The sequence below is a fragment of the Marinobacter sp. MBR-105 genome, from assembly GCF_053628895.1.
In genome coordinates this window covers 115343-230685 of record NZ_JBRJHG010000007.1, presented here as the reverse complement: position 1 = coordinate 230685, position 115343 = coordinate 115343, and the positions used below count along the sequence as shown (strand labels likewise).

The 115343-nt window shown below is 58.5% G+C and carries 108 protein-coding genes and 1 tRNA gene (2 of these 109 running past the window's edge); 42 read left to right on the top strand and 67 right to left on the bottom strand.

All coding sequences use genetic code 11. The features are described 5' to 3' along the window. Positions 1–316 carry the beginning of a HupE/UreJ family protein gene (locus tag ACSSVV_RS10590; RefSeq protein WP_454106207.1) on the bottom strand. 419 nt of this gene lie to the left of the window's left edge, so only the first 316 of its 735 coding nucleotides appear in the window; it begins with the start codon at positions 314–316; the stop codon falls past the left edge of the window. A gap of 48 nt (positions 317–364) precedes the next feature. Further along, positions 365–748: a hypothetical protein gene (locus ACSSVV_RS10585; RefSeq protein ID WP_153740611.1), complete on the bottom strand. Its 384-nt coding sequence runs from the start codon at positions 746–748 to the stop codon at positions 365–367. Positions 749–828: 80 nt separating this feature from the next. On the opposite strand from ACSSVV_RS10585, the gene ACSSVV_RS10580 reads away from it, so the two are divergent. Further along, positions 829–1107, top strand: a complete 279-nt coding sequence (locus tag ACSSVV_RS10580; protein ID WP_153740610.1) for a metal-sensing transcriptional repressor — start codon at positions 829–831, stop codon at positions 1105–1107. Between the two features lie 31 nt (positions 1108–1138). On the opposite strand, the gene dmeF is transcribed toward ACSSVV_RS10580, so the two are convergent. Next, positions 1139–2068 carry a CDF family Co(II)/Ni(II) efflux transporter DmeF gene (gene dmeF / locus ACSSVV_RS10575; RefSeq protein WP_454106206.1) on the bottom strand — a complete coding sequence of 310 codons (930 nt, stop codon included), beginning with the start codon at positions 2066–2068 and terminating at the stop codon, positions 1139–1141. 150 nt (positions 2069–2218) lie between these two features. Here dmeF and ACSSVV_RS10570 point away from each other — a divergent pair, with 150 nt between their 5' ends. After that, positions 2219–3529 carry an MFS transporter gene (locus tag ACSSVV_RS10570; protein WP_454106212.1) on the top strand — a complete coding sequence of 437 codons (1311 nt, stop codon included), beginning with the start codon at positions 2219–2221 and terminating at the stop codon, positions 3527–3529. 320 nt (positions 3530–3849) lie between these two features. Here ACSSVV_RS10570 and ACSSVV_RS10565 read toward each other — a convergent pair whose 3' ends face one another. The 7 genes from ACSSVV_RS10565 to ACSSVV_RS10535 form a co-directional block, all read right to left on the bottom strand. After that, positions 3850–4092: a hypothetical protein gene (locus ACSSVV_RS10565; protein ID WP_454106205.1), complete on the bottom strand. Its 243-nt coding sequence runs from the start codon at positions 4090–4092 to the stop codon at positions 3850–3852. 410 nt (positions 4093–4502) lie between these two features. Continuing rightward, complete coding sequence (locus ACSSVV_RS10560; protein WP_454106204.1) at positions 4503–5237, bottom strand: response regulator; 735 nt, start codon at positions 5235–5237, stop codon at positions 4503–4505. Further along, on the bottom strand, positions 5234–7912 hold the full coding sequence (locus tag ACSSVV_RS10555) for a DUF4118 domain-containing protein (protein WP_454106203.1): 2679 nt from the start codon (positions 7910–7912) through the stop codon (positions 5234–5236). The genes ACSSVV_RS10560 and ACSSVV_RS10555 overlap by 4 nt, the downstream gene beginning before the upstream one ends. Then, positions 7909–8514 (bottom strand): potassium-transporting ATPase subunit KdpC, encoded by a 606-nt coding sequence (gene kdpC / locus ACSSVV_RS10550; RefSeq protein WP_022992334.1) that lies wholly within the window; start codon positions 8512–8514, stop codon positions 7909–7911. Before kdpC ends, ACSSVV_RS10555 begins: the two co-directional genes overlap by 4 nt. A gap of 10 nt (positions 8515–8524) precedes the next feature. Beyond that, complete coding sequence (gene kdpB, locus ACSSVV_RS10545; RefSeq protein WP_412917497.1) at positions 8525–10543, bottom strand: potassium-transporting ATPase subunit KdpB; 2019 nt, start codon at positions 10541–10543, stop codon at positions 8525–8527. Positions 10544–10556: 13 nt separating this feature from the next. Beyond that, positions 10557–12269, bottom strand: coding sequence for a potassium-transporting ATPase subunit KdpA (gene kdpA, locus ACSSVV_RS10540; protein ID WP_454106202.1), 1713 nt, complete (start codon positions 12267–12269; stop codon positions 10557–10559). Further along, complete coding sequence (locus tag ACSSVV_RS10535) at positions 12266–12460, bottom strand: hypothetical protein (protein WP_454106201.1); 195 nt, start codon at positions 12458–12460, stop codon at positions 12266–12268. Before ACSSVV_RS10535 ends, kdpA begins: the two co-directional genes overlap by 4 nt. 220 nt (positions 12461–12680) lie before the next feature. Here ACSSVV_RS10535 and ACSSVV_RS10530 point away from each other — a divergent pair, with 220 nt between their 5' ends. Both ACSSVV_RS10530 and ACSSVV_RS10525 read left to right on the top strand, forming a co-directional pair. Next, positions 12681–13670: an FAD:protein FMN transferase gene (locus tag ACSSVV_RS10530; RefSeq protein ID WP_454106200.1), complete on the top strand. Its 990-nt coding sequence runs from the start codon at positions 12681–12683 to the stop codon at positions 13668–13670. A gap of 192 nt (positions 13671–13862) precedes the next feature. Then, the gene (locus ACSSVV_RS10525) at positions 13863–15320 is read left to right on the top strand and encodes an aspartate kinase (protein ID WP_454106199.1); all 1458 of its coding nucleotides are present in this window, start codon (positions 13863–13865) and stop codon (positions 15318–15320) included. 7 nt (positions 15321–15327) lie between these two features. On the opposite strand, the gene ACSSVV_RS10520 is transcribed toward ACSSVV_RS10525, so the two are convergent. Together ACSSVV_RS10520 and ACSSVV_RS10515 are read right to left on the bottom strand one after the other, a co-directional pair. Next, positions 15328–16695 carry a TrkH family potassium uptake protein gene (locus tag ACSSVV_RS10520; protein WP_081699738.1) on the bottom strand — a complete coding sequence of 456 codons (1368 nt, stop codon included), beginning with the start codon at positions 16693–16695 and terminating at the stop codon, positions 15328–15330. After that, a complete protein-coding gene (locus ACSSVV_RS10515) occupies positions 16692–17345 on the bottom strand; it encodes a potassium channel family protein (RefSeq protein WP_022992340.1) in 654 nt (217 codons plus the stop codon). The genes ACSSVV_RS10520 and ACSSVV_RS10515 overlap by 4 nt, the downstream gene beginning before the upstream one ends. Before the next feature lie 525 nt (positions 17346–17870). On the opposite strand from ACSSVV_RS10515, the gene ACSSVV_RS10510 reads away from it, so the two are divergent. Next, positions 17871–19328 carry a TrkH family potassium uptake protein gene (locus tag ACSSVV_RS10510; protein WP_022992342.1) on the top strand — a complete coding sequence of 486 codons (1458 nt, stop codon included), beginning with the start codon at positions 17871–17873 and terminating at the stop codon, positions 19326–19328. A 173-nt stretch (positions 19329–19501) separates the two neighbouring features. On the opposite strand, the gene ACSSVV_RS10505 is transcribed toward ACSSVV_RS10510, so the two are convergent. Beyond that, a complete protein-coding gene (locus ACSSVV_RS10505) occupies positions 19502–19717 on the bottom strand; it encodes an MbcA/ParS/Xre antitoxin family protein (protein WP_023008061.1) in 216 nt (71 codons plus the stop codon). 133 nt (positions 19718–19850) lie between these two features. On the opposite strand from ACSSVV_RS10505, the gene ACSSVV_RS10500 reads away from it, so the two are divergent. Then, positions 19851–20105 carry a hypothetical protein gene (locus tag ACSSVV_RS10500; protein WP_022991856.1) on the top strand — a complete coding sequence of 85 codons (255 nt, stop codon included), beginning with the start codon at positions 19851–19853 and terminating at the stop codon, positions 20103–20105. 13 nt (positions 20106–20118) lie between these two features. Beyond that, positions 20119–20334 (top strand): hypothetical protein, encoded by a 216-nt coding sequence (locus ACSSVV_RS10495; RefSeq protein WP_022991855.1) that lies wholly within the window; start codon positions 20119–20121, stop codon positions 20332–20334. Positions 20335–20401: 67 nt separating this feature from the next. Here ACSSVV_RS10495 and ACSSVV_RS10490 read toward each other — a convergent pair whose 3' ends face one another. Together ACSSVV_RS10490 and ACSSVV_RS10485 are read right to left on the bottom strand one after the other, a co-directional pair. Next, positions 20402–20644, bottom strand: coding sequence for an antitoxin Xre/MbcA/ParS toxin-binding domain-containing protein (locus ACSSVV_RS10490; protein ID WP_022991854.1), 243 nt, complete (start codon positions 20642–20644; stop codon positions 20402–20404). Between the two features lie 392 nt (positions 20645–21036). Then, the gene (locus tag ACSSVV_RS10485; protein ID WP_022991852.1) at positions 21037–21927 is read right to left on the bottom strand and encodes an integrase domain-containing protein; all 891 of its coding nucleotides are present in this window, start codon (positions 21925–21927) and stop codon (positions 21037–21039) included. Positions 21928–23029: 1102 nt separating this feature from the next. Here ACSSVV_RS10485 and ACSSVV_RS10480 point away from each other — a divergent pair. The 6 genes from ACSSVV_RS10480 (at position 23030) to ACSSVV_RS10455 (ending at position 31999) form a co-directional block, all read left to right on the top strand. Then, positions 23030–24754 (top strand): type I restriction-modification system subunit M, encoded by a 1725-nt coding sequence (locus tag ACSSVV_RS10480; RefSeq protein WP_022991850.1) that lies wholly within the window; start codon positions 23030–23032, stop codon positions 24752–24754. Further along, positions 24747–26015 (top strand): restriction endonuclease subunit S, encoded by a 1269-nt coding sequence (locus ACSSVV_RS10475; protein ID WP_022991849.1) that lies wholly within the window; start codon positions 24747–24749, stop codon positions 26013–26015. Before ACSSVV_RS10480 ends, ACSSVV_RS10475 begins: the two co-directional genes overlap by 8 nt. Before the next feature lie 504 nt (positions 26016–26519). Then, positions 26520–27611 (top strand): helix-turn-helix domain-containing protein, encoded by a 1092-nt coding sequence (locus ACSSVV_RS10470; RefSeq protein WP_022991847.1) that lies wholly within the window; start codon positions 26520–26522, stop codon positions 27609–27611. Continuing rightward, a complete protein-coding gene (locus ACSSVV_RS10465; protein ID WP_022991846.1) occupies positions 27586–28080 on the top strand; it encodes a PIN domain-containing protein in 495 nt (164 codons plus the stop codon). The genes ACSSVV_RS10470 and ACSSVV_RS10465 overlap by 26 nt, the downstream gene beginning before the upstream one ends. An 89-nt stretch (positions 28081–28169) precedes the next feature. Beyond that, entirely contained in the window at positions 28170–31283 is a 3114-nt protein-coding gene (locus ACSSVV_RS10460) for a type I restriction endonuclease subunit R (RefSeq protein WP_036149195.1), read from the top strand. Then, positions 31280–31999, top strand: a complete 720-nt coding sequence (locus ACSSVV_RS10455) for a M48 family metallopeptidase (RefSeq protein WP_022991844.1) — start codon at positions 31280–31282, stop codon at positions 31997–31999. The genes ACSSVV_RS10460 and ACSSVV_RS10455 overlap by 4 nt, the downstream gene beginning before the upstream one ends. 67 nt (positions 32000–32066) lie before the next feature. On the opposite strand, the gene ACSSVV_RS10450 is transcribed toward ACSSVV_RS10455, so the two are convergent. The 3 genes from ACSSVV_RS10450 to ACSSVV_RS10440 all read right to left on the bottom strand — a co-directional run bounded on the left by ACSSVV_RS10450 (position 32067) and on the right by ACSSVV_RS10440 (position 33949). Next, positions 32067–32285 (bottom strand): helix-turn-helix transcriptional regulator, encoded by a 219-nt coding sequence (locus ACSSVV_RS10450; RefSeq protein ID WP_022991843.1) that lies wholly within the window; start codon positions 32283–32285, stop codon positions 32067–32069. A 111-nt stretch (positions 32286–32396) separates the two neighbouring features. Continuing rightward, complete coding sequence (locus tag ACSSVV_RS10445; protein WP_022991842.1) at positions 32397–33701, bottom strand: tyrosine-type recombinase/integrase; 1305 nt, start codon at positions 33699–33701, stop codon at positions 32397–32399. Between the two features lie 174 nt (positions 33702–33875). After that, positions 33876–33949 (bottom strand) — tRNA-Gly (locus ACSSVV_RS10440). Between the two features lie 72 nt (positions 33950–34021). Here ACSSVV_RS10440 and ACSSVV_RS10435 point away from each other — a divergent pair. From ACSSVV_RS10435 to ACSSVV_RS10425, 3 genes are all read left to right on the top strand, one after another. Then, positions 34022–35734, top strand: coding sequence for a potassium/proton antiporter (locus tag ACSSVV_RS10435; RefSeq protein WP_022991841.1), 1713 nt, complete (start codon positions 34022–34024; stop codon positions 35732–35734). Positions 35735–35853: 119 nt separating this feature from the next. Beyond that, entirely contained in the window at positions 35854–36411 is a 558-nt protein-coding gene (locus ACSSVV_RS10430) for a L,D-transpeptidase family protein (protein ID WP_011783701.1), read from the top strand. Positions 36412–36623: 212 nt separating this feature from the next. Further along, complete coding sequence (locus tag ACSSVV_RS10425) at positions 36624–36905, top strand: Lpp/OprI family alanine-zipper lipoprotein (RefSeq protein WP_011783700.1); 282 nt, start codon at positions 36624–36626, stop codon at positions 36903–36905. 66 nt (positions 36906–36971) lie between these two features. Here the strand turns inward: ACSSVV_RS10425 and ACSSVV_RS10420 are convergent, their stop codons facing one another. The 8 genes from ACSSVV_RS10420 to ACSSVV_RS10385 form a co-directional block, all read right to left on the bottom strand. Continuing rightward, positions 36972–37763 carry a slipin family protein gene (locus ACSSVV_RS10420; RefSeq protein WP_011783699.1) on the bottom strand — a complete coding sequence of 264 codons (792 nt, stop codon included), beginning with the start codon at positions 37761–37763 and terminating at the stop codon, positions 36972–36974. A gap of 27 nt (positions 37764–37790) precedes the next feature. Next, positions 37791–39257, bottom strand: a complete 1467-nt coding sequence (locus ACSSVV_RS10415) for an NfeD family protein (RefSeq protein ID WP_011783698.1) — start codon at positions 39255–39257, stop codon at positions 37791–37793. A 21-nt stretch (positions 39258–39278) separates the two neighbouring features. Beyond that, the gene (locus ACSSVV_RS10410) at positions 39279–40031 is read right to left on the bottom strand and encodes an SDR family oxidoreductase (protein ID WP_011783697.1); all 753 of its coding nucleotides are present in this window, start codon (positions 40029–40031) and stop codon (positions 39279–39281) included. A 24-nt stretch (positions 40032–40055) separates the two neighbouring features. Then, on the bottom strand, positions 40056–41105 hold the full coding sequence (locus tag ACSSVV_RS10405; protein ID WP_011783696.1) for a L,D-transpeptidase family protein: 1050 nt from the start codon (positions 41103–41105) through the stop codon (positions 40056–40058). 52 nt (positions 41106–41157) lie between these two features. Beyond that, positions 41158–41727: a TMEM165/GDT1 family protein gene (locus ACSSVV_RS10400; RefSeq protein ID WP_011783695.1), complete on the bottom strand. Its 570-nt coding sequence runs from the start codon at positions 41725–41727 to the stop codon at positions 41158–41160. A gap of 229 nt (positions 41728–41956) precedes the next feature. Continuing rightward, positions 41957–43348 (bottom strand): DHA2 family efflux MFS transporter permease subunit, encoded by a 1392-nt coding sequence (locus tag ACSSVV_RS10395; RefSeq protein ID WP_023008080.1) that lies wholly within the window; start codon positions 43346–43348, stop codon positions 41957–41959. A 3-nt stretch (positions 43349–43351) separates the two neighbouring features. After that, on the bottom strand, positions 43352–43777 hold the full coding sequence (locus ACSSVV_RS10390; protein ID WP_011783693.1) for a MarR family transcriptional regulator: 426 nt from the start codon (positions 43775–43777) through the stop codon (positions 43352–43354). A gap of 162 nt (positions 43778–43939) precedes the next feature. Further along, entirely contained in the window at positions 43940–45223 is a 1284-nt protein-coding gene (locus ACSSVV_RS10385; RefSeq protein ID WP_022991835.1) for an MFS transporter, read from the bottom strand. Positions 45224–45468: 245 nt separating this feature from the next. Between ACSSVV_RS10385 and ACSSVV_RS10380 the strand changes: the two genes are divergently transcribed. The 4 genes from ACSSVV_RS10380 to ACSSVV_RS10365 all read left to right on the top strand — a co-directional run bounded on the left by ACSSVV_RS10380 (position 45469) and on the right by ACSSVV_RS10365 (position 50296). Then, positions 45469–46371, top strand: a complete 903-nt coding sequence (locus tag ACSSVV_RS10380; protein WP_014420089.1) for a helix-turn-helix transcriptional regulator — start codon at positions 45469–45471, stop codon at positions 46369–46371. Positions 46372–46380: 9 nt separating this feature from the next. Continuing rightward, positions 46381–48141: an ExeM/NucH family extracellular endonuclease gene (locus tag ACSSVV_RS10375; RefSeq protein WP_023011970.1), complete on the top strand. Its 1761-nt coding sequence runs from the start codon at positions 46381–46383 to the stop codon at positions 48139–48141. A gap of 96 nt (positions 48142–48237) precedes the next feature. Further along, positions 48238–49128, top strand: coding sequence for an alpha/beta fold hydrolase (locus ACSSVV_RS10370; protein WP_011783689.1), 891 nt, complete (start codon positions 48238–48240; stop codon positions 49126–49128). 124 nt (positions 49129–49252) lie between these two features. After that, positions 49253–50296 (top strand): AraC family transcriptional regulator, encoded by a 1044-nt coding sequence (locus ACSSVV_RS10365; RefSeq protein ID WP_011783688.1) that lies wholly within the window; start codon positions 49253–49255, stop codon positions 50294–50296. A gap of 1 nt (position 50297) precedes the next feature. Here the strand turns inward: ACSSVV_RS10365 and queE are convergent, their stop codons facing one another. Both queE and queC read right to left on the bottom strand, forming a co-directional pair. Then, positions 50298–50954 carry a 7-carboxy-7-deazaguanine synthase gene (gene queE / locus ACSSVV_RS10360; RefSeq protein WP_011783687.1) on the bottom strand — a complete coding sequence of 219 codons (657 nt, stop codon included), beginning with the start codon at positions 50952–50954 and terminating at the stop codon, positions 50298–50300. After that, positions 50954–51619, bottom strand: coding sequence for a 7-cyano-7-deazaguanine synthase QueC (gene queC, locus ACSSVV_RS10355; RefSeq protein WP_011783686.1), 666 nt, complete (start codon positions 51617–51619; stop codon positions 50954–50956). The genes queE and queC overlap by 1 nt, the downstream gene beginning before the upstream one ends. 152 nt (positions 51620–51771) lie before the next feature. Between queC and ACSSVV_RS10350 the strand changes: the two genes are divergently transcribed. Next, the gene (locus ACSSVV_RS10350; RefSeq protein WP_011783685.1) at positions 51772–52284 is read left to right on the top strand and encodes a 3'-5' exonuclease; all 513 of its coding nucleotides are present in this window, start codon (positions 51772–51774) and stop codon (positions 52282–52284) included. On the opposite strand, the gene ACSSVV_RS10345 is transcribed toward ACSSVV_RS10350, so the two are convergent. Continuing rightward, entirely contained in the window at positions 52253–52489 is a 237-nt protein-coding gene (locus ACSSVV_RS10345; protein WP_014420082.1) for a hypothetical protein, read from the bottom strand. The genes ACSSVV_RS10350 and ACSSVV_RS10345 overlap by 32 nt on opposite strands. A 551-nt stretch (positions 52490–53040) precedes the next feature. On the opposite strand from ACSSVV_RS10345, the gene ACSSVV_RS10340 reads away from it, so the two are divergent. Beyond that, positions 53041–53313, top strand: a complete 273-nt coding sequence (locus ACSSVV_RS10340) for a hypothetical protein (protein WP_011783683.1) — start codon at positions 53041–53043, stop codon at positions 53311–53313. A gap of 34 nt (positions 53314–53347) precedes the next feature. On the opposite strand, the gene ACSSVV_RS10335 is transcribed toward ACSSVV_RS10340, so the two are convergent. From ACSSVV_RS10335 to ACSSVV_RS10325, 3 genes are read right to left on the bottom strand one after another with little or no spacing between them, the layout of a single operon-like run. Beyond that, positions 53348–53761, bottom strand: coding sequence for a response regulator (locus ACSSVV_RS10335; protein ID WP_011783682.1), 414 nt, complete (start codon positions 53759–53761; stop codon positions 53348–53350). A gap of 26 nt (positions 53762–53787) precedes the next feature. Then, complete coding sequence (locus ACSSVV_RS10330; protein WP_011783681.1) at positions 53788–54333, bottom strand: hypothetical protein; 546 nt, start codon at positions 54331–54333, stop codon at positions 53788–53790. Beyond that, entirely contained in the window at positions 54323–57871 is a 3549-nt protein-coding gene (locus ACSSVV_RS10325) for a response regulator (RefSeq protein ID WP_454106198.1), read from the bottom strand. The genes ACSSVV_RS10330 and ACSSVV_RS10325 overlap by 11 nt, the downstream gene beginning before the upstream one ends. 101 nt (positions 57872–57972) lie before the next feature. Here ACSSVV_RS10325 and ACSSVV_RS10320 point away from each other — a divergent pair, with 101 nt between their 5' ends. Next, positions 57973–59064 (top strand): hypothetical protein, encoded by a 1092-nt coding sequence (locus ACSSVV_RS10320; protein ID WP_023008087.1) that lies wholly within the window; start codon positions 57973–57975, stop codon positions 59062–59064. Positions 59065–59090: 26 nt separating this feature from the next. Here ACSSVV_RS10320 and ACSSVV_RS10315 read toward each other — a convergent pair whose 3' ends face one another. The 3 genes from ACSSVV_RS10315 to ACSSVV_RS10305 all read right to left on the bottom strand — a co-directional run bounded on the left by ACSSVV_RS10315 (position 59091) and on the right by ACSSVV_RS10305 (position 61012). Then, positions 59091–59318 (bottom strand): hypothetical protein, encoded by a 228-nt coding sequence (locus ACSSVV_RS10315; protein WP_022991822.1) that lies wholly within the window; start codon positions 59316–59318, stop codon positions 59091–59093. Positions 59319–59480: 162 nt separating this feature from the next. Further along, positions 59481–60767 carry a serine hydrolase domain-containing protein gene (locus tag ACSSVV_RS10310; RefSeq protein WP_454106197.1) on the bottom strand — a complete coding sequence of 429 codons (1287 nt, stop codon included), beginning with the start codon at positions 60765–60767 and terminating at the stop codon, positions 59481–59483. A 71-nt stretch (positions 60768–60838) separates the two neighbouring features. Next, on the bottom strand, positions 60839–61012 hold the full coding sequence (locus tag ACSSVV_RS10305; RefSeq protein ID WP_454106196.1) for a GGDEF domain-containing protein: 174 nt from the start codon (positions 61010–61012) through the stop codon (positions 60839–60841). A 78-nt stretch (positions 61013–61090) separates the two neighbouring features. On the opposite strand from ACSSVV_RS10305, the gene ACSSVV_RS10300 reads away from it, so the two are divergent. Genes ACSSVV_RS10300 through ACSSVV_RS10280 form a run of 5 tightly spaced genes read left to right on the top strand, consistent with a single transcriptional unit; the run spans position 61091 to position 65919 of the window. After that, positions 61091–61471 carry a c-type cytochrome gene (locus ACSSVV_RS10300; protein ID WP_023008089.1) on the top strand — a complete coding sequence of 127 codons (381 nt, stop codon included), beginning with the start codon at positions 61091–61093 and terminating at the stop codon, positions 61469–61471. A gap of 2 nt (positions 61472–61473) precedes the next feature. Beyond that, positions 61474–62883: a D-arabinono-1,4-lactone oxidase gene (locus ACSSVV_RS10295; protein WP_023008090.1), complete on the top strand. Its 1410-nt coding sequence runs from the start codon at positions 61474–61476 to the stop codon at positions 62881–62883. A 2-nt stretch (positions 62884–62885) separates the two neighbouring features. Next, positions 62886–64190, top strand: coding sequence for a DSD1 family PLP-dependent enzyme (locus tag ACSSVV_RS10290; RefSeq protein WP_023008091.1), 1305 nt, complete (start codon positions 62886–62888; stop codon positions 64188–64190). A 60-nt stretch (positions 64191–64250) separates the two neighbouring features. Continuing rightward, entirely contained in the window at positions 64251–64721 is a 471-nt protein-coding gene (ybaK, locus tag ACSSVV_RS10285) for a Cys-tRNA(Pro) deacylase (RefSeq protein ID WP_011783672.1), read from the top strand. A 4-nt stretch (positions 64722–64725) separates the two neighbouring features. After that, positions 64726–65919 (top strand): cation:proton antiporter, encoded by a 1194-nt coding sequence (locus ACSSVV_RS10280; RefSeq protein ID WP_011783671.1) that lies wholly within the window; start codon positions 64726–64728, stop codon positions 65917–65919. A 75-nt stretch (positions 65920–65994) separates the two neighbouring features. Here the strand turns inward: ACSSVV_RS10280 and ACSSVV_RS10275 are convergent, their stop codons facing one another. The 9 genes from ACSSVV_RS10275 to ACSSVV_RS10235 all read right to left on the bottom strand — a co-directional run bounded on the left by ACSSVV_RS10275 (position 65995) and on the right by ACSSVV_RS10235 (position 79304). Then, a complete protein-coding gene (locus tag ACSSVV_RS10275) occupies positions 65995–68238 on the bottom strand; it encodes an NADP-dependent isocitrate dehydrogenase (protein ID WP_011783670.1) in 2244 nt (747 codons plus the stop codon). Positions 68239–68703: 465 nt separating this feature from the next. After that, positions 68704–70692 (bottom strand): acetoacetate--CoA ligase, encoded by a 1989-nt coding sequence (locus tag ACSSVV_RS10270; RefSeq protein WP_023008092.1) that lies wholly within the window; start codon positions 70690–70692, stop codon positions 68704–68706. A gap of 16 nt (positions 70693–70708) precedes the next feature. After that, positions 70709–71488: a 3-hydroxybutyrate dehydrogenase gene (locus ACSSVV_RS10265; RefSeq protein ID WP_199452049.1), complete on the bottom strand. Its 780-nt coding sequence runs from the start codon at positions 71486–71488 to the stop codon at positions 70709–70711. A gap of 56 nt (positions 71489–71544) precedes the next feature. After that, positions 71545–72915 (bottom strand): TRAP transporter large permease, encoded by a 1371-nt coding sequence (locus ACSSVV_RS10260; RefSeq protein ID WP_224850682.1) that lies wholly within the window; start codon positions 72913–72915, stop codon positions 71545–71547. A 17-nt stretch (positions 72916–72932) separates the two neighbouring features. Next, positions 72933–73550, bottom strand: a complete 618-nt coding sequence (locus ACSSVV_RS10255) for a TRAP transporter small permease subunit (RefSeq protein WP_113879435.1) — start codon at positions 73548–73550, stop codon at positions 72933–72935. A 78-nt stretch (positions 73551–73628) separates the two neighbouring features. After that, positions 73629–74714: a TRAP transporter substrate-binding protein gene (locus ACSSVV_RS10250; protein WP_454106195.1), complete on the bottom strand. Its 1086-nt coding sequence runs from the start codon at positions 74712–74714 to the stop codon at positions 73629–73631. A gap of 322 nt (positions 74715–75036) precedes the next feature. Then, a complete protein-coding gene (locus tag ACSSVV_RS10245; protein ID WP_454106194.1) occupies positions 75037–76482 on the bottom strand; it encodes a sigma-54 interaction domain-containing protein in 1446 nt (481 codons plus the stop codon). Between the two features lie 103 nt (positions 76483–76585). Further along, positions 76586–78688 carry a 3-hydroxybutyrate oligomer hydrolase family protein gene (locus ACSSVV_RS10240; RefSeq protein WP_454106193.1) on the bottom strand — a complete coding sequence of 701 codons (2103 nt, stop codon included), beginning with the start codon at positions 78686–78688 and terminating at the stop codon, positions 76586–76588. A gap of 253 nt (positions 78689–78941) precedes the next feature. Then, complete coding sequence (locus ACSSVV_RS10235) at positions 78942–79304, bottom strand: DUF6164 family protein (RefSeq protein ID WP_022991809.1); 363 nt, start codon at positions 79302–79304, stop codon at positions 78942–78944. A gap of 87 nt (positions 79305–79391) precedes the next feature. Here ACSSVV_RS10235 and ACSSVV_RS10230 point away from each other — a divergent pair, with 87 nt between their 5' ends. From ACSSVV_RS10230 to ACSSVV_RS10215, 4 genes are read left to right on the top strand one after another with little or no spacing between them, the layout of a single operon-like run. Then, positions 79392–80804 carry a DUF2868 domain-containing protein gene (locus ACSSVV_RS10230; protein WP_454106192.1) on the top strand — a complete coding sequence of 471 codons (1413 nt, stop codon included), beginning with the start codon at positions 79392–79394 and terminating at the stop codon, positions 80802–80804. Further along, complete coding sequence (locus ACSSVV_RS10225; RefSeq protein ID WP_022991807.1) at positions 80801–82231, top strand: GTPase/DUF3482 domain-containing protein; 1431 nt, start codon at positions 80801–80803, stop codon at positions 82229–82231. Before ACSSVV_RS10230 ends, ACSSVV_RS10225 begins: the two co-directional genes overlap by 4 nt. A 50-nt stretch (positions 82232–82281) precedes the next feature. Continuing rightward, entirely contained in the window at positions 82282–82677 is a 396-nt protein-coding gene (locus tag ACSSVV_RS10220; RefSeq protein ID WP_022991806.1) for an ectoine synthase, read from the top strand. Positions 82678–82688: 11 nt separating this feature from the next. Beyond that, a complete protein-coding gene (locus ACSSVV_RS10215) occupies positions 82689–83891 on the top strand; it encodes an MFS transporter (RefSeq protein ID WP_022991805.1) in 1203 nt (400 codons plus the stop codon). A gap of 30 nt (positions 83892–83921) precedes the next feature. Here the strand turns inward: ACSSVV_RS10215 and ACSSVV_RS10210 are convergent, their stop codons facing one another. Then, complete coding sequence (locus tag ACSSVV_RS10210) at positions 83922–85097, bottom strand: type III PLP-dependent enzyme (protein WP_023008100.1); 1176 nt, start codon at positions 85095–85097, stop codon at positions 83922–83924. 169 nt (positions 85098–85266) lie between these two features. Beyond that, positions 85267–86085 (bottom strand): ATP-grasp domain-containing protein, encoded by an 819-nt coding sequence (locus ACSSVV_RS10205; protein ID WP_011783656.1) that lies wholly within the window; start codon positions 86083–86085, stop codon positions 85267–85269. A 153-nt stretch (positions 86086–86238) separates the two neighbouring features. On the opposite strand from ACSSVV_RS10205, the gene ACSSVV_RS10200 reads away from it, so the two are divergent. Together ACSSVV_RS10200 and ACSSVV_RS10195 are read left to right on the top strand one after the other, a co-directional pair. Next, positions 86239–86604, top strand: a complete 366-nt coding sequence (locus ACSSVV_RS10200) for a DUF6746 family protein (protein WP_022991803.1) — start codon at positions 86239–86241, stop codon at positions 86602–86604. A gap of 54 nt (positions 86605–86658) precedes the next feature. Continuing rightward, on the top strand, positions 86659–87537 hold the full coding sequence (locus ACSSVV_RS10195) for a translation initiation factor eIF-2B (protein WP_022991802.1): 879 nt from the start codon (positions 86659–86661) through the stop codon (positions 87535–87537). Here the strand turns inward: ACSSVV_RS10195 and hrpB are convergent. The 7 genes from hrpB to ACSSVV_RS10160 all read right to left on the bottom strand — a co-directional run bounded on the left by hrpB (position 87491) and on the right by ACSSVV_RS10160 (position 95393). Further along, on the bottom strand, positions 87491–89965 hold the full coding sequence (gene hrpB / locus ACSSVV_RS10190; protein ID WP_454106191.1) for an ATP-dependent helicase HrpB: 2475 nt from the start codon (positions 89963–89965) through the stop codon (positions 87491–87493). The genes ACSSVV_RS10195 and hrpB overlap by 47 nt on opposite strands. Before the next feature lie 43 nt (positions 89966–90008). Continuing rightward, positions 90009–91211, bottom strand: a complete 1203-nt coding sequence (locus ACSSVV_RS10185) for a YbfB/YjiJ family MFS transporter (RefSeq protein WP_023008105.1) — start codon at positions 91209–91211, stop codon at positions 90009–90011. An 82-nt stretch (positions 91212–91293) separates the two neighbouring features. Continuing rightward, positions 91294–91950, bottom strand: a complete 657-nt coding sequence (locus tag ACSSVV_RS10180) for an SCO family protein (RefSeq protein ID WP_023008106.1) — start codon at positions 91948–91950, stop codon at positions 91294–91296. Between the two features lie 32 nt (positions 91951–91982). Next, positions 91983–92903 carry a heme o synthase gene (gene cyoE / locus ACSSVV_RS10175; protein WP_011783650.1) on the bottom strand — a complete coding sequence of 307 codons (921 nt, stop codon included), beginning with the start codon at positions 92901–92903 and terminating at the stop codon, positions 91983–91985. Beyond that, on the bottom strand, positions 92900–94006 hold the full coding sequence (locus tag ACSSVV_RS10170; RefSeq protein ID WP_011783649.1) for a COX15/CtaA family protein: 1107 nt from the start codon (positions 94004–94006) through the stop codon (positions 92900–92902). Before ACSSVV_RS10170 ends, cyoE begins: the two co-directional genes overlap by 4 nt. A 15-nt stretch (positions 94007–94021) precedes the next feature. Continuing rightward, entirely contained in the window at positions 94022–94663 is a 642-nt protein-coding gene (locus ACSSVV_RS10165; RefSeq protein ID WP_011783648.1) for a hypothetical protein, read from the bottom strand. Continuing rightward, positions 94644–95393: an SURF1 family protein gene (locus ACSSVV_RS10160; protein ID WP_022992668.1), complete on the bottom strand. Its 750-nt coding sequence runs from the start codon at positions 95391–95393 to the stop codon at positions 94644–94646. Before ACSSVV_RS10160 ends, ACSSVV_RS10165 begins: the two co-directional genes overlap by 20 nt. 97 nt (positions 95394–95490) lie before the next feature. Here ACSSVV_RS10160 and ACSSVV_RS10155 point away from each other — a divergent pair, with 97 nt between their 5' ends. After that, complete coding sequence (locus tag ACSSVV_RS10155; protein ID WP_011783646.1) at positions 95491–95694, top strand: twin transmembrane helix small protein; 204 nt, start codon at positions 95491–95493, stop codon at positions 95692–95694. Positions 95695–95705: 11 nt separating this feature from the next. Here the strand turns inward: ACSSVV_RS10155 and ACSSVV_RS10150 are convergent, their stop codons facing one another. From ACSSVV_RS10150 to coxB, 4 genes are read right to left on the bottom strand one after another with little or no spacing between them, the layout of a single operon-like run. Next, on the bottom strand, positions 95706–96593 hold the full coding sequence (locus tag ACSSVV_RS10150; protein WP_022992667.1) for a cytochrome c oxidase subunit 3: 888 nt from the start codon (positions 96591–96593) through the stop codon (positions 95706–95708). Positions 96594–96609: 16 nt separating this feature from the next. Continuing rightward, positions 96610–97200 carry a cytochrome c oxidase assembly protein gene (locus tag ACSSVV_RS10145; protein WP_022992666.1) on the bottom strand — a complete coding sequence of 197 codons (591 nt, stop codon included), beginning with the start codon at positions 97198–97200 and terminating at the stop codon, positions 96610–96612. A 13-nt stretch (positions 97201–97213) separates the two neighbouring features. Further along, the gene (ctaD, locus tag ACSSVV_RS10140) at positions 97214–98797 is read right to left on the bottom strand and encodes a cytochrome c oxidase subunit I (protein WP_022992665.1); all 1584 of its coding nucleotides are present in this window, start codon (positions 98795–98797) and stop codon (positions 97214–97216) included. A gap of 57 nt (positions 98798–98854) precedes the next feature. Beyond that, positions 98855–99979 (bottom strand): cytochrome c oxidase subunit II, encoded by a 1125-nt coding sequence (gene coxB / locus ACSSVV_RS10135; protein ID WP_011783642.1) that lies wholly within the window; start codon positions 99977–99979, stop codon positions 98855–98857. 188 nt (positions 99980–100167) lie between these two features. Between coxB and ACSSVV_RS10130 the strand changes: the two genes are divergently transcribed. The 3 genes from ACSSVV_RS10130 to ACSSVV_RS10120 all read left to right on the top strand — a co-directional run bounded on the left by ACSSVV_RS10130 (position 100168) and on the right by ACSSVV_RS10120 (position 102820). Further along, entirely contained in the window at positions 100168–101514 is a 1347-nt protein-coding gene (locus tag ACSSVV_RS10130; protein WP_022992664.1) for an MATE family efflux transporter, read from the top strand. A 191-nt stretch (positions 101515–101705) separates the two neighbouring features. Beyond that, positions 101706–102353 (top strand): hypothetical protein, encoded by a 648-nt coding sequence (locus tag ACSSVV_RS10125; RefSeq protein ID WP_031211724.1) that lies wholly within the window; start codon positions 101706–101708, stop codon positions 102351–102353. A gap of 80 nt (positions 102354–102433) precedes the next feature. Next, positions 102434–102820: a DoxX family protein gene (locus ACSSVV_RS10120; protein WP_022992663.1), complete on the top strand. Its 387-nt coding sequence runs from the start codon at positions 102434–102436 to the stop codon at positions 102818–102820. Positions 102821–102822: 2 nt separating this feature from the next. Here the strand turns inward: ACSSVV_RS10120 and ACSSVV_RS10115 are convergent, their stop codons facing one another. Further along, complete coding sequence (locus ACSSVV_RS10115; RefSeq protein ID WP_022992662.1) at positions 102823–104619, bottom strand: sensor domain-containing diguanylate cyclase; 1797 nt, start codon at positions 104617–104619, stop codon at positions 102823–102825. A 160-nt stretch (positions 104620–104779) separates the two neighbouring features. Here ACSSVV_RS10115 and ACSSVV_RS10110 point away from each other — a divergent pair, with 160 nt between their 5' ends. Continuing rightward, the gene (locus ACSSVV_RS10110) at positions 104780–105010 is read left to right on the top strand and encodes a DUF1653 domain-containing protein (RefSeq protein ID WP_011783637.1); all 231 of its coding nucleotides are present in this window, start codon (positions 104780–104782) and stop codon (positions 105008–105010) included. Between the two features lie 114 nt (positions 105011–105124). Further along, complete coding sequence (locus ACSSVV_RS10105; RefSeq protein WP_022992661.1) at positions 105125–106447, top strand: Na+/H+ antiporter family protein; 1323 nt, start codon at positions 105125–105127, stop codon at positions 106445–106447. 58 nt (positions 106448–106505) lie between these two features. On the opposite strand, the gene ACSSVV_RS10100 is transcribed toward ACSSVV_RS10105, so the two are convergent. Further along, positions 106506–106757, bottom strand: a complete 252-nt coding sequence (locus ACSSVV_RS10100) for a YheV family putative zinc ribbon protein (protein ID WP_011783635.1) — start codon at positions 106755–106757, stop codon at positions 106506–106508. 56 nt (positions 106758–106813) lie between these two features. Continuing rightward, positions 106814–108859: an oligopeptidase A gene (gene prlC / locus ACSSVV_RS10095; protein WP_022992660.1), complete on the bottom strand. Its 2046-nt coding sequence runs from the start codon at positions 108857–108859 to the stop codon at positions 106814–106816. A 282-nt stretch (positions 108860–109141) separates the two neighbouring features. Between prlC and ACSSVV_RS10090 the strand changes: the two genes are divergently transcribed. Next, a complete protein-coding gene (locus tag ACSSVV_RS10090) occupies positions 109142–109681 on the top strand; it encodes a gamma carbonic anhydrase family protein (protein WP_011783633.1) in 540 nt (179 codons plus the stop codon). 190 nt (positions 109682–109871) lie between these two features. Then, positions 109872–110327, top strand: coding sequence for an Hsp20/alpha crystallin family protein (locus ACSSVV_RS10085; protein WP_022992658.1), 456 nt, complete (start codon positions 109872–109874; stop codon positions 110325–110327). A gap of 39 nt (positions 110328–110366) precedes the next feature. On the opposite strand, the gene ACSSVV_RS10080 is transcribed toward ACSSVV_RS10085, so the two are convergent. The 7 genes from ACSSVV_RS10080 to dprA all read right to left on the bottom strand — a co-directional run. Further along, positions 110367–110684: a PA4642 family protein gene (locus ACSSVV_RS10080; protein WP_022992657.1), complete on the bottom strand. Its 318-nt coding sequence runs from the start codon at positions 110682–110684 to the stop codon at positions 110367–110369. 125 nt (positions 110685–110809) lie between these two features. Next, positions 110810–111643 (bottom strand): flagellar motor protein MotB, encoded by an 834-nt coding sequence (locus tag ACSSVV_RS10075; protein WP_454106190.1) that lies wholly within the window; start codon positions 111641–111643, stop codon positions 110810–110812. Positions 111644–111646: 3 nt separating this feature from the next. Next, positions 111647–112420, bottom strand: coding sequence for a motility protein A (locus ACSSVV_RS10070; RefSeq protein ID WP_023008116.1), 774 nt, complete (start codon positions 112418–112420; stop codon positions 111647–111649). A 38-nt stretch (positions 112421–112458) separates the two neighbouring features. Next, positions 112459–113286, bottom strand: a complete 828-nt coding sequence (aroE, locus tag ACSSVV_RS10065) for a shikimate dehydrogenase (RefSeq protein WP_454106189.1) — start codon at positions 113284–113286, stop codon at positions 112459–112461. Further along, positions 113279–114205 (bottom strand): oxygen-dependent coproporphyrinogen oxidase, encoded by a 927-nt coding sequence (gene hemF, locus ACSSVV_RS10060; protein WP_014420026.1) that lies wholly within the window; start codon positions 114203–114205, stop codon positions 113279–113281. Before hemF ends, aroE begins: the two co-directional genes overlap by 8 nt. Positions 114206–114213: 8 nt before the next feature. Further along, the gene (locus ACSSVV_RS10055; protein ID WP_022992655.1) at positions 114214–114786 is read right to left on the bottom strand and encodes an L-threonylcarbamoyladenylate synthase; all 573 of its coding nucleotides are present in this window, start codon (positions 114784–114786) and stop codon (positions 114214–114216) included. Between the two features lie 15 nt (positions 114787–114801). Further along, positions 114802–115343, bottom strand: partial view of a DNA-processing protein DprA gene (gene dprA / locus ACSSVV_RS10050; RefSeq protein ID WP_023011935.1) — the 3' portion only. It continues 676 nt past the right edge of the window; 542 of the gene's 1218 nt are visible here — the last part of the coding sequence; its start codon lies off the right edge, out of view; its stop codon occupies positions 114802–114804.

Here is a 115343-nt window from a genome sequence, read left to right as displayed (position 1 = left end):
TGGTGGAATGCCCCAAGGCAAACAGGCTCACGTAGATCGCGATGTGCTTCATCTGGTAGAGGAAGAAAATGACACCCAGCAGGAACAGCAGGTGGTCATATCCGGTGACCATGTGTTTGGCCCCCAGATAGATGAACGAAATAAGGTTTATCCCGGTAATTTCCTGGATGTACCCCTTGTCGCCCTGGGCGACGGCATGAGCGAGTACATCGGTACTCAGACCCAGCAAGCCCAAAGTTAGAAATATCCAGAGTAGACGATTGCCTGTGCCCGTTGAGGACACACCACGGCATCGGCCAGGCAAGCTTGACAACATAAAGACTCCAATCGAATTTGTTTTCTCGGGCCGCGTAAGCGGCAAGAATCAAGTGGAAAGGGAGGCTTTTGGAGGGCGTTCAAGCCGATAACGCAAACTGCGGGGAGAACCTCCGGCAAAGGGTACGGGCTGCCGGAGAACGGTCAGGCTTTGGGAAACAAACGGAACCCTGAGGTGGTCCACGGTCTCGTGGGTATGATTGCCAGCATCATGATGCATTGATGATGTCTCTGGCTCTTTGTCAAAATCGTGGGTGTGTCCATGCGCACCATGATTGGCTGGATGGCCGTCAGACTGCGATTCCCACTCGCCTGCCAAGTTGGCCACACCGTGAGAGAATGACTCGCCAATCACCGACAGTGACAGGCCCGCCAATGCCAAGAGCATGACGAGCGTCGGAAGCAGTTTTCTCTGGTGAATGGCCGAAATCATCAATCTAATGCGTCGAGTCTGTGGTTGGATTTCAACGAAAACAGAGGATACCATCCCCCCATGGGGGATAGGAATTAAACATGGTAAATGATCACACGCATCAATCTCACCCGAACATTATCAAACGTCTTAAGCGGGCTAACGGCCATCTGGAAAGCGTGATTGGCATGATTGATCAGGGAAAACCCTGCCTGGAACTGGCCCAGCAACTTCACGCCGTGGAAAAGGCCATTCAACAGGCCAAACGCGTGCTAGTACAGGACCACATTGAGCATTGCCTCGACGATGCTATCGGGCCGCTGGAGCCAGACCAGCAGCGGCGTGTCGATGAATTCAAGGCAATTGCCCGGTATCTCTGACCTGATTGCTTTTCAACCTGCGCTCTCCCCGTTAATCACACCGGAGAGGCTCCACCGTCACGTGAACCAGGGACTGGCAGTGTGCCTGAATGCGCTCCTTATAGACTGTAGGCGACTCGGGCTGATGCGAGACCACTGAGACAATAGCCGCATGAATGTTTGGGCCTATCGCCCACACATGCAGATCACTGACTTTGGCATCGTCGTCTTCGACGGCCTGTTTAACAGCTTCCTCCATGTCCTGATGTTGCTCGTCGAGGAGGACCTTTGAGGTGTCTTTCAGCAGATGCCAGGACCAACGGGTTACCAGAATCGCACCGATAATCCCCATCATCGGGTCCATCCAGTTCCACCCGGCATATTTACCCGCCAGAAGGGCAACAATAGCAAGGACTGACGTCAGCGCATCCGCAAGTACATGCAGGTAAGCGGCCCGGCGGTTGTGGTCATGGTGATGATGGTGGTGACCGTGATCATGGCCGTGACTGTGACCATGATCATGGCCTGCATCCCCCAGTATCCAAGCTGACACCCCGTTGACCACCAGGCCAATTATGGCCACAAAAATAGCCCCATCGAAAGAAATGGCGACGGGCTGGATAAAACGCCCCACGCTCTCGATGACCATGTAGAGCGCAAAGACAGCCAGCAGGATTGCGCCGGTAAAGCCACCCAGCGCATTGACCTTTCCTGTTCCGAAAGAGAAACGGTCGTTGCCCGCGTTTTTCCTGGCATACGCGTAGGCGAAGGCCGCAATGCCCAGAGCCACTGCGTGGGACCCCATATGCAGGCCATCGGCCAGCAACGCCATGGAGCCATAAACGATTCCGGCCAGAATTTCCCAGACCATCATCGCCAGTGTCAGGCCCACCACGATGAGTGTGCGGGTTTCGCCAGAGCGCTTCTGATCCTGACCAAAGACGTGATTATGTTGCCAATGGTCGAGTCGTTCATGGTGCATAACAGTGTTCCCGGCAAGACTGATGGTTGGTAGACCTGTAGGCAAAATCTCACTTTTGACCTATCCCCCCTGGGGGGATAGTATGGAATGCTACTGGAGTCAGATTTCTACCACAACCTTTCTGCTTCTTATGCTGTCACTGGTGAAGCCATGCTTGAGATTCTGAAGCACCGAACCTATCGCCATTTGTTTCTGGCCCAGGTCGTTGCATTGCTGGGTACGGGGCTGGCGACGGTGGCCTTGAGTCTGCTGGCATTCGATCTGGCCGGAGACGAGGCGGGACAGGTGCTCGGCACCGCCATGGCTATCAAGATGGTCGCTTATGTCTTGATAGCCCCCCTGGCATCAGCTCTGGCGGAGAACATACCCCGTCGCGCTCTGCTGGTCTCTCTGGATGTGATTCGAGCAGCGACAGCGCTGGCCTTGCCTTTCGTCACCGAAGTGTGGGAAGTGTACGTGCTAATCGCGGTCCTTCAATCCGCATCGGCGGCCTTTACACCAACCTTCCAGTCTACGATTCCGGAGACTCTCCCAGACGAAGACGATTACACCAAGGCGCTGTCGCTTTCCCGATTGGCTTACGATCTGGAAAACCTCATCAGCCCTGCGCTCGCGGCGTTGATTCTGCTTGCCACCAACTGGCAGGCATTGTTCTCGGGCACGGTAATCGGTTTTATCGCATCAGCCTTGCTCGTGGTGTCCGTTGCTTTGCCCTCCGGGGCCAAATCGGAAAAACGTCGCGGCGTTTATGATCGCGCACGGGCCGGATTCAGAATTTTCATGGCAACTCCTCGCCTGCGCGGGGTGATGTCGCTGAACCTAGTTGTCAGTCTTGCGGGAGCCATGGTGATCGTGAATACGGTTGTCCTGGTGCAGGGACAATTCGGCCTTACCGACCAGCATACGGCTATGGCTTTTGCCGCGTTTGGTGGCGGTTCCATGTTGGCAGCATTGGCGTTACCAGCTCTACTGAAACGCTGGCAGGATCGGCAAGTTATGCTCACGGGAGGCGGGATTCTGGTTGCCGGGTTGGTTCTAGCGCTGCCGGTAGGCTCTCTGGAATGGCTGTTACCCGTATGGGCATGGTTAGGCGTTGGTTTTTCCACCGTTCAAACGCCCATCGGCAGGGTCCTTACGCGGTCGTCGCATGCTGAAGATAGGCCAGCTCTGTTCGCTGCCCAGTTCTCTTTATCGCATGCCGGATGGCTGATCGCGTATCCATTAGCTGGTTGGCTGGGCTCTTCTGCGGGAATGACTATCACTCTATTGATACTTCTGGGGTTTGCTCTCGGCGGGCTGATCCTTGCCGTGAAGTTATGGCCATCTGTTGATCCGTCAGAACGTTCGCACCACCACGACGATCTTCCAAGTGACCACCCTCATATCGCAAGTGATTCCAACTCCAGTGTCCACAGTCACAACTACGTCATTGATAGCTTGCATCCCAAATGGCCAGATTGAGTTTTGCAGTTACCGCTTAGAAAACTTCAATGGCCGCCACCTCTGGAATGGGGGGGGAATGCAGGGGCGTTTCTTAGGCAACTCGGGGGAATTAAATCCAGAAATTTGGGATGCTGCGAACGTTCGCTTTTGTTTAAAAGCCTGGATTTATCCTCGTGCCCTTGCCACTCCTAGCCTACGAGTGAACCTACCCCGGTTAAGGCTCCCTTCACTGGCTTATCTCGTCGCGGTAAAGAGGTTCGCTTTCCAATGGTGCTGCTGCCGTAATGGCCCTGATCCAGTCAGCGAAGCTGAATGGGTTTGATCCAAGCTCCTACCACTCATCGCTTCTCTCCATTGCCTTCCATGAGATCTCCTGAAGCGCCTTCTCCGTCAAACCACGCATCCCAATCTTCTGGGTCAGTAGCCGGGTCAGTGGGTTGCTCGAATTTCTTTACCGAACCTTTCAGTCTATCCTGGGGATCCAACACGTGGGCGAGCGGGTCTGCCAACTCGTCCGCGTGGGCTCCGCGGGGGTTCAGGTCTTTGAGTAGTTCCTGTTCTGTTGGTCGTTTCTTTTTCATGGGAACCTCTCGCTTCAAGATCTTCTACCAGTGTATCAAACTGGTAGATTCATAGATCCAACAACAACGTCAGGTTCAAGATGAGATCATTGGGCGGTTACCTTGGAGAAATATCCAGGCGCTGTTAATGACCGATCTTGCCGCGGCAAAAAGGTCCGCTTTACCAATGCAAGCGGAAGCCTTTAAAAGCGATTATTAGTGTTCGCTTTTGTTTAGCTCGGCTCGGTCGCAAAGTGAACATTCAGGCAGGTCTACCAATACCTTCCCATGAAGAAATGCAGACTCTTTTCTGAGTATGAACTGCATCGGCGACACAGTCGTGTGCTGGGAGCACTTGATGGACCTGAATCAGTCCATCAATCGTTCAAAAGAAACTCTTGGTGAAGTCCACAACCCTCCATCCCGATCGTTTATGCCTGATCCGAAGAATCGAGAAACCGATAGCCTACCCCCGGCTCGGTTTGGATATAGCGTTGTTCCGTGGGGTCATCACCGAGCTTCTGCCTCAATCTCCCAATTAGAATTCGCAGATAATGCGTGTCCGTCGTGTGAGTAGGCCCCCAAATATCCTTGAGCAACTGCGATTGTGTGACGATCTTTCCAGATGCAAGCAGCAAGACCTTCAGCACGGCAAACTCCTTCGGCGTGAGCCTGACAGGCTCACCGCTGACCGTGACTTTGTGCATAGCCAGGTCAATATTTAGTTCGCCGTTCTCGAATATCGCTGAGGTTTCAGGAGCAGCTGCGCTCTTTCCTTTCTGTTGGAGACGCAACTGGGTTCGAACTCGCGCAAGCAGCTCATCAACGCCAAACGGCTTCGTAACATAGTCGTTCGCGCCGAGATCCAGGGCTTTTACTTTTTCCAGTTCTCGATCCCGCACCGAGAGAATGATAACGGGAGCTGATGACCATTCCCGCAAACCAGCAAGCACCTCAGAGCCATCCATATCCGGAAGCCCCAAATCCAGAATCACGAGATCCGGTGAATGCCTTGCGCACAACCCGAGCCCGGACTCACCATTTTCCGCTTCAAGCAATTCGTATCCTTCCGTTTTCAGGCTGATGCGCAGGAAGTGCCGTATTTGCGGTTCATCATCAATAATCAGAATACAGGGCGTTTCCCGGTTCTGTGCTGAGGCAGTCATTCACTGGCTTCCCGATTAGACTCTTGTTCAGGGGATTCTATCAGGGGCAACGCTATTTCGATGGTGGCACCGATACCATTTGGGCCAGCCAAAGCCTGAATCCGGCCACCGTGAGCCGCGACCATACCGTGACAGATCGCCAGTCCCAGTCCGCTACCGTGAGGGCCCCGGTCGCCTTCACCGCCGGTGAAGAACATATCGAAAACCTGGCCACGCTGGTCTTCCGGTATGCCTGGCCCCTCGTCTGAGATCGCAATGATCAATTCATCGCCTTTCCGTTGAGCCCGGATGGACAGGGTTGAGTCGTCGGGCGCGAACTTCGCGGCATTTTCCAGCACGTTGACCAGGGCCTGCTCAATAAGTGCCGGATGTACGAACAGCAACGGCAAGTCCTCTTCCAAATCGCGCTCAACCCGGACATTCGACATGAGGTTTCTTGTGCGCCTGAGAGCAGAAGAGAGGATATCGGTGAACGCGATCCAGTCCCTCTCGATCTTGAGCGTGCCATGGCCCAGCTTCGTCATGTCCAGCAGGTTTCGGATGTAGCGATCCAGGCGCTCGCCCTCACCGAGCACTGAATCCAGAAGGCTATCGCGATCCTCATCTGAGAGCCGGTCGAACATCGATTTCAGCGTGCTGGCAGAGCCAATCATGGAGGATAACGGTGTTCTCAAGTCATGGGAGATGGAAGAGAGCAGCGCGGAGCGAAGCCGCTCAGTTTCCTCTGCCACCCGTGATGCTGACAGATTGGCCGCCAGGCGGGTACGAAACCATGCCAATCCCAGTTGATGAACGTAAACATTGATGGCCAGGCCCCGGTAATACTCCGGGGTCATATCGCCGACTCGAATACCTAGTACGCCGTAGATTTCACCATCGGCCTCAATAGGTTCAAAGCGCCACGGAAGGCTGTTCAACGTGTCGGAAAATGCACCGCTGGGTTTGGCGTTACGGATGCCCCAGTCGATTGCAGAGCGCGCCGCTTCATTGAGTGGGTGAGACGGGCCGCCCTTAACCACCACTTCGATTGCATCATTTTCAGGGCTCCGTTGGGCGATAATCAAAGGAAGCTTAAGTTGGGCATAGAGAGCCTCGACCGCTTCGGTCTGGACGGAGGTGATGTCGGGCGCTGACGCTAGCCGACGGGTAAACTGTAGATGAGCATCAGTGAGATCGTTCGAGGCGCGAAGCATCTGGACCTGGTCCCGCAATCGGCCGGCAAGGTTGCCTCCCGTGACTGCGATAATCAGAAAGAACACCACCGTCAGCAGCTCATCCGTATCTGCCATCTGAAAGGTAAGCCGAGGATCCGTGAAGAAAAAGTTGTAGGTCAGAAAGCTCAGAGCCGCGGCAAACAGGGCTGGACGAATCCCGGTTCGGGAGGCCACCCAAAGCACGGATGTCAGAAAGATCAGGGACAGGTTACCCAGCGGAAGAACGTTCTGCAGTCCCATGGCGATTGCGGTTGCGGCACCCACACTGCCGACGGCCCAGGCATAGTCGCTATATCTCACCGCACGGCCGGCGGCTTCAGTAAGCCGACGCCGTTGTTTTCTGGGCACGGGTATGAAAGTGACTTCAAAGGCCTCAGCGTCTTTCAGCAGTGCGCGGCTGGTGGATTTTCGGAAGTGCCACCAGCGATTGTGGGAGCGGCCGAGAATCAGCGTTGTGACGTTCTGCTCTCTCGCGAAGGCCAGGATTTCTCCGGCCACGTCGTATCCGCGAAGCGTTCTGACCTCTGCGCCCAGGCGGGTGGCCAGGTCGAACACTTTTTCCAGCCGTTGGCGTTCATCGGCGCCTGCTCGGCCATTGTCCACAGTGGCGACGGTCCAGGGTGCTTTCCGGCGCTCGGCGAGCCGCCGTGCGGCTCGAACCAGGGATTCACCCTGACCAGAGCCGTCCACCGCGACCAGCAGTCGCGATCGAATGTGCCAGGGGCCTGCGATGCCACGGGACTGCATGTTCTCTCGCACATCGGCATCCAGCCGTTCAGCGATAGCCTGGACGGCAAGCTCCCGCAAAGCAGACAGGTTGGAGGGCGAGAAATAGCCATCCATTGCGGCACGAGCCTGTTCCGGGACATACACCTTGCCTTGCCGAAGCCGTTCCAGCAGCTCAGAAGGGGTCAGGTCCACCAGAACGATGTCTCGGGCGCGCTCCAGAACAGAATCCGGGACGGTTTCCCGCATTCGCACACCGGTGATGCTGGCCACCACGTCCGAGAGGCTTTCCAGGTGTTGGATGTTAACAGCCGTCCAGACGGTAATGCCCTGATCCAGCAGTTCTTCAATATCCTGGTAACGCCGTGGGTGCCGAGTGCCCGGAATATTGCGGTGGGCAAGTTCGTCCACCAACAGGACATCCGGTCTGCGTTTCAGGGCGGCATCGACATCAAACTCCCGGAATTGCTTGCCGGCGTATTCGACTTCTTTTGCGGAGAGCTGTTCGAGGCCCTCACACAATGAGAGCGTATCGGCTCGACCATGCGTTTCCGCGACACCCACAACAACGTCCACACCCTGGCGCTTGAGTTCGTGGGCGGCTTGCAGCATCTGGTAGGTCTTGCCCACGCCCGGAGCGGCACCCAGAAAGATTTTTAGCCCCCCGGCGGACTCACGCTCCTGAGTTTTCAGGAGCGCGTCCGGGTTGGGGCGATTCGGGTCGCCTTGGTTCAATCGTTCAACTCCTTGCCATCCAGTGCCAGGTTAATTTTCAGAACGTTGACTCGCGGCTGGCCAAAGATCCCCAGGGTAGGCCCCTCCGTGTGCTCCGCAATCAGTTCATTGACTTGGGCAACCGGAATATCACGGGCCTTCGCCACACGCTCGGCCTGTATCATAGCCGATTCCGGCGAAATGTGAGGGTCTATGCCGGAACCCGAGGCCGCCAACAAGTCCGCAGGGATGGACGTCGGAGCGATATCCTCTCGCTCGGCAATGGCCGCGGAATCCTCCGCAACCCGGACCCTAAGATCCGGATTGCTGGCCGCGTAGTTCGAGCCGCCAACGGAGAAAGGATCGTAACTGGCCGCGGAAGGCCGCCCGTGGAAGTACTCGGGTGCGACGAACCGCTGCCCCACCAGTTCTGATCCGACGATCTTGTCGTCCACGATGATCATGCTCCCTAATGCCTGATGGGGAAACATGACTTTTCCGGCCGTTGTAACCAACAGGGGATACAGTCCGCCACACAGCAGGATCAGGACGACGGCCGCGCGCACCGCAGAGAGCCAGGAAGCGGACCGGGTGACGGCCCCAGTGTTTGAATCAGTCATCATGTCAGTCTCCTCAGATAACCACGGTGAGCATCAGATCCAGGGCCTTGATGGCCGCGAACGGCAGCAACAGGCCACCCAATCCGAAGATCAGAAGGTTGCGGCGCAACAGCTGTGTGGCGGTTGCCGGTTTGAATTGCACGCCTTTGAGGGCGAAGGGGATCAACGCCGGGATAATCAGCGCATTAAAGATGGTTGCGGCCAACACCGCGCTCATCGGGTTTTCAAGATCAAGTACGTTCAGGGCATCCAGGGCCGGCAGACTGGTGACAAACAGCGCTGGCAGGATAGCGAAGTACTTGGCGACGTCGTTGGCCAGGGAAAAGGTGGTCAACGAACCCCGGGTAATCAGCAGTTGTTTGCCAATCTCTACCACCTGCAGCAGTTTGCCGGGGTCGGAATCCAGATCCACCATGTTGCCGGCTTCCCGCGCGGCCTGGGTGCCCGAGTTCATGGCCAAACCAAGGTCGGCCTGAGCCAAGGCAGGAGCATCGTTGGTGCCATCCCCCATCATGGCCACCATGCGGCCTTCCGCCTGCTCCTTGCGAATGATGTCGAGCTTCTGTTCCGGTGTGGCTTCGGCGATGAAATCATCCACACCCGCCTCGGCGGCAATCGCCGCAGCAGTTATCGGGTTGTCACCGGTAATCATCACCGTCTTCACACCCATGTCCCGAAGCTTGGCGAAACGTTCCTTGATGCCGGACTTGATGACATCCGACAGGGCGATCACACCCAGTACCCGATTACCCTCGGCGACCACCAGCGGTGTAGCGCCGTTCTTGGCAACCCGGTCAACCAGAGTGTCTGTTTCCTGCGGATAGTTGCCGCCGTTTTCCGTAACGAATTTGCGAATGGCATCCGTTGCGCCCTTGCGCAGAATCCGCCCATCCGGCAGGTCCACCCCGGACATACGGGTGTTGGCAGAGAACGCAATGAATTCTGTGCCATCGGCTGCCTCGGCGTCCGAGCCCTTATCCCGAGCCAGAGCGACAACGGATTTGCCCTCGGGGGTGGGATCTGCCAGGGAAGTGAGCAGTGCGGCGTCCCTCAAGGTGCCCGGCGCCACGCCCCGAACCGGTTCAAAGCCCGTTGCTCTGCGATCACCCAGGGTGATGGTGCCGGTTTTATCCAGCAACAGGGTGTCGATAGAGCCGGCCACTTCCACCGCCTTACCAGACTTGGCAATGACGTTGGCACGCATGGCACGGTCCATACCGGCGATGCCGATAGCCGGCAACAGGCCCCCGATGGTCGTCGGGATCAGGCACACTAACAGGGCCACCAGAACCGAGTAGGATGGGGTAGCGCCCACAAACCCGCCAAACGGCACCAGGGTAACGACCACAATCAGGAAGACCAGCGTCATGGCGGCCAGGAGCACGGACAACGCCAGTTCATTCGGTGTCTTCTGGCGTTGCGCGCCTTCAACGAGGGCGATCATGCGGTCCAGCAGGGAGTTGCCCGGATCGACGGTGACTTCGATCACGATCTCATCGGACAACACTTTGGTGCCCGCGCTGACACCGCTGTTGTCGGTACCGGCTTCCCGGAGCACCGGCGCAGATTCACCGGTGACCGCCGACTCATTGATGGTCGCGGCGCCCTGAACAATCTCGCCATCCGCGGGAATCAGTTCGTTCGGTTTTACCAGCACCCGGTCGCCCTTGCGAAGGTCTGTGGCGGGCACTTCCTTGTGCTGCTCGCCATCGAGTTTGCGGGCTTTCAGGTCTTTCCTTGTAGCCCGGAGCGCACCGGCCTGAGCCTTGCCGCGGGCTTCCGCGACAGACTCGGCACCATTGGCGAAGAGGACGGTGAATAGCAGGATCGCACTGATCGCGAAATCCAGGCCAGCCGGGGCACCCTGGGCGAGGTGGCTCAAGCCCAGCAGAAAGGTGATCACCGTTCCGATACCGACGACCATCATGACCGGGTTGCGGGCCAGATCCTTTGGCGTCAGCCGCTTGATGGATTGGCCGACAACTGTGCCCAGATCAAGTGAGTCAGTCATTTTGGGGGTTCTCTTGGACATCATCATTCTCCACTCAGGACATCAGACTCAGGGCTTCAGCGATCGGGCCGAGAATCAGCACCGGCATAAAGCTCAGCAGGGTAAACATCACAATCACCGCCAGGGTCATCAGCCCAAAGGTGGGCGTGTCGATGCTCAGGCTGCCCCGACCTTCCGGCGCGGAACGCTTGGCGGCCAGTGATGCGGCGATTGCCAGCGGTGCGAGAATCGGGATGAAACGACCCAGCGCCAGGTTGACGGCACAGGTCACGTTCCACCACACGGTGTTGTCGCCAAGCCCTTCAAAGCCGGAACCGTTGTTGGCAAAGGCGGAGGTGTACTCGTAAATCACCTGGCTGATGCCGTGGAAGCCCGGATTGGAGTTGCCGGTCAACGATGGGAAGGCAACGGTGATAGCGCTGAAGCCCAGGATCAACAGGGGCTGGATCAACAGGGCGATGCAGACTAGCTTCATTTCCCGGGTTTCCAGTGCCTTGCCGGCAATTTCCGGTGCCCGGCCGATCATCAGCGAGCCCAGAAACGCCGCCAACAGCAGGAACAGCAGGTAGCCAATCAGCCCCACACCGATACCGCCAAAGGTGACGTTGATGAACATGTCGATCATCGGGATCATGCCGCCAATGGGGTTAAAGCTGTCGTGCATGCCGTTGACGGACCCGTTCGAGGTCTGGGTGGTCCAGCTGCCCCAGAGTGCGGTTGCGGTGGCACCAAACCGGACTTCCTTGCCTTCCAGGTTTTCGCCCTCGGCAGCAAGCCCGGAGAAGGCAGCGTTAGGCTGGTTTTCGGACCATATCGCCACCGACGTCAGCGACACCGACATCACCACCATCACGCCCATTACTACCATGGCCAGGCGCCGCCGGCCGGTCATGAAGCCCAGCGCAAAGACCAGGGCGGCTGGAATCAGAACGAGTGAGACCGTCTGGACGAAATTGCTCAACGGGGTCGGGTTTTCCAGGGGAACGCTGGAGTTGGGGCCATACCAGCCACCGCCGTTGGTGCCGACCTGTTTGATGGCCACCATGGGTGCCACCGGACCAATCGGAATGTTCTGCTCTTCCATACCGGCGGTCTGGTCCAGCGGAATGGCGGTGCGGGCGCCTTCGTAACTGTTTGGCACGCCTTCGGCAGCAATGATCAGTGCCACCACCGCCGCGACTGGCAGCATAACGCGAACAATGGCCCGGGTGATGTCCTCGTAGAAGTTACCAACAGAAACGACACCCTCGCCAGACGGTTGCTTCTTGTTGTCAGAGCGACCTAGAAGCGTGCGTACAATTGCCACCACTGCTGCCATGCCGGCTGCGGGTGTCACCACTTGCAGTGTCACAATGCCAAAGGTATGCGCCAGGTAGCTGAGCTGCGCCTGCCCTGAATAGTGCTGCTGGTTGGTATTGGTCAGGAACGAGACCGCCGTATGAAGCGCCAGGTCCCAGCTCATGCCGTCGATACCGTCCGGATTCAGGAACAGAAAGCCTTGGGCCATCAACAGGCCAAAGACGATCAAGACCAGAGCAAGGTGCAGTTTCAGCAACGCCTTGCCGTAACCCTGCCAGCTCATGGGCTGGGAAGGGTCAACGCCAAACAGCCGATACAGACCGTTTTCCACTGGCAAAAAGACGGCGCCTGCCGTCCCCTTGGCGCTGCCAAAAACGCCTGCGATGTACTTGCCCAAAGGCCACGCCAGAAGCAGCGTGACCGCATAGATTACGATGACCTCGTTCACAGCCGTTCCTCCAGATCAATGAACAGGAAACACAGGCCAAACAGCCCCAGAATCACGCCAATACCGATCAGTGCCATGGTCAGAACCTCTCGGGCCAGAGCAGGGCAGCAACCAGGTAGCCGCCGACTGCAACAGAAATAAGTAACAGGAAAGTAGACACGCTCAGTCTCCTTCAGTGGATGTGCTTCCATGGTGCTGGGGCAGGGCGTAAAAATTCGATGACCAAAACAGGGCCGAGGCGTAAAAAAGCCGTTAAAAATTCACCGGAATGTCCCAACACCGCGTTTCAGATGGGTAGACTCCAGGCCATCGTGAGTCCCTATTTCGAGGTTATTGATGTCTGATCCGTATCCAGTCCGAAGCGTTTTTTGGCGACACTGGCGCCAGTGCCGAGCGCTAGTTCTCATCCTTATGGGGCTGTTGCTGAGCGCCTGCGACCAGCCGCCCCGTCTCTCTTCGCTGAGCGGCCCCGCTCAGGGCACGACCTGGCATGTCACTTTCTGGAAAGCGGGTGGGGTAACCTCCAGCTCAGTACAAGACGGTATTGTTGAGGAACTGGCACGTATTGATGCGCTCATGTCGAGCTACCGGCCGGACAGCGCAATCGAGCGCTTTAACCGGGCTGAGGCATTGGCCCCCACGGCGGTTGGAGAGGAAGTCGTTGACCTGATTGCAAAGGCAAAAACGGTGAGCGAGGCCAGTCTTGGCTGCTACGACCTGACGATCAAACCCCTCTTTGATCTCTGGGGATTCAGTGGCCAGCAGCTATCGGTTCCTTCGGAGGTCGAGCTGCAACGTCGGTTGGATGAGGTCGGAATGGAGTTTCTGGTACCAAGATCAAACGGCGGGCTTTCGAAGTCCCGCTCAGATCTTCAGGTCGATCTTTCATCCATCGCTCAGGGGTATACCGTTGAAAAGATGGCTGGTGTGCTGGAATCCGCCGGGATTGAACACTACCTGGTGGAGCTGGGTGGAGAAATGAAAGTTCGGGGCCACAAGCCGGGCGGCGAACCCTGGCGCGTCGCGATCGAGCGTCCAACGCCGGGCGAGCGGTCGGTTCATAAGGTGATCACGATTGCTCGTGACGCGCCCATTTCGGTCATGACATCGGGCACCTACCGCCATTACTTCGACGATCAGGGCCGGCGATACAGCCATGTGCTGGATGCCCGAACCGGCCGCCCGGTCAACCATGACACTGTGTCCGTTACCGTCCTCGAACAGGATCCCAGCCTGGCCGATGCATGGTCTACAGCCTTGCTGTGTTTGGGGGCGACCGACGGACGAGCGGTCGCCGACCGGCACGGAATTGCGGCTCTGTTCATCGAGGAGGTGGAAGGAAAACTCAGTGAGGTAACAACTAGGCAGTGGCGTGAGATGTCTGGAATAGAAATTGATTGAACATCTCCCTAAGCCAGATAGGCCGGGCCCGAAGACCAATTGGTGTTACGGATCTTTTACGGGAGCCACGCTTTTTTTGCGCTTTTTTTACTGTTTCATGTGGGGGATGGCCTGCAAACTTAACACTGATCGCCCCCGAGCTCCCACACGTTTTCAGGGGTTCCATTCAATCTCTCAGGCAGGCTGAACCTTATGGCACGGAAAGATGTTGATAGAAGCGGTCATACCGTTGAGAAAATCGGCGGAACCTCAATGAGCAACTTCGACGCTGTACGCAAGAACATCATCGTGGGCGACAGCCGTAACGAAGAGCTGTACAACCGAATTTTCGTTGTATCTGCCTACGGTGGCGTGACCGATCTTTTGTTGGAACACAAGAAAACGGGTAAACCTGGCGTCTACGCACTTTTCGCCGGCGCCGAGAATCGGTGGGCCTGGGGGGATGATCTGACCCGCCTGGAAAAGAGCCTGACGGATATCAACCTCTCCTATTTCTCGGATTTGAGCCTCAGGCATCAGGCCGATCAGTTCATTCTTGATCGGGTAGAAGGGGTCAGAGAGTGCCTGATTGATCTACAACGCCTGTGTTCCTACGGGCACTTCCAGCTAAGTCAACATCTGATCAAGGTTCGAGAAATGCTGGCAGGCGTTGGTGAGGCCCATAGCGCCTTCAACACCGCACTGCGCCTACAGTCAGAGGGAATCAACGCCCGTTTTATCGACCTCACCGGGTGGCGGGAGAGTGAACGGCTGGCTATGGATGAAAAGCTCAAGCGATCGCTCGCCTCTGTCGACCTGACACGCGAGCTACCGATCTGCACGGGCTATACCCAGTGCAAAGAGGGGCTCATTGAGACCTTCGACAGAGGGTACAGTGAAATGACCTTCAGCCGTATCGCGGTGGTAACCGGCGCTAGGGAAGCGATCATTCACAAAGAGTTCCACTTGAGTTCGGCAGACCCGAATATTGTGGATCCGGCCAAAGTGGTGACTCTTGGCCGAGCGAATTACGACGTTGCCGACCAACTGGCGAATTTGGGCATGGAAGCGATTCATCCCAAAGCAGCCCGTGGACTGTGCAGCGAAGGGATTCCTTTGCGAATCAAGAATTCCTTCGAGCCCGAACACCCCGGTACGTTGATCACCGGAGGCTATCAGGCTGAAACGCCTCAAACAGACATTGTGACCGGCCAGAAATCCGTCATGGCGGTATCTGTGTTCGATCAGAACGCGCCCAGCATCGCCGAGATTGAAAAGACGTTTCTCGACGTAACGTCGCGCTTTCGCGTGCATCGGATCAACCGTGAGAGCAATGCCAACACGCTCACGTTTTACCTGAGTGCGACCCTAAAGCAGGCAAAACGGATTGTGAATGAGCTTGGCAGCAACTTTCCCGGGGCTGAGATCAGCTTGCGCAAGGTAGCCGTGGTTGCCGCGATCGGAAGCTCACTCGATGTTAACAGTGTTCTGATCGCGTCACTGGTGGCGTTTGATGAAGAGTCGATTCCGGTTCTGGCGGCTCACCAAACCATGAGAGACGTGGAAGTTCAATTTATCCTGGACAGCGATCAGTTCGATCACGCTGTCCAGCTTTTGCACTCTGTGTTGATTGAGGCGCGCCCGAACAGAAAGAAGGCAGTCGCAGCCTGACCCTGAATCAACCAACCGGGAACTCGGTTTTCGCATAGCGAACATGGGATTTACGTCGCACTGTCAGGGTATAGCCCAAGGTAAGCGGGCCAAGGCGACCGATTAGCATGATTGCCATGACGACCAACTGGCCGGCGGTGCCGAGTTCGCCCGTTGTTCCCCGTGAAAGACCAACGGTGCCGAACGCGGAAACCACCTCAAACGCGATGTCCAGAAACTCATCCTCAACCAGGATGCTCAGAGACAGAACACCCAGAAAAACCAGCGCCATCCCTATGGTCGCTGTGGCAAGGGCTTTGAGGACTGTTTCACTACTGAGAGAACGCTTGAAAAAGCTCACGTTCAGATTGCCCCGCAAAAACGAACGGGTTGCGGCAAGCATAATGACGAATGTCGAGATTTTGATACCACTGGATGTGGAGTTCGGGGCACCACCGATGAACATGAGAAGCAGCATCAGCACACTGCTGCCGGCGGTTAACGATCCAATATCGAGGGTGTTGAAACCTGCGGTTCGTGGTGTCACGCCCTGAAACCAGGCAGCCAGGAGCTTGTCCCAGAAACTATCCAGTGCGCCAAGAGTCGCTGGATTGCCAAATTCCAGGATGAGGATGGCGCCGGTAGCGAACAGGTTCAGCAGTAGGGTGGCCAAAAGGATGACTTTGACGTAAACCGACAACCTCGACCAACATCGCTTATCAAAAAGCTCCATGATGACGATGTAACCCAGGCCACCTGTGATAAACAGGGCCGTGACGGACAGACTGATGCCAGGATGGTCAACGTAGGCGGAAAGGCTATCTGGTGAAAGAGCGAAGCCGGCATTGTTAAACGCTGAAATCGTGTAGAACAAGGCCTGGTAGAGACCCTCCCACCACCCCAGCTCCGGAATAAAAAACACGCCTAATAACATAACTCCGATAGCTTCTGCCGTTAAGGCGAATACGGCTATCGACCCGCTGGCTCGCCTCGCTGTCTGAAGCGAGATCTCATTAAAGGCTTCCTGCGCAACCAATTGATGCTTCAGTCGGAGCTTGAAGCCCAGGGCAAGGGCCGTGAGCACCGCGAACGTCATCAATCCTAGCCCGCCCAATTGAATCAAGGTCAGAATCACTAACTGTCCAAACAGGGTGTATTGACTCCCGGTGTCCACTACCACGAGACCGGTAACTGTGACTGCCGAGGTTGCGGTAAAAGCCGCCTCCATCCAGGTCACCGGCTCAACAGTCGCAAAGGGCAACTTGAGCAAGCAGGCGCCAAGAACTATGAGAACCAGAAACGACTCAAGCAGGAGTCTCGGTGGGTTCATGCTTCCTTTTGCGGAAGGCTCGCCTCTGGCACCGTGGGAAACCAGATCCAGAAAATGGATTTTCATAGGCGGTTAACCAGATCCCTCAAGTCTTCGAGCTGGCCACCGAGGACAATCCTGTCGCCTTTTCGGATCTTCCAGGTGTGATCCGGGTGGGGGTGCGCTTCCTTCATGCGCTTCACTACCAGTGCTTCAACTGGTTCGCCGTTGATCACCTCTCCGATGGTCTTGTCAACAAGGTCTTCTGTGGTGTGAAAATCCACGATGAAATAATCATCGTCCAGGCCCAGGTAATCATGCACCATCGGATAATTCAGTTCCTGGGAAATCCGGACACCCATCTCGAATTCCGGTGCAATGATTCGGGTCGCCCCAAGCCTTTCCAGAATGCGATGGTGCTGGTTTGTGAGCGCCTTGGCCCAGACTTTCTTTACCCCAAGTTCTCGGAGTTGCAGCGTGGCGAGCATCGTAGCTTCGACGTTCCTGCCTATGGCCACTACAGCGGTATCGTAACTGCCGGCGTTCAGTTCAATGAGCGAGTTTTCGTCTGTGACGTCCGCGATCACTGCATGAGTGATTTCATCAGCCAGTCGGTCAACTCGTTGTTCGTCCGAATCAATACCCAGCACCTCGTGGCCGAGGCGAGTTAATTCACGTGCGATCGTTGCCCCAAACACACCAAGGCCAATGACAATGAACTGTTGTTTTTCAATCATGGGTGCGATTCCGGTGTCGGTTACTGACTGGCTGAAGAAATCTTCTCATACACCTGTGATTGCGGTGCCCTCACTGCCGTAAAAATACCGTAAAAATTCGTTCTGCACCGTCCTAATTCCACCTCGAATATGATCTCCTTACGCCGTCTGATGCAAATTTGGTCGAGAGCAGGGCTTGTCGGCAATGGGATTCTATCGATTGAAACCGGGATTTCTGGGCCATGCCGTGATTGCGCTGGCTTGGCTCGGTTTTTTGGCTATAGCGAACAGACAGGCTTCCCAGCCAGTAGCGTCGATATTTCCTTATCTGGCACCCGTCGTCTTTTTTGCATGGGTATACAATGCAAGATGGGGATTCTTGTTGGCAGGCATTGCCACTCTTGCTGCACTTCCAGGTGATTATGTTGAAACTCATACCAGAGCGGAGCTGCTCTACGCAGGGTTTTCAACTTATGCGCAACTGACGGGAGCCGTCATTGGCTGCATGTTGGCGAAAATCATACGTGAACGGTCTGGGCGATCCTGATGATGGCTCTGTTTAATATCCTTCCTGTTATACAAATACTTGGCTTTCTGCTGATTCTCCTAAGTTTTTTGATGACCCTGCCTGTAAACCTGCTGATGTTCGGCGACACACCGGATTGGCTGGCTTTCGTGAAATCCGCAAGTATTTGTTTTGGCGTAGGACTGGTCTGCTTCTTCAGTGCTGGTCGAAAGCGATATGCGTTGAAACAGAGGCAGATGTTCATCCTCACAGTTTCCGCCTGGGTGTTCATTCCGTTATTTTCCAGCCTTCCGTTGCTGCTGAGCGATCTCAAACTTAGCGTGACGGACGCTTTTTTCGAAAGTATCTCCGGGGTAACAACCACCGGCTCCACAGTTATGAGTGGTCTCGACAACCTCCCGGGGGACATCTTGCTGTGGCGGTCGATCATGCAATGGATGGGCGGCATTGGAATCATCGGCATGGCGGTGGCAATCCTGCCATTCCTCAGGATTGGTGGTATGCGCCTGTTTGCCACTGAATCGTCCGAGTGGACAGAGAAGGCGGTGCCGCGCACCAATCGTTTAGCCCGTGGACTGGTGTTCAGTTACCTCGCACTGACGCTTGGTTGCATCCTGACCTACTGGGCATTGGGGATGGACCTTTTCAACGCGGTAAATCATGCCCTGACTACCGTTTCTACGGGAGGCTACTCGACGTCAGACAGCTCTATGGGTCAGTTTGACCAGCTTTCCATTCTTTTTGCATCAAGCCTCTTCATGATGCTGGGGGGCATACCGTTCTTTCTCTTCGTCAGGTTACTGAATGGCCAGGTGCAGCCAATACTGAGGGACCAACAGATTCGCTTTTTCCTTAAATTCCTTTTGTTGATCGCATGCCTGATTACCGTTTATCGGGTGGTGAATGAGGGGGCGTTTCCGATCGATGCCTTCGTGCATGCTTTATTTAACGTGACATCGGTAGTCACAACTACCGGTTATGCATCTCAGGACTATTCGCTCTGGGGCCCCTTCGTGGTGGTACTGTTTTTCTTTCTTACATTCGTGGGAGGGTGTTCTGGCTCTACCAGTGGTGGCATGAAGATGTTTCGTTTTCAGCTGTCCATGCTGCTGTTGCGTGAGCAAGTACTCCGGCTGCTCCATCCGAACGCAGTAATTGCGAGACACTACAACGGACGAATCATCAGCGATGAAATCGTAGCGTCCAGTGTTGCCTTTTCATTCATCTTTCTTGCGACACTTGCTGTCGTCGCTGCCATCCTTGCTGCGCTGGGCCTCGACCTTGTGACGAGTTTGACCGGAGCCGCTACAGCATTGGCGAATGTTGGGCCTGGCCTGGGCGACACTATTGGTCCCGCTGGTAATTTTCAAACCTTGCCGGACGGAGCTAAATGGGTATTGATGGCGGCGATGTTGCTGGGGAGATTGGAGTTACTCAGTGTCTTTGTGATGTTCTCGCCTCATTTTTGGCGTAGCTAAGAGACTGACACATTCGAAATGGCCCTTCGAACAAGCCCCGCATCAAGGCAGAATTGGTAGCGGAGTAACTGTTAGAAGCTACCGTCATCGCCGATGGTCACGACAGTACCCAAGGTTCGCTTTTGTTTAGGAAGCCCATCTTTGAGACTGGTCAAAGCTCGAATAATCATGTTCTATGAAACAGCTCCCTCTTGCCATTTTTTAATCACGTTCCTCAGTTTTAAGAGCCCCGCCTCGGTGTCCATCAGCGTGACCGGCGCTTGATTGCCTATAGCCCGGATCGGAGATGACAGCCATAGTTCAGCTGTCACTCTATCGTCTTCGAAAAGCTCCAGGACCTCACAATAGACCTGCTCCCTCAGCTCGGCCACAGCCCGCGCGTCACTCATGTCAATACTCCTGTAGTAATCAACTAATCCCCGACAAGTTGGTTGGCTCTTAGCCAATTGCTTGGTCAAACACTGTGATCGTGTATTGTGGAATTCGACCGGTCAAAAATCTAATTCCACAAGAGATTTATCTATGAAGAACGTACTCGACCAAATCAGTTCATTGCTCAAAGAAGCGCTGGCTGTCGCAGAAACTCTCGATGGCTTCCAAGCGAGCACAGCGACACTGGATTTGTCCTGTTTCGACGGCAGCACCGCCACTATCACCGAAACGCTCGACAACCTGTGCGATGACACCGACAACTCAGGATCGTCTATCACGCGAACTCCACCCAAAAAGTCATCGGTGGATCAGCTAGGCGACATCAAAACGAACACTTGGTTCTAGAGGTCAATTGTTTATGAAATCAATCACCGAAGCCAAAAAGCTCGCTACCGCACTCTCATCCGAGTTCGGCTGTGGCGACCTGCACATCAATGTCCAGATGCACCGCGGCGACAGCTGGATCAGCATTGATATGTACCAGAACTCGGACGAGCCTGAACGGCTTCTGGCCACTCTGGATTTCGATACCGGCGCGCGTTTGCTGGTGGATGAGTCAACCACACTGCACTAATAACTATGGAGCCGCCCCGGTCACACCCTCGATGACCGGGGCTCTTTGCCAAGAAAAACTCTCACATCTACGGAACTATGCCCAGCTGGATTTGCTGTATATAACGCTGCAGCCGAACAATGTCCGCTTGAGTCTTCAGCAAACATTCCGGCGCGACATTGCCCAAAAACAGCCGGGGGCGCCCTATCCAGTCCCGGGCCACAGCTTCGTCTACATCGAATAGCTCAAGCACGTCCTGCCAGGCTGCCTGTTTCAGCTGCAGCAGTTCCTGGTCGTCGCCACCGGAAGTCTCACTTTCATGTACCGGCATTGTGGGGACCTCTCCAATCCGTTTCCATCCGATCCTGAATCTGCTAACAGTAGTACTTTTTCGACTGCTTAACACCAATCTTCCCTGGACGACCTCCTTGTCCCGTCGCTGTCTTTACACCGAGAGCGCCCATCCACGTTTCTGGTCGTCCCGTCGCTCTGATAATCAGTCCAAGTGCACGCATATATTCGCTTTTTGTTGCGTCAGACGACGAATGGGCTGGCAGCCAAACATTCCGAAAGAACTGACAATTTTTCAACTTAATCTGCTCTGGCCGGGTTACGTGAGGGAATTGCGCCTCAATTACCGAAACAATCCGGATCATCCGGTTGATGTACCGTTTCCGCTCCGTTTCACTGAGTGCACTGAAATCCAATCGCCGCAAAATGTGGTCAAGCTGCATCGCGCGTTCCTCCCACATAAGAACTGGCTACTGACACTCTGTTGTGGCCCAGCTGCCTGGCCACTTCCTCCCTGGCAAGCCGGTCCATGATTTTGTCTCGAATTGGCTCTTTCAGCGGCGACGGCCCGCCCATCACTTCCTCGTAGATATCCTGGGCAAAACCCGCCCTGAGTTCCATGAAGTGAGGAATTCCGGATGACTGCAAAAACTGCCGGCATGGATTTACGTCGTTCAGCAAAAACGACTTTACCGTGTCGGTTTTCGACAACAGGTTTCGGGATCCTTCCGGTCGAACCTCGATGGCATATCGCAACGCTTCCATTCGAAATTCATTCGCCTTGATGGTGCGGTCTTTGGATTTCCGTCCGCCTTTGCAACCTTCGAGAATCGTCACCTCTCCAGCAGCCTCGATTTCCCGCTTCATACGGTCAAGGTCCTGAATGACGCATTCCCGTACACGCATACCCCAGGCACGAGCCATCAGAATTACGGCCGCACCACGCACGAATCCGGCAGCGATTGCAAGATCGACTGCATGCTTGGTATCGAGGACATCCGCCTGGATCTCTTTGGTCCTCACCGATTGCCTGCAAACACCAAGGAGTTCCCGGGCCGACACTGTCAATTGGCCATCACCCCGAAATGCTCGCATAACGGTGTTAACCGTGCTGATGGCATTGTGTGCGTATGCGACGCTGATTTGCTCATCGACATCCCCATCAGGCCACTCGTAGTCACCATTCAATCGGGCTTTGATGTAGGCCCCGAATTGAAGGATGAATTCCCGATCGATTTTCCTAGCATCGTTCATCTCACAGCGTTTGCAGTAGCGCACAAATACAGCAGAGCGGCGGCCACTTTTGACAGATTTGTTGCTCATTCCATCCTCCGTTCTGTTGAAAAATCATGAATACAGAGTGCGTGGCCGACCATGCGGAATCTGGGGCAAAGAGCCGGTCCCCACGCTGATGCTCCGCCCCGTAGTCCGCATTAAGTGTGACTGTGCCAAAGCATTGAAGGCCTTGACGGTGGGAGCATCCATCGTGCTGGTGTATCAGCACTTGTGCGTCTCGATTGCGGGCCGTGAACACGAGATCGAGAATCGACAGCGTGCACGGGGAGCGGCATCTCGTAATCAGCGAGATATCGCAACGGAGGGTTTGCCGAACGGCGGTGGGATGACCGGGGAGGCGAGCAGCCAACGATGATGCGCTGGTAACGGTCCTTGTTGCTCAGTTGCGGAGTTAACGTAGACCTTTTCCGCAAATATCGGTCATTGATTAGGCTTGCAACTTACTGATATCAGTGTGTTTGCAAGTCTCTTACCTATATCCATCTCACTATATAAACAGCAGCACTGCTGAGTGGTTAGCAGATCGGGTTTTGTGTTGGCGTTGATAGGCGCTCGTGCGGGAGTTGCTGGCGTGGCCAGCAGTTTTGGATTGGATCTCGGAGATCCATTGAGGAGGGTGATCACGGGGATCATTTCTGGCTCCGGCGAAGCCGGTTGTAAATGCTGATTATTTAAAATGCCCAGCTAGCACCCCTCGTAGTCCAAAAATGGAAGTGAGGATTTGATGATAAGTCTGGCGCATTGCTCTGAAGAGCTCAACGCGTGAAAACGCGAATTTTCCACGTAAACTCAAGAATATCCCACACCCAGAGTCCCGGCTTGCTCCCAAAGAAGAAGGGTCTAGCAAGAAAGGTGAGCACGGCAAGTGGACCCGAAGTGTACTCGAAATGGACTTACGCAAATTGCGCCGCAGCACGACCTTACAAAAAAGCGGCTCTAAGTGCCTTTGGAGTCCAGTTGGAGTCCACTGCGGCCGAATGAGCTCTTGGTATCCGGCGATGCACATTGCCGGCACAGGCCCACGCCGATAAACTCAAACCCGTTTTCACCCGCATGGGGCCAAACTGATTTTCGCCCGTCCTTGTTCGGCACACGCCCCATGCTCATTGCAGTAGATGGAACCCATTGAATGAGCCACAACATCACCCTTCAGCAACTTGAATCCTTCCTATGGGAAGCCGCCGACATTCTGCGTGGCAACATGGACGCATCCGAATACAAGGACTACATCTTCGGGATGATGTTTCTGAAACGTCTGTCAGACGCTTTTGAAGAAGCACAGGAAGGCGTTGTCCGGTACTACATGGACAAGGGCAAGACCGAAGAACAAGCCCGCGAACTGGCGGACGATGAGGACGAATACGACAAGACCTTCTATATACCGCCCGTTGCCCGCTGGGGTGCAATCAAAGACCTAAAGCACGACATTGGCTCTGAACTGAACACCGCCACCGAAGCCATTGAAGAGTACAACCCCGTTCTGGAAGGGGTTCTGGTTTCCATCGACTTCAACATCAAGAACAAGCTGTCCGACAAAAAGCTGCGCGACCTGCTCACGCACTTCAGCCGCTACCGCCTGCGCAACGAAGACTTCGAACGTCCGGACCTGCTGGGCACCGCCTACGAATACCTGATCAAGATGTTCGCGGACAGCGCCGGTAAGAAAGGCGGTGAGTTCTACACCCCGTCTGAAGTGGTGCAGCTGCTGGTTGCCCTGCTGAAGCCTCATGCCGGTATGCGTATCTACGACCCCACCGCCGGTTCTGGCGGTATGCTGGTACAGACCCGCAACTATCTGGCTGCCAACGGTGAAAACCCTTCCAACTTGTCCCTGTTCGGTCAGGAGATGAACCTGAATACCTGGGCAATCTGCAAGATGAACATGTTCCTGCATGGGGTCTACAGCGCGGACATTCGCAAGGGTGACACCCTGCGCGAGCCCCAGCATACCCAAGGCGGGGAACTGATGACCTTTGACCGGGTAATTGCCAATCCGCCCTTCAGCTTGAAGAAGTGGGGTAAGGAAGAAGCCGACAGCGATTCTTATGGTCGCTTTCCCTACGGCACGCCGCCCAAGGATGCCGGTGACCTGGCATTCGTCCAGCACATGATTGCCAGCCTGAACGCAGAAGGCATGATGGGCGTAGTCATGCCCCACGGTGTTCTGTTCCGGGGTTCCAGTGAAAAAGCCATTCGCCAGGGCATTCTGAACGATGACCTGCTGGAAGCCGTAGTGGGTCTACCGGCAGCCCTGTTCTATGGCACAGGCATTCCCGCCTGCCTGTTGATCATCAACAAGAACAAACCGGCAGAGCGTAAAGGCAAGGTGCTGTTCATCAACAGCGAACTGGAATATGAAGAGGGCAAGAACCAGAACAAACTTCGCCAGCAGGACATTGAAAAGATCGTCCAGACCTTCGACGACTACGCCGAAATTAAACGCTATTCAAAAGTCGTCAGCTTGGCGGAGATCGCCGAAAACGATTACAACCTCAACATCCGCCGCTACGCCGACACCAGCCCTCCCACGGAAATCTTCGACGTGCGTGCCATTCTGCATGGTGGCATTCCGGTGCGGGAAGTGGAAAGCGAGTACATCCGGGAAGAGATTTTGGAAGACTTCGATGTGTCCACGGTGTTCGTGAAGCGAGATGCGGACTACTACGACTTCAAACCGGAGATCGGCACCAAAGAAGCTATTCGGGAAGCCGTGGGTCAAGTGGATGCCAAGTTAATTACCCAACTGGAACGCTGGTGGGACAAGTACCGGGTGTCGTTGAGCGAACTGGATACACAGGTGGCTGAAGCTGAGAGTGTGATGAAGGGGTATCTGAAGGAGCTGGGGTATGAGTAGAACTTATCCCCGCGACTGGCTTAGTGGCGTCATAGGCGATGCAATTGTTACGGCAGAAGGTGGAGTAAGCGTCAACTCGGAAAATCGACCAGCTAATGCTGCCGAATGCGGGGTATTAAAAACCAGTTCATTGGTGGATGGTCGCTTCGCCCCTGATGAGAACAAGGCAATCCTCCCAATTGACCGAGAGAGGGCAAGGATACAGCCTAGAAAAGACCACATCCTGTTCAGCCGAATGAATACGCCTGCATTGGTAGGACAAAGTGGATTTGTAGACAGAGATTATAAAAACTTATTCCTCCCAGATCGGATATGGCAACTAACCATACACAAAAACTTCGATCCACGGTGGTTCGGCTATTGCTTGAGGTCTGATCATGTTGCTAGGCAAATAATTGATGCCGCTACAGGTACGAGCAATTCGATGAAAAATATATCGAAACTTAGCTTAATGGCGATTCCTATATCATTCCCTCCTCTTTCGGAACAACAAAAAATCGCAGCCATCCTGTCATCCGTCGATGACGTGATCGAAAAAACACGCGCACAGATCGACAAGCTGAAAGACCTGAAAACCGGCATGATGCAGGAGTTATTGACCAAAGGGATTGGATCGGGCGGCGTTCCGCATACGGAGTTTAGTGATTCGCCGGTGGGAAAGATTCCGGTGACTTGGGAAGTTTTAGAAGTGGGTAGCTTCCTCTCTGAGAGAAGAACTCGTGGACTTGAAGGTTTGCCAATCTATTCGGTTCTCATGGACGGTGGGATGGTGCTAAGGGATACAGTTGATAGACGAGTCACTTCTGGTCTTGACGCCAGTGAGAACCGACTCGCTAAGCAGGGAGATTTGGCCTACAACATGATGCGCATGTGGCAAGGAGCATCAGGAATCGCACCAACGAACTGCTTGGTTAGCCCAGCTTATGTTGTGTGTCGCCCGTCGGAGCGAATCCACTCCGACTTCCTCGGCTACCTACTCAAAAGTCCAGCGGTAATACAGTTGCTACGTCGCTATTCACAAGGTCTGACGGGAGACCGATTACGGCTGTACTTTGATAGCTTCAAGAGAATAAAGTTGCCAATCCCTCCACGAGAAGAACAAATAAGGATTGCGGATGCGCTGAGTGCCTTGGACGATGAGATTGACAGCAAATCGATGCAATTGTCTTTACGCCAAAGCCTTAAACGTGCCCTCATGCAAGACCTGCTAACCGGCAAGGTTAGAGTTAAACTCGGCGAGCAAGAAAGTGCCGTCGCGTAAAAGTAAAAATGGCGGAGGCAATCGCCCCCGCCATTCAATCACCGCTTCTTACGAACCTTGATCGGAAAGACCTTGCCCTTCTTCGGGCGGATGATCTTTCCGTTCTTACGGATGTAAGGGCGGAAAATAATCTCATAGTCGTCTTTGCGAGCCATGGGATCATCTCCTGTAATAATCACGGCCTTGGAAACTTCGCAAAGTTGACGTGCTGCGCGGTGAGGTCTACTCTTTCGTGCGCAATATGCGATTGCAACCTGCCAAGAGAACAGGGCCGCCATGCTGAGTCCTGCTCTTTTGCGTCCTCCCGGTTCGGGCCCCCACCCGGGCCGGGAATCTTTCCAGAGAAAGCCCTTCAGACTCTCCTGCTACTCCGCCAATTCAAGTTTGAGGCGAAAAACACTACATCTTGTGTGTTTGTGTAACCAATCTACCTACTAGGTTGACACTCGTCAAGCTTAAACTAAAATCGTCAACCAATAGTTGTCAACATTAAGGAAGAGAGCCATGTTGCATGATCGGTTGCGTCGTGCACGAGTCCTGAAAAATATGTCCCTGCAACAGGTCGCTGACCAGATTGGAGACATTACCAAACAGGCTCTGTCGAAATATGAGCAGGGTAAGGATGCGCCCAATTCAACTCGCTTGATTCAGCTAGCGGATGTGCTGGGCGTGAATCCTGAATACTTCTTCCGCTCGGATTCCGTAGAACTGGGCGAGGTGGATTTTCGAAAGCATTCAGCGTTCGGTAAGAAGCAGCAGGAAGCGGTTAAAGAACAGGTTCGAGAGCACCTGGAGCGCTACCTGGCCGCCGAACGTCTGTTTGATAACGAAAATGACGACAACGGTTTCGCCCAGTGGCGGGAACATTTTCGGGTGTCGAACACCGACGAGATCGAAAAGGCAGCCGAAGACCTGCGGAAAGCTTGGCACCTGGGAACAAATCCGATTGCCAACCTCACCGAGACTCTGGAAGAAAATGGCATCAAGGTTGTCGGTCTTGAAGCCCATGAGAAGTTCGATGGTTTGTGCGCGGTGGTCAATGACGGCGCTGATGCAGTTATCGTCAGCAACACCTCTCGCCCGGGAGAACGGCAACGGTTCAATCTGGCCCACGAACTCGGTCATCTGGTGATGAACATTCCCAATGACATTCATAGCACTCGCGAAGAAGAAAACTGGTGCCACCGTTTTGCCGGTGCGTTTCTATTTCCTGCTAGCCAGGTTCGGGCGACTTTTGGCAACCATCGGAGCCGGGTACTGCTGAAGGAGTTCCTTCTGGCGAAAGAAGAATGGGGCATTTCCATTCAGGCTTTGCTGAGGCGTCTCTATGACCTGGATATCGTTCAACAGGGGTTCTATCAGAGTACTTTCCGCTTCTGGTCGTCCCGTGGTTATCGAAAGAACGAGCCAGAATCCCTGGATTCGGAAAATTCCTACCGTCTGCGCCAACTCGTTTACCGGGCGCTGGCTGAGGGGCTTGTAACTCCATCCAGAGCGGCGGAATTACTGGGTGTCGGTCTGGGAGAGATCGAGGATGTGATGGCTAACGGACAAGCAGGTGACGGCGCCGATGCCCACGAAGATTCTCGTTTCTGATACCAACATCTGGATCGACCTGCACCACAGTAACCTGCTGGAAAAAGTCTTTCAGTTGCCACACCAGTTCGTCACCACGGATTTTGTATGGCGGGAGCTTCGGAAACCACCCGGGGCGCAACTGCAAGACATGGGGCTCGTCATCGAAGCGATCAGCAGTGATGAAACCCTGGAGTTGTTTGGTCTAAAGCAGACGCTGAATAACTCCTCGCTGGCGGATGTGTCCTGCTACTTCATGGCCAGGGCGCGGGGCTGGACTTTGCTGACTAATGATGGGGCCCTTCGGAAATCTGGCCGACGCGCCTCGTTGGATGTTCGAGGCGTGCTCTGGATATTGGATGAACTGGAACACCACCGGGTTCTACCACCCACAGAGCTGTTCACCGCATTAACGGCCATGCTCAAGGCCGGGGCCCGCTTGCCTGAGGACGAATGTGATAAGCGCCTGGCCCGATGGCGCGCCGGCTGACATCCAATTTCTCCCTTCAAACTGCTAATCTAGGTTAATACCAATTAGTTGCCTCTCGCAGCAGGCACATGCTTACCAGGGAGCTTTCCTTGTTTCAGGATGAAGTCGAAAAGGTTGAACTGCCCGCCATCGAACAACTAACAGGCCTTGGCTGGAATTATTTACCGGGATCGGCGTTGGTGCCGACAGCCGCAGGTTCAGAGTCAGGTGAACGGGGCTACTACCGGGATGTGGTGCTGTCCAAACGGCTGGAAGCTGCCGTGGTCCGGCTGAACCCATGGATCAGTGACGAGAACCTGCGCAAAGTCATCCGCGAGTTCACTCACCCCAATCATGCGGGCTTGATGGAATACAATCAGTCCATTTACGACCTGCTGGTGAACTACCTGTCGGTGGAACAGGACCTGGGTGCCGGTCGCAAGGGGCAGACGGTCAAGGTTATCGACTTCGATAACCCTGAAAACAACGAATTCCTGTGTACCAATCAATTCAAGGTTGAAGGCCTCAACCAGAACATCATCCCGGATATCGTCTGCTTCGTGAACGGCTTGCCGCTGGCGGTGATTGAGTGCAAATCGCCGTATATTGCCGACGCAGTAGCCGAAGGGATTAACCAGCTACGCCGTTACGCCAACCTCCGCAACCCGGAAGACGACGAAGGTGCCCAGAAGCTGTTCTGGTACAACCAGCTTATGGTGTCTACCTGTCGGGATCAGGCGAAGGTGGGCACGATCAGTTCTAGCGCCCAGCATTACGGGGACTGGAAGGACGCTTACCCATTTACTGATGCGGATATCCGGGCGATGCTTCAGCAGTCTGACTTCATCTCCACCGGCTCGACTGCACCCATCCACAAGACCGGTGACGTGCCCTCACCAGAGTATCTGGTTGCCGCGAAACAGATCGCTTCAGGTGCCGGAACCCGTTCAGGCGAAGTCACCCCACAACAGCGGTTGCTTGCTGGCATGTTCAACCCAGCCAGCTTCCTGGACCTGATGCAGAACTTCACCCTGTTTGAGCCAGTAGATGGTCGCCTGATCAAAAAGGTGGCGCGGTATCAGCAGTACCGGGCAGTGAACAAGGTCATAGAGCGGCTCAAGAACGGCACCACGCGCAAGGAAAAGTCCGGGGTAGTCTGGCATACCCAAGGGTCCGGAAAGTCCCTGACCATGGTCATGCTGGCGGTAAAGATGCGCCGTGACCCGAAGTTGAAGCAGTACAAACTGGTGTTCGTGACCGACCGCACCCAACTGGACGGGCAACTGTCCAAAACCTTCCGGGATGCTCAAAACGAAACCATCTACAACGCTGGTTCCGTGGCGGAACTGAAGGAACTGCTGTCCAAGGATTCTTCCGACATTGTGACCGCCATGGTGCAGAAGTTTCAGGAAGCGGAACAGGAAGGTGACTTTTCCGACCTGAACCCCAGCGACAAGATCATTGTGCTGGCGGACGAAGCTCACCGCACCCAGTTTGGCGGGCTGGCAATGACCATCAACGCCGCCCTGCCCAACGCCCCGAAGATCGGTTTTACCGGCACGCCCCTGCTGAAGTCCCAGAAGATGGACAAGGCCTTCGGCGGCTACATCGACAAGTACAAAATCAACGAAGCGGTGGATGACGGTGCCACGGTACGCATCATCTACGAAGGTCGCCAGGTTCAGAGCGATGTGGTGGGTGATTCGCTGGACGCGCTGTTTGAAGAATACTTCAAAGACAAAAGCGACGACGAAAAGCGGGAAATCAAGAAAAAATACGGTGTGGAGCGCGCTGTACGGGAAGCCCCCGCCCGCATTCGCTGGGTGTGTATCGACCTGCTCAAGCATTACCGGGAAAAGATTCAGCCCAACGGCTTCAAAGCCATGATAGTGGTGGGCAGCCGCCATGCAGCCACGGTATTCAAAAAGACCCTGGACGAGCTGGAAGCGCCCCCGTCCGAAGTGATCATTTCCGGCACTCACAACGACCCGGCATACCTCAGCAAGTACGCCGACAGTGCGCACCAAAAGCAGGTAATCAGGAACTTCACCAAACCGATGGATGAAGACCCCACCAGCTTCCTGATCGTGAAGGATATGTTGCTGACTGGCTTCGATGCGCCCATTGCACAGGTGATGTATATCGATCGGAGCCTGAAAGACCATACCTTGATGCAGGCAATCGCACGGGTGAATCGAACCTATAAAGGTAAAGCCTGCGGTTACGTGGTGGATTACTACGGGCTGTCAGACTACCTGACCGACGCGCTGAAGCAGTTCAGCAGTGAGGACGTGGAAGGCGCCTACCACACCCTGAAAGACGAGATACCGCGCCTGAAATCGGCTCACACCCGTGTGGCTGCCATCTTTGCCGAGGTGAAAGGTACAGACGTGGATGATTACGTGCTGCACCTGAAAGATGAAGACACCCGCCAGCAGTTCGAACTGGCGTTCAGGAAGTTCGCCAAGCAGATGGAGGTGATCCTGCCGGACACCGCCGCCAAGCCGTTCATTCCGGACCTGAAGTTGTGGGGTAAGGTGCAGAACGCCGCCCGTAACCGCTACCGTGACCCCGGACTGAACATTAGCGATGCTGGGGCGAAAGTCCGCCAGCTGGTGGACGAACACATCATCAGCACCGGGGTAGACCCGAAGATTCCACCCGTGGACCTGATGGCAGCGAACTTCAAGGAGAGCGTGGAGCAGATCAAATCCCCCGAATCCCGCGCCTCCGAAATCGAAAGCGCCATCAAACACCACATTACGGTGAACCTGGACGAAGACCCGGAATACTACAAGTCCCTGAGCCTTCGACTGCGTGACATTATCGAAAAGACTGCGGGCAAGTGGGACCAGCAGCTGGAACTGCTGCTTCAGATGGTCGATAGCATGGAGTCCGAACACAAACAGGCGGCGGACGATCTGGGGCTGAGTGAAACCGAGTTCGCCTTCTACAACATCCTGATGGCAGAAGTCACCAGCCATGCCGGTGAAGATGCCATCAGCGAAGCCGTACACGACGAAATCAAGGCAACCAGCCAGGACTTGGTAGGCATGTTCGATGAAGCCACCCAGATTGTGGATTTCTTCAGTAAACCGGACGAAGTGAAGCGAATGAAGAAAGAAATCAAACGGGCCGTTCTGGACTGTTCGTTTGGCGAGAAAGCCTTGGTGAACGTGGTTCAGGATCGGTTCATGGAACTGGCACAGAACAAGTTCAAATGATGGCAGCTGCACACAAACCAGAATATAGGGATGGTCACGGCTTCATTGCCGAGATCATCCGCACCAACCGCCGCAAGTCTGCGGATATTCGGGTGGAAGACGGTGCCGTGTCTGTGGTGGTGCCCGTGAACACCCCTGCCGAAAAGATCGACCAGTTACTGGCAGCCAAACGCCGCTGGATCAAAGAAAAGATCACTCTGCACCGGGAAATGACCCCCGCCAGCAGCAAACGCTATGTGTCTGGCGAAGCCTTCAGCTATCTGGGGCGCAACTACCGGCTGAAGGTAGAAACAGGCAACTTCGCGCCTGTGAAGCTATTGAACGGGCGCTTGGTGGTCACCGTCCCCAACGGCACCGAACAACCCCACATGGTCCGCAACTCCCTTGTGCGCTGGTACAAACGGCAAGCAGAACAGAAGCTGACCGAGAAAGTTAACCGCTTCGCGCCCGTGGTTGGTGTGGAGCCTGCCGGAGTGGGAATCCGAACCTTCAAATCTCGCTGGGGTAGCTGCACCGCCAAGGGCAAGCTGGAATTTAACTGGCAGATCATGATGGCACCTAACCGGATGGTGGATTACGTGGTGGTTCACGAACTCTGCCACCTGATACGCCATGACCATTCCCCGGAGTTCTGGCGGGAGATGGCGCGGGTCATGCCGGATTACCCTAAACGCAGGGATTGGTTACGAACTCATGCGGCCAAGCTCCTGATGTAGCATTTGCCTGTCGAACTTCGACACTGATACAACCCAAGAGAGGTGTGACTATCCAAAGCGAACTCAATCAACGCTTTTCATCCCGAGCTGTAATCCGGTCAATCAGCCAGCAACGAACCTCCTCATACACATAAAAGGCTGGAGCCTGCTGAGAACTGCCATCCTTGATCGGCCTAGGAAAGGTGGGATCACGCTTCTTCAGCTCATAGAACCCACTGCTGGAGAGATCGAGCATTTCCATCAAGGTTTTCTGGCGGATAAGGATTTTCTGGATTTTCTTGGCCATAGGTGCCGCTCCTGAATTTGTTAAGAACGACACCTATACTATTGCCGGATTCGGTGGCCGTGTGGCGTCTAATTTCAATAAATTTGAAATAAGACCCGGGTGAGCCGATTTTCAAGCAGCAACCTGTTGGCCGGGTTCGACCGGCCGATACCGGATCATTGCCTCGACAACACGCTGCTCAAATTTCTTTTTCTGCTTTTCAGTCAACCCTTTCCTTAGCGCGTCCAGATAATCGGCATACCATTGCATCATCACCCGGCGGGCCTCCAGATACGCGGCTTGGTTATAGACACCGGCAACACCCGGCATCTTGTGAGAGAGCTGGGCTTCAATGTGGTAATGGTGCCAGCCATGCTCATGCAGAAGGGTAGAAGCGGTGTGCCGCGAACCGTGGCCGGTCAATCGCCCCTTATAACCGATGCCCCGTAGCATCTTGTTAATCGAATCTGTGGGCATGGTCGGATTCTTTGGCCCGATACTTGGAAACAGGTACCGGGACCGACCGGTCATTTCTTTGAGTTTTTTCAGCAAAGCCACGAGTTGAACCGGAAGGGGAACAATGTGCTGAGTCCTGTTTTTCATATTCCCCTCGGGCACAACCCACAACGCCAGATCCAGATTTACATGCGTCCACTCCGCCTTGACGACCATCCCAGGACGAGATGCTGTGAAAAGCGTCATTTTCATAGCAATCACGGTCTGTATCCGGGAGGTGGAGGATTCCACGGCTCTCAGAAAATCTGGCAGCTCAGGCTCTAATAAATGAGGGAAAGGAGTTTTTCCACCTCTTCGCTTGGCGATATACCTTAGTTCAGACGCGGGATTGGTCTCGCAGATTCCGCGCCCGATGGCGTAACGGAAGATCTGGTTCAGCGCCTGACGAACCTTCTTGCTTTTATCGAAGCTCTGGCTGAGCTCGATCTTGTGCTGCAGGTCGGCACACTGTTTTGGCGTAATCTGCTTGATCGGAATGTTTCCAAGTTCAGGCAGGATGTCATTGTCCAGATATCCACGCATCTGTTTGGCAGTACTTTTGGCATAACCATCATCGAGTTTCTTGTTGTACCAGTATTCACAAGACTCCGAGAAGGGATGTTCAATTAACGCCTTTTTGGCTGCTTCCTCAGCACGGCGAACTTCCCGAGGGTCCTTCCCGTCCGATACCTGTGCCTGAATGAGATCGGCCTGTTTTCGGGCAAACTTGGCGCTAACAGCCGGGTAACCACCAACACCCAGCCAGCTCCACTTACCATCAGGCCTTTTAAATCTGACCTCCCAGCGCTTAGAGCCATTAGCAGCCACGGTAAAATGCAGCTGGTTCGGCCCATCTTTGACCCTGTAGAGTTTCTCATCAGGCTCCAGGCTCCGCAGGACTGTCTCAGCCAGCGGGGTTCGCTTGATTTCTTTGCGCTTCATTCCGGTTTCCGTTTGTATAGCTTAGTTCGCCATTGAAACTACCATACAAGCCGCTATACACAACGGGCCCCGAGGTACAAGGATATACACGGGCGTATAAAGACATTAAGCTTACTTAAGCGATTGAAAAAACGGAGTTTTAAGGAGGTATCAGGATGTGTGCGGGTATCGGTTTGGAGCGGGCGATGGGAATCGAACCCACGTCGTAGGCTTGGGAAGCCTCTGCTCTACCATTGAGCTACGCCCGCCTGCATAATGATTGCCACAGCAATATAAGCCCGGGCCCTGCGTTCGGGCAAGCCCCTTTGGTCTGGAGTCTGATGGATCCCACACTTACCCTGATCGGCGCCTTGATGCTGGTGATCAGCATCGTTCTCAGCCCGCTTTCCAGCCGAGTCGGCATGCCCGTGCTGCTGATCTTCCTGGTCGTGGGCATGATGATGGGGGAGGACGGCCCGGGTGGCATCGAATTCGACAACTTCGAGCTGGCCTTCCTGATCGCCAATCTGGCGCTGGGTGTGATTCTGCTGGATGGCGGCATGCGTACCCGGGTGGAAACGTTCCGGGTGGGACTGCGGCCGGCGCTGGTGCTGGCCACCCTCGGCGTTGGCCTGACCGCCGGTGGCGCCGCACTGGTTGCCTGGTGGGTGTTCGACCTGCACTGGCTGATGGCGTTGCTGGTCGGCGCCATCATTTCCTCCACTGATGCTGCCGCCGTATTCTCACTGCTCCAGGGCCGGGGCCTGCATCTGAACGAGCGGGTCAGCGCCACGCTGGAAATCGAGTCCGGCAGTAACGACCCCATGGCCATTTTCCTGACTCTGCTGCTGGTTACCCTGATTGGCAGTTACAAAGAGGGGGCATTGGCCAAAGGCCTGATGATGCTGGTACAGCAGTTCGGCATCGGCACTGTGGCCGGCCTCCTTGGTGGCTTTGCCGTGGTTCAGCTGGTCAACCGGATACGACTGACCCCGTCGCTTTACCCGTTGTTGGTAGCCGCTGCCGGCATCGCCGTGTTCTCCGCCACCAATGCCATCGGCGGCAGTGGTTTTCTGGCGATTTACCTCACCGGGGTGGTGATTGGTAACCGGCATGTTCGGATGATGCCGATGATTCTTCAGGTGCATGATGGTCTGGCCTGGCTGGCGCAGCTTTGCCTGTTCCTGATGCTGGGCCTGCTGGTTAATCCATCGGATCTGGTGCCGCTGGCCGGTGGCGGTCTGATTCTGGCACTGGCGCTGATTTTCGTGATCCGGCCGGCCACCGTGCTACTCACGCTTTGGCCTTTCGCGTTCAATCGGCGGGAGTTGGGGTTTATCAGTTGGGTGGGCCTGCGTGGCGCAGTGCCGATCGTGCTCGCCCTGTTTCCGATTATTGCAGACCTCCCGGATGCCCAGCTGGTATTCCATGCCGCCTTCTTTATTGTGCTGGTATCGCTGCTGGTACAGGGCACCACCATGGCACCACTGGCGCGCAAACTGAAACTGGAGGTGCCTGCAGGGGAAGATCCGTACCGCAGGCTACCTCTGGATGTGCCTGCCGCAGGTGATCACGAACTGATGCTGTTTCCGCTGCGCGGCAAGAATTGGGAAAGCCCCCGGGCCCTCGGCCAGCTCAGGCTACCCGACAATACCGCCGTTGCCGGTATCTTCCGGGATCGCAAATGCCTTCAACCGACCCGGGAACTGGAAGTTGCCTCAGGCGATGTGGTGGCCATGTTTGCCACGCCGGCCTTGCTGCCGGATCTTGGCAAGGCCCTCAGCGGCCGACAGGCGCCGAAGCATCTGGCAGAACGGGCATTCTTCGGGGATTTTGTGCTCAATGGCGATGCCCTGCTGGGGGATGTTGAACAGGTGTACGGCATCGAATTTGACGAGCTGCCGCCCGAACTCTCCCTGGCTGAGTGTTTTGCCAGGCGCACCAAGGGCCACCCGGTGGTTGGTGACAAGGTTGTGCTCGGGCCCGTTACCCTGGTCGCCAGGGCCACCGACGCTGACCGGGTGACCAAAGTAGGCATGAAAATGGATTCCTGAATGGGATCCTGGTCAAGAAAAGCCAAACTCTGTAACAGAACCCCTTATCACCCCGTTACCAGGCTATGGTATAAACAGCATGAACAAAGTTTAACCATTTACCAATTTGTGCGAGTTTCATGATTGTTCGAGTTCTACTGACCATCGCCCTGATTGCCTCTCCTCTGCTGGCGTCAGCCTCTGAGCTTCTGGCCCGGGCCGACACCCGCATGATGCCGAGCGCACCGGAACCGGCGTTAATGGAAGGCCTGCTGGAGATTACCCAGGTACTGGTCAACAAAGGAGAACGTCGCCTGTACCTGCTCAGCGGTGATGAACCCGTACGCCAGTACCGCATCTCCCTCGGTGACAATCCCGTCGGCCACAAGCTGTATGAGGGGGATGAACGCACACCCGAGGGTGACTATGTACTGGACTGGCGCAATGCCAGCAGCGACTTCTACAAATCCATCCACATTTCCTACCCCAGCCCCCGCGACCGGGAACTGGCAGAAGCCTGGGGTCTTGATCCCGGCGGCAGCATCATGATTCATGGCCTACCCAACAATGCCGGCGACATGGCCTTTGCCTACACCGGGCTGGACTGGACCAATGGCTGCATTGCAGTGAGCAACGAAGCCATGGATGAAATCTGGCAACTGGTCCAGAACGGAACCCCCATCCGCATCGTTCCGTGATTCTTTCTGCTTGGTGACAACGCCATGAAAGCAGGATTAAGTTGTTGTCATAAGCTAAGAAAATTTACGTATCCTTAGTTAACATTTTGTCTCTGAGTGTTTTACACTGTTTAACGACTCCGGTAGTCACTGCCTATCGGGCCTAGCAGAAGGGAGCTGTCTGACCGGCTTCCGGATCACAGGAAATAAAACGACCAATAAGGGGATTTACAATGCGTAAACTGACGATCGCCGGGTTTGCACTGGCTACTGCTCTGACTGCAGGTTGTGCCACTACTGAACAAGCTGCTATCGACGAAGCAAATGCAACTGCCAGCTCCGCTGAGCAGACTGCCAACAACGCCCTGAACACTGCTAACAGCGCCGCCAGCAGTGCACGCACTGCCCAGCAGACTGCTGAAGAAGCTCTGGCTGCAGCCCGTGCTGCCCAGAAAGCTGCTGACGAAGCAAACGAGCGCGCCAAGCGTATGCTCGAGCGTGCCAGCCAGAAGTAAGGCTGTCAGCTAGCAAAAAAGGCCGGTTAATCCGGCCTTTTTTTATGTCTGCAGAACCCTTTGGTATTAGGGTTTCGGCTCTTCCTGCCCAGCCTTGTCCGGCCTCTGGTTCTGAATGAAGGTCTTGACCAGATCCATCGGCAACGGGAACACAATGGTCGAGGAGTTGTTGTTGCTCATGTCCGCCAGCGTTTGCAGATAACGCAATTGCATGGCACCGGAGTTGACAGACATCACCTCAGCCGCTTCCACCAGTTTCTTCGACGCCTGAAGCTCGCCTTCAGCGTGAATGACCTTGGCCCGGCGCTCCCGCTCGGCTTCCGCCTGACGGGCGATGGCGCGGATCATGGATTCGTTCAGATCCACATGCTTGATTTCCACATTCGCCACCTTGATACCCCACTCTTCGGTCTGGGCATCGATGATCTCCTGAATGTCGGCGTTCAGCTTGTCCCGTTCGGATAACATCTCGTCCAGGTCGTGCTTGCCCAGTACAGATCGCAGTGTTGTCTGGGCCAACTGGCTGGTAGCGGCACCATAATCTTCAACCCGGATGATGGCTTTTTCCGGATCCACCACCCGGAAGTACAGCACCGCATTTACCCGCACGGTAACGTTGTCTTTGGATATCACGTCCTGGCTGGGGACATCCAGGGTGATCACCCGAAGGTCAACTCGCACAATCTGCTGGATACCGGGAATGACGATGATCAGTCCCGGGCCTTTCACGCCCTGGAACCGACCCAGAAAAAAGACCACGCCACGCTCGTATTCCGGCAGGATCTTGATTGCTGACCCCAGGATCAGCAGCAGCACCACCGTCGGTGCAATATAGGGAATAATGTCACCGAGATTCATACGGCCTCCTTGATTTGCCGTTGATGTTTAATCTGTGCGCTCTGCCGGTTCGTCGGTGCCGGGCTCCACTAGCAGGGTCAGGCCGTCCATACCATTTACCCGCACTTGCGATCGGGCTGCAATGGCCTCCTGACTCCGGGCGTTCCAGCGTTCGCCGCTGACCCGTACATGGCCCGCGTAGGCATCATACGTGGGGACAAAATCATCCAGTGCCACACCGTGTTCGTGGACCAGCTGCTCACTACCCGAGACCGGGTGGCGCCGCCGAAGACCGATGAACCGGGTAACCGTCCAGAGAATAAAACCCCCGGCAACCACCGCCGTACCACCAATCGTGGGCAGCGAGATATCCTGATGGCTGCCGTCCATCAGGATCACCGAGCCGGTGACAAACGCCACAATGCCACCGATGCCGAGGATGCCGAAACTGGGCACGAACGCCTCGCCGACAATGAAGGCCAGCCCCAACAGGATCAGCGCCAGGCCCGCGTAATTTACCGACAATACCTGGAAGGCGAACAGGGCCAGAATCAGACTGATTGCGCCAATCACCCCAGGCACTACGGCGCCGGGATTGGCCAGTTCGAAAAGAATGCCGTAAAAGCCGATGATCATCAGGAAATAGGCCACATTCGGGTCAGTAATCACCGACAGCAATTTGGTGCGCCAGTCCGGCTCGGCCCGCACCAATTCCAGTTGCGCGGTTTCCAGCACCCGATCACCGGCGGCCAAGCGCACTGTGCGACCATCAATCTCGCTTAACAACGCCCGGAGGTTTGGCACCACCACGTCCACCACGTTACGCTCCAGGGCTTCGGTAGCCCCGAGATTGACCGCCTCCCGAACCGCCTCTTCCGCCCAGTCGGCATTACGACCGTGGCGCTCTGCCAGGCCGCGGATGTAGCTCACGGCATCTTCCAGTACCTTGCGCTCCATAGCAGTGTTGCCACGACGTTTGTCGGCCGATTCGCTCTGGTCGGTGTCCTCCGAAGATTCTTCAGGGGCAGATTCAGAAGGGGACTCAGGTTCTGTGGAGCCGGGCAGGCCGCCCATTTGCACGGGTGTGGCTGAGCCAAGGTTGGTGGCCGGAGCCATGGCGGCAATGTGGCTGCCGTAGAGGATATAGGTACCGGCACTGGCCGCCCGGGCACCCTGGGGTGAAACGTAGGTCGCCACCGGCACATCGGAAGCGAGAATGGTCTTGATGATTTCCCGCATGGAATCCATCAAACCGCCCGGGGTGTCCATTTCAATCACCACCAGGCCGGCGCTTTCCCGCTCCGCCCGGCGAATACCGCGGGTCACATAATCCATGGTGGCCGGGCCAATCGCACCGTCAACCGAAAGCACCAGGGCCTGACGGGGCGATTCCTGTTGCGCAAAGACTTTCAGGGAAAGACTGAACAGGGCCAGCAAGGCTCCGGCTACAAACACCAGCGCCCAGAGCTTTACTCTGGGGGTGAGTGTCGATGTCCTGAATTGGCTTGCACGCATCTCAACCTCCCACGGGAGTGATCAGAACAGCTTTGCCAGAACCGACTCTGGTAACCGCCTGAGCACAAAACCGATCGGGGCCCAGGGCCAGGCGGGCACAAAATGCTCGGCTTTTCCGGCTTCTATGGCTTTCACCATAGCACGACAGCCGGTTTGTGCGTCGACGATGAACGGTGTGTTTTTAACCTTCTCATTGATTTCAGTGCGAATATAGCCCGGATACAGGGTAGTCACACGGATCGGGGACCGGCGTTTTTTCAACTCGATGCGCAGTCCTTCACAGAGTGCTGCCAACCCGGCCTTGGTGGCGGCATAGGTGGTAACGTTGCCCGGCATTCCACGCACTGCCGTTACCGATGATACGGCCACCAGGTGGCCCCGGTTCTGTTCCCTGAATATTTCCATCGCCGCTTCAATCTGGGCGAGGGCGGCGACAAAGTTGGTTTCTGCGGTCTGCCGGTTAGCGTCAAAGCGCCCGGTTCCGAGTGGCTGGCCCTTACCGATACCGGCATTCACGATAATTCGGTCCAGTGCTCCAAAATGAGCCTGAAACGCCCGGAACACCTCCTGCACCTGAGCATGATCATTCACGTCGAGTGCCATCACCTGAATCCGGATACCCGGATACTGTTTTTCAAGCTCCGCTTTCAGCACCTCGAGCCGCTCAGTTCTTCGGGCGCAGAGCGCCAGGTTATCTCCGCGGGCGGCAAATTCTCGGGCCATGCCCTCGCCAAGGCCAGAACTGGCGCCGGTGATCAGAATGCTCCTGCTCATTGCGGTGTTCCTTTACCAGGGGGACTAGAAATACAGGGTCTGTTCCGGCTTGCCCTGTTTCTCGGATTCTGCGGGTTCAACCGAGTCCTCGGATGCCATCCGGGTCAGCTTCTCGCCGACCATGGTGGGCAGACCATCGGCCTGATCCACCGCCAGCTCAATGGAACGGCGGCGAAGATCCACATCCGGATGCTGCTGGCGGAAGCTCTCTACTTTTTCAAACACCTGAGCCCACAGGCGCTCCCGGTCGCGGGCCGAATAGTCCTCATGGGGCCGATGCACTTCCAGCCACACCTCACCACCGGACATGCCGATCTTGACCGGCTCACGAATCACCTGTACCGGCGTGCCTTTCTCCACCTGATAGACAAACCGTGAAATATCTTCGTTGTACATGCGGAAACAGCCGTGACTGACCGGCATACCAACACCGAACTGTTTGTTGGTGCCGTGAATGAGGTAGCCTTTCTCACTCAGCATCAGGGCATGAGTACCCAGGGGATTGCCCGGGCCGGGCGGGATCATTTTCGGCAGATAGTCTCCCGACGCCTCATATTCCGCACGAATGCTCGCTGGCGGGTACCAGGCCGGGGACTCCAGTGGCATGGTTACTTTGGCATTGGTCAGCGGCGACGGGTTTTCCTCGGTGCCCACACCAACCGGGTACACCTGCACCCCGCCATCAGGTGTAAAGTAATACAGCCGGTATTCAGCCAGATTAATCACGATGCCCTCGCGCTCAACATCCGGCAACACATACATGCGGGGCAGAGTAATCATGGTGCCTTCGCCCGGCAGCCAGGGATCAATACCGGGATTGGCCTTCACCAACTCCAGGTACCCCAGGGCCAACTTGTTACCAATGCCGGCAAAGGTGTCCTCATAGACGGTATTGAACACCTGCAGTTCTCCCGCCAGGTCACCGTCGGGCTGAAAGGTAGGAACCCGCGGGGAGCGGTCCGGCGCCTGTTCTGATGCCTCCGGCCCGTTTGTGTCCCGGGCGGCCTGTACTGAGGAAAACGGCCACAGCAGACTGACACCAAAAACAACAAGCAACCAGCTTTTCCACCGCATAAGATTGGGTTCCCGTAACAACATTTCTCACACTCAATGACCGGCGTCCGGCTCAGGAGTTCATTACCGTGGCCCAGACCGTCACCACGGCCAGGGCCACAAACAGAATACTCGCACTGATTCGCGCCATGGCCAGTGGCAGGCGTTCCATCAGCCAGCGACCCGCCATGATAACCGGCACATTGGCCAACAGCATACCCACCGTTGTACCCATGATAACCCAGAACGTGTCGGTATACCGTGCGGCCAGGACCACCGTGGCGATCTGGGTTTTATCACCAATTTCCGCCAGGAAGAACATGATGGTCGTGGCCATGAAGGCACCCATACCCAGGAATTTCGAGTCCTCCGAATCATCCTTGTCTGGAATCAACAGCCACAGGGCAATGGCGACAAAGCTGACCGCCAGGATCCAGGGCAGCCAGGCTTCCGGAATCCATTGCGCAACCCAGGCGCCCAGCCAGGCAGACAGGGCATGGTTGAGTACGGTAGCAATCAGAATCCCGAGGATGATAGGGGTACGCTTGGCGTATCTGGCAACCAGAAAGAGAGACAACAGCTGGGTTTTATCGCCAATTTCAGCGATGGCAACGGCAAGCGTCGAAGCGAGAAAAGCATCCATTCAGCAGAACCTCAGGGCGGAGACAATTCAGACATGAGACAGCCCACCTTCCGCCCATTGGAGGTGATCTGCCTCAGGTCTTGCCAATTCCTGTTCAGGAACACAGTGGCCATGCAGATTGAGCTGCAAGTATGTTGACCACCATCTGCCCGGATCACCGGTGCAGAGGCTACTCCCCCGAAGGTGCGGCCATAGTAATGAATAGCGGCAAACAAGGCAACTCCCGGCCTCAGGCCCGCATTTTCCAGATCGGCACCGCCGCCAGCGCCACGCATACCGCAACCAGCCACCAGGCCGAGGCAAAGGCCGAAACGGTTGGCAGCCCGCCTTCGTGTTCGCCGAACTCGATGGTGAGGGCAACGATATTCACCCCGAGCGCACCACCCAGCTGACGGGCGAAATTGATCGTACTGGAACCTGCACCCAGCTGTTCCGGCGCGAGCGGGTTCAGAGCTCCCGTCGACAGCGCCGGCAACATAAAGCCTATACCGATTCGGCCCACAACTGCCCACAATGCCAGCCAGACAAACCCGACCAGCGCCCCGGTAGCGGCAAACAACACCGCCGAACAGGCAAACATGGCAATGCCAAACAACACCAGCCCACGGGCACTGCGTTTGTCGGCAAGCCGGCCGGCGACGGGGAACACCATGCCCAGTACGACGCCTGCGGGTAACATCAGCAAGCCCGCTTCTGTGGCCGAGAAGCCCAGCGAAGTCTGCACAAATAACGGGATCAGATAGGTAGAGCCGAACAGCGCCAGACCCAGTGCCATGGCGCCCAGGGTTGCGTACAGAAACACCGGCTCTCGCAGTAACGCCAATCGGACAAGCGGATGGGCGGCACGACGTTCACGTACGATAAATCCAATAATCAGAATCGCAGCCAACGCGCCCTGCCAGGCAATACGCACAGAGTCTCCGGGCCAGTCCTGCAGACGGTTAAGCGTTTCCAGGGTGACAGCAACCGCGGCCCCCAGCAGAACCATACCGGACAGATCGAACATGTAGGGAGCCGGACGGGACCGTGGTGACGGCAGAAAGCGCAAGGCCATCCACACACCCAGCAGGGTGACCGGAGCCGGGGCAAACATCACCCAGCGCCAGTGGAACTGATCCACCAGAAAACCACCGAGGACCGGGCCCAGAGCCGGCGCGAGAATCACACCCATGCCATAGATGCCCATGGCGCGGCCGCGCTGGTCCGCCGGAAAAATCCGGAACACCAGATACATGCCCATGGGCTGCATCAACCCGGCCATGGCCCCTTGCCCAATCCGGGCGGCAATCAACAATTCTGGCGTGGGCGCCAAGCCACCGGCGAGGGAAATCAGCGTGAACATGGCCATGGCGGCACTGAGGGTCTTGCGGACACCGAAGCGGTCCAGCAGCCACGCCGAAGCCAGCATGGTGGTGGTCATGGCGGCAATGAAACCGGTCGCCAGCCAGTGAACCTGGCCCTGGCGGATACCGAACTCCACCATGATATCGTGCAGGGCAACGTTGACCACCGTGGCACTGAGCACCGTGGCCATGGTGCCGAGCACCACGGTAAGCACCGCCAGCCAGCGCCAGCGGTCACCATATCGGGCCCGCAGGCCCTCTACGGATTGATCAGCCAAGACTCACTTCTGCTTCTCGGCGTTTTCCATGATCTTGTGGAAAACCTTGAGCGATGCCTCAATGTCTTTGTCGGAAATGCCGTCAAGCATCTCCTCGCGGAGCGTGGCCGCTCGCTCGGACAACTCATCCATGAACTCGACACCGGCCTTGGTCAGGTGAAGGCGACGGGCGCGACGATCGTTGGGGCATGGGCGGCGCTCAATCAGCCCCTGTTGCTCGAGGCTGTCCAGCAAACGTACCAGGGTCGGGTTTTCAATGGCCATCAGGCTGGCCAGTTCACGCTGGGTCAGGCCTTCACCACCTTGCTGCAGATACACCATGGTGCTCCAACGCGCCTGGGTAACACCCAGATCTTTCAGGCGTTCATCGAGCATTTTGCGCCAGCGGCGGGTTACCCGGGCAACGGCAAACGGAAACTGATCTCTCATGGTTCATTACTCCTGATGGTGATCCGGCATGGGACAAGCAAACGCCACCCCGAAAACCGACAAAAGACTTACCTTATTGGAAATTCACCAATAGTAAGCTAACCATTGAAATAAAAACAGATGTGAAGACAAAAATATAATTGGGGAAAACCGAAAGCTGCGTCAACCGGCCTGACGCAGCTCCTCCTGCATTTCTTCCACTTCCGGTGACTCGTGAAACTCGGTGTTCCGGGGATCCATCTCGGTCAGCACCGGTGAGGTTTCCGGCATGGCCGGAACGAAATGCTCCTGCTCTTCCACCGGAACATCTTCGGTGTGGCTGATGCGGTAGCTGGTAATCACCGCCAACACCAGAAGGAACCCCGCATTGCCATAGAACAGGCCAGCCGGACCCAACAGGCTGATCAGCTCTGCCATGGCAATGGGGCCGATGACACTGCCAATACCGTAACTCAGCAGCAAGGTCGCACTGGCCGAGACTATCCGGTTGCTGTCCATACGGTCGTTGGTGATCGCCACGGCAATCGGATAGATAGTGGCCGACAGGCCGGTGAACAGCCCTACCAAAAGCGTGAGTAAGGCCAGGTTGCCGGCGCCAAGCACCGCCACACCGCCCGCGGAAGCCGACGCGGCCACCGCCACCCAGAACATGACCCTGCGCCGGTCAAAACGGTCGCACAGCCGTCCCAGCGGCCAGGCCAGAAGCATGGCCGCCACAATCGCGCTGGCCATAAAGGTAGAGGTGCGCGCCACATCCAGGCCAACCAGCGTGGCGTAAACCGGCCCAAGGGCATAGAAGCCACCGATCATCACCCCACAGATCAGCGCCCCGGCAACGCCCGAAAACGACTCCCGCGCCAGCTTGAACACCGACATGCGACTGGCCTGTTCAATAACCGGCGCCTCCATCCGGGTCAAAGACAACGGAATCAATGCCAGCGTCAACAACATGGCCGCCAGCGAGAACGGCAGGAAGTTGGCCGGGTCACCGACATTGACGATCAACTGGCCGCCGGCGGCCGAAAGATAGAAGACAATCTGATAGACCGCGAAGAGTGCGCCGCGATTCGCGTTGGTGGCCCGACTGGAAAACCAGCTCTCAATGACCACCAGCACCCCGGCAATGCTGAAGCCGGACAGCACCCGCAGCACGGCCCAGAACACCATGGAAATAGCCATCGGATACATCAGTGCGGTGACCGCCGCCATGGCTGCGAACACCGCAAAGGCCCGGATATGGCCCACCCGGCCAATAATCTTGTGCACATACAGGGTGCCAAGCACAAACCCGATGGAGTAGCACACCAGCACCCAGCCGATCACGTCTGGCGAGACCTCTTCAATACTCAGGCGAATGCCCAACAGGGTCATCAGAAAGGCGTTGCCACTGACCAGAAGGACAATACTGAGAATCAGCGCTGATAAAGACGCAACCATTCGGGTCATCGGAACTCTGCCTGTCGCGATTACAGTGGGTAACAAAAAGAAAAGATAGCAACATTATAGATTGTCTGCTGGCGAGCATTTAACCAACCTCTTTATAGCCGCGCCACTAGGGAGTTGCCGAGACCCCGAGCCCGCACTGGCAGGCCATTTGACAATGTTTTACATTAATGGGTCGTAACAGACCCGATTGGCGGGAGCAGGTAACATATTTGCCATGCAATCTACTGGACCGTGAGCGCCTGGTTATGAAGAAAACGGACTGGCCCATTCGTTGGGATTTACTGCTTCGCTATCGCCTGATCGAGATTATCGCCCTGTGGGAGGGTCGGCTGACCACCAACCATATCTGTCACAGCTTTGGTATCGGTCGACAGCAGGCTTCCAAGGACATCAATACTTATCTTCGTGAACTGGCTCCCGGCAATCTGGTCTACGACCGGCACCTGAAAGGCTATGTCCCCTCTGACAATTTCAAGCCGGTGGTCACCCGGGGCGCCGTATCCGAGTATCAGGATCTTCTGGCCCGCCAGCAGAATCTGAGTGATACCTTCTCCGATCTTGAACTGGGCCTGCCCGGCAACGCCGTCATCCCGGAGGCCGCCCGCCATATAGAACCGGAAGTTATGCGGGCCGTGGTGACCGCTACCCGTTATCATCGCCAGCTGAAGGCGAGCTACGTATCACTGAGTCGCCCGGAAGCCGCCGAAAGTGTGCTGGAACCCCACGCTCTGGTCTGTTCCGGCAACAGCTGGCACGTTCGGGCATGGTGCAGCGCCAACCGGGAATTCCGGGATTTTGCCCTGAGTCGCTTCCACGGCCGTATTGAAGCCCTGCGTCAAAAAGCCCGGCACAACGCCCAGCAGGATGACGACTGGCAGCGGCAGGTGACACTGGAGATCACCCCGGACCAGCGCCTGACCGAAGCCCAGCAGAAGATCATCGCCCGCGACTACGGCATGACCAATGGCCTGCTGCACATCGAAACCCGAGCAGCCCTGGCACCCTATGTGCTGTCCAGACTGGGCATCACCTACGAAAACAGCCACCCAGACCCATTGGTTCAGCAGCTAGAACTGGCCAACCCGGACCAGCTCGGTTTTGGCAGCAAACGCGAACGGGCACTCAAGGCGGTGGCCGGTCTCTGCTAGACTGGCCCCGTGACCAGACCGCTCCAGACCTTTACTGCCCTTTTTTGCCTGGGGCTCGTGGTATCGGCGACGCCACTCCAGGCGCATGCCGATAACCGCTGTGGAGCTTCCGCTACGCCCATCCATCAGGTACAGGGCAGCGGCAACCAATCCCCACTGATCGGCCAAACCGTGACCGTAGAAGGCATTCTTGTACTGGATGCCCGAAAACCTGGCGGCTTTTCCGGGTTCTATCTGCAGCAGGCCGATCACCAGACCGATGACAATCCAGCCACCTCAGAAGCACTGTTTGTCTATACCCGCAAAGCCGGTGGCACCGTGGGTCAGCGGGTGCGGGTTACCGGCACCGTCAAGGAGTTTCACGGCCTGACCGAACTGGCACCGGTGCACAGCCTTTCAGTCTGCGGCCAGGCACCCCTGCCAGCGCCGATCAACGTATCGCTACCCTGGTCGCAACCACCCGAAAGCCTGGAAAACATGCGGGTGCGTTTCGACGAGCCCCTGACGGTCATCGATAATTACAACCTGGCCAGGTACGGCGAGCTGGCATTGGCGGCCAGCGATCAGGTGATTGCCACAGAACAGTTAGCGCCAGGTCCGGCTGCCCGCACACTGGAACAGCAAAACCTGGCGCAACGGATAACCCTGGACGACGGCCTGGGCAAGCAAAACCCGACGCCGGTGCCCTGGCTATCAGAACGCGATACCGTTCGGGCCGGCGATATCGTGTCAGAACTGGAGGGCGTACTGGATTACCGCTTTGGCCAGTGGCGGGTTCAACCGGGCGCTGTACCACGTTTCCAGGCCCGTAACCCCAGGCCACAAGCGCCGACCAAATCAACGGACAGTATCCGGATCATGACCCTGAACCTGCAGAACTACTTCAATGGCGACGGGCAGGGCAAGGGCTTTCCCACGCCACGGGGCGCATCATCGCTCGAGCAGTTTCAGACCCAGAACCGTAAACTCGCCCGAACCATCCAGGACGCGCACCCAGACATCCTTGCCGTGACCGAACTGGAAAATGACGGCTACGGCCCAGACAGTGCGGCGGCTGGCCTGGCCCGGACGCTCGGCGCTGATTGGGCAGTCGTACAGACGCCGGGCCGGGACGGCAACGATGCCATCCGCACTGCTTTGCTCTATCGGGAATCCCGGGTCCGCCCCACTGGCCCGGCTTACAGGCCCGGACCAGGCGAACTTCCAGGCGCGTCCCGCCCGCCACTTGCCCAGGCATTCCGTGCCCGGGGAAGCGAGCTGACGTTCTGGGTGGTGGTACCACATCTGAAATCAAAATCCTGCCGACATGCAGCGGCCCGAGAGCAGGATCAGGGCGACGGGCAGGGCTGCTACAACCGGCAGCGGACCCTCAGCGCCAACGCTATCGTGATCTGGCTCCAGGCGCTGGCCGGAGATCCCGAAACCACACCCGTACTGATTACTGGCGATCTCAACAGCTATGCCCGCGAGGCGCCGGTCGAACGGTTCCAGGAAGCAGGTTTCACCAGCCTGGTACACCAGTATTACCCTTGCCTGCCAATGCAGTGCGAGCACTATACCTACCGGTACCAGGGCCAGAAAGGTACCCTTGATTACGCTCTTGCCAGCCCGGCACTGATGCCTTGGATTGAGCAGGCGCAAATCTGGAACATCAACGCTGATGAGCCCCGGGCGCTGAGCTACCGTCAGACCCCGGATCAGTCGGGCCCGTGGCGATCGTCTGACCACAATCCCGTGCTGACCGATCTGAAACTCACTCCCACCCGCTGACTTGCTGCACCGCCTCCGGAGTCCGGCAGCCGGGCAATAGCGCACGGCCCGCGCCGCGTTAAACTGACAAGGCATTCACAGTAATGAGGTATGCCCGTGGCATCGATCCCTGTACCCGATCTCTGGCCCATGGCCCGAACCGGACAACGCTGGCTGCTCAGAGCCAAACGCCGGGAAGCCGGTGTGGACGGTCATCGCATGATTTTTCTGGAACGCGGCCGGCCCGGCCCGGGGCGTCCGACCCTGGTGCTTATCCATGGCTTTGCCTCCATGAAGGAGAACTGGGCGCTCTGGATGCAGAAGCTGCCTTCGGACTGGCATCTGCTGATTCCGGACCTGCCGGGGCTGGGCGAAAGCCAGTATCAGCCCGCGGCCAGCTATCGCTACGAACGCCAGGCAGAGCGGCTGAGGGACTGGCTGTCTGAATACCCGGGCGACAACCTGCATCTGGCGGGCAGTTCCATGGGCGGTGCCATTGCCGCGATCCTCGCCCATAAGCTGAACCAGCCACCCCGCTCGGTCACACTGCTCAATAGTGCCGGCATTCCGGAACACCCGGATGTGGATATCAACGCGCCCTTCAAGTCTGATCGCGATGCCATTCTTATTCCTGGCGACTGGGCCGGCGTTTACCGCATGTTCAACAGCGTCGGGAATGGCAAGCCCACGGTACCCGGGCTGGCCATGACCGGCCTGCTGGGTCCTGACCTGCTAAAACGGCAAGCATCGCTACGGCATATTTTCAACGATATGCTGGCCGATGCCCTGGCCCCCGCGCGATTTCTTGGCCCGGACACTCCACCACTGCAAGTGCAATGGGGTGATCGCGACGTGATCACACCAACCCGTTGCGTAGACTGGTTTCGTACCGCCACACCCAATGCGGAAGTTCACGTGTTCCCGGGTGTCGGCCACCTGCCCATGCTGGAACGCCCGGGCCAATCCGCCAGGGTGTTGCAGGAGTTTGTTCAACGACAGGCGAGATAAAGCAATTGGCCTCTCTGGCCCATTGACCCGTCAGCGAAGTCATGGGGCTCAACCGTGCAAAGCGCCATAATCGGTTCCAACGAGCTCCCTTACATAACAACAACACACGCTGACGAGGAACATCATGCGCGCCTCTGTTTCCAATTCTCAGGATCTGGGCATGCCGGCCATCTACCTGCATACCCTGGCTGAGCTGCTTCATACCATTGGTGTTGATGAGCGGGATCTGATTCTGAGAGTCGGGCTGGATCCCACCCGGCTCAATTCCACCGAACTTCGGGTCAGCCAGGCCCAGGCCAGCGAGTTTGTGACCCGGGCCATCATTGAAAGTGGTGAACCTGGACTTGGTATCCTGCTGGCAAGGGAACTCAAGCTGCCCCTGCACGGTGCACTGGGTACCGCTGTCATGAGCAGCCGCACGCTGGCCGAGGCTCTGGAGCTGATGACCCGTTATCTCACCTTGCGGGCACCGCATCTGAAGGTAGAGAAGCGAGTCGCAGGCAGCAATGTCTGGTACGCGGTCAAATGCGATATCGAGCTGGGCCCGTTGCAGGGATTCGTTCTGGATGCCGTGCTGTTCGGCTGCGTTTCCATGGGGGCACAACTCACTGGCAGCCCGGTGCCCGGGACACAGGTTTTGCGCCGGGGCCCGGAACCCAATCACTTTCACCGGTTCCGACGCTCCATCGGGGTGCCGGTGGACTACGGCGCCAGTGAAGATGCCCTGGTGATTCCTGCCAGCCAGCTCAATCTGCCTGTGCAGTTCAGTAACGATCAGTTGGCGATCAGTTCGCGGGAACAATGCGAAACGGCACTGAAACAACTAAAAGAAGATGCCGGGTTTGCCTGCCGTGTTCGACGGGTGATCGAAACCAGCCACCCGTTTCCGCCAAAACTGGCCCGGGTGGCCTCTACCCTGTATGTTTCAGAGCGCACCCTCAAACGCCGGCTGCAGGAAGAAGAAGCCAGCTTCCAGGCCCTTGTGGACCAGGTCCGCCTGGAGCGCGCACGGGATCTGCTGGCCAGCACCACCATGAATCTGAGCCAGATTGCCGACAGCCTGGGCTATGCCGACGCCGCCAATTTTACCCGGGCGTTCAAACGCTGGACGGGGCTGAGCCCCAGCCACTTTCGCAACCGGGAACTGCAGACCGCTGAAACCGCCTGACTCAGTCGATACCCAGAATCTTGTGCATCTGCAAGGTTAACCGCCATTGCGGATGCGCCAGGCAGTAGTCCGTGGCTTTGCGGGTATTGCTTTGCTTGATGGCATCCGGCCCACCCTCCGGCACAGACGGTGAGGCCATGGGTGACAGGAAGTAATGCCTCGCCCGGATGTGCAGAAATCGCTCCGGTGGCGCCAGCGGCTGCGGGTAGACCAGCTTCAGCTCATCACACTCAGCAATGACCACCTCGGCATCGGCTTTCGGGCTGACACACAGCCAGTCGATACCTTCGGGCGCAGGCAATGTGCCATTGGTTTCCACCCCAACCTCAAACCCGGCCCGGTGAAAGGCCCTGATCAAAGGCTCATCCAGTTGCAGCAGAGGCTCACCGCCGGTACAGACCACATAGGGCCGGCCAGGAGCATCGGGCCACAGTGACCGGATATGGGCGGCCAGGGCCTCCGGGGTGTCGAAGCGGCCGCCATTCTGGCCATCGGTACCGACAAAATCTGTGTCGCAGAAATTGCACACCGCATTCGCCCGGTCTTTCTCACGCCCCGTCCAGAGATTGCATTTGCTGAACCGGCAGAACACCGCCGCGCGTCCAGCCTGGGCGCCCTCACCCTGGAGAGTGTAAAAGGCTTCCTTGACGCGGTACATCAGGCAAGACGCTCGTAGGCCAGTGGATCGGTGACGCCATTGGCGGCAAAGGCCTCCAGCCGCTCGACGCAGGAACCACAACGCCCGCACGCCTTGTCGCGGCCGTTGTAGCAGGTCCAGGTCTGGCTGTAATCGAGGCCCAGCTTGAGCCCTTCTGCCAGGATCTGGCCCTTGTCCATGGCCATAAAGGGTGCCTCAATGCCTACGGGCTCGTAGTTGGCCACCCGGCACACGGCATCCATCTTTTCAACAAACTCCGGCCGGCAATCCGGGTAAATGGCGTGGTCCCCGCCATGGGCCCCATACCAGACCGCGCCCGCTCCGGTGGTCACCGCATACCCGGTCGCCAGCGATAACAGGATCATGTTGCGGTTGGGCACCACCGTGGCTTTCATGGTGTCTTCTTCATAATGGCCTTCAGGCACCTCGATGTCGGACGTCAGAGACGAGCCGGACATCACCTCACTCATGGCACGGATATCAATCACTTTGTGGGGGATACCTTCAGCCCGGCAAACGTCGGCGGCCACATCCAGTTCCCGCACGTGGCGCTGGCCATAGTTGAAGGACAGGGCATGTACCTTGAGCCCCCTGGCGCGGGCCAGGTGCAACAGTGTGAAAGAATCCATACCACCGGAATAGATAACGACAACGGAGTCAGTCATGAGGGGTCAGCACCAGTTTTTCAGAAGGGTGTGTCATCGGGCTTTTACAAAGCGTGGCCATATTGTAACAGTGACAAACCGAGTTGGGTTCGCGTCCTGGCAAGATCAGGGGTAAACTCGAAAGAAAACGACAAAGCACCAGCACCGATTCAATGAGCTCAGACTTCAGCCCGGCCTTTATTGACTTTGAGGCGTCCAGCCTCGACCTGATCGCCAGCTACCCGATTGAGGTAGGCATCTGCATGCCCGACGGGGCACTGCACAGCTGGCTGATTCAGCCCCATGTGCTCTGGCAGGACTGGTCTGAAAGCGCGGAAACCATTCACGGAATTTCAAGGCAACGGCTGTTGCAGGAAGGCATGCCGGTTAGCGAGGTGGCTCAGCAATTAAACGAGTTGTTGCCGGAGCAGGTATTCTGTGACGCCTGGACCTTTGACAGCTTCTGGCTACACAGGCTGTTCCGGGCCGCCGGTGAGGTTCCGGCGTTTCAACTGGAATCCATTTCCATGCTGCTCGACCCGGACCAGGTACGCCACTGGTCAGGCATCCGCCAGCAGGTGATTGCCGAACTCGGGCTGCCCGTGCACCGGGCAGCCAACGATGCACTCATCCTGCACAAAACCTGGGAACGGGTTATTTGCCGGGGCGAAGCCGCAGTGCAATAACTTCCAGGCCATCTCGGATGGTATGAAGTGTCCAGTAGGTGGCCAGTGCCATCAGCGCGGCACCAGTAACCGTAAAGGACAGGTTCTCACCCACCACTTGCCCCTGCGCCATCACCAGATAAACGGCAACCGCGACAATCAGGGCAATCTCGACAATAAAATCAGAACGGAACTTGTTACGGGCAGGTCCGGGTTCTTCGGGCATTTTCTTCGGTTTCAACCTCTGGATATCAATTGGATAACTGGATGTATTGAGTGATTGAATTATCGCCAAAGCCGCCATAGATGGCTGTACGAAGTAGTGGCTACGAACTTTCCGAGATGGCAAAAAAAACGCAGCCCATCGGGCTGCGTAGAAAGGAGAGATCCATCCGATACCTGCCAGGCAGGTACCGCGGATTGCACAACGTAAAAACACGTGACAAGGCGAAGTATGAGGATTTCCCGCCGGTGCGTCTGTACGGGTTTGCCGAATGAACAGGGCTATTGCAAACCGTCCAATTGCCGATACACTGATGACTGAACCGAATCCACAGAGCCGATATGACCAGGATGATTTCAAAGCACACCGTATACTCAGCCGCCGGTTGCCTGATTGGGCAGACCGTGCGTGCCATGGTGAAAGACAGCTAACGGCTTTCGGTCAGTCCCGGGAGCCGTTGCGGTAACCGGGGCAGCTTCTCCGCCAGACCCCGGTTGCCTGTGAGGCTCCGGGGTTTTCTGTTTTTGCAGCCGCAAAACGACAAGGAGAACATCATGAGAAGACATCCAACATCACGTGCAGCGAACCAGCCCATGACCAATCGTCAGGCTCCGATCAAGCGCCCGGAGAAGCTGCCGCTGCTGGATGCAATCTGCAAGAAACTCAATCAGCGAGTCAATCTGGATGACGAGCAGCGGGTGCTGGGTCTGTATGAGCGGGGCTGGATTTTCAAAGGCGTACTCAGCAATCTGGACGGCGCCGAAGCCCGATATGTCCGGGCTCTTGCGACCCGCTACAACTCCTGGATTGCCCGCCAGGTAGCCTGATCAGGCTTGCCGTCACTACCGCAGGCTGGACCGGTCAATGATGCCGGTTCAGCCCATCCATCATCGACAGATCACCGCCATGGACCATGGCGTAGTTGTTCACCACATCGTAAATCTTTTCCTGGGAATAGGGCTTCACTACATAGCCATTGGCGCCGGCACTGATGGCACGTTGAATACTCTCAATGGAATCGTCTGCCGTGACCAGCACAATATGCTGGTTCTCCCGAACCTGTTTGAAACGGGTCATCAGTTCGTGACCGTTACCATCCGGCAGTCCCAGATCCAGCAGAATGATCTGGAACTCACTGGCCTCGAACGCCGCCCTGGCAGACGCAGCGTCCGCACATTCAGACACGCTGGTAGCACCGGCTTTGTAAAGCATGTCGACCAGACGCTCCCGCATCACCGGCTCATCTTCGACCACCAGTACTCTGAGATCACTCATTACACTCTCCTGTTCTGTGCCCTGGCTCAGTAGGTATCGTTGCCGGTTCGGCGCGGCAAGTCCAGAGGTGCGGGCCCGGGGCGGACATCAACCGGTTCATCACCGGTGGGCCCGCCATGGTCACCGACGGACGGTGGCGCGGTCACCCGGGTGAGAATATTGGCAATGCTGACTGCCGTTGTATAGAGGGAAATGGAGACAATCAGCAGTACCGGCTGCACAAAGGCCACAAAGCCCGGAATCTCCGCGTTCCCGGTCATACTCAGGATCAGGATGATGGCCGGCCCAAGGACCACGAACAGCGTCAGGGCAATAAAAAACACAATCCGCTCTTTGTAGCGCCCCAGATCGCGATTGGTCACCAACCCCAGCACAAATTTGCCGATAGCCAGGCCGGCCAGAATCGCCGCAGCAATACTCAGGTCGGGCCGCATCAGGGACTGGTACAGGTTGCCATCCCAGAGCCGCTGCATGGCAATGACAAGAAACGGAAACAGTACGAACAGTATGTCGGCGTATGTGCCATACATCATGCTCAGAGAATAATGTTCCTGTTTTTGGTTATCGCTCATTGGCCTGTTCCTTTGTGGTTTTCGACGACCTCTGGTGGCCCTCAAGGGCCCGGTCAATCATGGCGTTCAGGGTGGTCAGTTCCTGTCGAATCATCCCCCTCTCTCCGGGGCTTGAGCGTACACATCGCTCAAGTATCCCTGCCTGTTCTGTCATCAACGGATAGCCCATGGCACCGGCGGTGCCCTTGATCTGATGGCTCTCGGACTGCAATTGCTGCAACTGTCCCTGGGCCAGTGCGGCTTCCATGCGACGCTTTCGCTCAGCCAGGCCATCCAGGAAACGGTTCACCAGCGGACTAATGTCATCGTCAACCGCCTCGCCGACCCATTGTTCCACCGGCAGATAGCGATCCAGCAGGGCCTGCAGGTGGGCATGGTCAATGGGCTTGTTCAGCACCCCGTCGCAACCGGCCTCCAGCAAGGCTTCATTCTCTGCCTGATCACCAGCGGTAAAGGCAATGATCGGCCGCCGGAAGCCCGCCTGGCGCAAAAGCCGGGTGGCCGCAACGCCGTCCATGCCGGGCATGTGGCGATCCATAAGCACCAGTTTCACGGTTTCCGACAGGGCCCGGCGAACCGCCTCTTCCCCATTGGTCACCAGCAAGGGCTCTGCGCCGGTGCGGCGGAGCATCCGCTCCACCAGCCCACGGTTATCATCGTTGTCTTCGGCCACCAGCACCTTGCCGCTGTACCGGTGACCCGAACCCACCGCCGTTTCCGCCGACAACGCCAGGTAACGGGCCAATACCTCGTAAAAGCGCTGCTTGTCGATGGGTTTGGCCAGGTGATCATTGCATCCCGCCAGACGATATTCAGCGATATCCTCGGCCATGACATTGGCCGTAAGCGCAACCACCGGGGTGTTAACACCTGCTTCCCGCAACGCCAGGGTGGCATCCCGGCCATTCATCACCGGCATCTGGATGTCCATCAGAATCAGATCGAAGTGCTCGCGGGTGGCGCGCTCCAGGGCTTCCGCGCCATTACTGACATGCACCAGCTCGGCACCGGTGCGCCCCACCAGCAACGACACCAGCCGGCGGTTTACATCGTTATCCTCGGCACAGAGGATGCGGCCCGACAACCGGGGCGCCATGACCATGGCAATGGCCCGGCGCCGCTGGCTGAATTCCGAGGCATCCCGCAGGAAATGAACCTGCGCGAGTTCACCGGTGCTGATGCACACTTCAAATTCACTGCCTTCACCATAGGTGCTGGACACCCGGATATCGCCGCCCAGCAGTTCCGCCAGCCTCCGGGATATACTGAGGCCGAGCCCCGTGCCGCCATACTGGCGGGAAATTGCGGTGCTGCCCTGGGCAAAGGGGTCAAACAGACGGTCCAGCTGTTCAGGCTTCATGCCAATCCCGGTATCCACCACCCGGGCGTAAAGCTTCTCGGCGCCCCGGTCACAGCGAATAATCAGGGAGATAGACCCATTTTCCGTGAACTTCAGGGCATTTCCGCACAAATTAATGATAATTTGTCGGTAACGGGTTGGATCGGTCCGGATCTTCTCGGGCAGGGGATAATCGCAGATGATACTGAAATCCAGGCCCTTTTCCCGGGCCCGGGGGGCGAAGAAGGCGCGGATTTCATCCAGCAACTCCGGCAGATTGACCGGCACCACATCAACATCCAGCTTGTTGGCGTCGATCTTTGAGTGGTCGAGGATATCGTTCACCAGCTCCAGCAGGTGCCGCCCGCTGCGAACCACCGTTTCAGCACTGCTGCGTTTCTCGGTTTCGTTCAGATCCGGGTCCAGCAGGGTTTCGCCATAGCCGATGATTGCCGCCAGCGGGGTCCGGATTTCATGACTCATATTGGCCAGGAACTGGCTCTTGGCCTGAGCGGAATTCCGGGCCAGCTCTTTTTCCAGCCGCTCCTGCTCCCGCTCCCGCTCGATCTGCAGGCGCTGATGGCTCTCAGTGGCGTCAATACAGGTGCCTTCGAGATGCATGGGCAGGCCCTCGGCATCATACACCGTGTGCAGGGAAATGGTGGCCCAGCGTTCCTCGCCCTGACGGGTCAGGTAACGCGCTTCAATACCCTTCACCGTACCCCGGGCCTCCAGTTGCTCGACCACCAGACGCCGCAACCGCTCATCGGCAATGCAGGTTTCCAGCACATCCGGATTACGCGCCAGCAGCTCACGGCTGCTGCTGTAGCCCAGCAACTCGGCCATGGCCGGGTTGGCGGTTACAAACCGCCGTTCCGGTGACATCTGGAACACGCCCTCAATGGCGTTATCAAACAGTGACTGGTAACGCCTCAGGTTCGCCAGAGCGCGCTGGTTCCAGGCCAGGGCCTCGCCCTGAACCTGCTTGATTCGGTCAGCCAGGGCAAAGGAAAACAGGATGATCTGGGCCGTCAGGCCGAACTGTGGCGAATAGCTGGTAAAGGTATTCAGCAGCAGGTAACCCATCACCGTCAGCGCATAGATACCAAACCCGATCAGGGCCAGGGTCCAGGCAAAGAAATAAGAGCGTGCTGCCGGGTTGTAATAGCGCCAGGACAGATAGCTGACCACAATCAGAATGATACTGAGCAGAATCGAGCCGACCACAATCCATTCCATGGCCACCGAATAGGGCATGAAAAACGACAAACCAAAGGTGGTGACGACAGAGGTCAGACATAACCGGAGTACATGATCCAGATCGGGCGAGCGTTGCCGGGTTTCCAGCAGCGAACGGGCCATCAACAGGCCAAAGAACCAGGTCAGGATAATCTGGAAAGGGAGGTATTCCTTGTTGAGCAAGGCTGGCCGGCTATCCAGCAACTGAATCCCGTGCACCTGTTCGGTACCGATGAATACCGCCGCACATACCAGGTAGAGCACGTAGTAGATGTTGCTGCGCTCCCGCACCGATACCGCCACAAACAGGTTGTAAGCCAGGATAGCCAGGATGGCACCCAGCAGCAGTCCGCGCACGGCTTCGTCGATGGAGACCTTTTCTATGTAATTGTCCGGGTGCCAGAGGGTAATCGGCAGGCGGAAGGTGTTGGTGTTGGTAATGCGCAGGAAAACCGTGGTGACGGTGTCTGGCGACAATCTGAGCCGGAAGGTCGGGTTTGGCACGGCCAGATCCCGTTCGTCCCAACTGTCCAGATACCCGGTCTGGCGTTGTTCCACCAGTTGCCCATCCCGAACCAGATACAGCCGAACGTCGTCCACCAATGGCAGCGCCAGCTCCAGTATCCAGTCCGAGCGGGAGCTTAAACGGCGGGTGCTCAGGTCAAAGCGAGTCCAGTAGGCGGAGCCGGTATAACCGAAGTTGAGTACGCCACCCTGATGACGGGTCAACCTGTCCTCGCCTGCGGCGCGAACCTCATCAATCGTCAGTGACTGCTCAGGATCTTCCAGGTACCAGAGGCACTCGCCCAGATCCGGAATGCTACCGGTGTTGTGATCCAGCATGATCTGCCCATCCCGGCAGGCATTCTGGGCCTTCACCACAGATGGCAAAACCAGAACGGCCAGAAACAGGAGCAGAACCACCGTCCGCACCGGGATATGGGCAAACCGTTGCTGCAAAATGTGATCTCCGCGCGGGTAGCTGCGTGCTTTATCGTTTATTGTCAGCACTTGTCACTTTAGCCGTTCACACGCTTTTTCGCACCCCGGGGTCACCTGAAATGAGACATTCCTGCCTTTTTGCTGCTGTTTCACTCACGTTACTGACACTCAGCGGGTGTCGGGTCGACAGTGGCGGCGATTCCTCGTCGACGTTAAATCCGGCCAGTAATGTCGATCTCACCTTCAGCACCTTCGACCTGGCGGATACAGACCGTGCCCCGAATACTCTGAGCAAAACCCGCTTTGCTGACTTCTATCCCGGTATCGAGCCGAACGGCGCGGACCAGACCGCGGAGTACCAGGCAACGGCTGCCGACATCCGTCGCCATATCGACCGGTTTATCGGTGCCGAACCCACCAGCGACGGAAAAAGCTACCGCAAGGTTCGTAACCCTCTCGATCTGATGAATCAGGTGATCAGCGTAGGGCGCGTTGATAATTTTGATGAAGGGCGGGGCTATATCCGCAGGCGCATTGAAGCCGATGAATCAGGAACCTATAACTCCAGGGCCAACCAGGCCTCCATCCGATTTACCGATCAGGCTGCAACCCTTGAAAACCGACCTCTGAATGCCCGGGAATGGCGTTATCAGACCCTGGACTGGCGTTACCAGGCTGGCAGCGAAACCGGGCATGTTTATCGCACTATCCAGCACGTTGCCCGCAGCGTCGACGCCGAAGACAGGGATAAACAGCCACAACTGCTGAGCGTTCTCGCAGGCTCGAGGTTCAATGCAGCCTCATTCAGCGCCATTGGCTACAACCAGCCGGAATACGCGACAGCAGACTACGTGTCACGGGATTACGGCGGCATCGAACTGCGCCAGGAATTCATCGGAACTACCCAGAAAGATACCTTGTATATTAAAAGCCCGGAGCAGGCGGTCATCGATTTCAGTCGACACGGCTTCAATATGGAGGACGACAGCCCGGACTGTCTCCGCATTGAACTGGATTACGGCATGAGCACGGTCCATCTGTTCGTCTCCAACGACGAACCGGCAAGAATTCCGGATCCGGAGGAAGATCCAGCCGATTACGAGAACGCCGATGACATTCCAACCGTCAGCAATCCGGCAAACTGTGCCAATCAGCCGGAAACGGAATTCCTGATGTCCTGGAATGCAGTATCAACTCCTGACCGACAGTAGCAATCGTCTCTGCAGAACCGGGCCGGTTACAGGTCCCAGTTCTGCAGAAAGCCCTTTTTTCGGCAGATCATCCGTTCGTATGTGGAAATCATGATGGCTGCGTGGGGGGCTTTGGTCAGGCGCAGGGTTTCAATACGACGTTCCAGGCGTTGCACCTCATCGCAGATCTGCTGCTGCACGTGGGAACGAACACTGTCGTGCTGATCAAGCTTGACGCTACGCTGCTCAGGCGGGGGAAATTGCGGCTTTTCCATAGTTAACCTCGTCCAATGAGTGTGGAAAACATCCTTATTGATTGATGCCAAGTGTGCCGAACTGTCAGACAAAGTGCAATTACAATGAACAAGCTTTCACTTTTTTTGACAGATTCTGGCGTCAGGCCTTGAGCGCCAAGGCCTGGCGTCTTAATGAAACGCTCAGGCTGCCACCAGTCTCCGCTGGTTTTCCGGCAACACCGGGAACTGTTTGCAGACAGTGTAGACGAAACGGGCCAGGGCTGGTAAGTGATGGCCCACAATCGGAAAACCGGTGTTCAACAAGCTGACGGAAATGTCCCGGGCCGGGTCCGCCCAGCACAGTTTATTGATCAGCCCGACATGGCCAAACGCATAACGGCTTTGCTGGCCCCAAAGGCCAACAGGATTGCTGCCCAGCATCATGCCGGCACTGAATCGCATGGGCACCAGCATGGTCCTGTCCATCTGCAGTGAGCCAAATTGCTGGATGGCACGGCGAACCGTGAGTTCGCTGCAGATGCGCTTGCCATCCCAACTGCCACCATTGAGCATCATCTGGAAGAAGCGCCCCATTTCTTCGGCCGTGCCGCACAGGTTTCCGGCGGGGATCACCGCCTCCTGGAAGCGGGGGTCGTTGGTGACTTTCTCCACCGTCCGGATATCACCGCCCAAGGCGCGGTTCACCACCCAGGACACCGGAAACCGGGGCGTCGGCCCGGTAGCATAATTGCTGGCCAGCTCGTGCAGGTGTTCGGGAGCAATGCCATAGGTAAACCATTTCATACCCATGGGCCGGCGCAGGTAACGATCCAAGTAGCTTTCGATAGTGTCGCCGGTCACCTTTTCCAGCACCCGCTGCAACACAAATCCACCGGTAATGGCATGGTAGGCCACCTTGGCGCCGTCCACTTCGACTGGCTTGGCGGCGCACAGAAGCCGCCAGATTTCGTCACGGTCCCAAAGCACGTCGATCGGCGTTTCCCGGGGTATCGCAGGGATACCGCCCCGGTGGGAGAGAATCTGATGCACGGTAATCGTGCGCTTGCCGTTACGCGCAAATTCCGGGCAATAGTAGGACACCGGGTCCATCAGGTTGACCAGCCCCTGCTCGGACAACATATGCATCAGTAACGCTGTGACTGCTTTGGAGGCGGAAAAGAAACAGATCGGGGTGTCGGTGGTCATGGGAATGCGCGGCAACGAGGCCGGATCGTGGGGACCATTACCCCGGGCGTGCCCGATCGACCGGTGCAATACCTGCTCACCCCGATAACGCAGTGACAACTGAATACCGGGATGCACACCCGTTCTGTACAGGGCCTCAACACTGCGCCAGACGGCTTCGGCGGCATTGCTGTCGAGCCCGACCCGATCCGGATGTTCACCGGCGGTGTCGCGAAATGTCACCGGCTTCAGGTCCCGAGGCACATTACAGGTATGCAGGGCACGGCGGGCGAGTGAATGCATGATAAACGCCTTATCAGTCTTGTTATTGGTTGGTGCGCCAGAGGTTTTTCGGCCAGGGCCGGAAAACGTGACTATCTGAAACCATTATGGACTGGCTGAACCGCCTGTGCCATGGCGATACAGTTCCGACCCTGTTTTTTGGCCCGATACATCGCCTTGTCGGCGGCAGCGCAAAGTGCATCCAGGGTATCGCCATGGTCGGGAAAGACCGCCACACCGACAAAAAATAGACAGTTACGGCTCATGGGTCGAGAAGGATTTGCAGTTTCAGTCGGGATCGATGACACTAAACGTGACACATAATCGCGTTACGGATAACAAGAATGAGATTGCACCAGCATCTGCCTCGGGCCATTGTGGCCACCATTACCATCGGCCTGGCTGCCTGTAATGGCGGTCACAGCCCATCTGCTGCCGTTCAGGCCCATGCCGCCAACAGCAGCCCGGCGAGCCCGGAACTGGCCGCGGTTTACCAGCGATCCTGCCAGACCTGTCACGCCCGCGGCACCTCGGATGCCCCCTTGACCGGCCACGGCGAGGCCTGGCAGCCAAGGCTGGCCAAAGGCATGGAAACCCTCGTGGATAACGTGGTCTCTGGCATCGGTGGCATGCCACCCTACGGGCTCTGTATGGACTGCAACGCCGAGCAGTTCCGCCAGCTGATTCGCTTTATGGCCACACCCGCCGAAGCGGAGGACCACTGACGATGCAACGGCGCCATTTCCTGCAGTTACTGGTCAGCACTGCCATCGCCAGCCATCTGACCGGTGCCACCGCCAGTGAGAGCGCATTGCCGGCTGCGGGCGAGCCATCACAAAGCCCTTTGCCCTGGCGAAACTGGTCCGGCTCCCAGACCTGCCTGCCCGAAAACCGGATTGCTCCGGCCAACATTGACGAGCTCCGGCATCTGCTGCAGAACTCTGACCATGCGGGGACTACCATACGGCCCGTGGGGTCCGGGCACTCATTCTCGGCCCTGGTACCCACCGACGGCATTCTGGTCTCATTGGCGCGCATGACCGGTGTTCTGAGCCACGATGATCAGCAGTGCCAGGCCCGCATCGCTGCCGGAACTCTGCTGGGGCAGGTGGGCCGGCCGCTGGACGCCATCAACCAGGCATTGTTCAACATGCCAGACATCGATCAACAGGCATTGGGCGGGCTGTTGGCCACCGCGACCCATGGCACCGGCGCCGGGTTGATGAGCCTGTCCGGCTATGTCGAAGCCCTCACGCTGATGACTGCCGGGGGCGAGCTGCTGGAATGCAGCCGGCACCGGCACCCGGAGATTTTCCACGCCGCCCGGGTTGGCCTCGGCTGCCTCGGCATTGTGACTGATGTGACCCTGCAGAACACCCGACCTTACCGATTGCGCAAGACCACCGAGTGGCTACCGCTGGAGGATATTCTGGATTCTGCCGATGCCCGCGCCGACCAGCATCGCAACTACGAGTTCTACTACATTCCTTTTTCCGGCATGGGTTTTACCAGCCAGCATGATCTGACCGCCGAACCGGTATCGGCCACCACCCATCTGGACCAGAACGACGGCGCCCGGGATCTTCAGCGGGCGCGGGACTACCTGGCCTGGTCGCCCCGGTTACGCCGGCTGATCCTGGGCGGCTATATCCGCTCCCTGGACAAAGAAGTGAAAGTGGCCGCGTCCTGGCAGAACTACACCAGCGACCGCAATGTCCGTTTCAATGAAATGGAATACCATTTGCCGCGGGAAAACTGGCAGGCGGCCTTCCGGGAGATTATGTCTGTAGTGGAAGCACAGTTTCCCGAGGTGTTCTTTCCCTTCGAGGTTCGCTTTGTGAAGGCCGACGATGCCTGGCTCAGCCCGTTTTACCAGCGTGATTCCGTTTCCATTGCGGTACACCGGTTCTTCGAGGAAGACTATCAACCCATGTTCACAGCGCTGGAGCCGATTTTGCTGCGGCACGGCGGCCGGCCCCACTGGGGCAAGCTCAACACCCTCAAGTCCGGTGATTTCCGGGCCCTGTATCCCAGGTGGCGGGATTTTCTGGAGGTGCGGCGCAGCCTGGACCCGGGCGGGCGGTTTCTCAATCCTTACCTGGCCGGCCTGTTCGAGACGACGGGGGAGAGCGCGTAACCATGGCCCACAGTGATGCCTTCGTTCGACAACGTCGCCGGCTTCTGCTCGGCGCCACCGCCCTGGGTGCCGCCGGCGCCCTGGCCTGGCTGCGACCAGAAGCCCGCCGGGACGGTCATCACCCCTATTTCCAGGCCCTGGACGCCGCCCTTTCCAAAGCTGGCCTGGCAACCCCGACGCTGGTGCTGGATCAGGCCAGGCTGGATCACAACCTGTCGGCCCTGAACAGTCACCTGAACGGCGAGTACCACTACCGCATTGTGGTCAAATCACTGCCTTCTCTGCCGCTTCTGCAACGGATCATGGCAGCCACCGGCAGCAACCGGCTGATGGTCTTCCACCAACCCTTTCTTAACACCGTGGCCGAGGCCCTGCCTCAGGCGGATGTACTGATGGGCAAGCCGCTTCCGGTGGCCGCCGTTGACCGTTTCTATCAGCAGCTCACATCCAGTACCAGCGGCTTCCGGCCAGAACAGCAACTGCAATGGCTGGTGGATTCCCGGCAGCGGCTTGAGGCCTATGAAGGTTTCGCCCGGGCACAACAACGCCGGCTGCGGATTAACCTGGAGATCGATGTTGGCCTGCATCGTGGCGGGTTTACCGACACCGGTGACCTGGCTCGGGTCCTGACCATGATTGAACGCTCGCCCTGGCTCAGTTTCAGCGGGTTCATGGGCTACGAACCTCATATCATGAAAGCACCGGGGCCAGCGGCCTGGCTGCGGGACCGGGCCATGGCGCGGTATCAGGATTACGTGTCCACCGCCGAGCAACACCTGGGACGCTCACTGACAGACCTGACACTTAACACCGGGGGGTCCACCACCTATCAGCTCTATCGCAGGCTGTCCGGCGAGCTGCCCGTGAATGAGCTCTCCGCCGGTTCCGGCCTGGTAATGCCCACGGATTTCGACCTGCCAACACTGACTGACCACCGGCCCGCGGCGTTCATTGCCACGCCGGTCCTGAAGCTGCTGGAAACCACCCGAATTCCCGGTGCACCCGGGCTGGGCCGTCTGCAGGCGCTGTGGAACCCGAACCGGGCCCGCACGGCTTTCATCTACGGCGGCAACTGGCCGGCAACGCCGGTGTCACCGGCAGGATTAACCGATAATCCGGTCTACGGCCGATCCAGTAATCAGGAAATGCTGAATTTCGCCGATGGGCTCGATCTGGCAGAGGGCGACCGGGTGTTCCTGCGGCCGCACCAGAGCGAATCGGTCTTCCTGCAGTTTGGAGACCTGGCCATCTTCGATCCGGCCAGGGGAGCCATCACCCACCGCTGGCCTGTGTTCCGGGAAGGATGAACTCGTTGGCGGCACATGCTTTAATCGGTGCTACGTTCGATCCAACCAACAGGAACCGTCATGACCCCCGCAATCAACGCCGCCAAACAGGCCCGGGTGAATTTCATCATCCACGAGTATGAGCACGATCCGGCTGCGGAAAGCTATGGCGAGGAAGCGGCGGAAAAAACCGGTGCAAACCCGGCCCAGGTGTTCAAGACCCTGGTAGTCAGCCTCGATGGTAAGAATCTGGCGGTGGGCATCGTACCAGTCACCGCCATGCTCGGATTGAAACAGATTGCCAAGGCCGCCGGCGCCAAGAAGGCCGTCATGGCCGACAAACAGCTGGTGCAGCGCACCACCGGCTATGTCCTGGGTGGGGTCAGTCCCCTGGGCCAGAAAAAACCTCTGAAAACCTTCATCGACCAGTCTGCCGAGGGCTTCGAAACGGTCTTTGTCAGTGCCGGCAAACGGGGCCTGGAAATCGAACTGGCACCCGCCGATCTGGCCCGACTGACCCAGGCCCGGTTCGCTCCGCTGCAACAGGAGTAAGGGGGTGAATCACGCCAGCGACCTGATCCTTATCGGTAGCACCCTGCTGCTGGCACTCGCTGCGCACGCCGTGGGCCAGAAGGTACACGTGCCCCGGGTGACGCTGCTGCTGTTGCTGGGCGCCCTGGCTGGACCGGATCTGCTTGACCTGCTGCCGGATAACGCAGACCAGAGCTTCAGCCTGATTACCCAGTTAACCCTGGCGATGGTGGGTTTTCTGCTGGGTGAACGGATGTCGGCACGGGATCTCAGGCAGGGAAAAGAAGCGCTGATTGTCAGCCTGGCCGTCACGTTGCTGACCGCCGCGGCCGTCATCCTGGCGGTCTGGGCCGTCACCGGCAACCTGCCGGCGGCTCTGCTGCTGGGCGGCATTGCCACCGCCACCGCACCGGCAGCAACCCTGGATGTCCTGCGCGAAGCGGGCGCCAACGGCCCGCTCACCCGTCTGGTGTTTCAGGTGGTCGCCATCGACGATGCCTGGGGCGCCATACTGTTCAGTGTTCTGTTGGTGGCGGCCGGTCTTTTGCTGGGCAACGGCGACCTGAGCGGCCCCACGGCCATGTTGCACGGGCTCTGGGAAGTGGCAGGCTCGGTGCTGCTGGGTATGGTACTGGGGTTTCCCATGGCCTGGCTGACCGGGCGGCTACGGCCGGGTGAACCCATGCTGCTGGAATCCGCCGGGTTTGTCTTTGTCGCGGCGGGTCTGGCCAGCTGGTTTGGCCTGTCGTACCTGCTGACCTGCATGACCCTGGGCATTGTGGTGGCGAACCGAGCCCGACATCACGTTCGGCCGTTCCGTTCCATCGAAGGCATTTCCGAGCCCTTCCTGGCACTGTTTTTCTTCATGGCCGGCTACCAGCTCGACTGGCTGGCGCTACCCACCCTCGGTGCGCTTGGCCTGGCCTATGTACTGGCCCGCATTGGCGGCCGTCTGGCCGGGGGATATCTGGGTGGCCTGCTCGCCGGCTCTGCTCCGGAAACCCGGCAGCGTATCGGCGCCTGCCTGATGCCCCAGGCCGGCGTTGCCCTGGGCCTCGCCCTGGTGGCCACCGAACGGCTGCCGGAGCTTGGCTACATTCTGCCGCTGGTGATTGGCGCTACGGTGGTATTCGAGTTGATCGGCCCGCCGATGACGCTGCTTCAGCTACGTAAGGCCGGTGAAACCGGACAGGGCTACCAGGAAGAGCCAGACGAATAAAAAACCCGGTGAGCCTCAAGCGCACCGGGTTTCGGGGATTCATGCCGGGCCCATGGCCCGGCTGAAACACTGGCCTTACTTCACGGAATCCCGTGCCTCGGCCAGGATCTTGTTGAACGTGGCGCTCGGCTGCATGACCTCGCACACCTTCTCCATGGGCGGGTGGTAGTAACCACCGATATCGGCCGGATGGCCCTGCACCACGGTCATTTCTTCCAGGATCTTGTCCTTGTTCTCCTCCAACTGGGCAGACAGCTTGGTGAAGAATTCTTTCAGTTCCTTGTCTTCATCCTGTTTGGAGAGCTCTTCCGCCCAGTAGCGGGCCAGGTGGAAGTGGGAACCACGGTTGTCCAGCTCGCCGGTTACCCGCGACGGAGACTGGTTGTTTTCCAGCAGTCGCTCGGTGGCCTTGTCCATGGTCTGGCCCAGCAGGCGGGCACGCTCGTTGTTCTGCTTCTCGCCCAGCTCGTCCAGCGACACCGCGGTGGCCAGGAACTCACCCAGGGAATCCCAGCGCAGGTGGTTTTCCTGAATCAGCTGCTGTACGTGCTTGGGTGCGGAACCGCCGGCACCGGTCTCATACAGACCACCGCCGTTCAGCAGCGGCACGATGGACAGCATCTTGGCGCTGGTGCCCAGCTCCAGGATCGGGAACAGGTCGGTCAGGTAGTCACGCAGCACGTTGCCGGTGACAGAGATGGTGTCCAGGCCGCGAATCAGACGCTCCATGGTCCAGCGAATGGCGCGAACCGGAGACATGATGCGAATGTCCAGGCCTTCGGTGTCCAGTTCAGCCAGGTAGGTTTTGACCTTCTTGATCAGTTGGGCATCGTGGGCACGCTCATCGTCCAGCCAGAATACGGCCGGCATGCCGCTGGAGCGGGAACGGTTAACCGCCAGCTTGACCCAGTCGCGGATCGGCAGATCCTTGGTCTGGCAGGCGCGCCAGATATCGCCTTCCTCAACCTTGTGCTCGGTCAGGACAGTGCCGTCTTCGGCCACAACGCGCACGACACCGTCTTCCTTCATTTCGAAGGTCTTGTCGTGAGAGCCGTACTCTTCGGCTTTCTGCGCCATCAGGCCCACGTTCGGAACGGTACCCATGGTGGTGGGGTCAAACGCGCCGTGGGTCTTACAGAAGTTGATCACTTCCTGGTAGATGGTGGCGTAGGTGGACTCCGGCATCACCGCCTTGGTGTCCTTCAGCTTGCCATCACGGGCCCACATCTTGCCGGAGTTACGGATCATCGCCGGCATGGAGGCGTCGACAATGACGTCACTCGGCACGTGCAGGTTGGTGATCCCTTTAACAGAATCGACCATGGCGATTTCCGGACGGTGCTCGTAGCACGCGTGCAGGTCTTCCTGAATCTGCTCCTGCTTGGATTCCGGCAATTGCTTGATCTTCTCGATCACGGACGACAGGCCGTTGTTCGGGTTAACACCGATTTCCTGGAACAGCTCACCGTACTTGTCGAACAGTTCCTTGTAGAAAACCTTCACCGCGTGACCGAACACGATCGGGTGGGAGATTTTCATCATGGTGGCTTTCACGTGCAGGGAGAACATCACGCCGGTGTTCTCACAGTCGGCGATGGCGTCCTCAAAGAACTTCACCAGCGCCTTCTTGCTCATGAACATGCCGTCGAGCACTTCGCCTTCCTGCAGCGGCAGGTCGGATTTCAGAACGGTCTGCTCGCCCTTTTTGTTCTCGAACACGATGCGGGCGTTGGTGGCCTTATCCAGGGTCACGGACTGCTCGCTGGAGTAAAAGTCACCACCGCGCATGTGCGCCACGTGGGTACGCGAAGCCGGGCTCCATTCGCCCATGGTGTGCGGGTACTTACGTGCGAAGGCCTTGACCGCGGCCGGCGCGCGACGATCGGAGTTACCTTCACGCAGTACCGGGTTAACGGCACTGCCCAGCACCTTGCTGTAACGGGCGTGGATTTCTTTCTCTTCGTCGGTCTCCGGGTGCTCCTTGTACTCGGGCACCTTGTAGCCTTGCTCGTTCAGTTCTTTGATCGCGGCACGCAGCTGAGGAATGGAGGCGGAGATGTTCGGCAGTTTGATGATGTTGGCGTCCGGATCCTTGGTGTACTCACCCAATTCAGCCAGGGCATCCGGAACCCGCTGGTCTTCCTCAAGGTAGTCCGGGAAGCCTGCCAGAATACGCGCCGCGAGAGAGATGTCGCTGGTTTCGAAATCGATGCCAGCCGGCTTGGCGAAGGTTTCCAGGATGGGAAGCAGTGACCGGGTGGCGAGGGCGGGAGCCTCGTCGGTCAACGTGTAGACAATCTTGGCTTTGGATGATGTCATTTTCGTCCTCAGGCTATTGGGTGGGTTCAGGACGGTCATGGCGCGGTCGGGCGTCTTGTGAACGTCCGGTCGGGCCAGTGACTGATTCGGAACTTTTGATAGACCTACTAAGATAGCATTTTTTACAAAATTTTGGTTACGATCTTAGTATAAGAACGGACTTAAAATGCCTGATCTTCCGTGACAGGACGATGAAATGGCAGGAATTTACGAAACTTTCTAACATTTATCAGGTAAGGGGTAAGCGTGAGAGGGGGAGAGCTTTCCAAAACACGCTGTGAATACCTCCCTGTACGCTCTGCTCCGCCATCCATGGCTCCGCAAGGTTTTGGAAAGCTCTCCCCCTGCCACGCCCAAACGATGTACGGGTAGTCCAATTTCATCGTCGCAGAGTTCGCAAATATGGGCTGTTTTGTCGACAAAACAGCCCATATCGGCACACTTCACATTCCCCTTTATCCAGAATCAGTCGGGCAACAACCCTGCTTGCGCCAAACGTTCCCGAATCCGGTCCAGCGCTTCCGGGTTGCCCAGTGCATCCCGGTTGTCGGCTTTCCTGGAGCCGTTGATCAGCCGGGCCACCGCGAGTTCCACTTTTTTGCCGCTACGGGTGTAGGGAATGTCCGGCACCTCGACAATGTGTTTGGGCACATGTCGGGGGCTGGCACCTTCTCGGATTCGGGTTTTCAGGGTTTTGACCAGGTCGTCGGTGACGTTCTGGCCTTCGGCCGGAACCACGAACAGCACCACTTCCACGTCGCCGTCGATCTGGCGTCCGACCACGAGGCTGTCTTTAACCGCGTCAACGGTTTCCACCTGACGGTAGATTTCGGCGGTGCCGATGCGCACGCCGCCAGGGTTGAGGGTGGCGTCGGAGCGGCCGTAGATGATGGCGCCGCCGTGTTCGGTGAATTCGATGAAGTCGCCGTGGGCCCAGACGCCGGGGAAGGTGTTGAAGTAGGCGTCTTTGTAGCGTTCGCCGTCCGGGTCCTGCCAGAAGCTGACAGGCATCGAGGGCAGTGGCTGGCGGCAGACCAGTTCGCCCCGGCCTTCGCTGACCGGCTGGCCGTCGTCGCCGTAGGCGACCGCGTCCACGCCCAGGAAGCGGCACTGGATTTCACCTCTTCGCACCGGTAACAGTGGTGTTGATCCCACAAAACAGCCGCAGATGTCGGTGCCGCCGGCGATGGAGCCCAGCAATACGTTGGGAGCACCGTCGGTATAGATCCAGTCGTAGTCTTCCGGCAACAGCGGGGAGCCGGTGGAGAACACCACGCGCAGGTGGCTCTGGTCCAGGGTTTTCGCCGGTTGCAGTTCAGCTTTGCGGCAGCCGGCGATGAAACGGGCGCTGGTGCCGTAGTGGGTGACCCGTTCTTTCGCTACGGTTTCCCACAGGAAATTCAGACTCGGGTAACCCGGGGAGCCGTCGACGGTGATCACGGCGGCGCCGGTCATCAGGGCAGAGGCCTGCCAGTTCCACATCATCCAGCCGCAGGTGGTGAAGTACAGGAAGCGGTCTTCCGGGCCAACATCACCATGGAGCATCAGTTCCTTGGCGTGGTTAACCAGCAAGCCGGCAGTACCGTGCACGATGCACTTGGGTTTGCCGGTGGTGCCGGAAGAATAGAGGATGTACACCGGATGGTCCGGATCAACCGGGGTGAACGAGGGCGCCTCGCCTTCACCGACCTTCAGGGCATCATCCCAGGTGGTAACCAGTTCGCCGGGGATCGGTGCTTCATCGGGCAGTTGGGCAATGCTGACCACCACCTTCAGGGAGGGCAGGCCCGCGATCAGCTCGGCAAAGTCGTCCTGGCGCGCGAACACTTTGCCGCCATAACCGTAGCCGTTGACCACAATCAGGGCTGAGGGCTCGATCTGGCCGAAGCGGTCGTTGATGGCGCCGATGCCGAAGTCCGGTGACGCGGAGCTCCAGATCGCGCCCAGGCTGGTAGCCGCCAGCATACCCACCAGGGCTTCGTAGCCATTGGTGACCACACCCGCCACCCGGTCGCCCTTGGTAATGCCCTTGCTGCGCAGGAAGGCTTCCAGAGCGCCGGCGTCGGCTTTCAGTTCGGCGTAGGTCTTGCGCAGTACCGGGCGGGTTTCGCAGTAGGCCACCACGGCTTCTTTGTCAGAATGATCGCCGTCCGCCAGCCGCAGCAGGTTGGCGGCAAAATTCAGCTTCATGCCCGGGAACCATTCCGCCCCGGGCATTTCCCGGTTGCCAAGTACCCGTTTGGCCGGTGTCTCGCAGACCAGGCCGCAGTAGTCCCAGACTTTCTGCCAGAAGGTGTCCAGTTCGGTAATCGACCACTGGTGCAGGGCGTGGTAATCATCAAAGGGGCCAAAGCCCTGTTGCTCCAGCCAGGCCGTGAACTGGCCCATGCGGGAACGGGTGAGGGTGTCCTGGTCCGGGGTCCAGACAACCGGTGATTGTTCTGTGTTGCTCATCCGTCTCTCCAGAAAATTACTGCATATGCCAGCCGTGGCTGACCACGATCGACTGGCCGGTCAGGGCAGCGGACGGGAAGGCTGCCAGATGCACCGCCAGTTCTGATACGTCTTCCAGGGTGGTGAACTTCCCGTCCACGGTGTTCTTGAGCATGACCTTGCTGATCACTTCTTCTTCGGAAATGCCCAGCTCTTTGGCCTGCTCCGGTATCTGCTTGTCCACCAGCGGTGTCCGTACAAAGCCGGGGCAGATAATGTTGCTGCGCACCCCGTGCTCCGCACCTTCTTTCGCCACCGCCCGGCACAGGCCCAGCATGCCGTGCTTGGCGGCGACGTAGGGCGCTTTCAGGGGCGACGCTTCCACCGAGTGTACCGAGCCCATATAGAGCATAGTACCCCCACCTTGGGCGTACATCTGGCGCAGGGCCGCCCGGGTCACCAGGAAGGCACCGTCCAGGTGCACGTTCATCACCTTGCTCCAGTCGGCGTAGGCCAGCTTGTGCACCGGGTCGATGTGCTGGATACCGGCATTGGCCAGGGCAACATCAAGCCTGCCCCATTGTTCAACAATGCTGGCCACGCCCTGGTCGACCGCCTGTTCGTCGGTGACATCCATGGCCAGGGCCAGGGCCGTGCCGCCGGCCTGTTCAATGGCAGCCACGGTGTCGGCGGCACTTTCGAGGGTCAGGTCTGCCACCGCCACCCGGGCCCCTTCACGGGCGTAATGTTCAGCAATGGCGCGGCCAATGCCCCGGCCAGCGCCGGTAATCAGGGCAACTTGATTGTGAAGACGCATGGTCACAGTCTCCTTTCAGGATTGGAATTGTTATTGGAATCCGGAGAGAGGGCCGGTCAGCCCCCTCCGTATACCTCGTTGGGCAGCCAGGTAGCCAGCGGCTCAAACCAGAACACCAGGACCAACGCCAGCAACTGCAGGGCAATAAACGGAAGCACGCCCAGATAGATATGCCGTGTGGTGATGCCCGGCGGGCACACGCCCTTGATGTAGAACAGTGAGAAACCCACCGGTGGCGTCAGGAACGAGGTCTGCAGGCAGATGGCGAACATGATGGCAAACCACACCGGCTCCACGCCCATCTTGAACAGCACCGGCGCCACCAGCGGCAGGATGATCAGGGTGATTTCCACCCAGTCCAGGAAGAAACCGAGCAGGAAGGTGATGAACAGCACCGTCAGCAGGACCCCGGTGGTACCGAAAGGCAGCCCGGTAATGGCGCTTTCAATCACCTCGTCACCACCCAGGCCACGCAGCACCGACGCAAACACCGTGGCACCGATAAAGATGCCGAAGATAAAGGCCGAGGTGCGGCTGGTCTGGTACAGGGATTCTTTCAGGGTGGCCATGTCCAGCCGCTTGCTGACAAAGGCCATCAACATGGCGCCACCGGCACCCACCGCCGAGGCTTCTGTGGTAGTGGCAATGCCGAAGAAAATCGAACCCAGTACCGCAATGATCAGGGCCATCGGTGGCAGCACCGCTCTCAGCACATCCAGCCAGGCCCGGGCGTCCAGCGGCTGCCGGTTCTTCGGCGCGGGCGCCAGGTCTTTTTTCAGGAACGACGCTATGAGAATGTACAGGATGTACATGGCCCCGAGCATGATGCCCGGAATCAGCGCGCCCATGAACAGCTTGCCAACCGAGGCATCCGAGGTGCCCAGGCGATCCGCCATCAGCACCAGCATGATGCTAGGCGGCACCAGGATACCCAGAGTGCCCACGGAACAGGCCGTGCCTACCGCCAGGGATTTGTTGTAGTTGGCCTGCATCATCGGCCCCAGGGACAACATGCCCAGCAATACCACGGAGGCCCCGACAATACCGGTGGAGGCGGCCAGCAGCACGCCGACAATCACCACGGTGATGGCATAACCGCCACGCAGCGGGCCAAGCACCCGCACCAGGCTGTGCATCAGTTTCTCGGCAATGCCGGAGCGGTCCAGCATGATGCCCATGAAAATGAACATCGGCAGCGCCACCATCAATTCATTGGCGACAATGCCGTAGATTCTGGCATCCAGCACCCCCATGGTGCCTTGCCAGGTAAACCAGAGCGGGGAGTCGAAATACTCCACCATCACGTGTCCGACAATGGCGAACACAAGACCAATACCCGCCAGTGACCAGGCTACCGGGAACCCCAGCAGCAGGAGCACCATGAAGCTGGCGAACATGGCGATAACAAGAATCGCTTCTACACCCATGACGTCTGCCTCGTGATTCAGGGATTAGGATGGCCGGTGGACCGGCGATCGTCGGCTGGGGGAGTTACGGCCCGGGGAAACCCGAACAGGTACGTGGTGCAACGCAGGAATCGGGAGAACAACGCAATCATCACGAAGATCAGCCCTAGCGGCAGCATGCTCTTGAAAATGAATCGGTACGGCAGACCGCTCGGCGCCTGGGAGCGCTCCTCATAGATCCACGCCTTCCAGGCGTAGGGCACCAGCACTTCCACCATCAGGTAGATCACCGGCAGCGCAAGCAGGGCAATACCCAGCAATTCAATGACGGCCTGGGCCCTGGGCGGGAACTTTTCTTTCAGCACGTCGACCCGCACATGGTCATCACGCACTACGGCGTAGCCCAGGGTCAGCATGGTGGCAGTGCCGAACAGGTGCCAGGACAGCTCTTCCAGTGCAATGGAGCCCTGGGACAGCACGTATCGTGAAAACACGTTGATAAGCACCACCACCAGTACGCCGATCCACAGCCAGGAGGCAAGCCGGCCGACCGCCACCACCAGGCGATCCAGTCGCCAGGCCAAAGCATTGGTGGGCAGAAAATCCTCGCCCGGTGCCGGGGACTGCTCACCCCCGGAGACATTGGTATCAGTCACAACAACCTCGAATAGTCCGGATGCAGAGAGGGAATGCAGGCGGCATCAACGCCGCCTGCCATGATCATCATCCGCTGATCAGTCGTACTGGTAGAAATCCCGGGGCAGGTAGCCCTTGGAGTGCCAGATGGAGTGATGTTCCATGAACTCACGCTGGCTGGTGAGAACGCGCTTGAACATTTCGTCCTTGGCGGCGATTTCGTCCAGTACTTCGTTGGTGACCTTCTGCAGCTCTCGCAGGACAGGCTCTGGCAGGGTCTGGGCGGTCACACCTTCCTTCTCATAGTCACGCAGGGCGGTTGGCTGGGCCCACTCGCTTTCGGCAAAGCCCTTGAGCGTGGCCGACTCACAGCCCATTTCGATGAGGGCACGGGTTTGTGGCTCCAGCTTGTCCCAAGTGTCCTTGTTGACCAGCAGGTGAGAGGTGGTCAGGGTCTGGTGCCAGCCAGGCATGATGTAGTTCTTGATGATCTGATCCAGGCCCAGCATCTTGTCGATGGCCGGCTGGGAGAACTCGGTGGCATCAATGGTCTTGCGCTCCAGGGCCTGGTAGATCTCGCCACCCGGCACCATGGTTACCGATGCGCCCAGCTTCTCCAGGACCTTGCCGCCAATGCCGGCAAAGCGGATCTTCAGGCCGTCAAAGTCGTCCATGCCCTCGATGGGCTGCGCGAACCAGCCAGCGCCTTCCGGCCCGATGATGGAGCACAGCATCGGGTGGATGTTGCGTTCCGCGTAGATTTCTTCCAGCAGCTCGCGGCCATCGCCCTCGTAGTACCAGGCCAGATACGCCGGTGGCTCCATGTTGAAAGGTGCACCGGAATACAGCGGCAACGAAGCAATGGTGCCCTGGTCATAGCCGACCCAGGTGTAACCGGCGGGGTATTTGCCACTGCCAACGGCGTCCATGATTTCGAACGGCGGCACCAGTTCGCCCGGCTCGTAATAACGCAGCTGGATATCGCCACCGGAGATACTCTTGAGATTCTCGGTAAGGTGCTTGACCGGTGTAGTCAGACCCACCAGATGGGATGGAAACGCCAAGGGAACCTGCCAGCGAACCTTCTCTGCAGCCACGGCATCTGCGCTGGCCAAGCCACCGGTGATGACAGCAGCAGCGCTAATACCGTAGGCCAGTTTTGAAAGCTTATGCTTGATCGACATGAAATGGATCCTTTTTGTTGTTGTCGTACAGCCACCGGTTCTTGCCGGCGGGCTACGTCTGAAATTGATCAGACAACGCAGGAAACCATAGCTGACTTTGGGTCGGGTCCAACGAGTTTGCGCCAGCTTTGTTTTCTTACGTTGTTCTGACGTCCTGCAAACAGGTTATAGCAGACACCGTGCCACAGCCGATAATGCCTTTTATTTCATACGGATAGATATTTTCGGCAGTTCTGGAGCCAAGGCAGATGTCCGGCAATCCGGACACTCATCGACAATAGTCTTGGGTGATTGTACGGATAACGGGACAGCCGTCCGGAAATCAGGACAATCTGGCCAACTTCTCGTAGAGCACGGAACGGGAAATCCCCAGCAGCCGGGCGGCCTTGGTCCGGTTGCCACGGCAGGTCACCAGGGCCTCTTCAATGGCCTGGGCTTCGGCCTCAGCCACAATGCGGGCCAGCGGCCGCACAGAGCGGGCGGGAACCGGAGAGACCAGACGCTGGCCAGCACGGGGTAATACTTTGAAGATGGCATCGGCATCCAGCAGGTCACCGTCTTCGCTCATGGTCAGGGCCCGCTCCAGCACGTTGCGCAATTCCCGGATGTTGCCCGGCCAGTCGTAACTGCCCAGGGCCGCGACGCCGGCATCGGTAATTTCGCCACGCATGTCCTGGCCCTCACAGATTTCACCCAGCAGGGCTTCACACAGCACGCCCAGATCGGCCAATCGGTCCCGCAGGGGCGGGATATTGATCTCCAGCACATTCAGCCGGTAATAGAGATCTGAACGAAAGCTGCCTTCGGCAATCATGGCCTCCAGGTTGCGACTGGTGGCAGCAATCACCCGCACATCCACCGTCGTTACTTTGTTCGAGCCCAGGGCCTCGATCTCGCCTTCCTGCAATGCCCGCAACAGCTTGGCCTGCAAAGGCAGCGGCATATCCCCCACCTCATCCAGAAACAGCGTGCCCCCGTTGGCAAGCTGGAACTTGCCCTCCCGGGTACGCCGGTCGGCGCCGGTGTAAGCGCCCGGGGCGACACCGAAGAACTCCGCCTCCAGCAGGTTTTCCGGCACCGCCGCCACGTTCACACCAACAAAGGGCTTATCTGCCCTGGGAGACACCGCATGGATAGCCTGGGCCAGCACCTCTTTGCCAGTGCCGGTCTCCCCCAGCAGCAGCACCGGCATGTCCCGGCCTGCCGCCAGTCGCGCCCGGCGTTTCACTTCGAGGGCCGCCGGACTGCCACCGACAAAATCACCCAGACTGTAGCGGGTGCCCCGACTTTTCTTCGCCAGTGCCTTGCGGGCCGCCGCCAGATCCCGGTGCAGGCGCCGGTATTTGGACACCAGCGGCGTCAGCGGTTGCAGATCGTCGTAAAGCACGAAAGCCACGGCACCGACAATACCGCCCTGGTCGTCGTAATACGGCAGCCGCGTCACCACCAGTTGCTGCTTATTGTGTTCCATGATGTCCAGCAGCAGGGGCTTCCCGGTTTCCACCACCTCGGGCATGCGGGTCTGCGGAATCACCTTTCGTACCGGTTTGCCAATGGCGTGGGAGGGGTCCACCAGACCCAGCAGCTGAGAATAACTGCTGTTGATCCAGGTGATATTGGCATCCCGGTCAACCGCAATGGCACCGGCGCTGGCTTCCTCAAACATCGGGAACAGGGCTTCGATCAGATCACGGGTCAGGCCGCTCTTGTTCTTGTTGGTAAACAACTCGCTCATAGTCCGCGTGCTCACGGGTAGGGATGGTTTCATGGGCAATCCTTGGGCGTCCGGATTTCCGGACGCCGTCACGGGAGTATAGGAAGCCCCCTGTGCGGGGGCAAACCTCCAAAGGTGGCATTTCAACCGTCGGTAATCAGTCCGGGATCTGCAACTGGTTACCGGTGAAGACAATCCGGTCCGCTTCCGCCGGTTCGGATTGAATGGGCGGCAGGTTCGCCAGGGTCAGGGGCGTGGTCAGGCTGCCCCGGGGCACCGTGCGCACCACCTGACTGGGCGGCAGCGGCTGCTTGTCGGTGAGATGGGCCCACACCAGATCCAGCGCCTGGAAGTAGTAGTGATGCAACGGCACATAGCGGTCACCGATGCCCGGAAAGCCGTTGAGCACGTCCAGGTGATGGGCGTTGAGGATTTCGTAATAACGCAGATTGCTGTGCCGGCCTTCCACTGCCTGGTTCAGGCCGACATAGGGTCGGGAGGTGTGGTTAATGGGCAGGATGGCATCGGCCCGTCCGGTGACAAACACCGTCGGCTTGCGCTGCAGGTCTCCGCTGGCCCGCACCGCTGAAATGCCGCGGCTAATGGCTTCGTGCAGCTCGGCCTGGGCGCCCTCGAGGGGCTCGCCGGTAACCACATCCCTGCCTTCGGCAAGACTTCTGAGGCACAACAGGGCGTCCAGACCGTAATCCACCTGGCTGGAACTGGGCGAAGCGCTAACGGCGAGGTTCGTGGGCTGGCCCTCGGCATTGTCGTAGACCAGATTGACACCGGCAGAGGGCGGAATGCCGTTACTCGCTGCAAACAGCGCCGCCTCGGCCGCAGGCGCCAGTGGCACCACCGCACCGGCACTGCCGGTCGCCGCCAGGCTCAGGCCACACACCCGATCTTCAACACCCGCGCGGCCGTAGGCATTGGCGTAGGTCATGGCAATGCTCTGGGCGACCGCCAGGCCAAAATGCACCGGCGCCAGCAGGTTCTGCTCCGGCTGCACCCCGAAGTCCTCGTTCAGGATCCGTTGCGCATCGAGGGCCCAGTCATCCTGAGTAGCACCCGACACCAGCCCCTTGTTGAACAGGGAATGGCAGATGTTCTGGCCAGTCACCGGCGGATTGAACACGCCGTTCAGGGGGGCAAGATCGCGGATGCCGGGGGCCTGGTTGGCACAACCCTGGTACACCGCCAGCGCGGTGGTGTAATCCAGCAGGCTGCGGCTGTGTTCCGTCAGTGCAGGGCCATTGCCCTGACGAATGCTGAAACTCCGGTCCACAACCGGATTCACATTGGGCTCAGACACCGCCACACCATCAATCAGGCCTTTCTCGTCCTGTTCCGCCGCCCGCACCGAGGCTCCGCCGCCGTTGGAAACACTGGAGGCAATCACCAGGGTGTTCCTCGGGTTGATGGTCCGGAGAGTTTCACCATTACCCAGTTCCCGGCCATGGAGTGTGTTCAGCACATAGAAGCCGAACTCAATGGATTGCAACACATGCCGGCCCCAGTCTGCCTCCGGGTTCTGTTTGGAATGGGCGTGTTTCCAGGCGAAGCGATCCGGCCACTGGCTATTGAAATCATCCCGGCTCTGAGCGTCCAGATCTGCCCGGAACAAGGCTTCTTCAGGTTCCATGGTGAGTGTTCCGTTCACGGACTGGGCGGTGTTTGTGGCGAGGTTATGGGCGCCGGTACCGGTGCCTTTATCGGTATAAACCACTGCGCAGCCCTTTTTCAGGCCCCACTCCCCGGCGGTGCCAATGGCGCCGTAGATCCCGCGGGAACCCGAGGAGGGCGCGGTTACCATGCACGGAAAATCCGGATCAAAGCTGTCGGGCACCTGGGCCATTACCGTCACCGGCACAGTGGCGCCCGGCACCTGCATCAGGGCAATGAATTCCTGGCCCGGAATTCGGCCACTGGCGTTACCCACGGCCGGGCCAAACAGGCTGCCATAACCTCCGCCGGGAGCGGTATCCACCAGTGCCCGGTAATTGTTGTAGATGGCCAGCCGGCGCAACTCCGCCGGTGTCGGATTCAGGGCATCGACAAACGCCGGTGGTGTGGCACTGGCCAGCCCCTCCGGCCCCAGGCCAGCGGTAAGAAGATCATCGGTATTGCCATCGTAAGCAAACTGCTGGACATCGCTCACCAGGAAATCAGGCAAGGAGTTGAACACCTCGTCCTTCTTGCAGGCAGTGAGCGTTACCGTGGCAGCACCTATCAGGGTGCAGAGCATCATTCGTTTCATGGTCGGTCCTTGTTTGTTGTTGTTGAATCGGCCCCATGGGCGCCACGGCCCATGCGGATCCTGTGCCAACCGGACAAGACCATGAATATATTTAGAAAAATCAAAAATTACTGGCACTTGAGAGGGGGCTATTCCGGAATTCCGGACAGCGGTTGCGCGTGCAATGGCATGGCACGCATGCAGGACCGCCGCTGGCCGCAGACTGTCCGGCAGACCGAACACTGTCTGAAAAACCAGACAACGGGCAGCGAAACTAGCCTATTCGGACAAAGGGCAGCAAGCTGATTGCCGCAATTGCAGCGATGGCCAGGCAGGCCGCCAGAGTCCGCAGCGGATAGCGTCGAAACATGGAGCCGATACCACCGATTTCGCCGCGGGCCAGGCCTTGCTCATAGGCCTGGCGCTGCCTCTCGAAACGCTGGCGCTGATACTCATCCAGCAACGCCTTCGCGCGGGCCGCCTCCTCCGCATCGTGAACCCAGAAGCCGCCCATGCTGATGCCCCAGCGGCTGGGCGGGGTCTCGTAGTAGCGCACCCCATGCTCCTCAAACAGAGCCCGGATCTCGTCGGCCTCGTCGTCGGGTACATGGCGCAGATTCATCAGGTGATGGGGCATGGCGCGTCCATTGGCTGGTATCAGGATCGTAATTGCCTATATGCTAACAGCAAAGCACCCACGACCGAACTTGCATCAGGACACTGAATGAGCCCGAACCCCCTTCGTCTGCTGCTGGATTTTGACGACCGCATCCAGCGGGACAGGGATCAGCCCCCCGCCTTTCTCCACCGCCGGGATCGGCGCTTTGCTCTGGACTGCGAACAGCAGGGAATAAAGCCCAGCCCTTCGCGCTGGCTGGCACACATGGATCGACTGTCCGGCCCCGGCGGCACCATGACGGCTGGCCGTCGGGAACTGAAACTCTGGCGCCGGGCAACCAGCGGCTTCACAGGTGCCGGTTGCCTGATGGGCATCGTGACCATGCTGGGTCTACTGTTCTATGACAGCGGCCAGCGCATCAACATCACCGTGATTCTGACCTTTGTGCTGTTCCAGTTGCTGCTGGCACTGGCCACCACGGTACAGGCCATAGTCGGCTGGCAACCCTGGCGCTGGTTGCTGAAACGTCTGCACCTGGACCACGCCAGCCCGACCCGGGCCCGGCTCCAGCCACTACTGATGGCGCGGGCGGCCCACGCCGGCGGCGTTGCTTTTGGTCTTGCCGGCCTGGCCACGCTGCTGATCATGGTGGTGGTCCAGGACCTGGCCTTTGGCTGGAGCACCACTCTGGATACCGCCGCTTCCGGCTACCACCATTTGGTCAGCGCCCTGGCGGCGCCCTGGTCCTGGTTGTGGCCTTCCGCCGTGCCATCCCTGGAGCTGGTGGAAGTAACCCGGTTCTTTCGCGCCGCTCCTGTCACAACCGGAGTCGAGCCTTCACGCTGGGGCCAGTGGTGGCCCTTCGTGGTTATGTTATGGCTGACCTGGACGGTGATACCGCGCGTGCTGTTGCTGGTTCTCAGCCAAAGCCTGCTACGCCGTCGTGCCACTCGGCTGCTGGCCGGCCATCCCGGCATGAAGGCTCTGTTATACCGGATGGAAACCGCCACCCTGGATACCGGTAGCAGCCACAACGATGCTGCCGACCTGCCAGACACCCGCACCCGGGCCCAGCCAGACCAACTGCCGGACACCCCGCTGATGATCTGCTGGGCCGGTGCCGGCGAACCGGAGTTGCCCCAACGCCTGCAGGCACCGGATTGCCGAATTTTCCGGGCCGGAGGCCGGGCCAGTCTGGCCCAGGATGAAGACGTACTGGCACAAGTAAGCGTCCATCTGGCCGGCCAGGAACATCCGGCAGTCATTGTCGTCACCCGCAGTTGGGAGCCGCCCACCGGCGAGCTGCACGATTTTCTGGAGACCGCCCGGGAGCGCTGGCCCTCGAATAGCCGGGTAACCCTGCTTCCGCTGGCAAGCGATCCGAACCAGCCACCGCAGGCCCACCTGGTTCAGCCCTGGCTTCGGTTTACAGAACGCCTGGCTCCGGGCTTTGCTTCGGTGGCCTTGCCACCGACCAGCGAGCCCAACCCCTATCTGGCCGGGAGGGCACAGCCATGACCAAAGCTCCGGTATTCGCCGTGGTCGGCCACCCTAACAAGGGCAAATCCAGTGTCGTCGCCACCCTGTCCCAGAACGATGCCATCGCCATTGCCCTGGAACCCGGTACCACCCGGGCCCGGCAGGATTATCCGCTGACCGTTGACGGCCGGAAACTCTACACCCTGGTGGATACCCCGGGCTTCCAGCGCCCAAGGCGTGTGTTGCAGTGGCTGGAAGCCCACAGCATTTCCGCCTCGGATCACCCGGAAACCGTGCGGGCTTTTGTGCTCCAGCACCGGGGCGACGACCGGTTTGTCGATGAATGTGAGTTGCTGGCACCGATCGTGGAAGGCGCCGGGATCATCTACGTGGTGGATGGCTCGGTTCCCTACAGTGCCGAGCACGAGGCGGAGATGACCATTCTGCGCTGGACCGGGCGTCCGAGCCTGGCGCTGATCAACAGTATCGGTGAGGACGATTACAGTAACACCTGGCAGGCCGCACTGGGCCAGTTCTTTCAGGTTGTCCGCAAGTTCGACGCTGTTCGCGCCCCGTTTGAGCAACATCTGAGCCTGTTACGGGCTTTCGGCCAGCTGGAACCGGACTGGGAAGCACCGCTGGAACGGGCCACCCGGTTCCTGTCCGAACAGCGCCGCCAGCGCCGGCTCCAGGCGGCGGGCCTGTTTGCCAGAGCCCTGGAAGACCTGATGTCCTACCAGGAACGACGCACACTAACGCTCAACCAGATCGCCGAAACCAGCGATGCCAGCCTCGCCGAGACCCTGCGGGATCGCTGGTACCGGCACCAACGCCAGCGGGAACAGACCCTCAGGATCGACATCGAGCACCTGTACCAGCATCAGCGCATCCGGCGCCAGGAAGCGGAACTGCAGTGGCACAGCCAGCACGATCTGTTTTCCGAGGACACCCGCAAACACTGGGCGGTAAGCAAGCGCTATCTGGCCACCGCGGGCTTTGGCGCCGGAGCGGTGAGTGGTGCCGGCATTGATGCCGTAACGTTTGGCTCGTCGCTGGGCACTGGCGCCCTGCTCGGGGGGCTGATTGGCGCTGCCGGCAGTTACTTCTATGGCGATCGCCTGGTTTTGCCGGCACTGAGCATCGGGCCCATGAAGGACGGCCTGAAAACCGCCAGCTTCGGGCCTGTACAGGACAGCCAGTTCGGCTATGTTGTGTTAGGGCGGGCGGTGGATCACTGGTGGCATATCAGCCAGCGGAACCACGCCGGGCGAGACCTGCTGGAGTTGGAACCGGCCGACCACCACTGGCTGGACCAGCTCGACAAAACCAGTCGACGGGAAATCCAGAAAGCCTTTGATCGGTGCCGGAAACAGCGGCCTTTGGCCCATCAGCAGCGGGAACATTTTGCCGCCGCCATCGAGCGCGCCATGGCCGCTTACGACGACTGGCGGTTGAATCGAGCCTGAGCCGCATGTTTATACTGTATGGCTATTCCATCACAAAATGAGGAATGCGAATGAAAATCGTACGAGTGCAAGACATTATCGGTACCGAGCGTGAAGTCAGCGACAAGCAGTGGACCAGCCGCCGCCTGTTGCTGAAGAAGGATGGCATGGGCTTCTCCTTCCACGAAACCATTATCAAGGCCGGTTCCGAGCACACCTTCTGGTACAAGCACCACCTGGAAGCGGTTTACTGCGTGGCGGGTAACGGCCGCATCAAGGATCTCGCCACCGGCGAAGTGCACGAAATCACCGATGGCACTCTGTACGCCCTCGACAAGCACGACCGTCACACCCTGTACGGCGGCACTGAAGACATGCGCCTGATCTGCGCCTTCAACCCGCCGGTGACCGGCCGGGAAGTGCACGACGAAGACGGTGCTTACCTGCCGGATACCAGCGAAGACTGATTCGCTCCGCCGTGGCATTTCAAACCGCCGCGACCACACCGCCACCGCCAGCCCGATTGCTGCCGGTGGCGGTGTTGCTTTGGCTGGCCGGTGTTTACCTGCGTATACCTGTGCTGGTGGCCCCGCCGCTGGCGCCCTTCATTGGTGATGAGCTGGCCCTGACCCAGGCATTGACCGGCGCCCTGACCACACTGCCCATCCTGATGCTGGCCATTGGCGCCATGCCTGGTTCACTGGCCATCTCCCGCATTGGCCCTAGAAACACCCTGGCGCTGGCCATGGTGATCATGGTGATCGGCTCAGCCGGCCGTGGTCTGGTACCGGACACCTTCACCCTGATGATAGCCAGCGCCGTCATGGGCCTGGGTGTGGCGATGATGCAACCGGCACTGCCAGCCCTGCTGCCGCGCTGGCTGGAACCCCACCACATTGCCCTGGGCTCGGCCATATACATGAACGGCATGCTCATGGGCGAATTCATCGGTGCCGGTATTACCCTGCCGGTTCTCATGCCTTTGCTGGACAACAGCTGGCGCGCCACCATGCTGGCCTGGTCGCTGCCGGCACTGCTGGTGGCCGCCGCCCTGTTTCTGCCCAAACGGGACCTGGCCCGGCCCGCACGCAAAGCCGCCTGGCTGCCCGACTGGAAAAACCCGCTCACCTTGCGCCTGGGCCTGCTGCTGGGGCTTTCCGGCTCCATGTTCTTCGGCCTCAACGCCTACATGGGTAACCTGCTGGAACAACAGGGGCGTATCGGCATGCTGTCCGAGGCCCTGTTCTGGTACAACATCGCCCAAGTCTTTGCGTCCCTGGTGATGCTGAAAATGGCACGGGCCTGGGTCGGCCGCCGTACCTTCATTGTCGTCATGGCAGTTCTCAGCATTGCCGGTACCGCCGGCACTCTGGTGCTCGAAGGCTGGTGGTTCATTGCCAGCGCCACGCTGATGAGTTTCGTGGCCGGCATTCTGCTGATCCTGCTAGTGGCGCTGCCGCCATTACTGGTGAACTCCGCCGAAACCGGACGGCTGTCTGCCGGCACCTTCCTGGTGGGCTATACCATGGCCTTCTCGGTACCCATGCTCGGCGGCCTGCTCGCCGACTGGACCGGCGACACCCGTCATGCAGTGATGACCATGGTGGCCTACAGCCTGCTGGTGTTGCCTCTGGCGTTTACCCTGGACCTGAAACGAAAAAAGGATCAGCCCGAAAGCTGATCCTTCCTGAAATACTGCACTAACTCACGGTCAGATATAGTAGTCCTTCAACGGAGGAAACCCGTTGAATTCAATGGCGCTGTAGGTGGTGGTATAGGCCCCGGTCGACAGCCAGTACATCCGGTCTCCGATCGCCAGATTCAGCGGCAGCGGGTACTTGTGATGCTCGTACATGATATCGGCACTGTCACAGGTCGGCCCGGCGATCACACAATCCTCACCTTCACCGCTCTTCTCGGTCCAGATCGGAAACTTGATGGACTCGTCCAGGGTCTCGATCAGCCCGGAAAACTTGCCGACATCGGTGAACACCCAGCGGTGCAGGGCGGTACGGGATTTTCGTGAAATCAGCACGACCTCGCTGACCAACACACCGGCATTGGAAATCAGCGATCGCCCCGGCTCGATGATGATCTCGGGCAGGTCGTCACCAAAGTCCTCGTGCAGGAAACGGGCAATCTCCTCCGCATACACCCCCAGTTCATTGGTCCGTGTAATGTAGTTGGCCGGGAAACCACCGCCCATGTTGATCATCTTCAGCTCAATGCCGTCTTCTTCCTTAAGGCGCTCGAAAATCACCTTTACCTTGTTCAGGGCGGCGTCCCAGGCACCGATTTCGCGCTGCTGGGAACCGACGTGGAACGACACACCATAGGGCACCAGGCCCAGATCACGAGCCAGGATCAGCAGATCCATGGCCATATCGGTCTGGCAGCCAAACTTGCGGGACAACGGCCAGTCGGCGGTCAGGGTGCCTTCAGTCAGAATACGCACATACACTTTTGAGCCCGGGGCAGCCTTGGCAATGTTGCGCAGGTCTGCCTCGGAATCCGTGGCATACAGGCGCACACCCTTTTCGTAAAAGGTGCGAATGTCCTTCGCCTTCTTGATGGTGTTGCCGTAACTGATGCGGTCGCCGGTCACACCCAGGGCCATCACCTTGTCCAGTTCATACACCGAAGCGATATCAAAATTCGCGCCTTTGTCCCGCAGCATGGTCAGAATCTGCGGGGCCGGGTTGGCCTTCACCGCATAATAGACCTTGGCGTAAGGAAACCCTTCCACCAGCTCTTCGTACTGACGGTCAATGGTCTGGGTGTCGATCACCACAAACGGGGTTTCCTTGCCGTCGGCAAAGTCCTTGATCCGCTTGAAAGTCTCGGCACTGTAGTAGTCGGCGATATCGGCGTTAGGCGTCTGGATCATGGGTGGTGTGTCCCTCCACAGGGTAAACGGGCATAAAAAAGGGTAGCACAGACTGGCTGTGTTACCCGTGAATGGCGCGATCATCGGGCCTTTTTCCGATCACCGCAAATGCGCATATATACCCATAAATCCGGCGACCGAAACCGGACCTATGGCACAGCATTTTGTGTCACACCGCTACTGGCCACAACGGCGTTGGCTCAGTGGGGCCATCCGGGTCCTGGGGCCGGCTCTGGCGCTGCAGATAATCCAGTATGGCGTCTTTCAGGTCACTGCCCTGACCCAGGCCCTGATTGCCGAACAGACGGTTGAATTCCAGCACATAGGGATAGCCTTCCACCAGGGCGATATCAAAACCGGCATGGTCTACTTCCAGTTCCCGGGCCAGGCGCAGGGCCAGATCGGTAGCCGCCGCTGGCACATCGCCAGTCACAATCTGGCCACCCCTGGCGACGTTGTTGTAGAACCCCTGCTCCGCCTGGGTACGCCAGTAGGCGGTCACCACTCGATCACCCACCACAACCACCCGCACATCCCGGTCAATCGGAAGGTATTCCTGCACGTAGAGAACATCTGTGCGATCACAATACTTAAGCCAGTCGGCCCGGGACTCGATCAACCACACACCTTCGCCCATGCTGGCCTTGGGTAGTTTGGCCACGAAAGGCAGGGCCATGGTGTCCCACAGCATGTCACGTTCCTGTGGACCATTGGCTTCAATCAAGGTCCAGGGTGTGTGTTCCGGCGCCACGGCCTGAAAGGCGCGGGTCATTTCCACTTTATCGTGACCAATGCGATAACTGGCGATACTGGGGAACACCCGGCACTTCAAGCCATGCACCAGGGCGTTGATCTGCCAGTATTCCGGGAACAGCACCCAGTCCGCCTCCTGCAGCAGCGGCTTGTGGCGAAGGAAATGCTCGGGCTTCAGTACAGTGGTGTCGGGAAAGCCAAGGGTACGGAACACGTTGAATGAGACAAGGTGCATGGTGACAGCCGCACAGAGTGAAAATTGGCTGCATTTTATCCAGCTTTGGAACCCTGGCAAGGGTTATTTTATGCGTAAATTGACCGATCTCATGGTCACAGTTAATGATACTGACAATAATTCGCATTAGTTATCACTAATGAGGAACTGACCATGACAAAACACCTGATGCTGGCCGCTGCCAGCCTGCTGTTCACCCTTCCGGCCTTCGCCGATGATGAGTACGATCACTACAAAGGCGAACCCTCGAAAACCCTGGAACAGGCGGTGGCCAATTTCTCCGAGTACAACAACCGGCTTGAGCAGGTGTTGGCCGGTGATCTGACACCAGAGGCGATGAACGAAGTCCATCAGCTCACCTACACTCTGGAAAATGCCCTGGGCAAACTGGACCATGAGCTGGAAGACATTGCCGAGCGGCTGGAGAAAGTACACAAGGCTTCCGAGCACGCAGCCCCGGATACCGTGAAAGAGCAAGGCGCGGTGTATCTGGAAAAGAGCCGGTCCATCATCCGGTAACGGCCACGGGCTGCTAAGCTCCGGTTATTACTCGCTGACTAACCGGAGCCAGCCATGGGCACCCCCGAACCCGATTTCCCGGCCCGCAAGATTGTCGAAACCGTACGTACCGATAACCAATCCGGTGCCGCCCAGCTGGCAACCAGAGCACTGACGCTGTTGCGCCAATGGCTGGCCGCGGGTGAAGTATCCCCGGATACTCTCAAAAAACTGCTTAACGATCTTGCCGGAGCCCGTCCCAGCATGGTGCCGCTGGCCAATGCCATTGAACGGGTGCGTCAGAGCCTAATAGGCAGCCAGGACGGTGCTTCTGCGGCTGAACAGGCGCTGCCAGTGGTGGACTCGGTTCTCGAGCAGATTGCCTCCGCCAACCAACGTGTGGCGGAAATCGCCACGACACGGATTCCGGAGCGGGCCAGAATTTTCACTCACAGCCGTAGCTCCCAGGTACTGGCAGTGTTCCGTTTACTGGTACAGCAGGGCCGCAACTTCTCGGTAATCTGTACCCAGGGTAGTCCCGGTAACGAGGGCTTTACCCTGGCCCGTGAACTGGATGAACTGGGCGTGCCGGTGACGGTGATCACCGATGCCCAGATGGGGCTGTTCGTTCCGAAGGCGGACTTAGTGCTGTGCGGCTGTGACACCTGGCTGGCCGATGGCCACTTTCTCAACAAGGCGGGCAGTTATCCGCTGGCCTTGCTGGCCAGGGCCGAGGCAAAACCGCTCTGGGTGCTGGCAGACAGCTTCAAGGACAGCACGGCGCCACACGATGAAGTCACACTGGAAGAAATGGCGGCGAACCAACTCGGTGCACCGGCCGGCCAGCACATTACCGTTCGCAACCTCTATTTTGAGCCTGTTCCGGTGCAGCTGATCAGTGGACGAATCAGCGAGCAGGGCGTTTTTTCGTTCCCTGCTGAGCCTGGGCCGTAAGCGGATCTTCCGGCCAGGGGTGTTTCGGGTAGCGGCCCCGGAGTTCTTTTCGTACCTGTGGATAGGCGTTCTGCCAGAAGCTGGCGAGATCTGCCGTGACGGCCAGCGGGCGCTGGGCCGGGGACAGGAGGTGGGTTACCACGGGCACCCGGCCGCCCGCCACCGTCGGTGTTTCAGTCCAGCCAAACAGGGCCTGCAGCTTGGCAGCTAGCACCGGGCCGTTGTCGGCCGTGTAATCCAGCGTCACCTTCTGGCCGGTGGGGATGGCCAGAGCTTTCGGAGCCAGTTCATCCAGTTCTTGTTGCTGTGGATAATCGAGCAGGCTGTTCAGGGCGGATGTCAGATCAAGCCGGGCCAGATCCGACCACCGCTGCATGCCGGCCATAAACGGCGCCAACCAGCTTTCCACACCGGCCAGCAGGGCAGAATCCGTCACATCCGGCCAGTGACCGGGGAACTGTGTGGCCAGTAACTGCACCCGGGCCTGCCACTGGCGGGCGGCCTCGTTCCAGGGCAGCCGATCCAGTCCTTTGCGACGGACGGCATCCAGCAAACCCTGCTGGATCAGTTCGGGGGCCACCTGTTGCAACGGCTTTTCCGCCAGTATCAGGGCGCCAAGCTTGCGTACGTGACGCGCCACCACTGTGCCCCGCTTGTCGTCCCAGAGGGCTTCTTCCCGTTCTTGTATGTGCGCAGCCAGGTCCTGCTCCAGATCCCCCAGATCCACTGGCGCCGCCAGATAAATCGTCGCCTCCCGGGCCTTACCGTCCAGGTCCGCGGCCACCAGCCAATTCTCCCGGGCCAGCGGATCATGTTCCCGCAGGCTCGCCCCCTTGCCATTGCTGAGCTGGTAGCGCGGTGCCTCGCCCGAACGGCGACGGGCAATGCGGTCCGGATAGGCCTGGGCTAAAACCCGGCCCACCTCGGTAGCAACGGGTTCGCTCCGTGACCCCGGCTCCCGGCACAACCGTTTCGCCGCCTGCCGTACCGCCTGTAACCGGGCCGTATCCAGACCACGGGGTGGCCGTTGTCCCCGTACCACCCGGATCCGTTCGTGCAAATCCGCACCGGAGCCTGGCCCCAGCAAATCACGCTCTTCCAGCAATGCCGCCAGTTCCGCCGTCAGCTGGCCAAATCCCAGGGCCCTGCCCCGGAGAACCATATGGGCCAGGCGGGGATGCATCCCCAGATCCCGGGCGGCCTTGCCGTGATCGGTAATAGCACCGTCAGCATCCAGCAAATCCAGCCACTGCAATAAATCCACCGCCTGCTGCCAGTGGGCTTGCGGCGGCGCATCAATCCAGGCCACCTGATCCGGTGAACGAGCCCCCCACTGGGCCAGCTCCAGTACCAGCGGTGCCAGGTCCGCCTCCTGAATCTCCGCTGGCGTGAAGTCAGCCAGGCCGAACTGCTCCGACTCGCTCCATAACCGGTAGCACACGCCCGGTTCGACCCGTCCTGCCCGGCCTTTACGCTGCTCGGCAGAGGCTTTGGACACCCGGCTGGTGACCAGGCGAGTCATGCCACTGTTGGGATCAAACACGGCCCGACGCTGCTGGCCGGCATCAACCACTACCCGCACGCCTTCAATGGTCAGGCTGGTCTCGGCAATGGCAGTGGCCAGGACCACCTTGCGAGCACCGTCCGGGGCCGGTGCGATGGCCCGGTCCTGTTCTTCAGCCTTGAGGTTGCCGTACAAGGTTGCCAGCACCACGTTTGCCGGCAGTTGTCCGGCCAGCTGTTGCGCCACCCGGCGAATTTCACCGGCCCCGGGCAGGAACACCAGCACCGAGCCAGCCTGGTCTCCCAGGACCTCCAGCACCACCGCCGTTACGTGATCCACCATCCGGGCATTGCGGGACAAGGGCCGATAAAGGACATCCACCGGAAACGCCCGGCCTTCACTGGAAATCACCGGCACGTCCCCCAGCACCTTGGCAATGGGCGCGGTATCCAGTGTCGCGGACATCACCAGAAGGCGCAGGTCTTCTCGCAGGGCCTGCTGGCTCTCTCGCACCAGTGCCAGCCCCAGATCGGCCTGCAGGGAACGCTCATGGAATTCGTCAAACAGAACAGCGGCATAGTCTTCCAGCATGGGGTCGGTCTGGATCAGGCGGGTGAGTATACCCTCGGTCACTACTTCGATCCGGGTGGTGCCTGAGACCCTGGTATCCAGTCGGGTGCGATAGCCCACCGTCTGCCCGGGCGCCTCTCCCAGTTGCCGGGCCATATACCGCGCTGCCGACCGGGCCGCCAGTCGGCGGGGTTCGAGCATCAGGATTTTGCGGCCATCGCGCCAGGGCGCATCCAGCAGGGCCAACGGTACCCGGGTGGTTTTACCCGCGCCGGGCGGCGCCTGGAGCAAAGCGGTGGTGGTCTTTGCCAGTGTGCGGGTCAGTTCTGGGAGGATGCCATCAATCGGGAGCATGGTACGGGGTGCTTGCCGGAATGTGGCCGCAGTTTACCATGCCTCAGGAGCGGGCATGCCAGGCTTCAGGCCGGGGCACGAAGAACGCGAATACCAGGCCAAACGCCAACGCTGCCACCCCGATGCCGAAAGCCGACACCAGGGTGCCTCCCGCATCCAGCCACTGTTTGGTCAGCCAGGGGCCGACCATCTGGGTAAAGCCATACAGTGCCACCATCGCTGCCGACAGGCGCGGGCCCTGATGCGGATGCAGCGCGCGCCCGATGCGCTGGGTCAGCAATACCGTGCCCAGAAAGGTGCTGCCGACCAGGGCGGCACACAACACCAAGCCCAAGGCGCCAGGCCAGACCACGGTGGCCAGTACACCGGCCAGCTGAATCAGAAAATTCAGGCGAAGGGCGGGCAAGTCTCCCATCAGGGCCCCCAGTTTGTTCCACAGCCAGGGCGCCGGGATGGTGAACAGGGCGACGATCACCCAGGTCCCGTCCAGCAAGGCGTGGCCCTCAGGCAGTTCCAGTTTTGCCAACAGGGGCAGGAAGGTCATGGGCAGGATGTAGCCCAGGCCCGCCCCGGCATAGGACAGAAACAGCGGGATGCTGGCGCGATCCAGCAACGGGGTATTGACCACTGCCTTACCGGCGTCATCATGCTGGCGCACCGGTACCTCCAGTTGCCGTAACTGCATGGCACCCCACCAGGCCAGGGGAATCGACAACAGGGCAGCCGGCCACCAGCGCTCCGCGCCCTCCAGCAGGCCGGCGGTTCCGGTAACCAGGCCGCTGGACACCAGCAGCCCTACACCAACACCGATATAGACCAGACCGCTGAGAGAGGCCCGGTTGCGCATTACCAGCCACTCCAGAATCAGAGCTGGCGCCTGGACGAATACCACGCCGTTCGCCACACCGTTCAGCCAGCGGGTGACAGAAATCACCGTCAGCTGGTCGGTCTGGGTCACGATCAGCGTGGTGACCACATGAACCGCCAGGAAAAGAGGCAACATCAGCCGGATCTGGTCGATTCTGTGCCAACGGATGGCCAGCATTGCCCCCATCAGATAGCCGAGGTAGTTCCAGGTGGCCACCGCAGCTCCATCCGGCGCGTTGAACTGGTTATCGGCCACCAGGTAGGGCAACAACGGGGTGTAGATGAATCGGCCAAGGCCGTGGACAACCAGCAACACCAGGCTACCGGCGAGCAGAACCGTAAACAGTTGCCTGGGGGTGGGGGTATTTGCAGAAGTCATGGCATAGGCCCGGTCGTCAGGTTATCAACGGAAACCGGGTAGTGTAGGTGACTAACCAATGCTTGTCAGTGAGACCTTCGCCTCAGCCTGGCTGGCGATTGGCGTTGGCCCACTGGTAGATACGCTCAAAGGCTTCGGCCAGCTGTTCCGGCTTGTGGGGTGGCTGGATCAGCGCCTGAACGTCGCCGTCCGGATTGAGCAAGGCAAAATGCCCGCTGTGGTCCACCAGCAACTCGCCATTCACCTGCCGGTGCACAAACACCGCGCTCACGCTCTTGGCGACCTGGCGCAGGGTGTCCAGATCGCCGGTCAGGCCGTGGAAATGCTCACCAAAGAAATCGGTATAGGCCTTCAGCTTCGCCGGGGTATCGTGCTCCGGGTCTGCCGAGACCAGCAGATAGTCCGGTTGGGGTAATTCCGGGGACAGCAACTGGTCGGTACGGCGCAGATTGGCCATGGCAGCGGGGCAGATGTCCGGGCAATTGGTATAGCCCACAAACACGAAGGTCCACCGGCCCCGGAGATCTTCCCGGGTGACCGTCGCTCCTTCCTCGTTGGTCAGAGAGAACTCCACCAGGGGCCGTGGCTGGTCGTAGACATAGGCGTTGTACTGGCTGAGATCCGGCGCCGGTGCCGGTTCGCCCCCCACCAGAAAGACCTGCCGACCCACTGTCAGGCCGAACACCAGCACCACCAGCAACAACAGAACAAACAACGTGATTCGAATCGACCGCCCCATAGGGTCTCCCAACCAGGCTTAACCCCGGCCAGTCAGGCCGGGACAAACACAAAATGATCTACCAGCAACACCACAAACAACGCCATCAGATAGGTGATGGAATATTTGAAGGTGTTCAGCGCTACCCGCCGGTCGTCGCCGCGCAGCAGGCGAACCGCATATTGCAGGAACCTCAAGCCTAGCGCCAGGGCGCCCACCAGGTAAATACCGCCGGACATGCCTGTGACAAACGGTAGCAGGCTGACGGCCAGCAGCATCAGGGTATAGAGCAGAATATGCAGTTCGGTGTAACGATTGCCGTGGGTCACCGGCAGCATGGGAATACCAGCCTTGGCGTATTCCTCCTTGCGGTGGATGGCCAGAGCCCAGAAATGCGGTGGCGTCCAGGCGAAGATGATCAGCACCAGCAACAGCGCGTGGCCTTCCACCTGGCCAGTGACCGCGGTCCAGCCCAGCAGTGGCGGCATGGCACCGGCCAGCCCGCCGATGACAATGTTCTGTGGCGTCGCCCGTTTCAGAAACAGGGTGTAAACACCGGCGTAACCCACCAGGGACGCCAGCGTCAGCCAGGCGGTCAGCTCGTTCACCTGCCACACCAGCACGACCATACCCAGGGCCGCCAGCACGGTAGCAAACAGCAGGGCGTCCAGCGGCGCAATCCGGCCAGTCGCCACCGGACGTTTGCGAGTGCGGGCCATCACGGTATCAATCTTCTGATCCACCACGTGGTTCACCACCGCAGCCGCGCCGGCCAGCAGGGCGATTCCCAGGTTGCCGAACAGCAGCACGCTCCATTCGGGAACGCCTGGTGCTGCCAGCAGCATGCCGATCACCGAGGTAAGAATCATCAATGCCACTACCCGGGGCTTGGTCAGTTCCAGGTAATCGCGCCAGGAAATAGTGCTCGCATGCGTTGGATTCTGGATCGGCAGCGCCTTCACTTGCTCGCTCATGCCGTAACCTCCCGGTTTATGGTTGTTGTGTGAGGTGCGGGGGATAGTGCTGGCAGGGCCAGCTGATGATGCCGCCAGATCAGGTGCACCATCGACAGTAACAGGCCAGCGCCCATGGCGTTATGGGCAACGGCAATGATCAGGGGAATGTGCAGCCAGACGTTGGTCAGCCCCAGACAGAACTGGAGCACCAGGGCACCGCCCACCAGAGCGATAGCCCTGTCGAGACCGCTCTGGGCGCGCTGGCGCCACAGCAGCCCCAGCAATATGGCCAGATAACCCAACACAAGGACTGCGCCCAGGCGATGGCTGACGTGAATAGCAACCCGGCCATCGCTGGTCAGCTGGCCGCCCAGATAGTTGGGACCAACATGTTGGGTGATATCAAATCCATGCTGAAAATCCATGCCCTCGGGCCACCACTGACCCTGACAGGTAGGCAAATCGGTACAGGCAACGGCGGCGTAGTTGGCTGCCGTCCAGGCCCCCAGGGCAATCTGGGCAATGACCAGCAGCAAACCGCCATACAGCCAGGGTCGGAGTCTTGCCAGGGATGCCGCCATCGCCGGTCGCGGCGCCTCACTTTCCCGTGCCCGCCGCCGGAGCCGCAGGGTCAGCAACAACAACAGGCTCAGGGTGGTAAATCCGCCCAGCAGATGCAGGGCCACCACCTGGGGCCAGAGCTTGAGGGTAACCGTCCACATGCCGAACGCGGCCTGCAACACGATAAAGCCGGCAATGAACAGCGGCAGTTTGACCGGAAGCCCCGCTCTGCGCTTGCGCACCGAGGCAATGGCCAGCCCGAATACCAGTAGTCCCAGGGTACCGGCGGCGTAGCGATGAATCATTTCCGGCCAGCCCTTGGAGACATCCACCGGGGTCTCCGGGAAACGGGCATTGGCAATGGCGATGCGGGTTTCATCCTGGGGCACGGTCAGAAAACCATAACAGCCAGGCCAGTCCGGGCATCCCAGGCCGGCATGAACCAGCCGTGTCCAGGCACCGAGCATGATCACCACCACTGCCAGCAAACAGGCCAGGGTAGCCCAGAACGCCAGTTTCTTTGCTATTGCCCGGGATTGCTCCGGAGACATCGCCGTCATACCGCAGGCCTCCCGTTAGCCAATCTGTGACAGTTTCAGCAGGTGCTTCAGATCTTTCAGCAGCTGTTTGCCGGTATGTTCCCTGCCATAGTGCATCATCACATTGCCAAACGGGTCGACCAGCAGGATTCTCGGTTGCTGCTCCGGGTTGATCCCGGCGGGCCATGCCGGTGTCTTGCCAGCGGCCGGTTGCAGGCGCTCCATCAACTGGTACTCATCGGACCAGCGCCGCTCCAGATCCGCCGGTACCGTGCCCAGATAGGCGGCACGACCAACACGCGGCGCGTTCTTGCCAAGCGCAACGTTAACCTGGCGAGCCAGATACAGCAGCTGCTCGCAGTCTTCCGCGCAACGCTCCGAGGCCACCAGCATCAGCCATTTCGGGTCGGCGACATCAACACCAAAGCGTGCCTGCAGGGGGTTCCCCGCAGCGGTTTGCAGATTCAGCTCTGCCACCGGCACCGGCGGTTGCACCAACTGCCCCTGATTGCTCTGACCGGTCGGGTTAAGCCAGCCGGTGTAAAACATGACCGTCGCCACCAGCATGGGGCCGAACCCCACCGCAAAGAGCAACATGGCGGTGCGCCGGCCCCGCCTGACCTGAGCCGGGCTCGGGCCATCAGAATGAGAGAGAGAGTCAGCCGTTGTCGTTGTCATTGTCGGCTCCTGCCTTGGGTCTTTCGCTGTCTTTTTTATAACTCGCCACCAGAGTCAATATAGTCAGTGCTACCGCTAGTGCAAACCATTGGGCGGCGTATCCGTAGTGCGTCTGCGGGCCCATCACATCCGGCGCCCGGTCCGCCCGGTATGCACCCGGCTGCTGGCTGTCGGCAAGGTGAACAATCATCGGGGCCGGCGTCTTACCCAACGCCCGGACACGGCTCTCAGGCAACGCCTGGACCCGTCTCGGCCAGCCGGGTGTATCGGGCTCCTGCGCCCCCAGTACCGGAGGTTCCGGATAGGCCGCCAGCCGGCCCTGAAGGGTAAACAGAGGCTCAGGCGTCTGCACTTCCGGCAGTTGTTCACGGCTGGCCGGTGCCGGTACCCAGCCCCGGTTGACCACCACCAAAGGGCCTGAGAGCGGCTCAAAAAGCGTCAACACTTCGTAACCGGCGCGGCCGTCCCGGGTCCGATTGTCCAGCAACCAAGTCTGCTCCCGGTACCAACCGGTCAGGGTGACCGGTTGGCCCTCCTGCCACCCATCTGCAGCCGCCACATCCTGCCAGTCCCACCCGGCGCTTTCTGAATTCCAGGTCTCCAGCCGACTGGTTTTTTCCGCGGCGCGGTTCAGCTGCCAGACACCCAGACTGATCAGCAGAGGCAGAAAGACACCGCTGAAGACCAGCAGGCGCCAGTCGAACTGCCAGCGGCGGGAGGTGGAACCCACTTAGCGCCGCTCTGCTATAGTGAGGTAACGAACCGGGGCGTTGTTCCCGGCACCAGAATGCTCAACAGGCTGCGGACCTGATACAACCGGATTCCTCATGTTAAAACTTGCCATTGTCGTACTGCTGTTCGCCGTCATTATCAGCCTGTTCAGCGGGCTGTTTTTCCTGATTCGGGACGGCGGTAAAACCAACCGTGTGGTGAACTCACTGGCGGTGCGAGTCTCGCTCAGCGTGCTATTACTGGCCGTGGTGCTGATCGCGCTCTGGACCGGCGATCTCACCCTGAACCCGACGCCCTGACTTCATCTGCCTCAGAGCACATACACGAACACAAACAGGCCCAGCCAGACCACATCCACAAAATGCCAGTACCAGGCTGCCGCTTCAAAGCCGAAATGATTGTCGGCGGTGAAATGGCCCTTGATGATCCGGACCAGCATGATGGCGAGCATCAAAGTACCCAGCATCACGTGGGCCCCGTGGAAACCCGTTAACATAAAGAACATGCTGCCATAGATGCCGGACTTCAGGGTCAGGTCCAGGTCCTGATAGGCGTGCATGTACTCGTAGCCCTGAACGAACATGAACACCACCGCCAGCGCAATGGTGGCTCCCAGCCACAGCTTCACCTTGGCCCGGTTACCCGCTTTCAGGGCATGGTGGGCAATGGTCACCGTGAACGACGAGGTTACCAGCAGGATGGTGTTGATCAGCGGCAAGCCCCAGGGCCCGATCACTTCCTTCGGGCCCGGGTAGGCCTCTGGGTTGGGGTTGCTGACCAGAGGCCAACTGGCCTGAAAGCCTTCCCACAGCATGTTGCTACTGCCTTTATCACCCTCGCCCCCCAGCCAGGGCACCACGAACATCCGAACGTAGAAGAGCGCACCGAAGAACGCCGCAAAAAACATGACTTCCGAGAAAATGAACCAGCTCATACCCCAGCGGAAAGAACGATCCATCTGGTCGCTGTACAATCCGGCCCGGCTCTCGCGGATGACGCTGCCGAACCAGCCGAACAGCATGTACGCCATGATCAGCGCGCCAATCCAGAACATGATCCAGGAACCGGTGGTGCTTTCACCCTGGTTGCCGTTCACCATGATGGCTGCCGCGCCATACAGGGTGACCCCCAGGCCAACGGTGGCGACAATGGGCCACTTGCTCTGTTCGGGAACGTAGTAGGTCTGGTGATCCGCCATAGCTGTCTCCGATGGCTTAGCCGTTATTGTTGGTTGTTTTTGCTGCCCCGGCGGCACCCGATACCTCGGCCTTCTGGCTCTGGTCGTAAAGGGTGTAGGACAGTGTCAGCTTGGTGATGTGTTCCGGCAGTTCCGGATCCACGATAAACACCAGAGGCATTTCTGTGCTTTCGCCGGCTTCCAGGGGCTGCTGGTTGAAACAGAAACACTCGGTCTTGTGGAAGTACAGGGTGCCCTCAGCCGGGGACAGGCTGGGAACTGCCTGTCCCACCATGGCCTGGTCGCTGCCATTTTCGGCGTAGAAATTGACGGTCACCGGCTCACCGGGATGCACCTTGATGCTGCGGGTCACCGGCCGGAATTCCCAGGACATGCCCGGGCCATTACTGGCCAGGAACTGGACCGTCACGGTGCGGTTGGCATCCACCTGGTTGGTGACCTGCGCTTCGTACCGGCCGCCGGTCTTGCCATTGATACCGGTGATTTCGCAGAACACGTCGTACAAGGGCACCAGGGCAAAGCCGAAGGCGAACATACCGACCACGCCGGCCATGCACCAGGCAATCACCCGACCGTTGCTGCGTTTGCCGTGTTGTGGCTCTGCCATGGCGACCTCCCGGTTATTTCACTTCCGGCGGTGTCGAGAAAGCGTGATAGGGCGCCGGTGAGGGCACCGTCCATTCCAGCCCTTCAGCACCATCCCAGGGTTTGGCGGCGGCCTTCTCGCCCCCTCGCACACACTTCACCACGATGAACAGGAACAGCAACTGACTGACGCCGAACATAAAGGCCCCGATGCTCGATACCATGTTGAAGTCAGCAAACTGCAGCGCGTAGTCCGGAATCCGCCGGGGCATGCCCGCCAGCCCCAGGAAGTGCATGGGGAAGAAAGCCAGGTTCATGCCGATGAACGACAGCCAGAAGTGGGTCTTGGCCAGGGTTTCGTCGTACATGTGGCCGGTCCACTTGGGCAGCCAGAAGTAGGCCGAAGCGAAGATGCCGAAGATGGCACCGGGCACCAGCACATAATGGAAATGCGCGACCACAAAGTAGGTATCGTGGTACTGGAAGTCCGCAGGCGCGATGGCCAGCATCAGCCCGGAGAAACCACCGATAGTGAACAGAATGATAAAGGCCACGGCGAACAGCATGGGCGCCTCGAAACTCAGGGAGCCCCGGAACATGGTGGTGACCCAGTTGAACACCTTCACCCCGGTGGGCACGGCAATCAGCATGGTGGCGTACATGAAGAACAACTGCCCGGCCAGTGGAATACCCACGGTAAACATATGGTGCGCCCAGACCACGAACGACAACAGGGCAATGGCACCCACCGCATACACCATGGAGGCATAGCCAAACAGCGGCTTGCGGGAGAAGGCCGCAACAATGTGGGAGATGGCCCCGAACGCCGGCAGGATCATGATATAAACCTCCGGATGCCCGAAGAACCAGAACACATGCTGGAACAGCACCGGATCGCCACCACCGGAGGCATCAAAGAAACTGGTACCGAAGTTGATGTCCATCAGCATCATGGTCACCACGCCGGCCAGCACCGGCATGACCGCAATCAACAGGAACGCGGTGATCAGCCAGGTCCAGACAAACAGGGGCATTTTCATCAGGGTCATGCCCGGCGCCCGCATGTTGAGAATGGTGGCAATGACATTGATGGCGCCCATGATTGAGGACACCCCCATGATGTGCACCGCGAAGATGAAGAACGTGGTGCTGGGTGGCCCATAGGTGGTGGAAAGCGGCGCGTAGAAGGTCCAGCCGAAGTTGGGGGCGCCGCCCTGCATGAACAGGGTGGAGACCAGAATCAGGAAGGCGCAGGGCAGCAGCCAGAAACTCCAGTTATTCATGCGCGGCAGTGCCATGTCCGGCGCGCCGATCATCAAGGGCAGCATCCAGTTGGCTAACCCGACAAAAGCCGGCATGACCGCCCCGAACACCATGATCAGACCGTGCATGGTGGTCATCTGGTTGAAGAACTCCGGCTGCACAATCTGCAGGCCGGGCTGGAACAGTTCGGCCCGGATGACCATGGCCATGCTGCCGCCGAGCAGGAACATGGCAAAACTGAACATCAGGTACATGGACCCGATGTCTTTGTGGTTTGTGGTCAGCAGCCAGCGGCTGATGCCTTTGGCCGGGCCGTGGTGATGTTCCTGGCTGTGGGTATCTGCAACCGCACTCATGAAAACCCCCGTTACCGCCTTCTGATGTGGCTGGTGATTGTTGTTATCTGGCGTTGATTACTGCTGGTTCTTGTAATCAAAAATTTCCTTGGGCGTGACCATATCGCCGGTGTTGTTACCCCAGGCATTACGCTCATAGGTAATCACCGCAGCCAGGTCCACTTCGCTCAGCTGGTTGCCGAACGCCTGCATCGCCGTCCCGGACTTGCCGTTCACCACAATGTCGATGTGAGCCGTCATATCTCCGGTCGCAATCGGGCTACCCTTGAGCGCGGGGAACGCCGGGGGGGCCCCGCTGCCATCCGCCTGGTGGCAGGCCGCACAGGCTGTGGCATAAGCCTTCTCACCACGCGCCATCAATTCTTCCAGAGTCCAGTCTTTCTGGGTCAGCTGGCGTTCTTTCTCGGCTGCCTCGCGCTGCTCCGCCACCCAGGCGTTGTATTCCTCTTCCGGCACCGCCTCGACCACCACCGGCATGAAGCCGTGGTCCTTGCCACACAGCTCGGTGCACTGGCCACGGTAAATTCCCGGCTCATCCACCCGGGTCCAGGTTTCATTGATAAAACCGGGGATGGCATCTTTCTTCACGCCAAACTCCGGCACCCACCAGGAGTGGATTACGTCATTGGCGGTCAACAGAAAACGCACTTTCTTGCCGACTGGAATCACCAGCGGGTTGTCCACTTCCAGGAGGTAGTTTTCACCCTTGGCCTGGCGGTTCTCGATCTGGTCCCGGGGTGTAGACAGGCTGGAGAAGTAACCAAAATCTTCATTGATATACTCATACTGCCAGCGCCACTGATAGCCGGTAACCTTGATATCCACTTCGGATTCGGTGGTGTCGTACATCTCCACCAGCGTTGCCGTGGCGGGAATGGCCATGGCCACGAGAATGGCGAACGGAATGATGGTCCAGAGAATTTCGACCACCGTGTTCTCATGGAAATTGGCCGGTTTCGCGCCCTGGGATTTGCGATGGGCGAAAATAGACCAGAACATGACCCCGAACACCACCACACCGATGGCGACGCAGATCCAGAGAATGGTCATGTGAAGGCTGAAAATCTGATTACTGGTGCCGGTTACACCGGGCGTCATGTTCATGGTCCAGTCGGCCACGACCACAGCCGGTGACAACAGACCAGCGGCTAGGGCTACTGCCCGCTTGGCATGCACGCGCATACTGTGTCTCCACAGAGTGTTATTCTTGTCGGATTTTGCGTCATCCCTCCGAAATTTACCGATGGCACTCGCAACCGTCGGAAATCCCCGAGTGAAAGCCTGCTTATGGATACATCAAAATTGAGTATAGACACAGATCAAAAAAAGACTAAAAAATCCTTAAATTCAAATAAGATAAGTGCAGAGTTTTGAGAAGCATAAAGAATAAGCAGCGTGCGCCCGGCATCATTGATCGACGCCTGTGGGCACTGGCCTGGCCACTGATGCTGACCAATCTCACCGTGCCCCTGTTGGGCCTGGTGGACACCGCCGTGCTCGGCCATCTGCACAGTCCGGAATACCTGGGCGCGGTCGCAGTGGGCGCCAACCTGTTCAGCATTCTGTACTGGACCTTCGGCTTCATGCGCATGGGCACCACCGGTCTGGCGGCGCAGGCCTGGGGTAAACAGGATGCCTTTGCCCAGGTCGCGCTGCTATTGCGCTCAATCCTGCTGGCCATCGGCATCGGGCTGTTACTGATCCTGTTTCACCAACCGTTGATCCGGATCGGTCTGGAGCTGATGAATCCCAGCCCTGAGGTGGCCGCTCTGGCCGCAGAATACGCGGCTATCCGTATCTGGAGTGCGCCCGCGGTGCTGTGCCAGTACACCCTGGTGGGCTGGCTGATCGGTACCCAGTTCCCCCGCGGCCCCATGGTGATGCTGATCATCGCCAACGGCATCAACATTGTGCTGGACGTGTTCTTCGTTACGGTACTGGGCTGGAACAGCCGGGGCGTGGCCATGGCCACCGTGATGGCGGAATACGGTGCTGCCCTGATCGGGTTTGCCATCGTGCTTCGGAGGATGCCCGAAGGCCAGCGACTGACCCGCGCGCTGTTCGGGCAGTTGGCAGACTACCTGACCATTCTGCAGGTGAACCGTTACATCATGGTTCGCACCATTGCCCTGCTGCTGGTACTGGCGTTTTTCACCGCTCAGGGTGCCCGGCAGGGCGATATCATCCTGGCCGCCAACGCCGTGCTGATCACCTTTTTGCTGGTGATTTCCAATGCCCTGGACGGTTTCGCCAATGCTGCCGAAGCTTTGGTGGGTGAGGCCATTGGCCAGAACAGCAGGCGCCGGTTCCGCATGGTCTTCCAGAGCGCCCTGCGCTGGTCGATCTGGGGCGCGTTGTTGCTGACCGTTGCGTTCGTGCTCGGCGGCCGCTGGCTGATCAGCCTGCTGACCGGTCTGGAGGAGGTGCGAACTACCGCCTGGCAATACCTGCCCTGGCTCTGGCTGCTGCCATTTGCCTCGGTCTGGGGTTTTCTGCTTGATGGTGTGTTCATCGGCGCCACCCGCACCCGGGAAATGCAGAACACCATGCTGTTTTCAGCGCTGGCTGTGTTTCTGCCGGTCTGGTGGCTGACCACCGGGTGGGGCAACCACGGACTCTGGTTTTCGCTCATTACGCTGATGCTGGCGCGAGCCGGAAGCATGGGCTGGTTGTGCTGGCGCTATACCCGCGAGGGCCGGTGGTTTGATGCACGCTGACGCCAGCTATACACACCGTAACCGTTAAATTTGCCAGTACAGGCAGCAAGGCAACAAATCTTGGCTACACTAGTCAGAAACGGCAGGCATGTTGCGGTAGCCAGCCCCTGCTTTCCTGCCTCCGGTTACTCCTTGATAGAACGGGAGGCGCCTTGCGACCTCACATTGTTCAGACTTCGGCATCTCCTGAAATGACACCACAGGCCGTCCTTGAAATCATCGATCAGGCAAGGCGCCAGGAAGCACGATCCGGCGCCTTCTTACGCCAGATGAAAGAGAAAGCCGCCCGGCTGCCGGGTTCGGTGGTGGTGGATGGCTATCAACCGGCAACGTCCCTGTTCCAGTTCGCGGTGGAATACATCGAGATGGCGCCCAGGCTGGTGGAATGTGTTGACGCCTGTGCCCGGGAAGCCGGCATAACCGAACTGTTCCAACCCTTCATTGATGCCGCTACCCGCTACTTCACCCAGCCCTCAGTACTGCTGGTCCGCTACGATGGCCTGGACGGGCTGCTCATACGCGCTTACCTGTGCCACCGGTTGATGGAAGAAATGCACGATAACAACCGCTCTACCCGCGCCAGCGAACTGATTGACCTGGAAGCCACCCGGGCCAACCTGTTGGTGCACGAGCTCATTGGTGAACCCTTCGCCAATGAGCTGGACGATGCCATTACCGTTACCGTACTCCAGATTGCCGGCACCCCGGATTACTACGACCTGGACCTGGAACCCTTCATCGACCAGGTCAATAACCAGGCCTGGGACTGGATGCGACAGTACTGGGAAAACCTGCTGGAGCGGAACCACATCCGCTTCGCCCTCGGGCCGTCGTGCTGAGTTTAATAACAACACGTCACTGAATTGCCTCCGGAAAACCAGTATTCTTGCCCTCCCGAACAACACTGAGGAGGCCAAACGTGCTGGATAATGCCGATCTTGGAAAACTGATTGTACGGCTGACACTGGGCGGGTTACTGCTGTTCCACGGCATCGCCAAACTGCTCAATGGCATTGGCTTTATCGAAGGCCACCTGGCCAGCCATGGCCTGCCCACGATCCTGGCCTACGGCGTCTATATCGGGGAAGTCATTGCACCGCTGATGGTGATTCTCGGATACCAGACCCGGATTGGCGCCCTGATCATTGTCTTCAACATGATCGTTGCCATCGCCCTGGTGCATGGCCATCAGCTGTTGACCCTGAGCAGCAATGGCGGCTGGGCGCTGGAACTTCAGGGCTTCTTCCTGTTCACCGCACTGGCGCTGATTTTCCTGGGGCCGGGCCGGTACAAGCTCAAGAACTGAGGTCAGCCGGTGGTGGGCGCAACCGCTTTCGGGTGCCAGACCACCACCCGGTTGCGCCCATCAGACTTGGCGGCGTAGAGCGCCTCATCGGCGCGGCGAATCAGTTCCTGACAATCGGATTGCCGGTTGGGGGTCAGTGTCGCCACACCCAAACTGATGGTCAGGCTGACCGGCGACATATGCTCGCCGCTGTTGACCGGCGTTCGGGCGACCGACAGCCGCATCCGTTCCGCCACTTGCTGCGCGCCGGCCACATCCGTGGTGGGCAGCAGAATGGCGAACTCCTCACCGCCGTAACGAGCCACCAGGTCCCCAGAGCGCTGGACTTCATCGGACAGAATCGAGGCCAGCGCCACCAGGCAATCGTCCCCCACCAGATGACCGAAGCGGTCGTTCACCTGCTTGAAGTGGTCAATATCCAGCAGAATCAGGCTCAGTTCATGCTCGTGACGCAACGCCCGGTTCCACTCGGTTTCCAGTTTCTCATCAAACCGGCGCCGGTTGGCGACGTGAGTCAGGCCATCGGTCAGACTGATGGCCCGCAACTGCTCGTTTGCCTGCTCCAGCTCCTCGGTGCGTTCCCGAACCCGGGATTCCAGGGTCAGGTTGGCCTGGCGCTGTATGTCCAGGGCATGCTCCTGGGCTTGTTGCCGGCGCCGGCGTTCCATGTTGATCCGGTAGGCCAGGGCAAACGACAGCAAGATCACCTCAACCGCCACCCCGGCCTGGGGCGCCAGTTCGGTAAACGGGCTGCGCGGAATCCAGCCCAGCTTGCTGACTGCCAGCACCAGGTGCCCCAATAGCAAGGGCGTCCAGGCAAGTACATAAAAGCCGCCCAGGATCTGGCCCCTGCGCCAGACATTGATACCAATCAGCCAGGCCACCGGGGTCGCGAACGCAGCCAGACTGCTTATCCAGATAATGCCCACCTGGTAAGAACCGAGGAAACCATAGATCAGACCCAACAGGTTGACCGCCAGCAGTGCCTGAAGAATCCGATAACCCCAGCGCGAGTAACTCTTGACCAACAGGAATTTCATGGTGAAAACAATGGCCGCAATCAGCGCGGCACTGACCACCGGCACAGTGAAGTAACGGTTGATCCACGGCACGTCAGGCCAGAACCACTGGAACAGCAGGCCATTGAAGTTGAGCTGCACGGCACCGGAACAGACAACTGTCAGCACATACCAGAGATAGGTCTGGTGGCGGACAATCAGGAACAGAAACAGGTTATACAGGGCCAGGGCGACCACGATTCCCAGGAACATGGTCTGCCAGCCATAGGAAATCTGCTCGTTGGCAAGAAATTCGGCGGACGGGGTTACCGCGACGGGAACCTGAACCGAGCCCTGGGTCTGCACACGAATCCAGGCGGTGACCGGCTCGGTATTGGACGGCACCAGAAAGACGAAATTGCGGTGCACAATTGGCCGGCTGTCGAACGGCCGGGTATCCCCGGTGTGATGGGATTCGATAATCCGGCCATCCAGTTCCCAATACACCGACACTTCATCGAGCAGGGGATAACCCACTTCCAGAACCCGGTTGGCGGGTTGCGCCGGTACCCGTACCTGCAACCAGAATTCGTCGTCACTGAATCCCCGGTTCAGGGTCTGGCCTGCGGGAACCGTCTGCCACTGGTCAGGGCCGAAGGCGCGGACCGCCTCGACATCCCTGGCCCCCTGAGGTACCGACAACCATTGGAAGGCTACCGGCTCGGCATGGGCAGCATTGACGGCCAAGCACAGCAGCAAGGTAAGGAATATGCCTGTTCTGCGGGAAATGCGCCCGTTCATTCTTGTCTGTAATTTCCGGCCCGAAGTGCTTGAACTACACTGTTGTGTTCTGATGGGAAATACCATAACCAACCGTGCTTCACAAACAGTGTAGACGGATATCCGGCTCAAGTCCGACGAAATTAAGGGGTAAAGCCCCGCTACCACCAGAGAGGAAGACATGCCCGAACGCAGACACACGGTTCAGCCCGGCCGCTACCGGCACTACAAAGGCAAGGACTACGACGTGATCGGCGTGGCCCGCCACAGCGAAACCGAAGAGCCGCTGGTGGTCTATCGCTGCCTGTACGGCGACCATAGTCTATGGGTTCGCCCGCTCCCCATGTTTCTGGAAACCGTCGATGTGGCCGGCGAACAGGTTCCCCGTTTCATGCGGGTTGAGGACGAGTAACGGTTACACAACCGTTTTGACTGCGGCGGCCATTTCCTGCACATTAGCGCACTTTTCGTGCTGCCGGCGCCCAAAAGGTGCCGGTATACCCTCGATTCCTATCCGGAGTTTGCCATGAATGCCGTAGTTGCCGCGGTACTGATCATGCTCGTACTGAGCCTGTGCCGCATTCACGTTGTTGTTGCCCTGATCATCGGCGCCATATCCGGTGGCCTGGTGGCGGGTATGTCCCTTGAAGATACCATCAATGCCTTCAATACCGGCCTGGGCGGTGGTGCCACCGTGGCCTTGTCCTATGCCACCCTGGGTGCATTTGCCGTCGCCATCGGAAAATCGGGGCTGGCCCACGCCCTGGCCGACAAGGCCCTGGCCATGGTGGGCCGGCAGGATGAAGGGGGCGCTGCCACCGGCATCCGGTTCATGATCATCGGCCTGCTGCTGGCCATTGCCGTGTCGTCCCAGAATATCCTGCCGATTCACATCGCCTTCATTCCGCTGGTGGTGCCGCCACTGCTGTACGTGATGGCGAAACTGAACATGGATCGCCGGCTGGTGGCCTGCGTGCTGACCTTCGGGCTGATCACGCCTTATATGTTCCTGCCGGTAGGCTTTGGCGGTATCTATCTGAACGAAATCCTGCTGGCCAACGTGGCCGACAACGGCGTTGATGCCAGCAACCTGAACGTCATGTCTGCCATGGCGCTGCCGGCCCTGGGCATGCTCCTTGGCCTGCTGGTTGCGGTCTTCTTCAGCTACCGGGGCGGTCGAGGCTATGACCTCAAGCGTATCGAACAGACCGAGCGTGTGGATGTGAAATACAGCCCCAGAACGCTGGTGATGGCGCTGGTCGCCATTGCCGTAGCGTTCGTGGTGCAACTCTGGCTGGGCTCCATGATCCTGGGCGCCCTGGCCGGCTTCGTGCTTTTCAATGTCTCTGGCGTGGTGAAGTGGAAAGAAGCCGACGACCTGTTCACAGAAGGCATGAAAATGCTGGCCATGATCGGCTTCATCATGATCGCCGCCAACGGCTTTGCGGAAGTCATGCGGGAAACCGGCGAAATCGCCACTCTGGTGGAAGGTTCGGTCGCCGCCATAGGCGAGAACAAGGCGCTGGCAGCATTGCTGATGCTGGTGGTGGGCCTGTTGATTACCATGGGCATCGGGTCATCATTCTCCACCATCCCCATTATCGCCGCCCTGTATGTGCCACTGGCCCTGCAACTGGGCTTCAGCCCCTTGGCCATCGTAGCCCTGGTGGGCACGGCGGGTGCTCTGGGCGATGCCGGCTCTCCGGCATCAGACTCCACCCTTGGCCCCACCGCCGGCCTGAATGTGGATGGCCAGCACAACCACATCTGGGACACCGTGGTGCCCACGTTCCTGCACTACAACCTGCCACTGCTGGCCTTCGGCTGGCTGGCCGCCATGGTGCTCTGAGGCACCGGCGACGCCCTCGGTTTGCCGCCGGCCGAAGACGGCCAGGCAAGCCGGGGGATCAGTCTTCTGAACCGGACTTGAAGAACACCACCTGTTTTACCGTGTGATCGTCCTTGTTGTCGCGCTTGTTCACCCGGGTCTCGATCTCCGGTGCCGCCGGCTGCTCCTGATCGGACATGGCATCGGTAAACCCGCATGCCACGCATTCGCGCACCTGCTCACCGTGGTCATCGGTAAACATCATGATCTTGTCCATCTCCGCACAACGGGGACAGACAGCGCCGGCGATAAAGCGTTTCGGACTCGCCATGATTCAACTCCAGATAAGTCACCCGATGGCCAGTACGACCACCGGGCGTGTTTGTATCAGGCCGCTTCGTCCGTAATGCCGGTCTGCTTCAGCAAGGCATCCACCTCGGGCTCCCTGCCCCGGAACGCCTTGAACAGCTCCATGGGCTCCTGCGAGCCGCCTTTCTCCAGAATGTTGTGCAGGAAGGCCTTGCCGGTTTCCGGATCAAAAATACCATTCTCCTCAAACAGCGAGAACGCATCGGCCGCCAGCACTTCCGCCCACTTGTAGCTGTAATAGCCCGCCGCGTAGCCCCCGGCGAAAATGTGGGAGAAAGCATTCGGAAAACGATTGAACTCCGGCGCCTGAACCACGGCAATCTCTTCCCGCACTGTCCGGTGCATGTCGAGCGGATTGGTCGGCGCCTGCTCGCTGAATTCCGCGTGCAACCGGAAATCGAACAGCGAGAACTCCAGCTGCCGCACCATGGCCATCCCGGACTGGAAGTTCTTGGCCGCCAACAGTTTCTGCAGCAGATCTTCCGGCAGCGGTTCTCCGGTTTCATGGTGACTGGCAATCAGCGCCAGCGACTCCGGATTCCAGCACCAGTTCTCCAGGAACTGGCTGGGCAACTCCACCGCATCCCAGGCCACACCGTTAATACCCGACACATCCATCACCTCGACCTGGGTCAGCATGTGATGCAGACCATGACCGAATTCGTGGAACAGGGTGGTGACTTCGTCGTGAGTCAGCAATGCCGGCTTGCCGTCCACCGGTGGCGTGAAGTTGCAGGTCAGGAACGCCACTGGCAACTGCAACCGGCCGCGCAAATCGCGCCAGCGCACCCGGCAGTCCGCCATCCAGGCACCACCGCGTTTGCCTTGGCGGGCATAGAGATCCAGGTAGAACCAGGCAATCGGCTCGCCGTGGCGACTGATGCAGTAAGCCTGGGCATCTGCGTGCCAGATTTCCACCTCCGGATGGGCTTCGATCTGAACATCAAACAGCTTCTCTGCCACCCGGAACAGGCCCGGCACTACCTTGTCCACCGGGAACCAGGGGCGCAGGGTTTCCGGAGAAATGTCATAACGCTTCTGGCGCAGCTTCTCGCTGTAATAACCCACATCCCAGGCCTGAAGATCCTCGACGCCGTATTCGTCTTTCACAAAAGCCTTCAGCTCGGCGAACTCCTTCTCCGCCTGGGGCTTGGATTTCGCCGCCAACTGATTCAGGAACTCCATCACCTCATCGACACTGCGGGCCATCTTGGTGGCCAACGAACGCTCGGCGTAGTTGTCGAATCCGAGCAACTGGGCGAGGGCATGGCGACGCTTGAGAATCTCAGCCATCACCGGGGTATTATCCCACTTCGCGGCATCCGGGCCCTGATCTGACGCCCGGGTCACAAACGCCTCGTACACTTCCCGGCGCAGGCTGCGGTTGTCACCGTAGGTCATCACCGGATAGAAACTGGGGAAATCCAGGGTAATCACATAACCGTCCAGCTCCTTCTGCCGGGCCGCCTGCCTGGCGCCTTCAATGGCCGTTTCGGGCAGACCGGACAGCTCGTCCACATCGGTGATGTGTTTGTACCAGTGCTGGGTGGCGTCCAGCACGTTATCGCTGAACTTGTTGGACAGTTCCGCCAGCTCCCGGGACAGTTCCGCGTAACGCTTTTTCTTGTCCTCGGGCAGATCCACACCACCGAGCCGGAAATCCCGCAGGATGTTGTCGATGGACTTGCGCTGGGATTCGCTCAGATTGTGGAAATCATCGCGGGCGGCCAGTTTTTTATAGGCCTCACACAAGACACTGTTCTGGCTGACTTCGGTACTGTATTCAGTCAGTTTTTCCAGGCAGTTCTTGTACACTTTGCGCAGGTCATCGTTGTTCATGACACCGTTCAGGTGGGAGATCACCGACCAGGCATTGCTTAGCTTGTTTTCCAGCTCCTGCATGGGCTGAGCCAGAGTTTCCCAACTGGGATCCTCCTGCTGGGCCAGCGTCTGGATCTTCATCCGGTTCTCGCTGAGAATCTGGTCTATGGCTGTTTCCATGTGCTCGGTACGGATATGGCCGAACTTCGGCAACAGATCGTCTGTCAGTAGCGGGTTATTCATAGGTCCCCTTCTCAGCCGTTCGTTAATGAGATAGCTTGCACCAACTTACGGGGTGCCGGTGGGGGATGGCTTTCAGAAACTGTGTGGAGCCAGGGATGGCGGAACTCAAGCGTCACAGGGGCTCCGCCGAGCGTTTATGAAGCGAAGCTTCATGCGACCGCTGAGCGACCGCAATCTGTGATTGCGGGCCGGACTCCGCAGGAGTGCCGAAGGAGCGTGTTTCTGAAAGCCATCCCCCACCGGCACCTTGCACCGCACTTGGACAGCATTGAGGTATATGTAATGGCGAATGTACGAACTCACAAGGGTATCACACCACAATTTGGCGAACGCACCTGGGTAGACGACAGCGCCGTGGTCATCGGAGATGTACAAATGGGGGAGGATTGCTCGGTCTGGCCCATGACCGTAATCCGAGGCGACATGCACAAGATCCGCATCGGCGACCGTTGCAGCATCCAGGACGGCTCGGTGCTGCACATCACCCACGCCAGCGACTACAACCCCGGCGGCTGGCCGCTGATCCTGGGCGACGACGTGACCGTTGGCCACAAAGCCCTGCTGCATGGCTGCACCATTGGCAGCCGGGTTCTGGTCGGCATGGGCTGTACCGTGATGGACGGCGCCGTGGTGGAAGATGAAGTCATTATCGGCGCCGGCACCCTGGTACCGCCAGGCAAACGCCTGGAATCCGGTTACCTGTATGTGGGCTCCCCGTGCAAGCAGGCCCGGGCCCTGAGCGATAAGGAAAAAACGTTCTTCAAATACACCGCCGCCAACTACGTCAAACTGAAAGACGAATACCTGAATCCTGCCGAATAAGCCCTGACCAACCGCCCCTGATTCAGATCAAATTCTGATCAGGGGCACCTTGAAAATTTCCCGCCTGCACCTACTTTCGAGAATAGCAGAAGTTCACGGAGTCCATCCGGGGGCGCCACCGGGTTGGAGCTGTTCCGCGAGCGAAGCTGATGACCATCTCAGATTCGACATCGTTAAAGGAGGAGTTCCCATGAGCAACATTACACGCTGGAATCCGATCAGTGAGTTCGAAGACATGATGAACCGCTACAACCGGATGTTCGGCCTGGCCCGCACCAACGGTGAACAGGAAGGCAAGGATCTGTTCAGCCGCAGTGACTGGGCACCTGCAGTGGATATCAAGGAGACCCCGGAGGCCTTCATGGTGGAAGCCGAGCTGCCGGGTATGAGCAAAGACGATGTGAAGGTGACCGTACACGACGGCGTGCTCACCATTCAGGGTGAACGCAAGAGCGAAGAGGAAACCAAGGACAAGAAGCTGCACCGCATTGAACGATTCTACGGCAGCTTTATGCGCCGGTTCACCTTGCCGGACAACGTGGATGAGAACAGTGTGAAGGCCAACTTCAAGGACGGCCTGCTGACACTGAGCATCCAGAAGGCCGAGCCCAAAGAACCGAAGGCGATCGAAGTCGAGGTAAAGTAAGCCCTCGCCTTCGAGCCTGCAAGGCAGCCTTGCCGGGAATCAGTTCCCGGCCGCTGCCTTTTTTTGTGCGCCGGCGTTTTCCAGGGCACGGGCATAATCCGCACTACGCCGGTGACGAGCAACCCGATCCAGAATGGTTGCCCCGTGCTCGTCTTCAGCATTCAGGTCACGACGGGCTTCAACAAAGAAGCTGATAAAGCGTTCGAAATCCTCGGCCCGCATAGATTCATAAGCCCGACTCAGCACAAAATAGTCGGCATTGATGCTTCGGTCCCAGGGTGTCAGATCGAGATAGCTCTTTACCCGATCGTCGCTCCATTCCTCGCCAATGACTTTGGGTTTGTCCGGTCCGCTCATGCTGGCATCTCCTGCTGTCTGCAATTCAGGGCGCACAGTATAAGGCTTTGAATGGGCAGAGGTTATATGAATCCACTATGAGTATCTTCGCTGCGAGCATAAGGCGGGCAGGGCATAGCGGCGGCTCAGGGCAGGATTTCCACCGGCAGGTCTGCGGTGGGCACTTCGTCGTTGCATTCGGGGTTTCGGATGGCGATTTCCACCCGGCGGTTGATGGCGCGATTTTCCGGGCTGGTGTTGGGGGCCAGTGGCCGGGTCTCGGCGCGGCCGGCGGCGACGACCCGATCGGCCGGAATGTCTCGATTGAGTACCAGTTCATGCACCACCGAGACCGCCCGGGCAGCGGACAGGTCCCAGTTTGAGCGGTACTGGCTGCTGGAAATCGGGCGATCGTCGGAATGCCCGGAAACCACTACATCCCCGGTACAGGCGGACAGTACACTCACCACACGCTCGATGATCGGGATCATTTCCGGCTTGATGGTGGCGTCGCCAGAGCGGAAGGTCGCTTCCTCCGAGAACCGGATAACCACCTGATCCTCGTCGTAGTTCACATGCAGGGTTTCGGACGCCACTTCCGCCTCCAGCTCCCGAACCAGGCGCCCGGCCAGGTCCAGCACACCGCCGGGTATCTGCCGGGTTTCCGAGCGTTCGGTACGCTCATCAATAAACTCCGGTTGTTGTTGCAACGATTCCGACGGCTCGGGCAGCGACACGGTATCCGATTCCACCAGGGTGATGGGAGAACCACCCACGTCCTCCGCCACCACATTGCTGGAACCAAAGGCCAGTGCCATGGAGTTGGCCATGGCCCGGTACTTTTCCACATCCATTTCGGCGAAGGACAGCAGCAGAATAAAAAACGTCAGCAGCAGGGTGGCCAGATCGGCAAACGTCACGATCCAGTCCGGGGTGCCTTTCTTGCTCCGGTTCTTTTTCAATGGCCGCGCCGGCTGCAAACCTCAGGCCTCCCGCTCGGGTTCGAGGTTGGTACGGTGTTCCGGAGACACGTAGGAAGACAGCAGTTCGGTCATTACCCTGGGGTTTTCACCGCGCATGATGCTCTTGATGGAGGTAATGATCAGCATCTGATTGCGGGCATCGTCTTCCGCCTTCAGCTGCAGCTTGTCGGCCAGGGGTAACGCCATTAGCTGGGCAATGAATGCACCGTACAGGGTGGTCAGCAGGGCAATCGCCATGGCCGGACCAATGGATGAGGGGTCATCAAGGGTATTGAGCATCTGCACCAGCCCCACCAGGGTACCGAGCATGCCGATGGCCGGTGCCGATTCGCCAATACCGCGAAACACTCTTTCCGCCACTTCGTAGCGCTCTGCGGTCTGTTGGCTGTCCTGCAACAGGGCCTCTTCCACCAGTTCCGGCGGGTGGCCGTCGACACAGAGGTTGATGGCTTTCTTCAGGAATTCGTCCTGGGTGTCATGGTTCTCCAGACCCAGAATGCCCTCCTTGCGAACCACCCGGGCCAGCACGCCCACTTCCCGAATCAGTTCCGCCGGGCGCGCCAGCTTGTCCGTAAAGGCCGCGCGGAATGCCAGCCGGAAAGCACTCAGCACGGAGGGCATGCGGAATTTGATCAGGGTAACGGCAAACGTCCCACCGAGTACGATGGCCAGGCCTGGCAGGTTCAGAAAGGTAAGCACGGTTGCATTCGCCAACATCGCGAGCAACACAATCAGGGTTCCGGCTAGCAACCCGACAAGCGTAAGAATATCCATAACTGACCCTTATCGACGGCTCGGCTGCATCGCCTGCCTCAGTCTGTTCTCAGTTCCTCGGTGACGGCCGAGGTTTCCGGGCGTACGCCCCGCCACACGAAAAAAGCTTCGGCAGCCTGTTCCACCAACATGCCCAGACCGTCAAACACGCGTACGGCGCCATGATCCAGGGCCCACTGGTTAAACGTGGTGGTCTGCAGAGAATACATCATGTCGTAGACCACGGTATCTGCGCCGATCACATCTGCCGTAATGGCTGGCAAATCACCCTTCAGGCTGGCGCTGGTGCCGTTGATCACCAGATCAAACGGTCCTTCGACCTGCTCAAAACCACAGGCCGAGAGTTCAATGCCACTGTGTTCCCGGCCGAACAGCCGGGCCAGCGCTTCGGCCCTGGCGACAGTGCGATTGGCCACAACCACACTGGCGGGCTGCTCGTCCAGCAGAGGCCCGAGCACACCGCGCACCGCACCACCAGCGCCCAGCACCAGCACACGCGCGCCCTTCAGAGGCACGCCATGGTTGTCCCGGAGGTCGCGAACAATACCCACACCATCTGTGTTATCGGCCACCAGCTGGTCTTCTTGATCCAGATAGAGAGTATTGGCGGCACCTGCCAGCTCGGCCCGGTGAGTCCGGTGCTCGGCCAGGGTCCAGGCCTGTTCCTTGAACGGCACCGTAATGTTCAGACCCTTGCCGCCGTGGTCAAAGAAGTGATGAACGGTGCCGGCGAAATCCTCCAGCGGCGCCTGAATCGCGGTGTATTCCACGGCCTCACCGGTCTGTTGGGCAAACAGGCTGTGGATACGGGGTGATTTGCTGTGGCTGATGGGGTTGCCCACCACGGCATACAGATCGTTAGTCATTACGTTCCTCCAACCAGTCACGGCCGGTCAGAAAATACTCGGTCAGCCGGGCTTCCTCAGTGCCTGGCTCCGGACGGCGGTCGTAATCCCAGCGCACCAACGGGGGCAGGGACATCAGGATAGACTCGGTCCGGCCGCCCGACTGCAGTCCAAACAGCGTGCCCCGGTCGTACACCAGGTTAAACTCGACATAGCGGCCCCGGCGGTAGAGCTGGAATTCCCGCTCCCGTTCCCCCCAGGGCTGATCCATACGCCGGCGCACAATCGGCTCGTAGGCCTCAATGTAACTGTCGCCCACGGCCTGCATAAAGGCAAAGTCACGGTCGAAATCGCCGGTGTTGTAGTCATCAAAGAACAGCCCGCCGACGCCCCGTGGCTCCTGCCGGTGTTTGAGGTAGAAATAGTCGTCGCACCAGCGCTTGTAGTCCGCGTAGACGGAGTCACCGAATGGCTGGCAGGCTGCCTTTGCGGTGCGGTGCCAGTGCACGCAGTCTTCCTCAAATCCGTAATAGGGCGTGAGATCATAGCCACCACCGAACCAGTACACCGGAGCGCTGTCCTCCGGCGTAGCGATGAAAAAGCGCACGTTGGCATGAGAGGTGGGCACGTATGGATTGTTCGGATGAATCACCAGCGACACCCCCATGGCCTGCCAGGGTGCGCCCGCCAGGTGAGGGCGGTGAGCCGTGGCAGACGCTGGCATGGTCTCGCCCATCACGTGGGAAAAGTTAACGCCGCCCTTCTCGATAACACCACCGTCGGCCAGTACGCGGCTGATACCGCCACCGCCTTCCGGCCGCTGCCAACTGTCACGGATAAACGATGCCTGGCCATCGACCGTTTCCAGCCGCTGACAAATCCGCTCCTGAAGACCGATGAGGTAGTCCTTGACGGCCTGGATATCCGGCTGCTGTGACATGAATTCTCCTAGCGAAACTGTTGACCGGTAACAATATCAATAATGCGACTGGGCTTGCGATTGCCGCCCAGCGCACCGGGGACAATACGATCTATGCGGTCGCCGAAATAGCGCCGCACCTGCCAGATCGCACGGGCTGGCTGACGCCCCGCCGGATTGCATGAGGTACTGACCAGCGGCATACCCGTCGCCTCACACAAGGCCCGCACCACCGGATGATCACTGACCCGAACGGCGATGGAACTGTGTTTGCCGCGGACCCACTCCGGCACCTGCTGGTTTACGTCCGGCAACAGACAGGTGACCGGCCCTGGCCAGTGGCGCAGAGCCTCGCTCTGAACGGCCTCGGGCAACGGATCCAGCAGGAAACGCACCTGTTCAACCGAGGCTGCCACCAGTATCACGCCCTTCTCCATGGGCCGCTGCTTGAGCTCAAGGATGTATTCGACCGCCTCCCGGTTCCAGGGATCGCACCCCAGTCCCCACACCGCTTCCGTGGGATAGGCGATTACCCCGCCTGCCAGTACCGTCTGGCGGGCAAGAGCCAGTTGAAGAAAACTCGGAGAAGATGTATCCGCCATCAGATATCGGCGCCCTCATGCAGAACAATGAACAAGGTCCCGACCGGTGCGCTGATAACCACCCGGGCAGGCATGGGCGAGGCCCTCAAGCTCCAGGATCAGTAGTGACTGCAGCAACTGATCCGCGGGCAAACCCGTGGCAAGGCCCAGTGCATCGGTAGACTGCGGATCATACCCCAAAGCCTCGAATACCGCGATTTCCCGGCTGTCCAGAAACGACAGGTCTGACGAATTCTCCGTTGCTTCCGGTTCTGCGGGCTGCGCCTGCATGGACCACCAGGTACCCAGTTCTTCCATCACGTCGTCGGCGGTCTCCACCAGCCGGGCGCCCTGGCGAATCAGTTGGTGACAGCCCCGGGCCACCGGGCTGTGCACCGAACCGGGAATGGCAAACACCTCCCGTCCCTGCTCGAGGGCGGTTCGAGCGGTAATCAGTGAACCGCTCCGGAGGCTGGCCTCCACCACCAGAACACCCCGGGCGAGGCCACTGATAATGCGGTTACGCTGGGGGAAATAGGCGGCCCTGGCCTGGGTGCCCGGCGGGTACTCAGAAACAA

Coding starts and splice junctions, on each gene's coding strand:
- ACSSVV_RS10585 (WP_153740611.1), bottom strand. CDS start 748: ATGATTTCGGCCATTCACCAGAGAAAACTGCTTCCGACGCTCGTCATG.
- ACSSVV_RS10580 (WP_153740610.1), top strand. CDS start 829: ATGGTAAATGATCACACGCATCAATCTCACCCGAACATTATCAAACGT.
- dmeF (WP_454106206.1), bottom strand. CDS start 2,068: ATGCACCATGAACGACTCGACCATTGGCAACATAATCACGTCTTTGGT.
- ACSSVV_RS10570 (WP_454106212.1), top strand. CDS start 2,219: ATGCTTGAGATTCTGAAGCACCGAACCTATCGCCATTTGTTTCTGGCC.
- ACSSVV_RS10565 (WP_454106205.1), bottom strand. CDS start 4,092: ATGAAAAAGAAACGACCAACAGAACAGGAACTACTCAAAGACCTGAAC.
- ACSSVV_RS10560 (WP_454106204.1), bottom strand. CDS start 5,237: ATGACTGCCTCAGCACAGAACCGGGAAACGCCCTGTATTCTGATTATT.
- kdpC (WP_022992334.1), bottom strand. CDS start 8,514: ATGATGACTGATTCAAACACTGGGGCCGTCACCCGGTCCGCTTCCTGG.
- kdpB (WP_412917497.1), bottom strand. CDS start 10,543: ATGTCCAAGAGAACCCCCAAAATGACTGACTCACTTGATCTGGGCACA.
- ACSSVV_RS10535 (WP_454106201.1), bottom strand. CDS start 12,460: ATGGAAGCACATCCACTGAAGGAGACTGAGCGTGTCTACTTTCCTGTT.
- ACSSVV_RS10530 (WP_454106200.1), top strand. CDS start 12,681: ATGGGGCTGTTGCTGAGCGCCTGCGACCAGCCGCCCCGTCTCTCTTCG.
- ACSSVV_RS10525 (WP_454106199.1), top strand. CDS start 13,863: ATGGCACGGAAAGATGTTGATAGAAGCGGTCATACCGTTGAGAAAATC.
- ACSSVV_RS10520 (WP_081699738.1), bottom strand. CDS start 16,695: ATGAAAATCCATTTTCTGGATCTGGTTTCCCACGGTGCCAGAGGCGAG.
- ACSSVV_RS10515 (WP_022992340.1), bottom strand. CDS start 17,345: ATGATTGAAAAACAACAGTTCATTGTCATTGGCCTTGGTGTGTTTGGG.
- ACSSVV_RS10510 (WP_022992342.1), top strand. CDS start 17,871: ATGATGGCTCTGTTTAATATCCTTCCTGTTATACAAATACTTGGCTTT.
- ACSSVV_RS10505 (WP_023008061.1), bottom strand. CDS start 19,717: ATGAGTGACGCGCGGGCTGTGGCCGAGCTGAGGGAGCAGGTCTATTGT.
- ACSSVV_RS10500 (WP_022991856.1), top strand. CDS start 19,851: ATGAAGAACGTACTCGACCAAATCAGTTCATTGCTCAAAGAAGCGCTG.
- ACSSVV_RS10495 (WP_022991855.1), top strand. CDS start 20,119: ATGAAATCAATCACCGAAGCCAAAAAGCTCGCTACCGCACTCTCATCC.
- ACSSVV_RS10490 (WP_022991854.1), bottom strand. CDS start 20,644: ATGCCGGTACATGAAAGTGAGACTTCCGGTGGCGACGACCAGGAACTG.
- ACSSVV_RS10485 (WP_022991852.1), bottom strand. CDS start 21,927: ATGAGCAACAAATCTGTCAAAAGTGGCCGCCGCTCTGCTGTATTTGTG.
- ACSSVV_RS10480 (WP_022991850.1), top strand. CDS start 23,030: ATGAGCCACAACATCACCCTTCAGCAACTTGAATCCTTCCTATGGGAA.
- ACSSVV_RS10475 (WP_022991849.1), top strand. CDS start 24,747: ATGAGTAGAACTTATCCCCGCGACTGGCTTAGTGGCGTCATAGGCGAT.
- ACSSVV_RS10470 (WP_022991847.1), top strand. CDS start 26,520: ATGTTGCATGATCGGTTGCGTCGTGCACGAGTCCTGAAAAATATGTCC.
- ACSSVV_RS10465 (WP_022991846.1), top strand. CDS start 27,586: ATGCCCACGAAGATTCTCGTTTCTGATACCAACATCTGGATCGACCTG.
- ACSSVV_RS10455 (WP_022991844.1), top strand. CDS start 31,280: ATGATGGCAGCTGCACACAAACCAGAATATAGGGATGGTCACGGCTTC.
- ACSSVV_RS10450 (WP_022991843.1), bottom strand. CDS start 32,285: ATGGCCAAGAAAATCCAGAAAATCCTTATCCGCCAGAAAACCTTGATG.
- ACSSVV_RS10445 (WP_022991842.1), bottom strand. CDS start 33,701: ATGAAGCGCAAAGAAATCAAGCGAACCCCGCTGGCTGAGACAGTCCTG.
- ACSSVV_RS10435 (WP_022991841.1), top strand. CDS start 34,022: ATGGATCCCACACTTACCCTGATCGGCGCCTTGATGCTGGTGATCAGC.
- ACSSVV_RS10430 (WP_011783701.1), top strand. CDS start 35,854: ATGATTGTTCGAGTTCTACTGACCATCGCCCTGATTGCCTCTCCTCTG.
- ACSSVV_RS10425 (WP_011783700.1), top strand. CDS start 36,624: ATGCGTAAACTGACGATCGCCGGGTTTGCACTGGCTACTGCTCTGACT.
- ACSSVV_RS10420 (WP_011783699.1), bottom strand. CDS start 37,763: ATGAATCTCGGTGACATTATTCCCTATATTGCACCGACGGTGGTGCTG.
- ACSSVV_RS10415 (WP_011783698.1), bottom strand. CDS start 39,257: ATGCGTGCAAGCCAATTCAGGACATCGACACTCACCCCCAGAGTAAAG.
- ACSSVV_RS10410 (WP_011783697.1), bottom strand. CDS start 40,031: ATGAGCAGGAGCATTCTGATCACCGGCGCCAGTTCTGGCCTTGGCGAG.
- ACSSVV_RS10405 (WP_011783696.1), bottom strand. CDS start 41,105: ATGCGGTGGAAAAGCTGGTTGCTTGTTGTTTTTGGTGTCAGTCTGCTG.
- ACSSVV_RS10400 (WP_011783695.1), bottom strand. CDS start 41,727: ATGGATGCTTTTCTCGCTTCGACGCTTGCCGTTGCCATCGCTGAAATT.
- ACSSVV_RS10390 (WP_011783693.1), bottom strand. CDS start 43,777: ATGAGAGATCAGTTTCCGTTTGCCGTTGCCCGGGTAACCCGCCGCTGG.
- ACSSVV_RS10385 (WP_022991835.1), bottom strand. CDS start 45,223: ATGACCCGAATGGTTGCGTCTTTATCAGCGCTGATTCTCAGTATTGTC.
- ACSSVV_RS10380 (WP_014420089.1), top strand. CDS start 45,469: ATGAAGAAAACGGACTGGCCCATTCGTTGGGATTTACTGCTTCGCTAT.
- ACSSVV_RS10365 (WP_011783688.1), top strand. CDS start 49,253: ATGCGCGCCTCTGTTTCCAATTCTCAGGATCTGGGCATGCCGGCCATC.
- queE (WP_011783687.1), bottom strand. CDS start 50,954: ATGTACCGCGTCAAGGAAGCCTTTTACACTCTCCAGGGTGAGGGCGCC.
- queC (WP_011783686.1), bottom strand. CDS start 51,619: ATGACTGACTCCGTTGTCGTTATCTATTCCGGTGGTATGGATTCTTTC.
- ACSSVV_RS10350 (WP_011783685.1), top strand. CDS start 51,772: ATGAGCTCAGACTTCAGCCCGGCCTTTATTGACTTTGAGGCGTCCAGC.
- ACSSVV_RS10345 (WP_014420082.1), bottom strand. CDS start 52,489: ATGCCCGAAGAACCCGGACCTGCCCGTAACAAGTTCCGTTCTGATTTT.
- ACSSVV_RS10340 (WP_011783683.1), top strand. CDS start 53,041: ATGAGAAGACATCCAACATCACGTGCAGCGAACCAGCCCATGACCAAT.
- ACSSVV_RS10335 (WP_011783682.1), bottom strand. CDS start 53,761: ATGAGTGATCTCAGAGTACTGGTGGTCGAAGATGAGCCGGTGATGCGG.
- ACSSVV_RS10330 (WP_011783681.1), bottom strand. CDS start 54,333: ATGAGCGATAACCAAAAACAGGAACATTATTCTCTGAGCATGATGTAT.
- ACSSVV_RS10320 (WP_023008087.1), top strand. CDS start 57,973: ATGAGACATTCCTGCCTTTTTGCTGCTGTTTCACTCACGTTACTGACA.
- ACSSVV_RS10315 (WP_022991822.1), bottom strand. CDS start 59,318: ATGGAAAAGCCGCAATTTCCCCCGCCTGAGCAGCGTAGCGTCAAGCTT.
- ACSSVV_RS10310 (WP_454106197.1), bottom strand. CDS start 60,767: ATGCATTCACTCGCCCGCCGTGCCCTGCATACCTGTAATGTGCCTCGG.
- ACSSVV_RS10305 (WP_454106196.1), bottom strand. CDS start 61,012: ATGAGCCGTAACTGTCTATTTTTTGTCGGTGTGGCGGTCTTTCCCGAC.
- ACSSVV_RS10300 (WP_023008089.1), top strand. CDS start 61,091: ATGAGATTGCACCAGCATCTGCCTCGGGCCATTGTGGCCACCATTACC.
- ACSSVV_RS10295 (WP_023008090.1), top strand. CDS start 61,474: ATGCAACGGCGCCATTTCCTGCAGTTACTGGTCAGCACTGCCATCGCC.
- ACSSVV_RS10290 (WP_023008091.1), top strand. CDS start 62,886: ATGGCCCACAGTGATGCCTTCGTTCGACAACGTCGCCGGCTTCTGCTC.
- ybaK (WP_011783672.1), top strand. CDS start 64,251: ATGACCCCCGCAATCAACGCCGCCAAACAGGCCCGGGTGAATTTCATC.
- ACSSVV_RS10275 (WP_011783670.1), bottom strand. CDS start 68,238: ATGACATCATCCAAAGCCAAGATTGTCTACACGTTGACCGACGAGGCT.
- ACSSVV_RS10270 (WP_023008092.1), bottom strand. CDS start 70,692: ATGAGCAACACAGAACAATCACCGGTTGTCTGGACCCCGGACCAGGAC.
- ACSSVV_RS10265 (WP_199452049.1), bottom strand. CDS start 71,488: ATGCGTCTTCACAATCAAGTTGCCCTGATTACCGGCGCTGGCCGGGGC.
- ACSSVV_RS10260 (WP_224850682.1), bottom strand. CDS start 72,915: ATGGGTGTAGAAGCGATTCTTGTTATCGCCATGTTCGCCAGCTTCATG.
- ACSSVV_RS10250 (WP_454106195.1), bottom strand. CDS start 74,714: ATGTCGATCAAGCATAAGCTTTCAAAACTGGCCTACGGTATTAGCGCT.
- ACSSVV_RS10245 (WP_454106194.1), bottom strand. CDS start 76,482: ATGAAACCATCCCTACCCGTGAGCACGCGGACTATGAGCGAGTTGTTT.
- ACSSVV_RS10240 (WP_454106193.1), bottom strand. CDS start 78,688: ATGAAACGAATGATGCTCTGCACCCTGATAGGTGCTGCCACGGTAACG.
- ACSSVV_RS10235 (WP_022991809.1), bottom strand. CDS start 79,304: ATGCCCCATCACCTGATGAATCTGCGCCATGTACCCGACGACGAGGCC.
- ACSSVV_RS10230 (WP_454106192.1), top strand. CDS start 79,392: ATGAGCCCGAACCCCCTTCGTCTGCTGCTGGATTTTGACGACCGCATC.
- ACSSVV_RS10225 (WP_022991807.1), top strand. CDS start 80,801: ATGACCAAAGCTCCGGTATTCGCCGTGGTCGGCCACCCTAACAAGGGC.
- ACSSVV_RS10220 (WP_022991806.1), top strand. CDS start 82,282: ATGAAAATCGTACGAGTGCAAGACATTATCGGTACCGAGCGTGAAGTC.
- ACSSVV_RS10210 (WP_023008100.1), bottom strand. CDS start 85,097: ATGATCCAGACGCCTAACGCCGATATCGCCGACTACTACAGTGCCGAG.
- ACSSVV_RS10205 (WP_011783656.1), bottom strand. CDS start 86,085: ATGCACCTTGTCTCATTCAACGTGTTCCGTACCCTTGGCTTTCCCGAC.
- ACSSVV_RS10200 (WP_022991803.1), top strand. CDS start 86,239: ATGACAAAACACCTGATGCTGGCCGCTGCCAGCCTGCTGTTCACCCTT.
- ACSSVV_RS10195 (WP_022991802.1), top strand. CDS start 86,659: ATGGGCACCCCCGAACCCGATTTCCCGGCCCGCAAGATTGTCGAAACC.
- hrpB (WP_454106191.1), bottom strand. CDS start 89,965: ATGCTCCCGATTGATGGCATCCTCCCAGAACTGACCCGCACACTGGCA.
- ACSSVV_RS10185 (WP_023008105.1), bottom strand. CDS start 91,211: ATGACTTCTGCAAATACCCCCACCCCCAGGCAACTGTTTACGGTTCTG.
- ACSSVV_RS10180 (WP_023008106.1), bottom strand. CDS start 91,950: ATGGGGCGGTCGATTCGAATCACGTTGTTTGTTCTGTTGTTGCTGGTG.
- cyoE (WP_011783650.1), bottom strand. CDS start 92,903: ATGAGCGAGCAAGTGAAGGCGCTGCCGATCCAGAATCCAACGCATGCG.
- ACSSVV_RS10170 (WP_011783649.1), bottom strand. CDS start 94,006: ATGACGGCGATGTCTCCGGAGCAATCCCGGGCAATAGCAAAGAAACTG.
- ACSSVV_RS10165 (WP_011783648.1), bottom strand. CDS start 94,663: ATGACAACGACAACGGCTGACTCTCTCTCTCATTCTGATGGCCCGAGC.
- ACSSVV_RS10155 (WP_011783646.1), top strand. CDS start 95,491: ATGTTAAAACTTGCCATTGTCGTACTGCTGTTCGCCGTCATTATCAGC.
- ACSSVV_RS10150 (WP_022992667.1), bottom strand. CDS start 96,593: ATGGCGGATCACCAGACCTACTACGTTCCCGAACAGAGCAAGTGGCCC.
- ACSSVV_RS10145 (WP_022992666.1), bottom strand. CDS start 97,200: ATGGCAGAGCCACAACACGGCAAACGCAGCAACGGTCGGGTGATTGCC.
- ctaD (WP_022992665.1), bottom strand. CDS start 98,797: ATGAGTGCGGTTGCAGATACCCACAGCCAGGAACATCACCACGGCCCG.
- coxB (WP_011783642.1), bottom strand. CDS start 99,979: ATGCGCGTGCATGCCAAGCGGGCAGTAGCCCTAGCCGCTGGTCTGTTG.
- ACSSVV_RS10125 (WP_031211724.1), top strand. CDS start 101,706: ATGACACCACAGGCCGTCCTTGAAATCATCGATCAGGCAAGGCGCCAG.
- ACSSVV_RS10115 (WP_022992662.1), bottom strand. CDS start 104,619: ATGAACGGGCGCATTTCCCGCAGAACAGGCATATTCCTTACCTTGCTG.
- ACSSVV_RS10110 (WP_011783637.1), top strand. CDS start 104,780: ATGCCCGAACGCAGACACACGGTTCAGCCCGGCCGCTACCGGCACTAC.
- ACSSVV_RS10105 (WP_022992661.1), top strand. CDS start 105,125: ATGAATGCCGTAGTTGCCGCGGTACTGATCATGCTCGTACTGAGCCTG.
- ACSSVV_RS10100 (WP_011783635.1), bottom strand. CDS start 106,757: ATGGCGAGTCCGAAACGCTTTATCGCCGGCGCTGTCTGTCCCCGTTGT.
- prlC (WP_022992660.1), bottom strand. CDS start 108,859: ATGAATAACCCGCTACTGACAGACGATCTGTTGCCGAAGTTCGGCCAT.
- ACSSVV_RS10090 (WP_011783633.1), top strand. CDS start 109,142: ATGGCGAATGTACGAACTCACAAGGGTATCACACCACAATTTGGCGAA.
- ACSSVV_RS10085 (WP_022992658.1), top strand. CDS start 109,872: ATGAGCAACATTACACGCTGGAATCCGATCAGTGAGTTCGAAGACATG.
- ACSSVV_RS10080 (WP_022992657.1), bottom strand. CDS start 110,684: ATGAGCGGACCGGACAAACCCAAAGTCATTGGCGAGGAATGGAGCGAC.
- ACSSVV_RS10070 (WP_023008116.1), bottom strand. CDS start 112,420: ATGGATATTCTTACGCTTGTCGGGTTGCTAGCCGGAACCCTGATTGTG.
- aroE (WP_454106189.1), bottom strand. CDS start 113,286: ATGACTAACGATCTGTATGCCGTGGTGGGCAACCCCATCAGCCACAGC.
- hemF (WP_014420026.1), bottom strand. CDS start 114,205: ATGTCACAGCAGCCGGATATCCAGGCCGTCAAGGACTACCTCATCGGT.
- ACSSVV_RS10055 (WP_022992655.1), bottom strand. CDS start 114,786: ATGGCGGATACATCTTCTCCGAGTTTTCTTCAACTGGCTCTTGCCCGC.